Here is a 115,343-nt window from a genome sequence, read left to right as displayed (position 1 = left end):
TAACCCTGCAATTAATATTCTTGATGCAAGGGGTTTACCAGTTTCAATTGAATTAACTGTTCAATATAGACTAACTGCTGATGGTGCTCCATTAACAATTGCTACATGGGGACCAGCATGGGAAGATAAAATTGTTAACCCAGTTGTTAGAAATATTGTAAGAAATGTTGTTGGTGGATTTAACGCTGAAGAGTTACCAACAAGAAGAAATGAAATTGCAACAATGATTGAAAATGGTATTAGAACTCAAATTGAAGCATTAGAGGGTAAACCTGTTTCAGTTGAATCTGTTCAATTAAGAGAGATTGTTCTTCCAGAAAAAATCAAAGATCAAATTGAAAGAGTTCAAATAGCTAACCAAGAAGCACAAAGAGTTAGATACGAAGTTGAAAGAGCAAAACAAGAAGCTGAGAAAAAAGCTGCACTTGCAAAGGGTGAGGCTGACAAAAACAGAATTGAAGCTCAAGGTAGAGCAGATGCTGTAACTATTGAAGCAAAAGCACAAGCTCAAGCTAATAAAGAGATTGCTAATTCATTAACTGGTGAGTTATTACAAATGCAACAAATTCAAGTACAAGGTAAATTTAACGATGCACTTAGAGAAAATAAAGATGCAAAAATTTTCTTAACTCCTGGTGGTTCAACTCCAAATATCTGGGTTGATACAAAAAATAAATCAAGAGATACTGCAATTAATCAATAAGAGTGAAATTCACTCTTATTGAAAATAAGATTCTCATGAAAAATCTATTTCTTTTTTTAATACTCTTAAACTCACTTTACTCACAAGATAAAATTATTATTGACGAAACAATTCAACTTGACAAAAATAAAGAGTATTATGAAAAGAAAGAAAATCTTTTAAATGAAGTTCCCAAAATAGAAGAGATAAAAAAAAGAAAAGAGAAACTTGAAGTTGATGGGAAGGTTGGTGTAAATAAAGAGACTAAAACAATTGATAGTGTAAATATCAATATTGGATCAAAATTTTAAGGTAAAAAATGACAAATAGTGAAATAATAAACTGGGAAAAAGTTGATGGAATGGTTCCAGTTATAACACAAGATTCAAATACTAATGAAGTATTGATGATGGCATATATGGATAAAGAAGCTTTAGAGTTAACAATCAAAACAAAACAAGCTCACTATTTTTCTAGAACTAAACAAAGAATCTGGAAAAAAGGTGAAAGTTCAGGACATATCCAAGATGTGAAAGATATTTTAATAGACTGTGACAACGACACACTTTTATTAAAAGTTGAACAAACCGGTGTTGCTTGTCATACAGGTAGAAAATCATGTTTTTTTACAAACCTTGAAACAAAAGAAACTACTTCTGACGTGGAGATTGATACAACTAGCGCTTATGGTGTGATTGATAATTTATACCATGTGATTGAATCAAGAAAAAATGATGACCCATCAAAATCATATACAGCAAAACTTTTAAATGGTAAGCAAAACTCTATGCTTAAAAAAATTGTTGAAGAAGCTGGAGAATTTACCTTTGCAGTAAAAGATGATAACAAAGAAGAGATAGTTTATGAAGCAGCTGATTTAGTATATCACTGTATGGTTGCACTAGCTTCTAAAAATATCAATCCAGACCAAGTTAAACAAGAACTCTCTCGTAGATTTGGACTATCTGGAATTGATGAAAAAAACTCAAGAGTAGAATCTTAATATAAAAAAAGGAGGTACTATTTAGTACCTCCTTTAACAAACTTTTTACAAGTTTGTTATCATTATGCTAACCTAGCATCTATTATTTAGAAGAACAAGCTGAAACACCTGCTGGTGTAGTTGGTTGAATTGCTTCATTTGAAGCTTTTTCGCTAACCTCATCAACAAAAGCTACAAGTTTAGCAGCAGCTTGCATATATCTTTTTGCTGACTCTGATTCAGGTTGACAGTAAACAACTGGTTTACCACCATCTCCTCCCTCTCTAATAGCAGGTTCAATTGGAAGCATTCCTAATACTTGTGTATTATATTGATCTGCTAAATCATCACATGTTCCCATTCCAAAGATATCTGATTCTTCACCACATTTTGGACAAATAAATCCACTCATATTTTCAACAATACCTGCAATTGGAATATGAAGTTTTTTGAACATATCAAGAGATCTTCTTGAATCATCTAATGCTACATGTTGAGGAGTAGTAACATTTACACCACATGTTACAGGTACACTTTGAGCTAAAGTTAATTGAGCATCACCAGTTCCTGGAGGCATATCAATGAAAAGAATATCTAAATCTTCCCACAAAATATCTCTTAATAATTGTTGGATAGCTTTCATAATCATAGAACCTCTCCAAATAAGAGATTGTCCCTCTTCCATAAGTGAACCCATTGACATTACATCAACACCATATGCACTAAAAGGTTTTGCTTTATTTCCAACAATCTCTACTTCTGCTCCTCTTAATCCCATCATTCTAGGAATATTTGGACCATAGATATCAGCATCTAAGATACCAACTTTTTTACCTTGCATTGCTGCTGCTATTGCTAAGTTTACAGTTGTAGTTGATTTACCAACTCCACCTTTACCTGAACTTACCATTACAAAGTTTTTAATTTGTGGAGCGATATTTTGTCCACTAGTACTGTTACTTTGTTGTTTTGGAGCTTCTGGTTTTTTAATATTAAAAGCTATATTTGAAACTCCAATTGACCCTAAAACAGTTGAGATATTCTTTTTTAATTCCTCTTCAACTTCAGGTGCACTTGAAGTTATATCTAAATGTATAACATAACTATCTGCATTTTGTTCTACATCCTTTAAAAAACCAAACTCAACGATTGATTTTTGAAAACCTGGATATAAAACTTTTCCTAATTCATTTTTTATTTCAGCTATAGTTGCCATAATAATTTTTCCTTATAAAGTTTCAAAATTTACGTATTATATTTAATATAGGATAACTTTTGTCTTAATTATGAAGCTTTGTTCATAAAATAAAAAAAGGCCAAGCTAAAAACTTGACCTTTTATTATCTAAGCTTATAATTAATTAAACAGCTGCTGCTGTTTGAGCTATTTTATCCCCATGGGTATCAACAATTTTTTGTGTAATTTTATATGAACAAAATTTTGGTCCACACATTGAACAAAATTCTGCTTCTTTAAATACATCTTGAGGAAGAGTTTCATCATGATACTCTTTTGCTCTTTCAGGGTCTAAACAAAGTTCAAATTGTTTGTTCCAATCAAAGGCATATCTTGCATCACTCATCTCATCATCAATATTTCTTGCATCTTTTCTACCCCTTGCAATATCAGCAGAGTGAGCAGCAATTTTATATGCGATAATACCTTCTCTTACATCATTTGCATTTGGTAATCCTAAATGTTCCTTTGGAGTAACATAACAAAGCATTGAAGCCCCATGCCATCCCCCAACAGCTGCACCAATTGCAGAAGAGATGTGGTCATAACCAGCAGCAATATCAGTTGTAAGTGGTCCTAAGATATAAAAAGGTGCCTCATGACAATATTCTCTTTCAAGTTTCATATTTCTTTCAATTTGATTTAAAGGAACGTGCCCAGGACCTTCAATCATAACTTGAACATCTTTTTCCCAAGCTCTTAAAGTTAATTCACCTAAAACTTTTAATTCTGATAATTGAGCTTCATCTGATGCGTCAGCTAAACAACCTGGTCTTAAAGAATCCCCTAATGATAAAGAAACGTCATATCTTCTACAAATATCTAAAATATCATCAAATGCATCATAAAATGGGTTTTCTTTATGGTAATGCATCATCCATGCCGCCATTAATGAACCACCTCTTGAAACGATACCCATTTTTCTTTTTGCAATATGAGGCATAAATTGTAATAAGAAACCAGCATGAATAGTAAAATAAGAAACCCCTTGTTGAGCTTGTTTTTCAAGTACTTGAAGCATATTTTCAATAGTTAAATCTTCAATCTTATCTTTTACATCATGTAAAATTTGATACATAGGAACAGTACCAATAGGAACAGTTGAGTGTTCAATAACAGCTTGTCTAATTGAGTCTAAATCCCCACCTGTACTTAAATCCATTATAGTATCAGCACCATGTTTTAAACAAACGTCAACTTTTTCAATCTCACCTTGAATATCAGATGCAAGTGCAGAAGAACCTATATTTGCATTAATTTTACATGAACTTGCAATTCCTATAGCCATTGGTTTTAAATGTTTGTGGTTAACATTTGCTGGAATTATAAGTCTTCCTCTTGCAATTTCACTTCTTACTAGCTCAGGATCAATTTTTTCAACCTTAGCTACATATTCCATGTCAGGTGTGATGATGCCTCTTTTGGCATAGTACATTTGTGTTCGTACTTCATCATTTTTATGATTGTCTAACCATTCTCTCATAATCATTTCCTATTTAATAAATTCAGGTGATTATATCAAATTATCTTTATATAGACTTAATTAATTTAAATAGTTTGCATTTGTTAACTTTATAGGTTATAATCAAAAAGTGGTACAAGGGAACAATGGAAAAGAAAAAAAGTCTAAAAAAATCATATTATGAAATATATGAAAATATAACTAGTATTAAAATAAATGAAATTGAGTCAGAACATGAGATTATAAGTCTTATTATGAAAATAAATATGAATCAATCTCTTGGAACTTTAAATGAAAATACTATTAATGCTGAACTGATTTCACAAATATTTAGGTCTAATGAAGATAGCCTAAGTAAACTATTGTTAATAGATCAAGAACTATTTGAAATAAAATTTAAGCTATATATTTATTTAATTGATTTATTTAATCAATTATGTAAAATTTATTCAAAAAATGACTCAAAAAGAAAACTTGTCGAGCCGATTATAGAGGCATTAATAGAATCAAAAACCTTTTTAAAAATCAAACTTCAATTAAATGAAGAAAAAATTAATATTATAAATAATCATATTGGTCAAGCAAGATATAAATTTTCCCATCTTTCTTATTTTGAAATAGAAGGAAAAGATATAGATTATGTTTTTGAATACTATCAATCTAAATGTGAAAAGATTGTACATGGGTTTGAACTTTCAAAAGATAGTTCATTTTTAAGCTATTTAAAAAACGATAAAGAGATAGAAAAAAATATTTTTATTAACAATCTTAGTTTTTTACTTCTAAAAATGCACTATGAAATAAAATATTTTCACCCAAAACTTAAGTTTTGGGATAATCCATATTATAAAAAAATTGTTGATTTCTTTTATGAATCTACAAATTTAGAAAATATAGACAAATCCCTAGAAAAAAACTTTGAAAAGCTTTTAGTCGAAGAGTTTATAAAAACTTCTTTTTATTTAGAGGCAAAAGGAATTAGTGTCATTGATGAAAAAATTCAATTATTACAACTTAATACAGATGAGTATAAACAATTAATTGATATCATAACAAGCAAAATTAATGTTGATAATGCAGGATAAATAATGAAAAAACTAATTATAGAAAAAATAGATACATTACCACCTCTTCCTAAAAGTGTTTTAGAACTTGAAGAATTCAGAAAAATGGCAAATAAAGAGCCTTTAGATTTATTAAAAATTATTGAACAAGATCCATTGATTATTACTACTGTATTAAGGGTTGCAAACTCTGCAATGTTTGGTTTTGTAAGTGAAGTTGAAACTCCAAGTAGAGCAATCTCTTTATTAGGTATAAATTTTACTATCTCTATTGCTTTAGGAACTGTTATTCAAAACCTTGTGGATACTAAATTATCTTGTTACGAAGCAACAACTGATGATTTTATGTTCTCTTCAAATCTTGCAAGTGCATTAATCAACTCTTGGGTTTCAAAAATTAGCTTTGATTTAAAAGAGGACTTACTTATCCCTGCATTTTTACAAGAAGTAGGAAAATTTGTTATTGCTGATATTGTTTCTGAAAGTGGAAGAACTGAAGAATTTATTGAACAAGTAAAAATTACAAAAAATGTAACAGCTGTTGAAAAAGAGTTTTTAGGTTTTTCATGTGCTAGAATTACCGCAAATATTTTTAAACACTGGAACTTAAGTCATAATTTAATCTTCTCAATCGGTTTTGTAGAAGATTTAGAACATTGTCCAAAAGATTATGTCGAAAAAGCTAAAATTTTAGAAATTATAAAAATTCTTACAGATATTAAAAATCCATTATCTGATTACAATGTACAAAGAGCATTAACAAAAGCTAGTGAATATGGCTTTGATGTTGATCTTTTATTACAATCTATAGATACGATTAAATTTAAATTAGAAAATGACCTTTAAGGTTTCATAAGTTACAATTCAGTATAATATGTAACTATTTTACTCAAAGGGTCTTTGTGTCAGATATTACATTAATATTGCTTTGTGCAGGAAACTCCTCAAGATTCGAGCTTTCTTCAAAAAAACAATGGTTAAGAACTGAAAATTCTCCATTGTGGTTATTTGTTACCAAAAGACTTTCGAGTTTTTACTCTTTTAACAAAATCATTATTGCTTCCCATAAAGATGAATTAAACTATATGAAGAATTTTACTGATGATGTTACTTTTGTAGAGGGTGGAGAAACTAGACAATCCTCAATGAAAAATGCCTTAAAAGAGGTTACTACTGATTATGTGATGGTATCGGATGTTGCAAGAGCTTGCATACCAAAAGAGGTTATCACAAATTTAATAGATGCAAAAAACAATGCAGACTGCATCGTCCCAATACTAAATGTAAGCGATACAGTAGTTTTTAAAAATGACACAATAAATAGAGATGAAGTAAAACTTATTCAAACTCCTCAACTTTCAAGAACAGAAATTTTAATCAATGCACTTAATACTGATGAAGAATTTACTGATGATAGTAGTGCAATTAAAAATATTGGTGGAACAATTGAATATATAAAAGGTAGTTTAAATAGTAAAAAACTAACTTTTGAAGAAGATATTCAAGCTATTGAATGTATCAAAGCTCCTTCAAAAAACTTTTTTACTGGGACAGGTTTTGATATACATCCATTTGAAGATAATAAAAAAATGTTCCTTGGTGGAGTTAACATTGATGTAGACTATGGCTTTAAAGCGCATAGTGATGGTGATGTATTAATACATTCAGTTATAGATGCACTTTTGGGAGCCTGTGGTGCTGGAGATATTGGGGAATTTTTTCCAGATACCGATGAAAGATATAAAGGTGCAGATTCAAAAGAGCTATTAAAACATATTGTTAAATTTATTTATAATGTGGGATATGAAATTGTAAATATTGATTTAACTATAATTGCTCAAAAACCAAAAATAAATCCATATAAAAATGAAATCAAATCAACTATGGCACAACTTTTAAATTTAGAAAAACAATTTGTAAATATAAAAGCGACTACAGCTGAGAAGTTGGGATTTATAGGGAGAAGTGAGGGTGTTGCAGTTCAAAGTATTGCAACATTAAAATATTATGAGTGGGAAAGAAAATGAATATATTAATTATAGAAAGTGAGATTTATTTAGCACAAAAAGTAGTGTCTAGATTATTGGATGATGGTCATAATTGTGATTTTGTTGAATCACCAAATATTGAAAATTTAACAAAAGATTATGATATCATCCTTTTATCAACATCTCTACCGGCTGCATTATGTAAAACAATTATTAGAAGATACAATGATTCAATTATCCTTTTATTGGTTTCATATATTTCTGATGAAACAGTAACAGACCCAATTAAAGAGGGTGCAAAAGATTATATTATGAAGCCATTTATTATGGATGAGCTTATAAGAAAAATATATCACTATAGAGAGTGTAAATCACTTAGAAAAGAACTGTTTACATTAAGAGAATATCTTGATTTTCAATTTAGAGACGTAGAAACTGCAGGTACTGTACTTCCAACTTCTTTTCCAATTTTAATTGAAACAAACACTCAAATAGCTGCAGATAAGCTAACTTTTGAATTAGCAAGAAAACTAAACTTACATATGAAATTTATTTCACTTAGTGATGAGAATTGGCAAAAACATCTAAATGATAAGTTCAATGGTATTTTATATTTAACAGAATATCAAACTTTAAAAAGAAGTGCAAAAGATAGTCTAAATAGACTTGTTGAAGATAAAAAATGTGTAATTGTTTCAATGGAAAAAGAAGATGAGTTTCCTTATACAAAAATTGACTTCCAAAAGGAAGACAATATGATGGCTACAAACTCAATAATGACAATTAACGATTATGTTAAAATGATGGTATTATCATACCAAAGCAAATATCCAGATACGGAATTATCGAAAAAACTTGGAATTTCAAGAAAATCTTTATGGGAAAAAAGAAAAAAACTTGGTATAGAAAAAAAGAAATAAGAGAATTTATGAGAAAACTATTTTTAACTTTATTTTATAGTGGATTAAGTCCAAAAGCACCTGGCACTGTTGGGAGCTTTCTTGCGCTGATTTTAGGTATTGCACTACTTCAAATAATTGACGTTTCTACACTTTTTTTATTAGCAATTTTAATTACTGTAATAGCTGTAAAACAGATTGATATTTATGAAAAAGAAGTTGGTGTTCATGATAGTAAAGAGATTGTTATTGATGAACTTGCAGGGATGTGGATTGCCCTTTCAATTTGTGGTATAACTCAAGAAAATATGATTATTATGGCTTCATTAGCTTTTATTTATTTTAGAGTTTTTGATATTTGGAAACCCTCAATAATCGGTAGAATCGATAAAAAAGTAGAAGGTGGATGGGGAGTTATGGGAGATGATGTTATTGCTGGTATTGCAGCAGGTATTGCCACAGCAGGAACATATCAATTAATAGAAAAGTTTTTAATTTAAACTTTTCTATTTATCATATAAACTCCAAATAAGATTAAAACAGTACCCATTAAATCTATTAAATCTATATCTTCACCAACAATAAAAAAACCAATTAACAATGCTACAATTGGTGGTAAATAAGTTGCAGAGGATGCTCTAACTGCACCTAAATGCTCAATTAGATAATAATACAAAATAAAAGCTAAACCTGTTCCTAATAAACCTAAACCAATAATTGTTCCCAATAAAACATTTAAATTTAATGTAATATTTGATATTCCATTATAATCAACAAACAAGGATAAGGTAATAGTAGCAAAAGCTAATTGATAAGTAGTAAGCGCAGAGAAATGTATTTTCAAAGGGCTTATAAATCTTTTTGCATATACAAAAGATGAACCAACAACAAGTGAGCCAAGTATAATAGCTTTAATCCCTTCAATATTTGACTCAAACACATCAAGTTCATAAGGTTTTGCAATTAAAACAACTCCAATTAAACCCAATAATATTCCAAATAATCTTTTATCTAACTTCTCATCTTTTAAAAATATAACAGCCAAAATAAACGCGAATAAAGGAACAGAAGCACTAAGTGCACCAGTAATTCCTGATAAAAGTAATGAAGAAGCTTTTACGAAATAGTAATAATAAACTGATGCTCCAAGAAGTGACATAATAAAAAAATGAAAGGCATATTTGAAATGCTCTATTCTCATAGTTTTTTTGTATATTGTGTAAATTAAAACTGGTATAAACCCAAATAAAACCCTTAAGAATACAACTTGTAACTCACTTATATAAACAGTGGCTAATTTCATATATATAAAATTACTGCCCCAAATAATCCCAAGTAATAAAAAAATAAAGATAGCTTTTTTGTTTTCCAAAATTTAGACTAGAGTATTTATGATTGATAGTAAAATAAGTTAACTTATTTTACTATCTTTGCGAATTCATCAAAAATATATTTTGATTCATGAGGTCCCGGACTTGCTTCTGGGTGATGTTGAACTGAGAATATTGGTTTATTCTTATATTTAACACCTTCAATTGTATTGTCGAATAGATTTATATGTGTTATATCTGCAATTTCTGTAATGTTATCAGGAACATTATAGTTATGATTTTGTGCAGTGATTTCAACAATTCCATTATTAGCAACAGGATGGTTTCCACCATGTTGTCCAAATTTTAATTTATAAGTATCAAAACCATGTGCAATTGATAACATCTGATGTCCTAAACAAATTGCAAACATTGGAATATCTTTATCAATAAGTTTTTGAACTTCTTTTTTCTCTTCTGTTAAAGTTAGTGGGTCACCAGGACCATTTGATAGGAAGATTCCTCCTATTTCACCTGCTTCAAATCTAGCAATTAAATCATCTGCTTTAAATGTAGCTGGTACTACTTCAACCTCAAGACCTGATTCAACAAGCTCGTTTAGTATATTTCTTTTTACACCAAAATCAATTACTACAACTTTTTTATCACTCATTACAGCTTTGTTATATGCTTGAACTTCATGATTCCAAGCTCCATTTTTATGAATGTAGCTTTCTTTTGTTGAAACTTCTTTAATATAATTTACATCTTCAATTCTAGGACTCTCAGCTAATTTTTTAGCTAATTCATCTTTATCACTAATTTCAGTAGAAGCAATCATCATCATTGCCCCTTCATCTCTTAACATTTTAGTTAAGTATCTAGTATCAATATTACAAATTCCAAGTACATTGTTATCTTTTAATAATGAATCTAAATCACCTTGAGCTCTATAATTTGAATATTCATGGTGATAATTTCTAACTAAAATACCTTTACAATATGCAGTAGAACTCTCCATATCATCATCATTTATACCAACATTTCCAATCTCTGGCATTGTAAAAGTTACAAATTGCCCTGCATAACTTGGATCAGTTATTATCTCTTGGTAACCAGTTAATGATGTATTAAATACAATCTCACCAACTGTTGTTCCTGTAGCACCAAAAGAGTTAGCCTCTAAAAACGTACCATTTTCAATATAAATCCATACTTTTTGCATCTTACATTAACCCTCGTTTAATTAGTTCTTCTTCATATAATCTATGATAAACAATATCGTATTCATCTGTTCCTGGAATAAGTTTTCTTTTATAATTTTTAATCTTTTCCATAACTTTATCATCTGCTTTTTCAAAGCCTTTTAAAAACTCATCAATTGATTCAAAAATTACATTTTTAATTTTATTATCTGAACATGTATAATGGATATAATCTTCTTCCCATAAATAATCTAATATTTTATGTGCAATATCAGAATATCTATCTTCATTGTTTAATATAACACCAAACTCATTAGCCATTCTTTTTTTAGCAAGCCAAAAAAGTTGTCTATAATCAGCATTTAAATACTCAATCTCTTCTTGCTGAGCTTCTAAAACATCTGCAACTTTTTCATCTAGCTCATGTTCTTTTTCAATATCTTGATCTAATATTTTTTCTATTTCGTCTGCTATTTCTTCTCTAGTTTTTCTTACTTCTACTAGATCACAGCTTACCAAATCTCTTGAAATTCTTCTAGAAATATATGGTGTGTGATGTAATTTCATTCTCATTGGCTTATCCCCTAATAATTGTATCGTCTCTTTCTGGTGATGTTGATACGATTCCCACTTTTACACCAGTTAATTCCTCTATTTTTTCAATATATTTTTTTGCATTCTCAGGTAATTTATCATATTCTCTACAACCAACTACGCTATCCCATCCATCAAGTTCTTCATAAATAGGTCTTACATCATCCATATCTGATGGCATATAATCAATTCTTTCCCCATTTAATTCATATGCAACACAAATTTTAATTTTTGGGAAACCATCTAAAACATCAAGTTTCATTAAAGATAATTGATCACATCCATTTAATCTACTTGAATATTTAACTGCAACGGCATCAAACCAACCACATCTTCTTTTTCTACCAGTTGTTGTCCCAACTTCATGACCAACTTCTGCAAGTGTATCACCATCTGGTCCAAAATCTTCAGAAGGGAAAGGTCCATTCCCAACTCTTGTACAATATGCTTTTACAATACCAGTAACTACACCAATATCTTTTGGAGCAATTCCTAAACCAGTACAAGCACCAGCACTAACTGTACTTGATGATGTAACATATGGGTAAGTACCATGGTCAATATCAAGTAAAGTTCCTTGCGCACCTTCTAATAAAATCTTTTTATTTTCATCTAATGCTTTCCAAACCATATTTGTAGTATTTGCAATAAATGGTGCAAGTTCTTTTGTATATGAAGCTAATAATTCTACAAGTTCATCCTCTTTTGGTGTTTCAATCTCTAAAACATCAAAAATAGCTCTGTTTTGTTCAAAATACTCAATTATCCCAGAAGCTAGTTTTTTAGGGTTTAATAACTCACCTACTCTAAAACCTGTTCTTGAAATCTTTTCAGCATAACTTGGTCCAATACCTTTTCCAGTTGTACCAATAGCTTTATCACCTTTAAGTCTTTCTTTTGCTTGATCAATTAAAGCATGATAAGGTAAATTTAAATGTGCCTTATCAGAGATAAAAAGTCTACCTTCTAAATTTTCAAATTGACTCATCTCTTTAATTATTGACTCAGGACTTAATACAACACCATTTCCAATAATATTTATAGCTTTTGGATTTAATACCCCTGAAGGGATTAAGTGTAAAGCATATCTAGTTCCATCAACCCAAATAGTATGTCCTGCATTGTGTCCACCTTGACTTCTACATACAACATCATAATTTTGAGCAAGCATGTCAACCATCTTACCTTTACCTTCATCTCCCCATTGAATACCTACAATTAAATCTGCGCTCATTCCTAATCCTCTAAAATTTTTAATAAACTATCTGTATAAAATGCAAATCCCAAAGAAGAAATCCCTTCAGAACTATATTGTCCACCTTTGCAAATTACATAATTATCTTGAATTACTCTATAGTAAACATCATCATAATATTTTAAACTTCCATGATAAAGTGGTGCAATTACAAGGTTATTATATGAAACCTCTTTAGCACTTTTTAGAAGTTTTTCTAACTCTGCTTTTATATTAACAGGTACATTGTCAATACATTTTTCTAAATCTTGAACATCTTTTACTTTTATAAGCTCTTCCAACCATGGAATATTTAACTCTAAAAGTTTTGCTATTTCACCATTTTTAAATAAATCAACATCAATATCTAGTTCATTTGCAACTAGTTTTGGAATATTGATATTTGAAAGTTGTAAAATAGGATTAATACCAATATTTTTTAGCAATTCACCAGTAAGATTTAAAATATCAACAATATTATCATGGTCTATCCACTCACATCCAATTTGATAATCTTCAGTTGAAGGATATGTAAAAATTGGTTGTACATAAAACCACTTTTTATGACTTGTTGTTCTTCCTAATCTTTTTGTAATAATTCTTACTACATCAAGTGTCGAATCAGCCCTTAAGCTTACTTGCTCATTTTTTTCATCAGAAAACTTAATTAGTTTTCTGTCATTTTCAATTGACTGATGTTGAGAATAAGAAAAGTTTGGAGTTACAATCTCCTCAAAACCTTCTTTATCTAAGATTTCACTAATTTTATTTTCTAATTCTCTTTTTGCTTTAGCAGCTTTACCGAAATAAAGTCTACTTCCTTTTGGTATTTCATGTTCAAATATCATATTTACCCTAAAAACATTTTTTCTGCAAAAACTTTATTTGCTGTTCCATCAAATTTTCTTAAACCTAATTCATCCATTGCTAACTCAATAGCATTTACAGCCCAAGAAGCTTCAAAATCTTCAACTAGACCCATGTGGTTAATTCTAAAAATTAATTTTTTAATATGGTCTTGTCCACCTGCAATATTTACATTATATTTTGTTTTTAAAATATTTCTAATAGCAGGTGCATGTTCTGTATAAACTGTTGTCATAGAGTTTGCTGGTGTTTTTGGATAAATTTCACATCCAATAGATATCATAGCTGCTCTTGTTGCTTCCGCTCTTTTTTTAGTTTCAGCATATAAATTTTCAAATCCAATTGATTTTAACTCTTTTAAGATTGCTCTAAGACCAATTGTTAAAGTTGTAGCTGCAGTCCAAGCTGTAGTATTTGTTCTTTGTTTTTTAATTTCAGTTGCAAGATTAAAGTAATAACCTTTTTGTGCACCTTCTATTTTTTCTACTGCTTTATCAGATAATCCAATAATAGCTAAACCTGGAGGTAACATTAAAGCCTTTTGACTTCCAGTAATAACTGCATCAAGATTAGTAGTATCAACTTTTTCAACTCCAATAGCAGTAATCCCATCAGCAACAATCATAACATCTGGATTAATTTTTTTAACCTCTGCAGCAATTTGTTCAACAGGATGTCTTAATCCCCCTGCACTTTCGCATATTTGAATAAAAATTGCATCGATATCATTATCATTTTTTACAGCTTCTACAACTGCATCAACAGATACGGGAGTATCCCATTCGTTTTTAATTTCTACTTTTTCAATTCCATATGCATCGCAGATTTTTCCAAATCTATCTCCAAACTTTCCTGAATTAATTGTTATAGCTTTTTTTGCTGTTAAGTTAGTAACACAAGCTTCCATAGCTCCTGTTCCACTTGATGCAAGCATAACAACTTCAGGCATATCAAATAATTCTAATAATAAATTTCTAGTTTCTTCAAATATTTTTTCAAACTCTGGTGTTCTGTGATGAATTGTTACATCAGCCATTGCCTTTCTAACAAACTCTGGTACAGGAGTTGGTCCTGGTGTTAAAAGCATATCTTCTATCCTCTATAATTAAATCTCATTTTAGTAAAGCATGATATATTAGCCAAAATTTTATTACGAAGAGGTTAAACAATTTTTTTGCCTTTTTATTACTTTTAAAATATAATTTCACATATAATAAAAAAAGGTTTTTTATGGAATTTGATGTTTGGCTAACTCTTTTTTTAGCTTCTTTAGCTATTTCTATTTCACCAGGTGCTGGTGCAGTTGTATCAATGAATCATGGGATTAAATATGGATTAAAAAAATCGTATGCTGCAATTTTTGGTTTACAACTTGGACTTTTTGCACAAACTTTTGTTGTTGTAATTGGTTTAGGTGCTTTAATTATGAAATCAGTTATGCTTTTTAATATAATAAAATGGATAGGTGTACTTTATTTAGTTTATCTTGGACTTTCAAAAATTTTTGAAAAAGTTGAAATGGTTGAAGAGGGGGAACAATTAAAGGCATATAGTGCAAAAAAATCTTTTCTCACTGCAACTTTGATAAACTTAACAAATGCAAAAGCTACAGTTTTTCTAGTTGCTTTTATCCCACAATTTCTAAATCCAAATGAATCATTATGGTTACAGTTTATCATTATAGTTTCAACTTTATGTATTATAGATATATTTGTAATGACAGGTTATTCATCTATGGCTTCAAAATTAAAATTTTTAATAAAAGATGTAAAAGCAATGAAAATTCAAAATAGAATTACTGGTTCTTTTTTAATTTTAGCAGCAATTTTTATGTCTACTGCAAAAAAAGCTTAAAAATTTAAAAAATTTTTGAATTTTTCTAAAGCCCTATCATTGGGCTCTAGATAGATAAAAAATACTACTAACTAGTAGTAAATTTACTTTACCCCTTGACAAGTACTACTAATTAGTACTATAATTTCATCAGGAGTTATCAAATGGAAAAAAGAAGTTTAATCAGTTACGGTAAAAAAACAGACCAAGCAATGAAAACATGGGTTCAAATAGTAAAAACCTATAATAGATTTGCTACACAAGAGATTAAATATTTTTCAGAACATAACTTAACGTTTATTCAGTTTAAAGTACTTGAAGTTCTTTATCATAGAGGTGATTTATCTATTGGAGCTATTACCAAGTTTACAATGAGTACTCCAGGTAATATTACAGTTGTTGTAAAAAATCTAAAAAGAGATGGATGGATTACAGCAATACCAAATCCAGAAGATAAAAGGGGAAGTATTTTATCTATAAGCCAAAAAGGTAGAGATAAAATGAAATCACTTTTTCCACAACATGCAAAAAATATTCATGATTATATGGATGTTTTAAATGAAGAGGAACTTGATACTTTATACACGTTGTTGAGAAAAGTTTACAAAGCTTAGTAAACTTTTTTTTAACTTAATATTACTAATTAGTAATTTAAAATAAGGATATATATTATGAAACTAATAAAACTAGGAATGGCATCGATTTTAGCAGCAGGTGCATTATATGCAGGAACTTACAATGTAGATGCAAGTCACTCAAATGTTGGATTTAAAGTTAAGCACTTAATGATCTCAAATGTAACAGGAAAATTTGATAAATTTAGTGGCTCATTTGAGTTTGATGAAAAATCTGGAAAAGTTACTTCAGTAGATGGTACAGTTGAAGTTGCATCAATTAATACTGATAATGAAAAAAGAGATGGTCACCTAAAATCAGCAGATTTCTTTGATGCGGGTAAATACCCAACTATCACTTTTAAAGTAGATAAAATTGAAGATGAAAAAGCATATGGAAAATTTACAATGAGAGGTGTAACTAAAGATGTTGAATTTGATATTGAAAACACAGCTACAGTTACAGATCCATGGGGAAATAAAAGAGTTGGTGTAGAGATTTCAGGGAAAGTTAATAGAAAAGATTATGGTGTTAACTGGAACAAAGCTTTAGAAGCTGGTGGAGTTGTTGTTGATGAAACTGTAAAAATTATCGTTGAATTAGAAGGTATTGAAGCTAAATAATTTAGATTAAAAGAGGAATTAGAGAATGTTACCAAGTATATTTATTTCACATGGTTCACCAATGTTGATGTTAAGAGATAATAGTACAACAAGATTTTTTCAAAACTTACCATCAACATATAAAAAACCTGAATTTATCTTGGTAATATCTGCTCATTGGGTGACAAAAAATTTGAAGATATTATACGAAGAGTCACCCTCTTTAATTTATGACTTTTATGGTTTTCCAAAAGAGTTATATGATTTAAAATATGATGCAATTAGTAGTAAAGAAAAAAGTGATGAAATAGCTTTATTATTTGAACAAAATGGTATTAGCATAGAAAAAGATGATTTTAGAGGTGGATATGACCATGGAGTATGGTCAGTATTAAGATTTATGTATCCAGATGCTGATGTTCCAGTATTACAATTATCAATCCCCCAAACATTTACTGAAGAAGATTATATAAAAATGGGTGAAATATTACAGCCATTAAGAGAAAATACATTGATTATTGGCAGTGGCTCTTTAACCCATAATTTAATGGATATTAATTGGGATGAAAATACAAAAGATGTTAAAGATTATTCAATAAAATTTCACGATTTTGTTACAGAAAATTTAAAATTAGGTAATTATAAAAACCTTATAGAAAAAGCCCCATTTTTAAGACAAAATCACCCTACTTTGGAACATTTTATCCCATTATTAGTGAATATTGGTAGCTCAAAAGATAAAATTGGAGAAAGTGCAAATAATGTTTATATGCATGGTAACCTCTCAATGGATAGCATAGTTTTTAAAGGATGAGGAAATGGAAATCTCAACAAAAGATAGAGCAAAGGGTGCAATACTAGGTGCTTTTATTGGAGATGCCATTGCACTTGGGTGCCACTGGTATTACGATTTGGAAGAGCAGTATAAAGATTATGGAAAATGGATAACTGATTTTACATCTCCTAAAGAAGGTAGATACCATGAAAATCAGAAAAAAGGTGATTTATCCCAATCAGGATATATCTTAAAATTAATGATAAATTCAATACTTGATAATAATGGTTACAACCAAAAAGATTTCTGCAAAAAAATTGACAATGAACTATTTACAAAAATAGACGGAAATCCTATGAATGGACCAGGAGGTTATACTTCTCAATCAATAAGAGAGGTTTATAGACAAAGGGTAGAACAAAAACTCTCATGGGATGAAGTGGGCAGTCGTGCTGATACAACAGAAGCTATTGAGCGAACTTTAGCCCTTGCAATAAGATATGTAAATGAACCAAAAATGTTAGCAAAAACAATTTCTCATAATACTTTTTTAACACAAGTTGATGATATTGTTGGTTCAATGACAGTTGCCTTTGGAGCAGTTTTAGCTCAACTAATAAAAGGTGAAATATTAGACGAAAATATTTCTACAAAATTAATGAAGCTTGTAAAAAGTGGTGACCTCCCTTTTCACGCAGTCACATCAGATAATTTACAACCTCCAAAAGCTGGTGCAAAGGATCCATCAAATATTGGACTTTTTGCTTCACCTGATGCTTTACTGTCACCTTCATATATGGCAAAAGCAGCAAATGACAAAGATATTAAAATAGAACCTGCATGGAAAGTTTCTTTTGTATATGGTATGCCTTGTGCTATTTATCATATCTTACCTGCTTGTTATTATTTAGCAGCTAGATTTAAAGATGATTTTGAATCAGCAATTTTACATGCACTAAATGGTGGCGGACAAAATCAAGCAAGGTCTATTTTAACAGGTGCCCTAGTTGGAGCACAAGTAGGTTTTCAAAATATTCCACAAAGATTTATTGATGGATTAAATGAAAAAGAAGAATTACTAAAACTAGCAGATGAACTTGCTAGTCAAATTTAGATTTAAAATATTATAAAGGATAAAAAATGATTATGATATTTGTATCAAGTTTAAATGAAAATGTAAAACTTGCAGATAGAATTGAAAAAGAATTAAACAGTAAAAACTATGATACTAAAATTGTTAATTTGGTTGAATTAGATTTGCCTATGTATGATACTAAAAAAGAACAAAATGATGGAATACCACAAAAAGCCCTTGACTTAGCAAAACAGATGGAAGAAGCACAAGGTTATATTTTTGTATCTCCAGAATATAACTTTAGTGCACCTCCTGTTTTATTAAATATGATAGCTTGGATATCAAGAATTGGTGATAATTTTAGAGTATTATTTGCCCTTAAAAAAATCCAACTTGCAACACATTCAGGAGCTAATGGTGTTGACTTTTTAAATACTTTTAGAAATCAGTTAACAAAATTAGGTGCCATTGTAATGCCTAGAGATATTATTACAAGCTATACAGTTACAATTGAAAAAGAGAGTCTAGAAAGAATTTTAGACCAATATTATTTATTGTTAAAAGAGTAAATAATGATAAAAAAATTAAATAAAGAAAATATGGGAACATCCAATCTCGGTTGGCTTGAAAGTCGTTTTCATTTTAGTTTTGCACAATATTATAACCCTCAAAACATCAACTTTGGATGTTTAAGGGTTTTAAATGATGATATTATTCATCCAGACTCAGGATTTGATACACACCCCCATGAAAATATGGAAATAGTTACTTATATTACACAAGGGGAACTTACTCACAAAGATTCAATGGGAAATGAAGAGATTTTAACAAGGGGAGAAGTTCAATATTTAAGTGCAGGAGATGGAATATTTCATAGTGAACATAATCTAAACATAACAAAAGATTTAAAACTACTTCAAATTTGGATATTGCCTCCTAAAAAAGGTTTACCAAGATTATATGGTTCCCATAGATTCAAAAAAGAAGAAAGAGAAAATAAACTTTTAAATATAGTCTCTTCTCAAAATGGTGAGGCACCAATAAAACTTTATCAAGACGTAAATTTTTATGTTAGTGAGTTAGATGCTTCTAAGGAATTAAGATATGAGATTAATCCAAATAGACAAATATATTTTGTCCAAATTGAAGGAAGTTCTGCAATAAATGGAATTACCTTAGAAAATGGTGATGCCTGTGAAATTACAGAAGAGAATCTATTCAAGATAAATGCAATAGAAAATTCTCATTTTCTATTTATTGAAATGGAAAAAAGATAAAATCTTTCTTCCATTTTTTACACTATAAAAAGAGCTAAAGCTTATAAATCAAGGTTTAATATATGCATAACCTTGAGATTGTAATACAGCAAGTTCGGCAACTCCACTTGTAACTATATCCCCTTCAGTAACATCATAAAGGTCATCTTCAAAGTTAATGTTTTTACCTTTTAAAGTATTTGCACAAACATTAAATTTAATACCTTGGTCTTTTAAACCAGAGATTTTTGCTTGCATTTGCTCATTTGCATTTCCAAACTTTAATTTTGTTTTTGCTAATGATTCTGGGTCAAGAAGTAAACTTAGACCATTTCCATGTAAAACAACTTTTATGTCAAGATTCTCTTTTCCTACTGCATTAATATGATTTTGAATATTTCTTAATGCACCTTCTTGTTGTTTTGGATTATCATAGTTGATATGATAAACAACTTTTTGTTTAACTGTTTGGGCATTTGCAAATCCAAATGTACCTAATACCAACAGTGTACTTAATAAAAATTTTAAATTAAAAAATTTCATGCTATCTCCTATTTTTAATTTAATCAATCATATCATCAAGGTATTAAACTAAAAATTACAATTTTTAGTTTAATAAAAAAGTTCAATATTCTTTAAGTAATAATTATATATTAAATTACTCAAGATTATCAAAATACTATTAATAAAGCTTTTTATAGACTTATTATTAAAACAAATTAATTTAATATAGATTATTAAATAGTTATAAATAATATATATAATCTATGATACAATACGCTTATGAAAGAAAAAGTACTTATAAATGGCATTGGAAGAATTGGTAAGTCTATTTTAATCCAACTTCTTCAAAAAAAAGAATATGAGATTGTTATAATAAATGAAATAAATCCATATATAGAAAACATAGTTTATTCAATAAATTATGACTCAACATATGGAAGTTTAGAAGATAAATTTAAAGTTGTTGAAGAAAGTTATATCCAAAATTCACAAACAAAGATAAAAATCACAAACCATTCTAGTTTGTTTGATTTAGATTTGAGTGATATTGATATTATCGTAGATTCAAGTGGAGTAAAAACAAATATAGAAAAACTTAGAAGTTTACCTGTAAAAGCTATATTTTTAACTCATCCAAATATTCAAGCAGATATAAATCTAATTCTTGGTGCAAATGAAAACGACTTAGATAAACAAAAATATAAAGTAATCTCTACAAGTTCATGTAATGCCACTGCTTTATTGCCAGCTTTAAAGATTATTGATAAAGAGAAAAAGATTATCTGTGGCGATATTGTTACTATTCACCCTTTATTAAACCACCAAAGGGTTTTAGATGGTCATTTTGTTGGTAGTTCCACAAGGGATGTTGAATACAATTTTGAGTTTGGACGTTCTTCAACACAAAATATAATTCCAAATAAAACAACAACAATAAAAGCATGTTCCTTTGTTGATTCAAAATTTAATCATGAACTAATCTCTTCAAACTCACTTAGAGTTCCTACAGATACAGTTGGAGCAATAAATGTTACACTTTTTGTCGAAAAAAGTTGTACAAAAGAGGGGCTAATAGAGATTTTTAAAGAGTATGAAAAAAATCAGAAATTTAATATTGTTCTAAATAATTTTGACCCACTTGTGTCAAGTGATTTTAAAAAAGAGCAAAAAACTACAATAATAGACCATAGATATACAGATGTAAAAAATGAAAAAATGATAAAACTTCTAGTTTGGTATGATAATGAATGGGGATATGCTTCTAAAGTGGTTGATATTTTAGATTTTTATTCAAATAATTAGACATAAAAAAAGGTAAGTTCATATTGAACTTACCTTTTAAAGATATATAAATCTAATTTACTAGATATACTCTACACCTTTTTTTCCGTCTTCAAGTGTTCCGATAACATAACCATCAGTATTTGATAATACTGTATCAACTTTATCTGGGCTTACAACTAAAATCATTCCAACACCCATATTAAAAGTTCTATACATCTCTTCTAATTCAACATGTTGTCCCATAAATTCAAAGATTGGAAGCACTCTTACAGCATCTCTATTTATAACAGCTTTTAAATTATCAGGTAAAACTCTTGGTAAGTTTTCTGTAATCCCACCACCTGTAATATGCGCTAAAGCATTGATATTTTCTTTATTAGCTTTAAACTCTTTTACATAAATTCTAGTTGGTTCTAATAAAACATCTTTTAATGGTTTACCTTGGAAATCATCATCTAAAGACATTCCTAGTTTTTCTAAAAGTAATTTTCTAACTAATGAAAAACCATTTGAGTGGATACCTGAAGATGGAAGTGCAATTAATACATCACCTGCATTAACTCTTTCAATTCTATTTAACTCATCTTTTTCTGCAATTCCAACACAAAAACCAGCTAAATCAAAATCACCCTCTTTGTACATACCTGGCATCTCAGCAGTTTCACCACCAACTAATGCACATTCAGATTGAATACAACCCTCAGCGATTCCTTTTACAACATCTGTTGCTTCATCAACTTCAAGTTTTGCAGTTGCATAATAATCTAGGAAAAATAGTGGTTCACCAAAATTACATAATAAATCGTTTGTACACATAGCAACTAAATCGATACCAACAGTATCATATTTTTTAGAATCAATTGCTAATTTTAACTTTGTTCCAACCCCGTCAGTTCCTGAAAGTAATACTGGGTTTTTGTATCCAGTTGGTAACTCAAAAGCACCTGCAAAAGAACCAATTCCACCTAAAACTCCTGGAATTAAAGTTGATTTTACGTGTGGTTTAATATTTTCTACAAACTGATTACCAGCATCAATATCTACACCAGCATCTTTGTAACTAACTGTTGACATTTTTTTCCTTATTGTTATTTAAAAATTTTGTGGTATTATATCGAAAATTTAATAAAATACAAGGACCTTTATAAATGAGAGACTCTCAAGCATATAATGAAATGATGGTACATACGCCATTGTGTACACATAAAGAAGCAAATAAAGTATTAGTTATTGGTTCAAATAGTAAAGACCTAGAAAAAGAAGCTTCAAAGCATACAGCAAATTTTGAATTTGGTGACCTTTCTATTTTGACTTCTAAAAATGAAAAAGATATTGATGTAATTATCTTCACAGATGTACAACTTGATGAAATGATTTTAGCAAATATTGAAAGAGTACTTTGTGATGATGGATTAATTACATTCTCAAGTGCAAGCTTTTCAAAAGATGAAGAAAAATTAAAAAAAGATTTAGAATTAGTTGGTTCAAAATTTTGGATTGCTATGCCATTTAAATTTGGTCATGAGACATCAATTTTAGCTTCTAAAAAGTATCACCCAACAGCTGATATTGTATTACAAAGATCTGATTTATTAGTTGATTTAGAATATTATTCAACTGAAATTCAACACGCTTCATTTGTATTCCCAGCTGCTCAACACAAAGCATTAACTGGTATCGCAAAAAGATAATTTTCTTTTTAAACCTTAAATAAATCATTATTATAGTAAAATCTATGCTATGAATAATGATTTTTTTAAACACGCAATAGCCTTAACAGGTGGAATTGCAACAGGTAAAAGTACAGTTTGTAACCTTTTTAAACTTCATGGTTTTTTAACAATTGATGCAGATAAAATTGCACATAGACTCCTTGATGAAAATAGTGGAAAAATTGCCACTATGTTTGGTGAAGAGTATGTTGAAAATGGAAAAGTTATAAGAAAAGAGTTAGGTAAAATAATATTTTCAAATGAAGAGAACAAACTAAAACTTGAAGCTTTACTTCATCCTTTAATCAAAGATGAGATTTACAAAGAATCAAGGGTATTTGAAGAACAGGGAAAACCTTACTTTATTGATATACCTTTATTTTTTGAAAAAATGCACTATCCAATCCCAAAATCATTAGTAGTTTACACACCAAAAGAGTTACAAATAAAAAGGCTTATGGATAGAGACAATATAAAAGAAGAAGAAGCAAAGCTAAAGATTTCAAACCAAATGGATATTGAAGAAAAAAAACAATTAGCAGATTTAATTATTGATAACTCATCAAATCTTAAAAACCTTCAAAAAGAAGTTGAAAGAGTTATAGGGGAGATTTTATGACATATACAAAATATAGTGCCAGTGGAAATGATTTTGTGATTTTTCACTCTTTTGTTGAAAAAGATTTTACAGAAGATGCAATAAAACTTTGTAATAGAACAGAGGGTATTGGAGCAGATGGATTTGTTGCTGTTTTACCTTGTGATGGTGCAGATTTCAAATGGCAATTTCGAAATAGTGATGGAAGTGATGCTGCAATGTGCGGTAATGCAACAAGAGCTGTTGCTCACTATGCATACAACAACAACCTTGCACCTGCACATATGAAATTTTTAACAGAAGCTGGACTAATTGAGTCAAAAGTTGATGGTAATATTGTTGAAACACAAATGACTGAACCAAAAATCATAAAAGAGCCTTTTGAACAAGAAGGTTTTACTTGGTTTTTAATTGATACAGGAGTTCCACATTTAGTTGCACTAACAGATGATTTAAATAATTATGACCACGATTTATGTGCAAAAATGAGATATGAACACAATGCAAATGTAAACTTTGCAAAAGTTGAAAATACACCAAGTGGTAAAATAATTAAAGTTAGAACTTATGAAAGGGGTGTTGAAGGGGAAACTTTAGCATGTGGAACTGGTATGGTTGCATGTTTTTTAAGGGCCCTTGATTTAGGCCTTGTAGAAGAAAAAACTTTTGTTTACCCAAAAAGTGGCGAAGAATTAACTATTTCTAAAATAAACGGCAAAGTATATTTCAAAGGTGCTGTTAAAAAAGTATTTACGGCTACTATTTAATGAAGGTGATTTTAAAAATAAGTTTTGTTTTTAGTTTGCTTTTGGTTTCACTGAAAGCTACAGGATTCCCTGAAAATTACTATAAGCTTCCATTATCTGAAAAGAAAAAATATTTCTTTGAATACTTTGTAGGTCAAATAGAATTAGAAAATAGAAAAATTTTAAAAGAAAGGGAGTTTATTAAATCTTTAATGGGAAAAAAAGATTTATCGGAAGACTCTTTTGAATATAAAAAGCTTCAAGAACTTCAAATAAAATATAAAGTTTTAGAAATTTATGATTACACTGAATTTTTAAGAAGAATTGATATTGTCCCCCCATCACTTGCCTTAGCACAAGCTGCAACAGAAAGTGGTTGGGGAACAAGTAGATTTTTTAAAAAAGCAAATAATATCTTTGGACACTGGACATATAATCCAAAAATTGGAATGGTACCATTAAGAAGACAAACAGGGAAAAAACATTTTATTAGAGTTTTCCCCACTTTACACGACTCTATTGCTGCATATATGAAAAACCTAAACAGAACGGGGGCTTATTATGAATTTAGAGCAAAAAGAAGAGCAATGAGATTAAAAAAAGAGTTTATTGATGGGATGAAGCTAGCAAAAACCATGACAAAATACTCTGGAATTGGTCACGACTATGTTAAAATTCTACAATCAATTATTAGAAAAAACAATCTAGCACATTATGACAAAGAATTTTTTATTATGATAAGAAACGAAAGAATGTTAAATTTACACTAAAGGAAAACAATGAAATTTACTGCACCTATTAAATCTGATTCCATAAAAATCATGCTTCTTGGAAGTGGAGAACTTGGAAAAGAGGTTGTGATTGAAGCACAAAGATTAGGTATTGAAACAATTGCTGTTGATAGTTACAATAATGCTCCTGCACAATTAGTTGCAAATAAAGCATATACTATAAATATGAAAAATAAAAATGAAGTATTAGATGTAATTAGAAGGGAAAAACCTACGTATATTTTACCTGAGGTTGAAGCTATTAATATTCAAGCTTTATTTGATGCAGAAAATGAAGGTTTTCATGTAATCCCTAATGCTGATGCTGTTAATAAAACAATGAATAGAAAAAACATCAGACAGTTTGCAGCAGAAGAATTAAAAGTAAAAACTGGGCCATATGAATTTGTAAGTAGTTTTGAAGAGCTTAAAAAAGCAGCTTCAAATATGGGATTTCCTTGTGTAATCAAACCTGTAATGAGTAGTTCAGGACATGGTCAAAGTGTTGCAAAAAGTGAAGCTGATTTAGAATCTTCTTGGGAAATTGCTAAAGAAGCTAGAGGTGATGCTAGTGAATTAATAGTTGAAGCCTTTATCAAATTTGATTATGAGATTACAATGCTTACAGTTAGAAATGAAAAACAAACAGTATTTTGTGAACCAATTGGTCATATTCAACAAGATGGTGACTATATCTTTTCATGGCAACCAATGCAAATGAGTGAGAAAGCAAAAGAAAACGCTCAAAGAATCGCAAAAACAGTAACTGACGGTTTAGGTGGTAGAGGTATTTTCGGTGTTGAGATGTTTGTTCAAGGGGATGAAGTATTCTTTAGTGAAGTAAGTCCAAGACCTCATGATACAGGTATGGTTACTATGATTACTCAATCTCAAAGTGAATTTGCACTACATGTAAGAGCAGTTTTAGGATTGCCTTTAGATTACATCGATTATGGATGTGGAGCAAGTGCTGCATATAAAGCGAAAGATGACACTTTTAATCCAATAGTAGAGATTGAAGATGGTGCTTTTACAAAAAATAGTTTTGTAAGAGTATTTGGGAAACCACAATCTCATGTTGGAAGAAGAATGGCTGTTGCTTTAACTTTTGATAAAGACTCAAGTCAAAAAGCACTTGAAGTTTCAAAAGAGATTATCTCTAAATTTTCAGATTGCTAGGTAAGTATAAACTTATGAAAAAAAATATACTTTTTATTCTTGTCTCAACATTTTTGCTTACCGGATGTTTTTCGGTAAGCTCACTTAATCCCTTTTCTGATTCTAAAAAAAAGGTAGAAATAGAAGAGATTGAGATACCCTCAAATGCACCTGCATGGCTAATTGATAATAAAATAAAAAACAATATCACAGCAATTGGTTTTGTAAAAGAGATAAAAGAAGAAAACCTAGATTTTTATAAACAAAAAGCTCTTATTGGGGCAAGTAATAATCTTCTAAAAAGAATATATTCCAAAACTGGTAGATTATATAAAGCTTATACTGAAAAACTTGATAATCCAAAAGTGTTTGATAAAGATATAAAAAAGTTTGCTGAACATATTTCATTAAAATCGCTAACTTATTCAAAGGTGGTTAATACTTGGATTAGTGAAGATAAAGAGTTATATGTTCAACTTGCTGTTGATTCAAATACTGTTGCAACACAAATCCAAAACACAAGTAAGTTACTTTTTGATGTGGATAAAATGTTATACCAATATTTCCTATCAAATAGAGCAAATAAAGAGATTATACAGTATTTAGAAAATTAAACCTAAGTGTTTAATTTACACTAAACTTTAAAAGAATATCTTTAGGAATAAATTTTATTGCTTGATTTGAAGTAGCGTGGCCATCAATCTTTGGTGCACACCCTGCTTCATAAGCTTCTTTCCATCTTAAAGCACATAAACACCATTTATCTGCTGCTTTTAATCCTTTGAAACCATAATTTGGCATAGGTGTTGATAAATCATTTCCTCTAGATTTTGAAAATTCTAAAAACTCATCGGTCATAATAGCACAAACACTATGACTTCCTTGGTCATCAAAAGATACTCTACATGTCCCATCTCTAAAAAAACCTGTCATAGGAGAAGTTGAACATACTATTAATGGTTTATCATATAAATTTGTTTGCATTATTTTCCTTTTTCTACATATTATATATATGTAAATAAAAAATTTGCTCTTTTTTTACTAGTAAGTTTAATTGTTAACTTTTTATTAACAATTTATTACTTAATGATTAATTCTCATCTATTATAATTTTCTTATGGGTTGAGAGGGAACCGCGAACTCCTATCTCAAATAAGTTTTAAGTGCGAATTAAAAAACTCTCCAAAATTTGAAGGTTCCAAAGGGAACCTTTTTTTTTGCCTAAAAATCTCTAAAAATCATAAATTTTCACTAAAGTTTTGAGCATATGTCCAAAACATCACTTTAATATCATTTTAAACTAATACAATTTCATATAAAAATAAACTAAGGAGTTTAAAATGAAAAGAGTAGAATCTATAAAAATGGTTAAGATTTCAAATGAAGAAGAACATCAATTAGTTGATCATTTTAATGATATGAGTGTACAGGAATGGGCTTGCTTACCAATTGAACTTAAATTTCCAGCTCCAAAACATATTTATCAAATGAAAATTGAAAAACACTTAACATGGAAAGATTTAGAACAAAATTTCAAATAAAAGGTTTTTGTTAACCTTTTATTAATTAAACATTACTAAATGATTAATTCTCATCCTTTATAATATACATATTGGTTGAGAGGGAACCGCGAACTCCTATCTCAAATAGAAAAAAGCGAATAAAAATCATTTCTCCGAAAAATCAGGAAAGGCTCCCAAAGGAGCCTTTTTTTATGCCTTTATTTTAGCTCTTTTTTTATTATATACAAACTCTAGAAGAGTAGAAATAGTTCTTGTATATGGTGCATCAAGCCCTTGTTTTTCGCAATTTCTAATAACAACCCCACAAATTTCATCAAGTTCTAAATCTCTATTATTTTCAGTATCAACCCACATAGATGGTTTTACTGATTGGAAGTTTGTCATAAGTTCAAACATCTTTTTTGCATCATCTTGTGTAAGATTTACCCCAACAGCATTTGAAGCTTTTGCTGCTTCACTCATAAGTCCATAGATTAACTTTGATGTTTTTTCATCTCTTATTAATGGTCCTGATTCTTCTTGAACTAAAGCACAAATTGCATTAACCCCATTATTAATTATAAGTTTATTCCAAAGCTCTAATCTAATATCCTCACAAACAAAAGTTGTTGTTCCTGTTTTATCAAGAATCAATTTTAACTCATCTAGAAATTTTTTATTTTCATTTGTATGGTTTAAAGCTCCAAGTAAAGTTTGAACTTCACCCTCACAATGAACATGACCTAAAGAGATTGTATGGGATACAATAAGTCTAGTTAATCCACCTATTACATACTCTTTTTTGTAATATTTTTCCATTATATCTTCATTTTCAACGCCATTTTGTAAAGAGATATAATAAGGAATATTAGAACTATTTTCTGTCCAAGAGCTAAGTTTTTTTGAGATTTGCTCTGTACTCATTGCTTTTGTTGCTATAAAAACTGCATCAATATCTTCTGGTTTAAATTTATTTATTAATTCATCAATTGAATAAGTATCAATTTTCTTTTCCATAACTTCATTTTGATAAGTTACTTTCATTTTATTATTTTTCAAAAACTCAAGGGTTTCATTTCTAGCAACAAAGGTTAAATTACACCCTACTTTGTCTAGAATCATTCCATAAAATGCACCTATTCCACCTGCACCAATCACTACAATATTCATAGATTTTATCCTAAGGTTTTATTTTGTTTTTTTGTAAAATTCATCACAGAATCAATCGTTCCACCATTTTTAAATTTTCCTTCAAGCCAAGAAAAACTTACTGCATTTGCCGAGATTGTAAAAAAAGCTAAGGTAAATAGCAAAATCAATTTTTTCATTTTTATCTCTTATTTATTAGAAGATAATAAGATACTATGTTTATAATTAAAAAATCTAGTGATAAAGAAAAGAGATAAAGATGGTTTTATACTAAAACCATCTTTAATCCAACACACAATAAAAATATAGAAAATGCTAGTTTTAGCTGTTTTACATTTAATTTATATGCTAACTTAACCCCATAAGGAGCAAAAAACATAGTCATAGGAACTAAAACTGCAAAAGCTAACCAGTTTACATAACCTGTTGAAGCGAAAGGAAGATTTTCAACATTCCAACCAACAATTATATACCCAATTGTTGCAGGGATACTAATAATAAGTCCAAATAAAGAAGCTGTACTAACAGCCCTATGAATTGGAAAAGAAAAAAGTGATAATAATGGAACCATTAAAGTTCCCCCGCCAATTCCTAATAATGAAGCAAAGCCACCAAGAAGTACTGCAAAAATTGATTGTCCAAAGTTACCAGGTAAAGATGATGCAATAACTAAACTTTTGAAACTACTAACAATCATATGTAAAGATACAACTAAAAGCAAAATACCAAACATAAATTTTAAATTTGTTCCATCTATAAATTTAGATGAAAAGGCTCCAATTAAAACTCCAAGTATCACAAAAGGAATCCATCTTTTTGCTAAATCCCAATCAATTCCACCTTTTTTATGGTGAGAACGTGCAGATATGATAGAAGTTACAACAATAGTTGATAAAGATGTTCCAATAGCTAAAGGCATGGCAATAGAGATATCAATATTCATATATATAAAAATATGATACAACATTGGAACAATTACAATTCCACCACCAACACCTAATAATCCTGCTAATAAACCAGCAACTACTCCACTTGCAAGTAAAATAGGGATTAAAATTAATAATTCATTCATAAATATATATCCTTAAAAGCTTGAAGCTTTTCCATCACTTCTTGGGTCAAATGCCCCTTCTATTGTTTTAGAAGGATGATAAACTAAAGCCCCTGCATGTCCAACTGCAGAATCTAAATCTTTTAATATCTCTACATCATGACCTTTTTGTTTTAACTCATTAATTAACTCTTCATCAAACCTTGACTCTAATTTTAAACTTTGTGATGAATTTCCCCAAGTTCTTCCAAGTAACCATCTTGGATTATTTATACAAGCTGACAAGTCTTCATCATAATATGCATACCTAGAAAAAACAGCGGCTTGTGTTTGAGGTTGACCATCACCACCCATAGTTCCATAAGCCATAACTCTTCCATCATCAAATAATGCAATTGCAGGATTTAAAGTATGAAATGGTTTTTTATGTGGCTCTAAAGCTTGAATATGAGTTGAATCTAAAGCGAAACTACAACCTCTGTTTTGCCAAACTATTCCAGTATTTGGAAGAGTTAACCCACTCCCAAACTCATGGTAAATACTTTGTATTGCACTTACAATTCTACCTTTACTATCTGAAACACCAAACCAAGTTGTATCCCCAGGTGCTGCATTTTCTCCCCAAGGAAGTGCTTTTTCTAAATCAAGTTCTAAACTTAATTTATCTAAATATTCTGGCTCTAACCATTTTTGTAACTCTTCAGGGCTTGAACTAGTATCCATTTTATCTCTGTGTTTAAAAGCGATTTTTGTTGCTTCAACTAATAGATGTACATGATTTGCCGAATCTTTTTGGGGGAGTTTTTCACACCATCTATCAAAAAGTCCTAAAATCATAAGTGATGCAACACCTTGTGTTGGAGCAGAAGCATTAAAAAGTTTCCCTTTGCTTATTTTCATTTCCAAAGGTTTATTCCAAGAAGCATGGTGTTCACTTAAATCTTTTTGTGAAATTAAACCATCTCTACTTTCGAAATCATCTGAAATATCTTTTGCTAAACTACCTCTGTAAAAATCATCAAAACCATTTGTTCCAAGTTTTTCTAAAGTATTTCCAAGTTTTTCTTGAACAAGTTTTTCACCCTCTTTAGGAATATTTCCATTTGGATAATAAACTTCTGCAAAATATTCATCTACAAATAATTCTTCTTTTTTCTCTTCTAAAGTATCACTCAAAGATTTTGTTACAACTATTCCATTTTTTGCAGAATTTACTGCTTCTTCTACAAGTTTTGATTCTGGCATTGTTCCAGACCATTCATTTTTACTTTTTTTAAAAGCTAAATCCCAAGCAGAAACTGCACCAGCAGCTGTATTTGCAGCTAATCTTCCCCTAAAAGGAATTGTTTTTAAGCCCTCATATTGGCTCATATTCACATCAAAACCAGAGTATCCAGAAGCTTCAATAAAACTAACTCCCTCTTGTGGGTCATAAACTAACCAAAAAGCATCTCCACCAATCCCTGTCATATGTGGGTAATGAATCGCTAAAGAAGAGGCAACTGCAATTGTTGATTCTAGGGCATTTCCACCTTGCTTTAAAATCTCTAGTCCAGCATCTGAAGCTGCAAAATGGGGTGAAATCACCATACCATTTTTTGAAGTTTGAGTTTTTGGTAAATTTTTATTCATATTACATCCATCCTATTGCTTTTGGTAGCCAAAGGGCTATTTCTGGGAAAATCATTACAAGTGCAATCACTATAATTTGAATTGCAATAAATGGAATAACTCCCTTATATATTTCCATTGTTTTGATCTCTTTTGGTGCTACACCTTTTAAGAAAAAGAGTGACCAACCAAAGGGTGGTGTTAAAAATGATGATTGAAGATTTAGTGCAATTAAAATCCCTAACCAAATCATATTTACATCCAAAGCATGAAATACAGGTAAAACTAATGGCAATACAATATATGATATTTCAATCCATTCTAAGAAAAATCCTAAAATAAATAAAACCAACATCATAAATAAAATTGCACCCCACATTCCACCTGGTATCGCATCAAAAAGATCTTCAACTAAATAATCTCCATCTAATCCTCTAAAACTTAATCCGAAAACTTGAGAGGCGATAAGGACAAACATAATCATACCAGTCACTTTCATAGTTTCATATAAAGTTTCTTTTAAAATTTCTAAACTTAGCCTTTTACTTAAAAATACAATTATCAAAGCACCAATAGCTCCCATTGAAGCAGCTTCAGTAGGAGCTGCAAGTCCTCCAATAATAGAGCCAAGTACTGCAAAAATAAGTAAAAATGGTGGAGCAACTGATTTAAAAAACTCTATCCATAATTCTTTTTTCGAATAAGTATTTCTCTCCTCTTCATCAATTGGAGGTACATGGTGAGGAGCAAATTTACTTAAAAGAATTATATAAATAATATAACAAGTAGCTAAAAGTAATCCCGGCATAAGTGCAGCAGCAAATAAAGGGCCAATAGCTTCCCCACTAATATCCGCAAGTAAAATCAATACCAAACTTGGTGGTAAAATCTGCCCTAATGTTCCAGATGCACAAATTGTCCCACAAGAAACACTATGGGAATAATTTCTTTTTAATAAAGTTGGTAATGCAATCATTGTAAGGGTTACAACTGTTGCTCCAACTATACCTGTTGAGGCACCCATAAGAATACCTACAACAATAATAGCTATAGCCATTCCACCAGGTTTTTTACCAGATAAAAGTCCTAACACATCTAACATTTTTTCAGCTAAACGGGATTTTTCTAAAAGTATTCCCATAAAAACAAAAAGAGGAATTGCTAAAAGGGTATAGTTTGTAAGTACTCCAAAAATTCTTGAAGGAAGAAGATTAAACAGATTTAAATCTACTCCAATAACTCCAAATAAAAGCCCAGCACCTGCAATAGCAAAAGCAACAGGGACACCTAATAAAATAAGAGTAAATAAAGATACAACCATCATAATTGCTAAAATTTGTGGATCCATAGTTTACTTCTCCCCTACAACCCGTGAAATCGCTTTAAATAAAACAGCTAAAGCTTGAATAAAAATCAATATAAATCCAATTGGAATTAATGATTTAACTAAATATCTATATGGTAATCCACCAGGATCAGGTGAAACTTCCCCATTATGATATGACTGCATTACATAGTCACTTGATAAATAAATTATAAAAATTGAAAAAGGAACTATTATAAAAAGAGGGATTAAAATATCCATCATTTGTTTTACTCTTTCACTATAGTGATGATAAAAAAGATCAACTCTTACATGCTCTTTTTGTTGGAAAGTAAAAGCTGAACCAAACATCGCAATTGCTGCTAAGATATGCCATTGAAGTTCTTGTTCAGCAATAGAACTTATATGAAAAAAATATCTAAAAAGTACATCCCCTGCAACCATCAAAACTAAAATAAATATTAACCATGAACTTAATTTACCGATGCGTTCCACGAACGCATCAAGTCTATTTGAAAGTACAACTAAGTTTTTCATGATGATAACTTAGTCATCACAACTTCTTCACTTTTATTTTGCCAATCATCATGCATTGCTTTAAAAGCAAAGTAACTGTCGTGAACTTTTTTTACTAAAGGATCTTTTGCTGTTAATTTATCATATGTAGCAAAAGTAACTTCTCTTAGCTTTTCTATTACACTATCAGGTAAAGTTCTAGCTATTACCCCTTCGTTTTCAACTAAGTCTTTTAAGGCTTCAGAGTTGTTTGCTTCTGACCAAGATAATCCCATAAGATTACACTCTGCGGCAACTGCTTTTACAATAACTTGTAAATCTTTTGGTAAAGAATCCCAAGCATCTTTATTGATTAAACATTCTGTTGTATTACTTGGCTCACCCCATCCTGTTGTATAGTAGTTTTTAGCCGCTTTATGTAATCCCATTCTTCTATCTTGAAAAGGGCCTACAAATTCTGCTGCATCAATAACTCCTCTTTCAAGGGCTGGAAAAATTTCCCCACCAGGAAGAAGTTTAACCCCAACTCCAAGTTGCTCTAAAACTTTTCCTGCAAGACCTGGTACTCTCATTCTAAGACCATTTAAATCTTCAACTTTATTTATCTCTTTTTTAAACCAACCTGTCATTTGAACCCCAGTATTACCTGCTGCTAATCCAATAACATTAAAGGGTTTATATACCTCATCCCAAAGTTCTTGACCACCACCAAACTGTAACCAAGCATTTGTACCTTGAAAGTTCATCCCAAATGGAACTGCTGTAAAGTATTGAGCTGCAAAAGTTTTACCTGCCCAAAAAAATGAATTACCCCAATTCATTTGAATAGTTCCTTTAGAAACCGCATCAAACCCTTCCATTGCTGGGATTAATTCCCCTGCTGGATAATGTTTAATTCTTAATCTACCACCAGATAATTCTTCAACTCTATCACAAAAGTAACTTGCACTTCCTGGTCCCGTAGAATAAAATGGTGCCCCTGCCCCATAACAATTTGTCATCTTCCATCTAAATTTTTTTTCTGATACTGCCGCATTTGCTAATGATGGAGCTGCAATTGCCGCACCTATTCCTGCTAAACCTGTTTTCTTTATAAATTCTCTTCTGTTCTTAGTCATTTTTTTTCCTTAGTCCTTCATAATTAAGATTCAAGATGAATCCACCTATGACTTTTCTTTTAAGAATAAGCTTTAAAAATATTATTTTTTTAGTTCATTTTTATTTTTGAACAACTATTTAAACTTATTTTCTTATGAATTGAGTATAAAACATAAAAGAGGTACTTATATTTGAAATCAAAAGTTAAGAAACTACAATTAGCACCTCAATGTGTTTTGTAAAGGTATTTTATAACTTGGCAGAATTTTTGTAAAGATATTTTCTATCATTAATTGTACATTTAGTATGCTTATTTTTTATACATAGCATGTCTAAATTTTATATATCTTTAAAAGCGACATAAAAAAGATTATTTTTTTATTTGGATATTAATTATTTATTCATATCTATAAATCTATTTATGCTAATATTACCTTTGCAAAACTTTCACCCTTGAAATACTTCGGATTATGAACTTGAAATTTAAACTATTAATACTTTTATTTTTTTTCTCTTTTTTAAATGCAGAATATTTAGTATATGAAGATATAAATGGAAATAAAACATTAGACTATATCAAAAAAAACAAACATTCAATTTTTAAGAAAACAAATAAACCAAGTTTTGCCGCAACTCAATCTACAATTTGGCTAAGTATTACTTTAAAAAATGACTTAAAATACACTTCTTCACAATATATTAGATTTAGAGAAGCCTTTCTTTATAAAATAGAACTCTATGATGAAAACAATATTCTAAAAGGAGGCTCAAGCGTTTCATTTAAAAATAAACAACTTCCATATGTAACAGATACTTTTAAAGTAGAGCTCGAACAAAATAGCAGTAAAACAGTTTTTATAAAGATATTGCCTAAATACAATGCAACTTATGCCTATGATATTTTTAAATCATATAATGAAGTAGATAAACATAATGATTTTTATGAAAATGTTTTTATGATATATCTTTCTATAATGACATTAATTTTGATTAGTGCATTAATCATATTTTTTATATTTAGAGAAAAACTATTTATCTATTATATTTATTTTATATTTATAACTATCATTTTTCAGGTATATCATTCTGGATACATTTTAATGTATATAGATATTCCTAATTTAGTTAAATATGCTGAGATTCTTGCACTAGGAGTATTAATTGGTTCTACTTTATTTATTAAAAAATTTTTTAAAGAACAAGTCAAGAAATACCCTTTTTCAAAATTTTTATTTCAAGCTATACTAATAATGAGCTCACTTGGGATTATATTACTACTTTTTAATTTTAGTTATTATGTCGATCTTTTTATTGAACTAGTGATAATAAACTTTGGATTAATATCTCTAATTTTATTTGTTCTTTATATGATTATCAAGAAAGTTAAATATAGTTTATTTATTTTTATTGGGATGTTCACTTTTATCAATACCTCTATGTATTGTGCTTTATATTTTACGGGGATAATTGATACTAGCTATGGACTTGTAAGTATGCAAATTGGTTCGATAATAGAATCTTTTGCTTTTCTTTCTTTGATTTTATTTCGTATTTATAATCGTATACGTATAGAAAAGAACAAAAGTGAAGAGTATGCTCAAAAACTAAAAGAGATGCAAATTTTAGCAAAAATGGGTATATGGACATACAATATAATTAATGATACGCTTCATTTAGATGAATCTTCAAAAAAAATATATGAAGTAGACAAGGATGTAATTAGTTTTAAACATTTTCTTAATCTTATACATCCAGATGATAGAAAAAATATGTTAAAAATAAAAAAACAAGCACTTTCAAGACAAGATATTCATGAATTTGAATTTAGATTAATCCTTAATTCTGATATTTCAAAACTAAAATATATATCTATTCATTGGCAATTTTCTTATGACTATGAAAATAAACTAAGTCATATAAATGGATATATTATTAACAAAACAGAAAAAGTACTTGCACAAAAAAAACTTGAAAATCAACAATTACTAATAATGCACCAACAAAAACTAGCTCAACAAGGAGAAATTCTAAGTATGATAGCACATCAGTGGAGACAGCCTCTTACTGCCTTATCGGCTACAACAAATGCATTAATACTTAAAAACATGGTAGGAAAAGAGATAAATTCAGATGAACTTTATAATGAACTAAAATTGATATCAACATACACAAATCATTTATCTTCTACTATAGATGATTTTAGAAACTTCTTCAAAGCAGAAAAAGAAAAAACAACTGTTTCGTTTGAAGAGTTAGCAGATAAATCATTAAACATCATAAAACTATCCCTTGAAACAAATGATATAAAGATATTCAAAAACTACAATTGTAAAAAAAAGTTTTCTACCTATGAAAATGAAGTAAGACAAGTGATATTGAATATATTTAAAAATGCAGAAGATGTACTAATTGAAAGAAAAATTGAAGATAAAAAAATCTTCATTGAAACAAAAGAAGAAAACAATTATATAGTCCTAAGCATCAATGATAATGCAGGGGGAATAAAAGAAGAGTTACTTAGTAAAATATTCGAAGCATATTTTTCCACTAAAAAAAATAAAGATGGTACAGGACTTGGTCTTTATATGAGTAGAACAATAATAAATAAACATTGCAATGGCAAACTTGAAGCATCAAATAATAAATATGGTGCTGTTTTTACTATTAAGATTCCTAAAAGTTAGTATTCACGATAGTTCCACTTTTTGTTTTTAAACTTCCATATATAAACGTTAAGGAGTAAAAAATGAAAAAGTTATTAGCTATGGGTTTGATTATAGGTTTAGGTGTTTTGAGTTTAAATGCAAAACAATTTGATAGACACTATGATAACTTTATAAAAGTAAATCCTGAAATAGAAAGAATCTCAGACTTTAGAGAAAAAATAAGACACAATGAGATAAAAATCCAAAAACTTTGGGAAAAGATACAAGTGTTAGAACAAAAAAACAATAGATACTTTCACAAAATAAAAAGAATAAAAGAGAAAAACCATCATAGAAGATATGGTCTTCTTAGATAAAATCCTCTTTAAAATTTGGCTTTTCTAATGGCTCACTAATATAGTCTCCTTGAGAAAAGTCAATATCTAATTTATTTACTAATTCAAAAATCTCTTTATTTTCTACAAACTCGGCAACAGTCTTTAGGTTTAAATTTTTTGCAAACTTAATTATTGTTTCTACAATTTTGTAACTAGTTTTATCTTTAACGATATTTTTGATAAGTGAAGCATCAATTTTCAGACAATCAACATCCATCTTTAATAGATGCTCAAAATTAGAATACCCTGTACCAAAATCATCAATAGAGACTTTGCAACCAAGCTTTTTGACTGCTTTTATGAAACATATTAAAACATCATAGTTTTTTATATTTTCATTTTCTAAAATCTCCCAAGTTAATCTTTTGGATACTTGATATTTTTTTAGCATCTCTTCAATATATATCAAAAAAGTTGGGTCATTTATATCTTCATATGAAATATTTATGGAAAACTCATAATCAAGATTTTCAAACTCTTTAAAAGATTTTTCAATCACATTTTTTGTGATATCTTTATATAAACAAGCTTTTTTTGATATATCCAAAAAGTGATATGGGGCTACAACTTCATCATTTTGTTTATCATACAATCTTACTAAAGCTTCATATCTCTGAACTTTTTTTGTACGATTGTCTAAAATAGGCTGAAAATAAACAATAACATCATCATCTAAAAGTGCTTTTTTTAACTTTTTAGCCCAATACATATTGCTTTCATATTCTTCTAAATTGTCAAGTTTCTCATAAAATACTAAATATAACTTGTTTTCTGTTTTTGCCTTTTGAAGAGCTAAGTCAGCAGTGATAAGTTTGTTTTTTTTGGTAGAAAAAGTTATACCTGCAACAGCATCAATGTCTATTTCATATTCTTGTTCTTTAATGATTTGATTGTTTATGCCACTTAACATATAAAAAACCAAATTTTGAAACTCTTTTTTTGATAAATTAATATTTGCTAAACAAAAAACATCGGAAGGAAACTTATATAATGTCACGCGATTATGTACTAATTCAATATATTTTGTAAGTAACTCTTTTGTATGTTTTAAGACCTTGTCACCTATTCTTATACCAAAAAAGTCGTTTATTCCTCTAAAATTTTTTATATCTATTATTGCAAGTGCATTTATATGTAAAGAATCATTTTGTAAATCTTTTATTAGTTTTACACGGTTTGGTAATTGAGTCAAAGAATCAGTATATAAAAGTTTGTTTATACTTGTTTGATAATTGAGCTCTCGCTCAAAAAGTTTTTTACAAAATCTAATTTTACGGATAATCAACTCTTGAGGCATCATATAACTAATGTAATCAAAGATGAAATCAAACTCAACTTGTATATCTTTTTCTTCCCCTATTATTAAAATAGGATTTGTAGTATAATTTAAGTTATTTTCTTCAATTATCTCTTTAAAATCTTCTAGTGAAAAGATATCAGGATTGATGATAATCATATGAATAAATTCCTCTTTTAAAACAGCACTTATTGTGCTATAGTCACTTAAAATACTTATTTTAGTATTGTCTAGACTATCTGTAATAAAAGAAAAATTTTTTGATGTAAATTCATCATCTATGATCAATATATTAAATAACATAGTTTTATTATACTTAAAAGAACATTATTATATGTATATAGTCTGTGTTTTAGGAAATCATGATTATTATCTAATTGGTCCAGAAGCTGCAACAAAATACATAGACTCTTTTAAAAGAGTTGAAGAGATGAGGAACTTAATCAATAAAGAGCAGAATATGTATTGTCTTAATGGTGATTTCGTTCAAATTAATGGGATTGTTTTTGCAGGCTTTGATTCTTGGTACAATGAAGGATACCTTGAAAGACAATATCCAATGGAGTCTTTCCCTCCATATTCAACAAATCAAATCTGGAGTCAGTTTATGAATGATGCAGATTATATATATGGGATTACGAATTATGATGATATTTGGAAAATTGAAAAGTCAAAAATAGAAACAGTTTATGAACAGTGTGATGTAATGATTACGCATGTCAATCCATCTTGTAAAGATGAGCATATAAATATTAAATATCGAAATAATCCTTCTAATATATTTTTTTCTTTTGAAGGAGAGAAATATAGAAAGTGTGGGAATATGAAGTATTGGATATTTGGACATACTCATGAAGAATTAGAATATAAAGAGTTTGGAGTAAAATGTCTTTGTAATCCACTAGGCTATCCAGGTGAGAGAGAAGATGGAGTAAATATAAAAAGCTTTAAAATAGATTTTAAAAGTATAAAATAATAAGGATTTTAAACTGAAAAAATTGAACTGTAATACAAAAAGAATTAGTGTAAAAAACTATAATATCTTTGAATTTTATATTAAGTACTTCAATGAAAAAACTTTGTATATAAACCTTGAAATAGATAATCAAATTTCAAAAGAGTTTTATATACAAAAAAACAAAGACTTTATAAATGAAATCATTACTTGGCTAAAAGAAATAGAAAAAGAACCTATATCAACTAAATTAATTGAAGCTTCAATCAATTTTTCAGAGGATAGTAATCAATACACTTTTTCAGCAAAATCTTTTGAAAAAAATATAAAGTTTAATATATCAAAAAATGAAGAAGTCATTTTAAAACTTTTGATAAATAAAAAGATTTTTATTAGAAAATTAAAAAGTTCAGTTTATTATACTCTAAAATATAAATTTACTAATTTAAATCTAGATAAATCTATTGAAAATATAATATCAGACCCCTTTATAAACACTTTGAAAAAGGATAATAATAACATTTCAAAAATTGAAGTTTTGAAAGTAAAAAGAAAATATTCAGATTATATTTTAAAAATAGATGGTAAGGAAATAGATACCCAAAGAACCATAGATATTTATGCATTATTAAACAGTACAAAAATTAAAGATTATGGTGAATTTTATTTTTTTACTTGTTCATGTGGTATACCAGATTGTGCTGCAATAACTGAACCTATAAAAGTTGAATTAAATGATGGTTTTATTTATTGGGATATGATGCAACCATATGGAGGAAGATTTAAGTTTAAAAAGTCTCAATATCTAAATGAAATAAATAAATTTAAATAATTCTAGTAAGATAAACTCTTAAATTAAATATATTAGAGTATAAAAAAATATTAAATTAGCCTCTTCCCTTTTTATTATATTTTAGTTAGTATTTAAGATAAGGAATTAAAAATGACAATAGAAGAAATATTTAAATTAACTTTAGCTTTTTCATTAGCTTTTCTAGCATATTATCTATCAGATAAAGATGATAAAGACAATGAATTAAATAAATGAAATAAAACTATTTCAATTTAGGAATTAAATTATTTGCATATCTTAATGCCCATTCATACCAATCATTAAATTCTTGAGAAAGTACTTCATCATTTTTTAGTTCATTTTCTTTGATAGCATCTATATATTGTTTTATTTTAATACTTTTATGATAATCATTTGCTTCTTTTTCTAACTCTAATATTCTTTGTTTTTCTTTTTCAAGATTTTGTTTTTCTAACTCCTTTAATCTTAATTTTTCTTTCCATTTTCTATCTTTTTCTTCACGCTCAAGGTTTTGCTGGTGGATAATTTCTGAAGCATAAATTACTCCTTCAATGAAATTTGGCAATTGATCCTCTAAAGTTTTTGAGTTAGTATCAGACCATTGTTTACGCACGTTTTTTGTATTCCAGAAATACTCTTTTATAATTAAGTATAATTTCCCGGTAGGAGCATATTCATTATATGTATATGAACCCCAATCACTCTTTCTAGTTCCAATAATACTTGATCTTTCTTCTAATCTAATTTGAACTTTTATATTATTTATTACTAAATAAGTATCAGTAGAGTTATCACTTGTTAGAACTTGATAATTGTTTTTTTCAAACCATTTAAAGATAGAATCTAGTATTCGAAAAGCTCTATTTTGTTGAGTCTTTGAAACACGAATATCAACTCCAGCTCCGTAAGAAGAATACATCCCATATTTATCAACACCATACTTTCTTAACAAGGGAATGGTTCTCTTTATATAAGGATGAGGACTAGATAGTGTTTTATTAATTTTAACAGTCAGTTTTTCTTTTTGTGATTTTTCAAAAGCCACTATTTCTTTTTTAGCAGCCTTTTTTGAAATTGTATAATCACTAAATACTGGAAGTTTAGGAATAGTTACATCTTTTTTAAATTCCTTTTTCCTCCAATACCCAGATGAAGGAGTTGGGATATTTAACTTATCACAATATCGTTTTAGCTTTACATTAGTTGTTTTATATTTATCTGCAAGTTTTACTAATGGCATATTCCATACTTGAATATACAATTGTTCTCTATTAAAAAATTTCATATATAATACCCCCTCCTCCTGTAAGATTAGTAGATATTTTAACTATTTATTTCATTTTCCAAATTAGTTAAAATCTCAATAATTTCATCAAATTCTAAATGCTTATCAAAAATCATATTACCCATTGCTTTGTAATCTTCTTCTAGTTCTTTTATCCTATATTTTGGTGGGATTAATTTTAGTGTACCAACTTTTGCACTATCATAATTAGCCCAATTTACAGGATAAAATTTCTTCTTAAATTCAACTACTTTTTCTAATAGGTCTAAATCTTTTAGTGCATCATCTTTCACATTTGAAGTAGCCATAATTGCTAAATCATAGTAATGTCTAGAGTATCTAGGAGGCATAGTTTTTTCTTCTGCTCTATGTGCTTCTTGATGTAATATAGTTGCTTTCTCCCAAAATGTCCTATGTGCAACAATTGCATTTACATTACATTTTACTTGTGTAAATAAATCAGGAAAATGTTCTGCTGCATAAGAACTGATTTCATAATTATCATGCGGTAACCATGATGCTAATGGCCCTATTTCTAATAGTATTTGTGGTCTTAGATAATCATCTTTAAATGAAGAGGGGTATGTTATATTGATATTATGTTCATCTTCTTCATCAATTTTGCAAATACAATGAGGGGATAGCAGTTCACTCATAATTGGTAATAGTTCATCTTTTATATAAACTTTTGCAGTTTCATTTACTTCCTTATTGTATTTATCTTGTTTATTTTTACTTCTTTCATCATTTGGGTCAGTTTGGGATACTAGATTCCAATCTAAAATTAAATCAATATCTTCAGAAAATCTTCCAATAAGGTGAAATACTTTTGAAAGTGATGTTCCACCTTTAAACATCAGTATTTTATTTAATCTTTCATCACTAAAGATTTTGCTAAGAGTCCATACAAGCCAAAAATCTTTTTCAACAATTGCATTAGTAGTATGCATAAGTCTAGCTGTTTCGCTAAATAGTTCTTGTCTTTCTTCTTTTAATAGATTTACAATATTATCCATTTTTGCATACCTCTTTTATCGTTTCATAAATCCATACCGTTGAAGATTTTGTATCCTTTAATATTTTTTCATACATTGAATCATCTATTTGAGTTCTTATCTTTTCTATTACCTTATCATTGATATTTTCTTTACCTAAAGTTTTTAATGCTTGAACTAAAAGTGAACTCTCTTTATATTTAAAACCTATATTTTTTAGTACAGATTTTTTGAATTCTATTTTTGCTCCATCATTAAGAGTATATGTTTTACTTGGTCCATCACTATAATAAAGATAGTTTCCTGGTATTTGAGTTGATAGCTTAAGTAGGTTTAATGCAGTATCTCCACTAACTTCTATTCTCCAGTTAAATTTTCTTGCATAGGCACGTGCTACTTGTTCAATATCTGGGCTTAAATCTTTTTTTAATAACTTACTATATTTAGGATAATCATATACTCCTCTGGCTACTCTTCTTATTTTACCTTCTTTTGTTAAATCAGATAGAACACTATCTGCTTCTTGTCTTGTAAATTTTGACAATAAATCTTTTGGTGAAAATGCCCACCCCCTACCATGACCTGATATGAAGTAAAATACTTTATTATAGAGTTCCATTTGACATTACCTAGCTTTTTATTTCCAGAAAAAAGTATATCTTTTTCTGGAAATATGATACTTTATATTAACTTAAAACTTTTTTATTATTAATATATACATTAGAATAAATAAAATGGCAGCGATGGTAAGAGTCGAACTCACAACCTGACGGGTCGAAACCGCCTGCTCTATCCAGTTGAGCTACATCGCCTAATTCAATTATTATATATTTGTTTTTCTAAATTTTATATTTGGCAGTATTATGCCCATCATAAATTTTAGTTTTAGTTGGAAATAAGTGGGAAAGTGTTTTTATCAAAAGTAAAAAAGCCCGATATAAAAACTCCAAAGAGTCCATTATATCGAGCTTTAAAATGGCACGCCTGGTAAGATTCGAACTCACAACCGCCGGGGCCGAAACCCAGTGCTCTATCCAGTTGAGCCACAGACGCGCTTATATCAGTTTCACACTGATTGGAAGCGAATAATACATTGATTTTCTTTAAAAATCTCTGAAAACACTCTTATGTAGGCTTTAGAGAGTTTTAATTTTCTCTACTTGCCTCTTTGTTTTTATACATAAGTTCATCAACGGTATTAAGAATCACTTCCGCATAATCACCCTTTTTAAAAGGACTAATCCCAAAAGAAAAAGAGAACTGAAGTTCATCTATTTTTGCAGATTTTAATTTTTGGTGTGAAAGTTTTTCTTGGGCTTCAAAGATAGTTCTATCTACATTTAAAACTGTAGTTTTTTCTTTGTTAAATAAAACTATAAATTCATCACCTGCATATCTTACGATATCTACACCTGGGGTTTGCAACTCTTTTTTTAAAAATCTTACAAGATATTTTAAAACTTGGTCACCAACAATATGTCCATAAGTATCGTTTATACGCTTAAATTTGTTTAGGTCTAAAAAGGCGATAAAACCATCATGTTGAAAAATATCATCATTTAAGTATTCATCTGTAAACCATTTTCTGTTGTATGCTCCAGTTAAAGGGTCAGAAAAAAGTTGTTTTTGTAAAGCATTGATTTCTCTTCTCATTTGAGCAATTTCTAAATTGATTTTTTCTAAAGAATTACTATCATTATTCTTTATAGCAATTTGAGCATCTGTTGTTGATTTATAAAAATTATCTAGATTTTTGTTTGTTTTTTTAACTATATTATTTACATAGTTTGTATCATTACTTAATTCTTTTAATACTACATTTTCATCTTTAACATCTAGTTCAAGGCCCTTTGCAAAGGTTTCAAAAGTAGTTGAATATTTGCCAGGTAAAATAATATCTTCATTTTTTAAGTTTTTTACAGTCATATAAGTGACTTGTCTTAATTTATCGCTCATTTAGTAATTCCCACCCTAAAAGATAAGAAAATATTACTAGAAGTCATCTAAATTTATAGTTAAGAGTTTTTTAATACTGGTATTAAAATAGTCTCAAAATGAATCAATTAATATTAAAAAGAAAAATACAATACCAAGATATCCATTTACTGTAAAAAAGGCTTTATCAATTTTTGTGAAGTCTTTATTTACTAAATAGTGTTCATAACTTAACATCACTGCACTAATTATCACAGCAATATAAGCAGACATTCCACTATTTGAACTTATTGCAAATAAAAGCCAAAATAGTACCGTCAAGGCATGAAATACCTTTGATATTAGCATTGTTTTTTGTGGGCCAAATTTACTTGGAATAGAGTGAAGTCCAAGCTCTTTATCCACTTCAATATCTTGTAAAGAATAAAGTAAATCAAATCCAGCAACCCAAAACATAACCCCAATACTAAGTAAAATAGACCATAAAGTAATAGTTTCACTAACAGCAACTACCCCAGCAATAGGCGCAAGAGCCAAAGAGATACCAAGTATCACATGTGCAAGATAAGAAAATCTTTTAAAGTAAGAATATGAACCAATTACAAATAAAATAGGAACTGATAAATAAAAAGCTAAATCATTTACAAAATAAGCAACAACTATAAACCCAAGGGCATTTGCTATAACAAAAACTAACATCTGTGTTGCAGATACTCTTCCATCTACATTTGGTCTATTGATAGTTCTAGGATTTAAAGCATCGATATCTCTATCCATATATCTGTTAAAGCCCATTGCAAAGTTTCTAGCTGTAATAGCCGCTAAAACTCCTAAGATTAAAAGTTTAAAACCAAACCACGGCGAACCATTTACTTCAACAGATGAAACAATCATCGCTATAAATATAAACGGCAAAGAAAATATTGAGTGTTTGAACATAACAAGTTCGTTAAAATCATTTAGTATAGTAGTAATTTTTTTCATGGAACGAAGTATATCAAAAAAGATATTTACAATTGTTTTGCTACAATCATTTTTATGAAAGAGATTGCAATTATTGGCTCAACAGCCTCAGGAAAAACAGCCTTATCAATAGATATAGCACAAAAGACAAATTCTATTATTTTGTCACTTGATTCATTATCAGTATACAAAGAGATAGATATTGCTTCTGCAAAACCAACAAAAGAAGAGCGTAAAGATATAGTTCACTTTGGGATAGATGTACTTTATCCAAATGAAAAGTTTGATGTTATACAGTTTTTTGATGAGTACAAAAAGGCTAAAGCATATGCAAAGGAAAATGGCAAAAATCTTATTATTGTTGGTGGTACAGGTTTTTATTTAAAAGCTTTGATTGAAGGTTTATCAACAGGTATTGAAAAAGAATACGACCTTGAGATGAGTTTTGAAGAAACCTATGATTTTTTATATGAATTAGATAAAACATATATGGAAAAAATTACAAGAAACGATACATATAGAGTAAGAAAAGCTTTCTCTATTTATAAACAAAGTAATATGGCCCCATCAAAATATTTTGAACTAAACAAAAAAGAACCTGTTGCAAAGGATTTAAAAATCTTCGAGATTTTATGGGATAGAGACAAACTTAGAGAAAGAATATCTTTGAGAACTTCCCAAATGATAAAAGATGGTATTATCGATGAAGTGATTTTTTTAGAAAGTAAATACCAAAGGGTGCCAAACTGTATGAGTTCAATAGGTATTGTTGAAACATTACAATATCTTGATGGTAAACTTGACAAAAAGCAACTTGAAGAAAAAATTGCATTAAATACTGCAAAATTAGCAAAAAGACAAAACACTTTCAACAAAGGGCAATTCAAAGAAAAAACTAGCAATATTATAGAAAACTTAAATTCAGATATTATTAAGTATTTTTCGATATAATCCCAGTCCATTAAAAGAGCTTATTAAAGGACGACAAGAGATTCGATCTTTTCTTAGGCATTAATTAAAGTAAGGAAAATCAAGTGAAAAAAGATATTCACCCAGATTACAAAACTTGTACAGTTTCTTGTGCTTGTGGGAATACATTTGAAACTAAATCAAATGTTGAGGCAATGAGAATTGATATTTGTTCTGCTTGTCACCCATTCTTTACTGGTGAGCAAAAAATTGTTGATGCTGCTGGTAGAGTTGAGAAGTTCAAAGCTAAATACGCTAAAAAATAATTATAAAATAGCGTGTTAACATTAGTTCCAACTCCAATAGGAAATTTAGAGGATATCTCTAAACGTTCTTTAAATGTCCTTATGGAAGCGGAACTGATTTTTTGTGAAGATACAAGAGTCACAAAAAAACTTCTAAATCTTCTTTCTGAACGAGAAAATTTAACTTTTAAATGTAGTGAATTTAAATCTTTTCACTCACACAATGAAAATCAAATACTAAAAACTTTAACTCCTGAAACATTTGAAAAAAATATTGTTTATGTTAGTGATGCCGGGATGCCTTGTGTTAGCGACCCAGGTGCTTCATTAGTTCAATATGCTATTGACAATAATATAGAATATGATGTACTTCCAGGGGCAAATGCAGTTTTAACAGCCTTTGCTATGAGTGGTTTTACTCATACAGAGTTTACTTTTTTTGGATTTTTAGCTCATAAAGGGAAAGAAAGAAAAGAGAAACTTACTTCTGTTATGCAAAGTTCAATTTTATCTATTTTATATGAATCACCCCATAGACTTTTAAAAACTCTTGAAGAGATTAAAAATATAGATGAAGAAAGAACAATTTTTTTAGCAAAAGAATTAACAAAACTTCATCAAAAAACTTTTAAAGATTGCGCAAAAAATCTATTTGAGAAATTTAAAGAAGAAAATATAAAAGGGGAATGGGTAATTGTTATTGAACCTACTGAATTCAAAGGTCAAACCCTAGATTTAGATGATATAAAATCCCTAGATATTGCTCCAAAAGCAAAAGCAAAACTACTTGCTAAAATGACAGGGAAAAATGTTAAAGAGATTTACAACGAGTTAATGCAAGAAGATTAAATCTTCTTACATATGATTTTCTAACTGCTCTAAACTATTTTGAATTTGTTCAATTCTATTAATACTTTGAGATAATCTATCAAATTTATCTTTTTTATTAGCAATAAAACTATTTGTTGTTCTAGTACTATCTTTTATATTATTAAATGATTCATTTATAACTTCTGTATTTTCTGAAATTGATTTTAAAGAACTACTTGCACTATCAATCATATAAGCTGTATCTTTAACAGCTCTTACAGTTACATCAACAGAATCATTACTTGATTTTAATCCATCTTGTGTTCTTTTTGCTAACTTTTTAACTTCATCAGCAACAACTTTAAATCCTTTTCCATATTCCCCAGCCCTACTAGCTTCAATTGCTGCATTTAGTGCTAAAAGGTTTGTTTGAATTGCAATATCAGAAATAGATGAAAGAACTTTTTTAATCTCATCTGCATTTGAAGTAAGATTTTCCATATTTGACACAAGTTTTGTATTTGTATCAACATTTGTCATAATATCTTTTGTAAATACTTCAAATTTATTATTCAATTCATCAATAATCTCATTTGCTTTTTGAGTGTTGTCATATACATCATTGATAATAGAAACCATATCTTGAATTAAAGGGAAAGCCTCTTTTAGTTTTTCAATAATTGCTCTTCTAACCTTTGCCATTAATTGAAGCTGATAGATTTCTCTTTTCTCATAATATGCAGAATATTGTGCATATTTTTGTACAAAACTATCTACAAAATCATCTTTGAAATCATTTTCGTTTTCAACTTTGTAGAAAAATAAAGCTGTCAAAGTTTGATTAATATTTACCCCTAATAACTCTCCAAAAGTTGAGAATCCAGCAACAGGGAAGTTATTAAATGTTTGTAATGCACCTAGTCTTTGTTGATTTAAAAGTCTTCTTAAAATACAGTCATTGAACATTGCTCCAAGGGGTTCAAATCTTTTTTGTGATGAAAATCTTCTATAATCCTCTTCTGTTTGAGAAACAAAATCTTTATTTCTAACAAGAAATAAAACATCCCCAAAGGCAATATCACAGAAAAATGAGATAGATTTGTTTTCCACATCCACATTTGCAACTGACCGAATATAAATATCTCCACCAACTTTAATGGCAAAAGTATAATCCCCTAACACAGTTGGAAGCTCTTCAAGAGTACAACTTAATTGATAACTTAACATATCTAAGAAGTTAACTATCTCATTTGTTGATTCATTTAAAACACTATAAACAGTTCTTTTTAAAACATCGGCATCGGCAACTAAATAAGAAGCATTTGTTTCCTCAACACTTTGTGATTTTAAAACTCCATATCTATAACCCTGTTTTAATTTTACTAAACAAACAACCGCTTTATGTCTTACTGCTTGTGAGTTATCAAAAATATACGTTTCTTTAAAATCTAGTTTACCTCCAGCACTTCCACCAATAATAAGACATGGAAGTTTTCCACTTTTATAAACTGCTTCTGTAAAAAAACTCTCAGAACTTGAAAGTCCATCAATCAAAGTAAGTGCAAAAGTGTTTTCATGGTGTATTTTTGTATTTATATTTTGTCTTTTTAACTCTTGTGTAATTCTATCAACTCTTTGTGAGTGATCCATACTAGAAGAACTCATATCTTCACTAAATAATGGAATAGATAAAACTTCTACTGATTCAATCATAGATGATGAAAAAGATTGTAATACAATATTTTCCCAAGTTGAACTTGCATCGTTGTATAGCATTCCCCTTTTCTCTTCTATATTAAAAGTACATAGTTCCCCTGCTGTTGTAATTAAAATAACTTTTGTTTCACTAGGAAATAAAGATTTTATTTTTTGAGAAACACTATTAAAATTTATGTGTGGAGAGATGTATCCTAAAACAAAAGCTGGCGCTTCTTCCCCGAAATAAAGCCCCTTTGCCAATGTTCTATCAAGTTGAGACTCGCTAGTATTTACTGTTTTTATATATTCCAAATTGTTATTCATAATTGCCTCTTACTATATAATTTCCAAAAGTATAACAAAAAACTATAGCATAAGTGTATCTTTTTTTATAAAAAAAAACATTATTTATCTTCAAAAGTAGTTTATCAACAATTTTTAGATAAAATCTTGCCATGATTATATATGGGAAACAAGTAGTACTTTATGTACTCGAAAGACATCCAAACCTTATTGAAGAGGTTATGTTCTCAAAAGAGATTGAACCAAAACTTTTTAAAAAGTTTACAAATCTAAACAAAAAAATCATAAAACTTGATAACAAGAAAGCACAGAGTTTGGCAAAAGGTGGAAATCACCAAGGATTTTTTCTAAAACTTAGCCAATATGAAACAGTGTCTTTAAAAGATTTGAAAGACTCAAGTTTTATTGTTGTATTAGATGGATTAACTGATGTAGGGAATATTGGAGCTATTTGCCGAACAGCATACTCTTTAGGAGTTGATGCGATTATTGCAAGTAATGTAAAACAACTAAACTATGAAGGAATAGCAAGAACTAGTAGTGGGGCTTTATTTGACATCCCTTTTTGTCATGTACCAAATATTCTTGATGTAGCAAATGAATTAAAACAACAAAACTTTAAACTATTTGGTGCTGCTATGAATGGAATAGATTTAAAAAAATTTGATAATACAAGTGAAAAAACAGCTTTACTTTTAGGAAGTGAAGGTGCTGGATTATCAAATAAAGTTATTAAAAAACTTGATGAAACAGTTTCAATTAAAATGTTTAATGATTTTGATTCTTTAAATGTTTCAGTTGCAGGTGGAATTTTAATTTATAATTTAAAAAGATAAGAGAGAAACTATTTTGAAAAAATTATCATTTATTTTTATTTTTTGTTCAGTATTATTAAATGGAGCAACTTTCAATGAAAAAGTTGCAAATATTATTGGATATGATACTTTCAATGAAAATCTAAGTTTGATAAATTATATTTTTCAAGATAAATCTGCTTATTATCAAAACCAATCTTTAAACTATCCAGCAGTTATGCAAAGATTAAAAGATAATGGTTTGTTAAATGTCTCTTTAAATGCACCAGAAAATATCACAATTAGTTTTGAGATATCAAATGCACCAATAAAATCAATGAAAATCATTTCTGATTCATTAAAAAGATTAGGTTATTACCACTATTTTACGAAAAGTTTAGTTTATAATGAAGATAGAACCTCTACTTGGATTATAAATCTAAAAACTGAAGCCGCCATTGACCCTCTAATGCTATCAATAGAATTAGCACAAAGTAATTGCAAATTTATTGATATCAAAAAAGAGGGGTATACTAAATGGTCGTATGTAATTGATACGTCCAATTCAACTTTAGCAAAATCTCAAAGTATTATATTAGGGGAGAAAGTTGATTTAAGAAAACCATTGAAGCCTTATTTCATAGATTTTGAAGGAGCAAGTGACTTAATTGTTTTATCAAAACCAGGTAATCAATGGTTTCCAGATATAGTGTTTTACGATAAAGATTTAAATATTTTAGAAATAGTTAAAGATAATAAAAAATCAAGGTCTTTAAAACTAGCTATTCCTGAAAATACTAAATATGTAAAAATTGATGATATATATACGCTTGAAAATATAAAGCGTGGATTAAGTGTAATGATTAAATAAGGAGTGAAATTAATGTTTCCAGAAATTGAATTTGAGCGAATGAAAAGACTTCCAAACTATGTGTTTGCAGAAGTTAATAATATAAAAATGGAAGCAAGAAGAGCCGGTGAAGATATCATTGACTTTTCAATGGGGAACCCAGATGGTCCAGCACCACAACATATCACAGATAAACTAAAAGAGACTGCTGATAAACCAAAAAATCATGGGTATAGTGCAAGTGCGGGGATTTATAAATTAAGACTTGCTATTTGTAATTGGTATAAAAGAAAATATGGAGTTGAAGGATTAGATCCAAATAAACACGCAGTTGCAACAATGGGGAGTAAAGAGGGATATGTACACCTTGTTCAAGCAATTGTAAATGTTGGAGATGTGGCTGTTGTTCCAGACCCAACTTATCCAATCCACTCATATGCATTTATGCTAGCAGGTGCTGGAATTCATAACTTTGAATTACCATTTGGGGATGATTTTAGAGTTGATGAAGATTTATTCTTCGAAAGATTAAATAAAACATTAAAAGAATCAATTCCAAAAGTAAAATATGTTTTAGTTAACTTCCCACACAATCCAAGTTGTGCAACAGTTACTGAAGGTTTTTACCAAAGATTAGTTGATTTAGCAAAACAAGAAAGATTTTACGTTATCTCTGATATTGCTTATGCAGATATCACTTTTGATGGATATAAAACACCATCTATTTTCCAAGCTGAGGGTGCACTTGATGTAGCTGTTGAATCATTTACTTTATCTAAGTCATACAATATGGCAGGATGGAGAGTTGGTTTTATGGTTGGAAATGAAAAACTAATTGGTGCATTAAAAAGAATCAAATCATGGCTTGATTATGGTATGTTTACACCAATTCAAGTTGCAGCTACTGTTGCACTTGATGGACCACAAGAATGTGTTGAAGAACATATTGAAAAATATAGAAAAAGAAGAGATATTATGCTTGAAGCATTTGCTGATGCAGGTTGGGAAATGAATTGTCCTAATGCTTCTATGTTTATTTGGGCAAAAATCCCAGAAAAAGCACAACATCTTGGAAGTATGGAGTTTTCTAAGCAACTTCTAACTGAAGCAAAAGTTGCAGTAAGTCCAGGTATTGGATTTGGTCATTATGGTGACCAGTATGTAAGAATTGCCCTAATTGAAAATGAAAAAAGAATTAGACAAGCAGCGAAAAACATAAAAAGATATTTAAGTAGTTTATAGGATAAATATATGAAAGTAGGAATTATTGGAGTTGGTACTGTTGGAGCATCTGTTGCTAATATTTTAAGAGACAATAAAGATATTATTACAGAAAGATCAGGGTGTGAGATAGAACCAGCAATTGGTGTAGTAAGTAACCTAAACAAAAAAAGAGATGTAACAATTGAGTTAACTGATGATATTGATGCAGTTTTAAATGACGATTCAATTGATATTATTGTTGAACTTATGGGTGGAATTGAAAAACCATACGAAATTGTTAAAAAAGCTTTAGTAAAAGGTAAAGCAGTTGTTACTGCTAATAAAGCTTTATTGGCTTATCATAGATATGAACTTCAAGATTTAGCAGGGGACACTCCTTTTGAATATGAAGCAGCAGTAGCAGGTGGTATTCCAATTATTAATGCACTAAGAGATGGATTAACTGCTAACCATATCCAATCAATTAGAGGTATCATGAATGGTACTTGTAATTATATGCTTACAAAAATGATTAATGAAGGTGTTGATTATGACACAATTCTAAGTGAATCACAAGAGTTAGGTTATGCAGAAGCTGATCCAACATTTGATGTTGGTGGATTTGATGCTGCTCATAAGTTACTAATTCTTGGTTCTATTGCCTATGATATTGACGCAAAACCTGAAGATATTTTAATCGAAGGTATTCAAGATATCGCTCCTGAGGATATTGATTTTGCAAATGAGTTCAACTACACAATCAAGCTTTTAACAATTGCTAAAAAGATTGACAAAAAAGTTGAACTTAGAGTTCATCCTGCTTTTATATCAAAAGATGAAATGATTGCAAAAGTTGATGGAGTTATGAATGGAGTTTCTGTAATTGGTGATAAAGTTGGAGAAACTATGTATTATGGAGCTGGGGCTGGTGGTGATGCTACAGCTTCTGCTGTTATTGCAAATATCGTTGATATTGCAAGACGTGGTAAAGGTTCTCCAATGTTAGGATTTGAACTTGATAACTCTGAAGATTTAACTTTAATGTCAAAAGATGAGATTCAAACTAAATATTATCTAAGATTTAGAGTTGAAGATAAAGCTGGCGTTTTAGCTAAAATTGCAACTATCTTAGGTGAGCAAAATATCTCTATTGAAAAGATGATTCAAAAGCCACTTAATAAAACTTGCGCAAACCTTTTATTAGCAACTCATACATCACTAGAAAAAGATGTAGTTGATGCTTTAAAAAAGATAGAACAAGCTGGTGCTGTTACAGCAAAACCAGTTATGATTAGAATAGAAGACTAACAAAACATAAGACTCAAGTAGCTCTTGGGTCTTAATTCTTCCTTGAAATACCAAATTTATATAATTTAGAAAAAATATTTAAATATTAAAAAAATGTTTTGATAATCTTTTGATTATGATGTTTGAATAATTTTTGAGTAAGTAAGAGTGCTGTTAGCACTCTTCTCCAGGTACCCAAACACACCATAGAAAGAGGTGCCTTGCTATGTTCCCATCCTGGGGCGTTGTCTCTTAAAACGATTGTAAGGGGCTAAAGAAGAGCATCAAAAGTACCTGTGTACTCTTTGTGCTCTGCTTTTAAAGGAATGAATTATACTAAATCTTTCCTTAAAATAGTTTAAAATGATTTATTGACATTATTTTTTAAAAGAGTATAATCCTCCCTTAATTTCAAAAAAGAAGTAAATAAATTGTCTAAAAATTTTAATCTAATCGGTTTCCTTTCATTGGTTTTTGCAATGTTTATTTGGGCTAGTTCCTTTATCGCTTTAAAATCTGCTATGCAAGATTTAGGTGAGTACACAGTTATTTTTATAAGAATGGTTACAGCCTCATTATGTTTTTTATATTTTATAAAAGATTTTTTAAAATACGATTTTACAAAAAGTGATATAAAATATATTTTTCTTTTAGCTTTATTTGAACCTTGTTTTTATTTTATCTTTGAGGCAAAAGCTTTAATATATACCTCAGCATCACAAGCTGGAATGATTACATCACTTATGCCAATTATTACAGCTATGGCTGCAGGTTTTTTCCTAAAAGAGATTATCACAAGAAAACTAATTTTTGGTTCTTTAATTGCAATGTTTGGAGCTGTTTGGTTAAGTGTTCAAGCTACTACATCATACAGTGCTCCAAATCCTATGTTAGGTAATTTTCTAGAATTTTGTGCCATGATTTGTGCAGCAGGGTATACAATTGTAGCTAGATATTTAAGTAATAAATACTCAGCTTTATTTATAACAGCAATTCAAGTTTTTATTGGTGCAGTTTTCTTTTTCCCTTTCTTTATTTATGAGATTAGTACTTCAAGTATGCAATTTACTATTGAAGCCTTATCTTGGTCAGTTTATTTAGGGATAGTTGTTACCTTAGGTGGTTATGGTTTGTATAACTTTGCATTAACCAAAATAGAAGCATCAAAGGCTGCTGTTTTTGTATATTTAATCCCAATATTTACAGTTTTTTTAGCTTATATGTTTTTAGGGGAAAAACTTTCCTCAAAAGAGTTAATAGCTAGTGCATTGATTTTAATAGGGGTATTTATCTCTCAATTAAAAGTTAAAAGATTTAGAAAAGTAAAAGCTTGATTTACCTTAGTTTATTTTTTGTAGCCCTAATCTCAGCAACACTATTTCCCATGGGAAGTGAAGCCTTACTAATATATGATATAACCCAAGGTCATAATATTTATCTTTTACTATTATTTGCAAGTTTAGGGAATATTCTTGGCTCATTAATCAATTATATTTTAGGATTAAAAGGGGAAGAGTATTTAGAAAAAAAAGGCTACTTAAAAAAAGAAAAAATTGAAAAGTATAATAAATATTTTAAAAAATATGGAGCAGTTACCCTCTTATTTTCATGGTTACCCATAGTTGGAGACCCTATAACTTTTGTGGCTGGAGTTTTAAAATATAATTGGAAGTATTTTTTAGTCTTAGTTTCAATTGCAAAGTTTTCTAGATATCTATTTTTAGCCCTTGCAGTAAATTATAATTTGTAAGAGCAATTGCTCTTACAAAAACATTAAAACTCTTGAACGTTAGCTTCTGCTTCTCTTTCACTCATTGCAATATCAGCAATAAATTTTTGCTCTTTTACTTCTGGAAGCATTAAACCTTTTTTCTTATGTTCTCTAATTTTGTAAATACCTTCTTCATTTCTTGAAGCATAATACTCATTGAACTCTGTTGTATATGGCATATCCCATACGATAGCACCTTCTGTTGGACATGCTTCTGCACATCTTGGAGCATCTGCGTGATCTACACATTCAACACATGACTCTGGTTTTACATAAAAATAATCATCATAAGGATTCTTTTCATGTCCTTCTTCTAATATTGCTGCTACTGGACACTCAGGAGCACAAGCCTCACATGCAATACATTCTTCAGTAATTCTAACTGCCATTTTCTATCCTTCGCTATAAAATTCTAAAAAGATAGATGCAATTTTTATTCCTTTAGATGATTGTACCAAGCTGCAAGATTACTTTTTTTAAATGATTTATTTGTGTAAAACTCTTTTGCCACATCGTTATCTTCATCACAAACAAGTTGAAGTCTTTTCATGTGATGTTTTTTTGCATACTCTTTTAAATAGTTAAAAAGATGTGTTCCCACCCCTAAATCTCTAAAATCATCTTTTACAATAAAATCTTCAATCAAGCCAGTTTTAGAGCCTGTTGCAGTTGAAATAATAGTTTGAATGGTAACCATTGCAATAACTTCATTTTCAAATCTTGCTACTACAATTCTTGAATTGTTATTTGAGATTAAAAGTTTTAATCCCTCTTCATGTTTAGACTTATCAAAGGTAAAATCTTTTTCTATTGTAAAAAGCTCTTTTAATAAAGGGATGAGATAAGGGATATCTTCAATATCCCCCTTTGATATATCTAGATTATTTTTTAATATCACTGTATTGTACTTCTTTTGAAGGTTCTTTATCAGAAGCTTTTTTATACTCTAAATTTACTTCCTCTTCACCTTGTATATACTCTTTTGTAATAACACATGATGCAAGATTTTCCTCTGATGGTATTGTATATTGTAAAGGTAACATATATTTTTCAATAATACCTCTAAGACCTCTAGCTCCGACATCTTTTTCAATTGCTATTTGTGCAATATCTTCTAAAGCCTCATCAGTAAACTTTAAATCAACACCATCAAGCTCAAACAAAATCTCGTACTGTTTTGTAATAGCATTTTTAGGCTCTTTTAAAATTCTAATCATATCTTCATGGGTAAGTTTATCAAGTTCAGCAATAACTGGGATTCTTCCCATAAATTCTGGAATAAGTCCAAAGTTAATAAGCTCTTTTGGCTCAATCTCTTTTTTCTCTTCCTCTTTTTCTTTTCCATTAACAAATCCCATTACGGAAGATTTTTCTTTTGTCTTATCTTTTCTTAATCCAACAAAGGCCCCACCACAAATAAATAATACATGAGTTGTATCAAAAAGAACAGTTTCAGCAGTTGAATTTTTTCTACTACCTTTTACAGGAACATAAACCTCAGCCCCTTCAAGTATTTTAAGAAGTCCTTGCTGAACACCCTCACCTGAAACATCTCTACCACTTGTGGCACTTTCACTTTTATTGGCAATTTTATCAATCTCATCGATATAAACAATACCTCTTTTTGCTTTTTCAAGGTCAAAATCAGCTGCGGCAAGAAGTCTTGATAAAATAGATTCTACATCTTCACCCACATAACCAGCTTCTGTTAAGGCTGTAGCATCAGCAACTGCAAAAGGAACATCCATAATTCTTGCAAGTGATTTAGCAAGTAGTGTTTTACCAGAACCAGTTGGTCCAACTAACATAATATTTGATTTTTCAATCTCTACATTTTTGATTATAGGTTTATCAATTCTTTTGTAGTGGTTATAGAGTGCAACTGCAAGAACTTTTTTTGCTTCATTTTGTCCAATTACATAATCATCTAAATGCTCTTTGATTTTCATTGGAACACTAAGCCCCTTTTGAAACTCTTTTTTTGCACTTTGCATCATCTCTTTATCTAAAACAGTTGAGCACATTGTGATACACTCATCACAAATATGAGAGGTTTCACTACTAAATATTTTTTTTACTTCTTTAATCTGCTTTCCACAGAAGTCACAGGAATTTGTAGTATTAGGCATAATTTTCTATAAATTCATTAACGCTCAATTTTAGATTTTCTAAATTATGAGTTTTAATAAATTTATCCTCTTTTTTTGTCAATTCTTCTTTATTTAAAAGTGTAATTCCACCCTTTAGTCCAATTGTTATTTCATTTGCTACCATTCTAAAAGTATCCCTTGAGAAATCAACTCCCATAAAAAGATACTCTTTATCTGCTCTAAACTCTTTTAGTTGGGGAGGTAAAGCGTAACCACCCATAGCTTCAGTTAGCCAATCAACAAAATCTGCATCAGAAACAATAAAGTTCATTTGAGGTTTTGTTGACCCCATAGGTTTAAATAGAATTGGCAAATCTAAAGTTAAACCCTCTTTTTCAATTTGTGCATACTCTTTTTTTTCTAAATCATATTTATATATAATAAATCTATCATAATCAGCTGTGATTCTTGAAATACCCGTTATTAAAAAATGCTCAACATCATCATAAACTTTTTGTAAAGAATCATCCATATTTGTATCAACAACATATTTAGGTTTGATTTGTGAGAGCCATTTATAAGTAGGAGGTAAATCATATTCTTTTGAAGAGAAGATATGATTTGTCATTTGAACAATAAACTCTCTTCCTTTTCTTTGTTCTAAACTCATAGCAGCTCGGCTATATTCATACATTAATCTTGGACTCATCGCCCTTCCATTATTTAAAGCTAAAATCATAGAATCACTATCATATGGTATCTGACTACCATCTTTTGCAACTGTATTTTCAAAGACACCCATTCCTAAAAAAGGAACTAATGAACCATCTTTTAATTTTTCTACTATATTTTCCATTTAATATCCTATAGTAATATTTATCTACTTACATGCAAAAACTGTTCCAGTAGTACTAAACAAAAAGTTATTTATTTCTATGTTATAATCTGTCTTAATTTAAAAGGAGTGTTTATGTTAAGATTATTTTTAGTTTCATTGACTTTATTTTTTATAACTTCAAACTTATTTGCAGATAAATTAAGTATTGAATTAGAAGATTTATCAAAAGTTATTTCCTCTTCAAAAGTGATTGATGCAAGGAGTAGTGATTTATTTTTAAAGGGTCATTTAAAAGATTCTGTAAATTTACCAGCAACTATTACATATGAAAATAAATCAAAAAATGGGAAAATAACAACTCCAACAAAAATGCAAGAGATTATCCAAAATTTAGGTATTAATGTCAATGATTCTATTTTGATTTATGATGATGGGACTTTTTTTGATGCTTCAAGGGTATTTTGGTCATTAGAAGTTTATGGTTTTGAAAACGTGAAACTTATAAATGCAGGATTTAATGAATTGAAGAAAAATAGTTTTGAAATATCTAAAAACCCAACAAAAGTAAAAAAAAGTGATTATATTGTTTCTATAAACAACAAAAGATTAGCCACTAAATTTTCAACACAAATTGCCACAAAAAATGATTCTCAAATTATAATTGATGCAAGACCCGAAGAATCATATGTAGGGAAAAAGTCTGTTGCAAAAAGATTTGGACATATCCCAAAAGCTATAAATATTCCTGCAGGACACAATATAAATGATAAGGGTGAAAATCTAAAATTAAAAACTCTAGATGAGTTAAAAGAGGTTTATAAAAGCTTAGATAAAAACAAAAAAATAGTGATATATTGTAAAATTGGACGAATCGCTTCAACAAACTATTTTGCCCTAAGAGAATTAGGTTTTGATGTAGCAAATTACGATGCTTCTTGGAAAGAGTGGGGAAATGATTTTAGTCTTCCTGTGGTAAATTTATCAGAAAATTAAAAATAATGTGGAATAAGTTTAGTATAAAAATTCAATTAATAATCATCATCTCTTTAGTTGTTGTTGCCGTTGAAGTTGCAACAATGTTTTTTGTATTAAAAATTCAAAAAGAAGAGAATAATAAAAATGCAATAATTGAAGCAAAAGCGATTACAAAATCTTTAAATAATGACTTTGTAAAATATATTTTAAACCCTAGTGCAGATTTGCTTTCTGATATTAGTTTTAGACTAAAAGCTTTTCAAAATATAAAATCTATGTTGGTATTTGATGAAGCAAACAATGCAATTTATAAATATGGAACTATTGACAAAGAGAGTACAAAAAAATATTTAAAAGATTCAAATACTTTTTTTACCCAAGATTCATTATATATAAAAAACAATTTAGTAGTTGATAATTACAATTTTGGATATACCATTTTAGATGTTGATTTAACAAGCTTTAAAATGAGACAAGAACAAATAACAAATACTATTCTGGTAATATTTCCCTTTGCCCTAATTTTTGGAAGTTTCTTAGCTATATTTTTTAGTAAATCCTATACCAAACCATTTTTAAATCTTTTAGAAGCTATGAAAAAAAGTGACCCAACTAAAGATAATATTAAATATATAAAAACAAATGCTAGCAATGAAATAAAAGATATATTTCAAGGTTTTAATACTCAAATGGAACAAATCTCATGTGCTTCTAAAAAACTACAATTTCAAGCAAATCACGACCAATTAACAGGTATTTATAATAGGTTTTATATGGATAAAACCATAGAAGAAACTTTAAAAGATGCTAATAATACAAAAGGAAATAATGCTTTTTTGATTGATTTAGACCAATTTAAATTGATAAATGATTCTGTTGGTAATGAAGCAGGTGATAATTTACTTAAAATGCTTGTAAATCATTATAAACAAATACTTCCTAAAGATGCACTTTTTGGAAGAATCGATGGAGATAGTTTTTCAGTTTTATTAAAAAATAGTTCCAAAGAGTTTGGGAAACAGTTTTTACAAAAAAGTCTTGAAGCATTAAGCGATTTTAGATTTTCCCATAATAATGAAACCCATAGTGTTAGTGCAAGTATTGCCTTAGTTCATTTTAAAGCCTTTGAATTTACATTAAATGAATTATTAAAAGCAGTAACAGTTTCCCTTTACACAGCTAAACAAAAAGGGAGAAATAAATCCCATATCTATGATAAAAGTGACGAAAAAACAAAACAAGTTTCAATAGAGATTGATACGGCAAAAAGGATAAAAGAGGCTTTAGGTAATGGTCCAGCAAGATTTGAACTTTTTGCACAAGATATTGTTCCCTTACAATATGAAAGTGATAAAATAGGCTATGAGATACTTATTCGTATGTGGGATAAAGATAATAATTTCATATCTCCTGATAAGTTTTTAGGTGCTGCTGAAAGATACCAACTTATGAGTGCCATTGATTCATATGTGCTTTGGACATACCTTGAAACAGTTACTAAAAATAAAAAACATATTAATAAACTTCATAGTGCGCACATAAACTTAGCAGGTTCAAGTTTAAATAATCCAGACTTCCAAGCAAAGGTAAAAGAGGCAATTGAATATTTTGACTTTCCATGGGAGAAATTAGAATTAGAGATTACAGAGAGTTCTGCTATTGGAAGTTTTAATATGGCAAATGAATTTATTTCATATTTAAAATCAAAAAAAATAGGACTAGCTTTAGATGACTTTGGTACAGGTATGGCTTCCTTTGAATATCTAAAAAGTATGCCTTTTGATGTTGTTAAAATTGATGGAAGTTTTGTAAAAGATATGCATAATGACCCAACTGATAAAGCTGTCATAAAATATATTCAAGAAATAGCAAGTTTAAAAAATCAAGAAACAGTTGCAGAATATGTTGAAACAAAAGAAGATGTTGAAGAGTTAAGAAAAATTGGTGTAACTTATGGACAAGGTTATTATCTTGGAAAACCAAGAGCTTTAAGCTCATGGTTAGAAGAGTAAAAATTAGAAAAAAACTAGTTTAGTACTTTTTCTAAAGTTTCACTTGATAGTTTTGCTTGTTTACTATCAACTTTTGTATCTATAACTTTAATAAAATCTTTTAATTGTTCTTTTGTAAGTCCAGTATTCATTGAGGCTTTAAAATGAAAATTTAATTGTCCTTGAGTACCTGTTAAAGAAGCTAGTGCAGATATTGTTACAAGTTCTCTAGTTTTATGATCAAGTACATCTCTAACAAAAATGTCACCGAATAAATGCCCTAATAGATATTCATCAATTACAGGAGAAAATACTTGGTAAGGGGCACCTGTATAATCCTCTTTTGATCCAGCAAGTTTTGCTCTAATTTTTTTACCATATTCAATTGAATCATACCCTTCAGGTTTTGGACTTGCCTTTTTACCTTCAATATCTTCTTTACCAGTTTTTTTTCTGTTTTCAACTACTTTCATAAATAGATTTTGGGCATTTAAACTTCTAGGAAAACCTACGTAAGCATACAAATGAGCAAATATCTCTTTTATTTCATTTATTGTTAACCCAGAGTCTAATCCTTCATTTAATGCATTTTCTAATCTATCAAGTTCACCAGTTGCAGTAAATGCTGATATTGTAATAATATTTTGTTGTTCATCTAACATCTTTATATCCTTATTTGCAAATAATGAGTTTGTAAAAAACAAGCTCAAAAATAGTGAAAAAGTAAGTATTTTTTTATACATATGTTACTCCTTATTAGTGACTATGGTATTGTTCATCAGTTACAGGTTCAAGCCATTCTACATTTTTTCCTGTTTCTTCAACGGCACCCGTAATTACTAAGTGAGTCATAGCGATATCTTTTGATGCTCCATGCCAGTGTTTTACACCAATTGGACACCATACTACATCACCCTCTTTTACAATCTCTTTTTTACCATCCCAAGTTTGTGTATAACCAACACCTTTTGTTACGATAATATGTTGTCCTGCTGGATGTGTATGCCAATTAGATCTAGCACCTGGTTCAAAAGTTACATATGCTCCTGAGTGAGTTTTTGCATTTCCCTTTGGATAAACCGGATCAATTCTAACCTCTCCACCAGAAAAGTATTTTTTAAAATCTGTTTTACTTACAACAATTGATTTCCTATCTTCAAGTTTTGTAATAACTTGAGTATTTTTAGTTTCACTTCCTTGTATTTGAGAAACCAAGATTGCAGTTAATACACTAATTAATCCAATTTTTTTCATAATAATCCTTTTTCATAATATTTTTAAATTAAAAAACACCTAATAAATATTAAAGCTTCTCAAAAAATTATAATATAGGCATTTCTTTTTTTGGTAGAACAATATTGCAAAATCATTGTCAAATACTACAAATAGAAAATTATTCTTATATTTGGAGTATTGTGCAATAATAAAGTAGTTTTTTTATATCGAGAAAGGAAAAACTACTGTATAATTTTTTTCATAAAAATTAAGAGGTTAAAGATGAAAGATTTTATTGAAAGAAGTAGAAAAGAACTTCTAAGTGTCCTAGAAAACAAGTATTCTTTAGATTTAGAAGGCAGTTTACAAACACAAATCCCTGCACTAGATTTTTATTTTGCTCAAGATGAAACACAGTTTAATACAACTGCATATGAACCCTCACTTTGTATTATCTTGCAAGGGAGCAAAGCGATTGATTTTGGGAAAGAGCCTTTGGGTTATGATACTCAAAAATATCTTTTATCAGCATCCAACCTTTTTGCTAAAGTAAAAATAGAAAATGCAACTAAAGAAACCCCCTATGTATCGTTAAGAATTAGATTTTCCCTTGAAGAGATTTATGAAGTATTAAAAAACCTTGATACAAGTAGATTTAATTTATCAAGAAAAACTGAAAAAGGTTTATTCTTTGATGATTTAAATGAAAGAATTTATGACCCTGTTGTAAGACTAGTTAAACTTCTTGAAAAATCAGATGAAGAGATTAATTTTCTTTCTCCCATGATTATAAAAGAGATTCTTTTTATTCTTATAAAAGATGAAAGTGGATACTTCTTAAATAAATTTGCGATGGAGGGAACAATATCTAATAAAATTGTAAAAGTGATTTCCAAAATAAAAGAGAATTTTAATGAAAAACTAAATGTTAAAGAGTTGGCAAGATTTATTGATATGAGTGAATCCTCTTTATATGATAATTTTAAAACAATTACATCGATGACTCCTATTCAATTTCAAAAAAAGATTAGACTTGAAGAAGCTAAATTAATGCTTTTAAATCAAAATATTGAAGCTTCACAAGTAGCCTTTGAGGTTGGATATGAAAGCCCTTCTCAATTTAGTAGAGAATATTCAAGAATGTTTGGGATGTCTCCTAAAGCTCATGCACAGTATTTAAGGGAACAATCAATAGCATAATTATAATCCCCAAATTTTTGAAATAAGTTCGTAAGAGTGAATTCTTTTATTTGGGTCATGAATCCATGAATTTATCATAATCTCATTGGCCCCTGTTCTTTCAATTAAAGACTCAAGTTTTTCTTTTATATATTCAGGTGTTCCCCAAATAGATTCTCTTAATTTTTTTAGAATTCCCTCTTTCTCCCAATCTTTCCATAAACTATCCATATTATTTGTTGGTTTTGCAACTAACCTATTTTCGCCTCTGTACATATACAAAAATTTCTGTAATTCAGTTGTTGCTAAATACTCAGCTTCCTCTTGTGTAGAAGCACAAATTGCATTTATACAAATGATTATATATGGCTCTTGTAATTGTTTTGATGCTTGAAAATTTTCTTTATATTCTTTAATTGCATCTTCCATTAAATCAGGTGCAAAATGTGAAGCAAAGGCAAAGGGTAAACCTTTTTGTGCCGCTAGTTTAGCACTAAAAGTACTAGAACCTAAAAGCCAGATAGGAATTTCAAGGCCATATCCAGGAACTGCTTTTATAGCTTTTGGACCACCTTCATTTGATAAATAGTATTGTAGATGATTTAACATAAGTGGAAAATCAGAGCCATCATTTTTATCTTTTCTTAAAGCCATTGCAGTTCTTTGGTCTGTCCCAGGAGCACGTCCAAGTCCTAAGTCAATTCTATTGGGATATAAAGATTCCAATGTTCCAAATTGTTCAGCAATAACTAAAGGTGCATGATTTGGTAACATGATCCCACCTGAACCAATTCTTATTTTTTTTGTATTTGCTCCTATATGACTTAATAAAACAGAAGTAGCTGCGCTTGCAATATTAATAAAATTGTGATGTTCTGCTATCCAATATCTTTCATATCCAAATTGTTCAACGGCTTGAGCAAGTTTTGTACTGTTTCTCATAGCATCGCTTATTGAAAAACCTTCTCCTATTGGGACTAAGTCTAAAACTGATAATGGGATATTTTTCATAGACATAATAATTTCCTCTATACTGGTTTTTAACTTTAAATCTTAACTATTCTTTCTTAAAGTATTCTTACTTTATTTTAGGTAAGTATTAAAGATATCTACTATACTAAAATAGTGAGATATTATGATTTTATAGAGTTGTGAACTTTTTGAAGAAGATTGAGTAATTGTTTATTTTCTTTTTCATCTAAATCTTCAACTAATGAATTGTTAACTTCTTTAGCACAAGATAAAACTTCTTCTGTTAGGTTTATCCCCTCTTCTGTTAATATGATTTTCTTTTTTCTTTTATCCTCAATTGAAGGTACCCTTTTTAAAAAACCTTTTGACTCCATTCTATTAATTAGTCTAGTAATACTTGCTTCATCTCCATAGGTATATTTTAGAAGTTCTTTCTGCGTTGAAACATTATTCTTATATAAATTAACAAGAATACTAAATTGTAAATGGGTTAAATTGTAAGGTTTTAGGCATGACTCCATCATCCTTTTTATTATCAATGTGATACTAGTAAAGTGATAACCAAATGATTCGTTTAATATAAATTCTTGTTTTTCCATAGGTGATTATATCATAGTTAAGATTAAATACTTGTCTTTAACAAGCTTTAAGTCTTTTCTTAATATACTTGTCAATAACAAGTAAATATAAAGGAACAATATGAATAAGAAAAATGTACTTATTACAGGTGGAGCAAGAGGTATCGGTGCTGCAGTTGCAAAAAAGTTTCAATCTAAAAACTATAGAGTTTTTATAAATTATGTAAACAGTACCGAAGTTGCTGAAGATTTAGCAAAAGAGATTAACTTTGAAGGAGGAGAAGCTCACACTATTCAAGCAGATGTGAGGGATGAATCTCAAATTAAAGCAATGTTTGAAAAAATAAAATCTGAGTTTGGTGGAGTTGATATTTTAGTATCAAATGCAAATATGAATTTCACTCCAAAACCATTTGTACTGAAAACTTGGGATGAGTTTTCACAAAAATTAAATGATGAAATGAGAGCAGCTTATTTATGTGCACAATATGCGGTTAACACTTCAATGATTGAAAAAAAATTTGGTAGATTAGTATTTATTTCAAGTACTCTTTCAGAAAGTCCACTTCCTAGTTTTATTGCCCATGGTAGTGCTAAAGGTGCAGTAGATTCATTTAACAAATATCTTGCACAAGAATTAGGAACAAATGGAATCACATCAAATGTTGTAGCTCCCGGATTAGTATTAACTGATGCAACAGCGCAGGCTCCTGATGAGTTTAAAGAGTTTATTAAATCAATTACACCATCTGGTAATATCTCTTTACCAAAAGATGTGGCAAATGCAGTTTATTTATTATGCCAAGACGAAAGTTCACAACTTACAGGAACATATTTACCTGTTTGTGGTGGAGCATATTTAGCCTAAATTTAATGTCATTCTTTATAAATTTAGAGAATCTGACAAGTTTATTGGAATATCTTTCTATTCATAAATATAATTCTTCTTTATAATCAAAACATAGATTATAAAAGGAATTATAAATGAATAAAAAAACTAAAATAGGCTTCTTTGCTGCAACATTTTCATTTTTAATGGTATTTGCAGCTTCTGCTACACCTATTCCTTTATATGATATTTATAGACAAGATGAAGGATTGACTTATAATGATTTAGCTTTAACTGCAGTTGTTTACTTCATAGGTGCAATTACAGCACTACTTATATTTGGTAGAATATCAAATTATTTAGGAAGAAAAATTGTTGCTTTTATAATTTTTGGCTTATCTGCAATTTCAATATCTTTATTGTTTGATATTAATAGTGCGACTCCATTAATTATCGCAAGATTACTTTTAGGACTTGCATGTGGTTTAGCATCAAGTTCACTTACCTCATATATTATTGATAATGGTTCATCTTTGCCCCAATGGTTACCTGCAGCAATTGTGAGTAATTCACCTATGGTTGGATTAACTATTGGAGCTTTATTTTCAGGTGCTTTTGTTCAATTTGCACCATATCCTAAAAGTTTATCATATATTGCTATATTAATAATTCTAGCAATTTGTACAATTTTAATTGCACTAAGCCCTGAGACAATTAAAAAAAAGCCTGGCTTAATAAAATCATTTAAACCAAGATTTTCTTTACCTCAAAAAAACAAAAAGCTTTTTTACATTGCAGCAGTTACCTTTGTATCGACATGGGCTATGGGAGCTTTTTATCAAGCTTTTGGGCCTTCAGTTGCTGTTGACCAGTTAAACACACATAGTACTTTAATGATTGGAATCATGTTTTCATCTTACCTTTTACCCAGTGCTATAGGAGGTCCAGTGACAGCAAAATTAACTCCTGCAAATGCACAAAGAATTGGAATGTTTTTTTTCACAATTGGAGTAATGGGCATTGTATTCTCATTGAAATATTCTAATATTTATGGCTTTTTATTAAGTAGTATGTTAGCAGGTGCCTCACAAGGGGCAGCATTAACAGGGAGTATTAGATCCCTTTTAAAAGATGTTACCATAGATCAAAGAGCAGGATTGTTATCTTTAATTTATGCTACATCATATGCTGGGGCTGCAATCCCTAGTTTTATAGCAGGGCAGTTATCCCACTATATGGATCTTTATCATGTATCATTGTTTTATGCAGTTTTAGCTGTTATTGCTTGCATTATAATTTTATTTTTTGCAAGAAATGAATCTACTGAAGATAATGAAGAGATTGAGTTTGTAGAGGTAAAATAAAATATTTAGAGAATTAGACAATCAATACGGATTATCTTTCTACTAATGATTTTGTATATGTTTTATAATATTAGTAGAACTTTTACAAAAGGAGTAAAAGAGATGAAAAGCTTAACAAAGAAATTAATTTCTATCATAAGTTTGGTGATTTTATCAATTTCACTAAATGCAAATGATTTAAAAAAGGATAAATTGATGAAAATTAGTGTTGAATCAAATGGGAATATTACAGTTTATGAGTTAAATAATTCACAAGCTTCAAAAGAGTTATTAGCTCAACTACCTTTAGATATAAAGGTTGAAAACTATAGCCATGATGAGAAAATCTTTTACCCACCAAATAAACTTTCAACTTCAAATACACCTCTAGCTAAAAATGCAGTAACAGGAACCCTTGCTTATTATGCACCTTGGGGTGATGTTGTTATGTTTTACAAAGACTTTGGAAGTGCAAGTGGACTATATGAATTAGGAAAAGTTGTTTCTGGAAAAGAGTATATAAACTCTATGTCAGGAACTATAGAAATTAAGTTAATAGATTAATAAGTAAGAAGGACAATATGAAATATTTAAATAAAGAAGAATTTGAAAAAGTAAATATGTTTGGAATAGGCGTTCCTAATATTGATTATGCAAAATATTTTATTGGAGATTCATTTCTAAACTTTTTAGTAAAACCAGGAGAAACTCCAATTTTTTTAGCAAATGTGACTTTTGAACCGGGATGTAGAAACAATTGGCATAAACACTTATCAAAAAGTGGTGGTGGTCAAATGTTAATTTGTACAGCAGGTGAAGGATGGTTAGTGTTAGAAGGACAAGAACCACAAGAACTAAAAGAGGGTTCAATTGGGATAATTCCTCCTAATACTAAGCATTGGCATGGAGCTAAAAAAGATAGTTGGTTTAGCCATATCTCTGTTGAAGTTCCAGGAGAGAAAACTTCAAATGAATGGTTAGAACCAGTAGAGGATGAGTATTACAATAGTTTAAAAGGCTAGTAATCATGGAAAAAACAAAAAAACAAGAACAATCGAGAAGAGAGTTTTTAAAGAACTCAGCAATTATATCGACTGGAGTAGCTCTTACTTCAAGCCCTATAAATATATTAGCAAAGGAAGAAAATAAAATGAATTACGTAGAAACAAAAGGTTATGCAGCATTTGATGAGTCTGGTGAAATTAAACCATATACTTTTAAAAGAAGACCAGTAGGTGATAATGATATTTTAATTGAGATAAAAGCAGCAAGTATTTGTCACTCTGATATTCACCAAGAAAAAGGTCACTGGGGGAAACAACAATATCCACAAGTTCCAGGGCATGAAATTGCTGGTATAGTAACAGCTATTGGAAAAGATGTTACTAAATTTAAAGTGGGAGACAGAGCAGGTGTTGGTTGTATGGTTGATGGATGTACAACTTGTGAAGAAGAACAATATGAAAGTAATACATTGTTTACTTATGGTTATCCTGATGACAGAGAACCTACTAGAATCACTCAAGGTGGTTACTCAAAAGAGATTGTTGTAAGAGATCACTTTGCAGTACATTTACCTGATGGTGTAAGTTTTGAAAAAGCTGCTCCACTTTTATGTGCAGGAATCACAACATATTCACCACTTATAAAAGCAGATATTAAAAAAGGTGACAAAGTTGGAGTTGCAGGAATTGGTGGACTAGGTCATATGGCTGTTAAAATTGCTGTATCAAAAGGTGCAGAGGTTTATGCCTTTACAACAAGTGCTGACAAAGTAGAAGATATCAAAGGTTTTGGAGCAAAAGAGGTTATTGTTGTTGATGATGAGTTAAAAAGTCTTCAAGAATATACTGGACAGTTAGACTATATGATTTCTACAATTCCTTACCAATTTAATGTTGCTGCATATGCAAATGTTGTAAAACCATATGGTTACTTTACTATGGTTGGTATGCCAGTAGGTTTTGAACTTACACTAAGTAATATTGGACTTGCATTTAATAGAGTTAACTTCAATGCATCATTAATTGGTGGGATGAAAGAGACTCAAGAAATGGTAGATTATTGTGTAGCTAATGATGTATTACCAGAGATTCAAATGATTAAAGCTAGTGAAATCACTCAAGCATGGAAAAATGTTGAAGATAAAAAAGCTAGATATAGATACGTTATAGATACAGCTACTATCTAGATTAAATAGAAACAATGTCAAAAATATTTATAACAGGTTCATCTGATGGAATTGGCTTAGAAACGGCAAGGCAGTTAGTAAGCCTTGGCCATGAAGTTGTTTTCCATGCAAAAGATAAACAAAGAGCTATGCAAATTAAGGCTTATTTTAAAATAGATGTAAAAATATTAATAGCCGATTTAAATAATTTAGATGAAACAAAAATCTTAGCAGATGAACTAAACCTTTTAGGAGGATTTGACACCATTATTCATAATGCTGGTGTTTTAAATGAGGATAAAAAAACAATATTTAAAGTGAATGTTTTGGCACCATTTGTTCTAACAGCTTTAATTTCTAAGCCAAAGCAGGTTTTATATATTGGTTCAAATATGCATCCTCAAGGAGATATTGATTTAGAGATGTTGAAAATTGACCAGGCAGTTGATTACTCAACATCAAAATTAATGATTTTGATGTTGGGTTTAGCTGCTTCAAGAGTATTAAAAGATACTCGTTTTAACATAGTTGACCCAGGTTGGGTTAAAACAAAAATGGCAAATTACAATGCACCTGATAGTTTAGAAGATGGCAGTAAGACCCAAGTTTGGTTAGCTTCAAATGAAGAATTAACATTTAATGGAAAATATTTTTATCATCTTCAAGAAACTAAATACTCTTCAAAGGCAGATGATATAAACCTGCAAGATAATCTAATAAAATTTTATGAAGAGATTTCAGGTGTTGATCTAATAAATTAGGATAATTATGCGATTTCTACTAATAGTTTTATGTACAGGAGTTATTATGGCGGGATGTTGTTCTCAAAAAAATTTAGATTCACAATATGAAAATTTAGAACATTATCAAAATGGAAAATTCAAAAATACACAAATAGAATATAAGTCAGATTTCTCCTCTTTCTTATCAAATGTATGGAAGTTTATTACTAACGATTCAAAAAATAAAATACCTAAAGAAAATACTATTCCAGTAAATAAACTTACAAAAGAAAATATTTTAAATATGCCTAATAATTCTATGATTAGAATTATTCATTCTACACTATTATTTAAACTTGATAATAAATATATTTTAACAGACCCTGTGTTTTCAGAAAAAATTACACCTTTTCCATTTGTAGCTCCAAAAAGATTTCATGAATTACCAATTACCATTGAAGAGTTACCATTTATAGATATTATAATTATTTCCCATAATCATTATGACCATTTAGATGAGCCAAGTATAAAAAAACTAAAAGATAAAGTAGGTAACTTCTACACAACCCTTGGAATAAAAAAACAATTAATAGATTTTGGGGTAGATACAATGAAAATTTGTGAACTTGACTGGTGGCAATCTTGTACTAATAAAACTATAAAAATTACAGCTACTCCAGCCCAACATTTTTCAGGTCGTGGTTTATTTGATAGAAACGATACTTTATGGGCATCTTGGGTAATTAAATCAAAAGATACAAATATATTTTTTAGTGCTGATACAGGTTATTTTGAAGGATTTAAGAAAATTGCTGAAAAATACGGACCTTTTGATATGGCATTTTTAGAAGCAGGAGCTTATAATGAAAGCTGGAAAGAGATTCATATGATGCCAAAAGAAACAATTCAAGCTTTCAAAGATTTAAATGCAAATATTTTATTCCCCATTCACAACAGTAGTTTTAAACTATCAATGCATCCTTGGAATGAGCCTTTAGAGATAATAAATAAGTTAGCAAAGAAAGATGATATAAAAGTTAGTCATCCCAAAATGGGTGAAATAATCCCACTTTTAGAATATAAAAAAACTGATATTTGGTGGGAATAGTCTGTTAACCGTGACAGCCTACTCCTGTATAAGATTGATATACTTTATTTAGTTCTATTCTGATTCTATCCATATCAAAAGGTGTTTCTAAATTTTCTGGCATATCAATATGATAAATTGCTCCATCTTTACCTATTAAAAACAATGATTTTGTAAGTTTATTTTCTAAACTTCCACTAATTATTTTTGTTCCATACATATCTGCAAAATCTTGGTTTACATCAAATATTGGAATAAGTTTTTTAAATTTTGGAAGTTCAATTTTTTCATTAAATAAAATATATGAAAATATTTCAACTTGTGCTTCATCCATAAATTCATCAAAAGCTAAAATCTCTTCTTTAAACTCTCCAAAGCTAGGGAAAGATAGAAAGATTTGAATCATTCTATTTTCACTTGCTTTTTTTAATATGATTTCATTACCTTCTATATCGACTGCTTCAACCTCTTCAGCCATATAACCAATATCTATAAACTCATCAGTTAATAAAAACTCTTTATTTTTATATTTCATTTGAGATTCCATATTTTTTGATTTTATAACCCATTTGTCTAAGTGTTATTCCAAGCTCTTTTGCCGCATTAGATTGATTAAAGTTATTGTTCTCCAATGCTGTTTCAATAGCTTCTTTTTCTATCTCTTCTAATGTTTTATTCTCCATTGGAATAGTTTTGTACTCTTTTTTAAGATTTAAATCATTTAGTGCAGGAAGTAAGAAAAGCATATCCATCTTATTCATATCTTCACTACCCATTAAAACAATTCTCTCAATAGTATTTTCTAATTCTCTTACATTTCCAGGCCAAGGATATTTACACAATATATCCATAGCTTCAGGTAATAAGCTAACAGGTTTTTTGTGATTTTTAATTGCCCTTTCTAGGAAGAATTCAACTAGTTGTCTAATATCATCACCCCTTTCTCTAAGTGGCGGTAAATCAATAGGGATAACATTTAATCTATAATATAAATCTTCCCTAAACTTTCCATCTTTTACCATTTGCTCTAAATTTCGATTGGTTGCAGCAACAAGTCTAACATTTACTTTAATAGTTTTACTTCCCCCAACTCTTTCAAATTCTCGCTCTTGTAAAACCCTTAATAGTTTTACTTGAGCAGAAGGAGAAATATCACCTATTTCATCTAAAAATAAAGTTCCCCCATCTGCAAGTTCGAATCTACCTTTTCTAGTTTCTCTTGCATCGGTAAAGGCACCTTTTTCATGACCAAAAAGTTCACTTTCAAGCAAAGAATCTGTAATTGCCGCACAATTTAGTTTTATAAAAGGTTCTTCTTTTCTTTTACTTCTTTTATGAATTGCAGCTGCAACTAACTCTTTACCTGTTCCCGTTTCTCCACGAACAAGTACAGTTACATCTGATTGCGCAATCCTTTGAATAACTTGGAATACCATATTCATTTTTGGACTATCTCCGATAATATCTCCAAAATTATGAACCTTTGAATCCCATTCCATTTTATAATAAAGTTTTAGTTCTTTTAATCTTTCTTTTTCGTTGACATTTAATTGAAAAGAATAGATTGCTTGGGCAAAAAGTGATGCGATAATTGTTAATATTCTTACACAATCTTCAAATCCAATTTCTGTTGTTTTTGTAATTGTTGCTCCTAATACACCAATAGTAGTATCTTCAACAACTAAAGGTACAGCAACATAAGAAAGATTATTAAAGTCTTTTTTCCCTGATTTATTTAAGTAAAGTGAATCACTATGTATATTTTCAATCACTATAGGTTCTTTTGACTGTGCCGCCATACCAGTAGCACCTTCTCCAATTTTATAGCTAGATAGTTTTTTTTGAATTGTTGTCATCTCAATAGAAGCAAAAACATTTAATTCTTCATCTTCTAAGATATGTACTGAACAATTTGTAAGGTTTAAAGAGTTTTTCAAAATTTTCATAGATTTTTCAATTGATGTTTGCAAATTATGTTGATTTGTAATCATCGCTGCAATATCATATAAAGTTGTTAACTCTTTTGTCGTAACACAGGTTTCACATGATCCTCTGTCGTCCATTAATGCCATTTGACGTCCTTTTAGGATTTAAATTAGATTTTACTACACAGTATAAGTATATAAGAAAGTGAACAGAATTATTATCAAAAACTGTTCACTATTTAGTCAATGTGAATATTTATTCAACTAGTCAGCAATTTTTTTACAAACTTCTTCTTTTGGTAAACTTTTAGGCCCTGGTTGTATCCACCATGTTTCACCATTAGATAACTCACACTCTCCGCCCCATTTTTCTTCACTATCAAATTCAAGTGTTTCTATTGTCTCTTCCATGTCTTTTTTTGCAACATAAAAATAGATTATCCCTTCACTCTCTCTTAACATAACTTTTGCCATTTTCAATTTCTCCTTTTTAAATTTATCTACACTTTATTTATAATAAGATTTCTAACCGTTGATAAAAAGCTTTTATCTTCAAGTTCTACTTTAAAAAAACCTTTTTGAAACTCTTTTATTAAAATAGATTTTGAGTAACTTTCATCTGTTTTAGGAAAATCTTTTCTATGATGACTTCCTCTACTCTCTTTTCTCTTTTTAGCTGATAAGATGATAGCTTCCGCCACTTCTAAAGCGTTTCTTAACTCCAAGATAGAAACAAGTTCTACATTATTTCTTTTTTCTTTATTTATACAATGAAGAGAATATGACTGATTCCGTAGATATTTTGCGTAATCAAAGGCTCTAATAAGAGATTCTTTAGTTCTTAAGATTCCAACATCATTAAACATAGAATTACCAAGGGAGATTCTAATTGCATTAAAATTTTTTGAGGTATCACCTTCGAATAATTTATCAATATTCTCAATATCTTTTATTACATAATTGTAATCTACTGGTAAGAAATCGGTCTTTTTAGAATATTCTAAAGCTTTTTTTCCCGCTAATTCCCCAAAAACAGTTCCCTCTAATAAAGAGTTTCCTCCAAGTCTATTTGCCCCATGAAGTCCTTCACAAGCCATCTCACCACAAGCATACAATCCTTTTATTTTTGTTTTTGTCATATTTGTTTCAACACCACCCATCGTATAATGGGCAACAGGTTTAATCTCAAGTAAATCTTTACTTAAATTTACCCCAACTTGATTATAGGCAACAGAATAAAGAGAAGGTAATTTTGTTTCTATTTTTTCTAAGGGTAAGTGTCTTAAATCAATAAATACCTTATGCCCTTTTTGTTTTTGTTCTAGTATAGCTTTTGCAATTTTATCTCTGGTTTCAAGTTCATTTACAAACCTTTCTCCATCGCTATTAATTAGGTAACCACCTTCGCCCCTTGCAGCTTCTGTTACAAGATAATTTGTTTTTGCAATACCTGTTGGGTGAAATTGAATAAACTCCATATCTTTCAAACTAAGTCCAGCCCTTAAACAAACAGCTAAAAGATCTCCTGTATAATCTTGTGCATTTGTAGAATTCCCTCTAAAAATCCCTGCATAACCACCACCAGCAAGAACTATTGCTTTTGCAGGATGAACAATTACCATTGAATCACTTCTTCTTAAAACCGTTACACCACTAATTGTTTTTTCATGGGTAGTTAAGTTTAAAACATATCTATTTACTAAAAAAGTAATCCCCAGAGATTTAGCCTTTTTTATAAGTGCTTGGGTGATAGCACTACCTGTTTTATCACCAACATAACAGGTTCTATTTATTCCTGCTCCACCAAATGGTCGTTGTGAAATATCCCCTTTTTCATCCCTATCAAAAGGAACTCCAAAACTTATCAATTTTGATATAATCTCTGATGCTTGATTACACATATATGTTATAGATTTTAAATCTCCTAAACCTTTAGAAGATTTGTAAGTATCATTTATATGGGATTGAATTGCTTCTTTATCATTTGAATCTAATACTGCATTAATCCCACCACTTGCCATAGAAGAGTTTGATTTAAAAATATTACCCTTGGTTATTATTGCTACTTTATTTGTTTGGGTTTTAGCTTCAATTGCTGCCATAAGTCCAGCTACACCTCCCCCAACTACAATTACATCATAAATCATCGTAAACTACTTATACTCTATACATTAGGTCATAGTTTGCTCTAGGGGTAGCTTTTATTTTTGTAATCTCTAAATTCTTTTTTATATGAATTGGGGCTTTTGAAGCAAAAAGCGAACTAATTATTCCTGGAGTTGAACGTACAAATTGTAGTGCTAATTGTATATCATTTTCTAAAACCATTTTTGAATCTAATAGGTAACCAGTTTCTGGTTTGAATGATTTTTTAAATAGATTCATTTGAAGTAAAGATGAACTTGAAATAACACCTATTTTTAATCTATGTGCAGCTTGTAGTAAAGTACACTCTTCCCCATTAACTTTTTGTGTTGGTAGAATGTAAATTGAAGTTTTTCCAATATTAAAAGGTGTTTGAATATATTTAAAATGGTGATTTTCTCCACCAACTTTTTTTGCAATATTAACCAAATCTTCTAAATTAATATTTTCTCCACTAATCTCACTAATAAAGCCATTCCATACAGCAACGCCATAGTTTTTGATAAGCCCCATAGTTACCATTTTTTCAAATCGTTTAAATATTGATTCAACTTTTTTTAGAAATTTATCATAACCTAATTTCAAAATTTGCATCTCAGGATTATGTAGATAATAGATATCAAAACAATCTATTCCCACATTTTCCAATGATTTTTTACATGACCACTCTATAAAATCTGCTGTTAAACAGTGTTGGTCTAATTCAATATCATCTTTGGTAGCTAGTTTAGCTTTTATGATTTTTTCATCTATCCATTCATAAGGATTTTCAGGAAAAGGATAATCTAATTGGATAAACCCTCCCTTTGAACAGATAATTAATTCTTCTCTTTTAATCTCATCTTCATCTAATAATTCTTTTAAAGCGATACCTATCTCTTTTTCACTTTGTCCATATCTATAATTACTTGCGGTATCAATAAGATTTATTCCACTTCTAATAGCTTCTTTTACACCTTCAATATAATGAAATACATAGTTCTCTTCTTTATATGGTTCTTTATTAAAAGTTCCAAGACCGAGTTTAGAAAATATTAAATCGTTATGTTTTATATAAAAGTCTTTATAATTTTTGAATTTTTTTGCAAAATTTAATGTATCATCAAATGTAGCTTCAGCCATAAAAGAAATCCTTCTTACAATTTTTGTAAAAACAAAAGAGTAAGGAGACATTAATTCCTTACTCTAATGAAATCTAATTTACAAAAGGTTAAAAAGATATATGCAAAAAGTGTTCCACTAAATTTATGAGTTTTTATATTTGTAGTTTGTATAAATAATTACACCTGCTGTGTAACACACTAAAATTCCAGGTAATAGAAATTGTTCAAGTAAAAACATCATCTCTCCTTTTTTTAAAAGGTAATGCAAATGATGTTCCTTGAACTATTTTTTAATTTACAATTTTGTAGATTAAGAGATTATTGGAGCAAAGGCCTTTGTACTTACATTTACTTTTTGCCCAATTACAAGGTTAGTAGCTTCCTCTTGGCTAATAACAATTTCAACTAATTGTTGCCCAATAGATACAATTGCCACATAAATCACATCCATTTTAACTATCTCCAAAAGTTCACCTTCAAAGGAAAATTTAGCACTTCCTGTTGTTTTTAGAAGTACTTTTTTAGCATCTCCATCATCGATTATTTTTCCTTGATTTAAAACTAAAACCCGATTACTCAATCTATATATTTCACTTGGGTCATGGCTTACCATAATCGTAGTTGTCTCAAACTCTTTATGAAGTTGTAATATCTCATTTTGAAGTTTTGTTCTCATAGCTGGATCTAAAGCAGATAAAGGCTCATCCATAAGTAAAAGTTTTGGTCTGTTCATCAAAGCTCTACATAAACTAACTCGCTGTTTTTGTCCCCCACTTAACATATTTGGAAGTCTTTTTTTTAGTTCAGATAGTTCTGTTATTTCAAGTAGATGATTAGCTAAGTCTAAATCTTTTTTTACATAAAGTAGATTTTCAAGAACGGTCATATTTGGAAATAGTGCATAATCTTGAAAGACAAATCCTATTTCTCTTTTTTGTGTTGGAAGTTTAATTTTATCATCTAACCAAATTTTATCATCTATTTTAATTATTCCAGAACCCTCTTCAAGTCCTGCAAGTATTCTTAAAAGTGTTGTTTTGCCACTTCCACTTAAACCACTTAATGCTATAAAATCACCTTTTTCTATCTCAAGGTTTACATCTAAAAGCATCTGACCATTTGAGCCATAAAGCTGTTTTTTTATATCTATTTGTATCATTTTTTAAACCTAATTAAGTTTTTTGTCATTTATAAGCATTGCTAACTCTTCGGGATAATCCCTTTGTTTTGCAATCTCTTTTGATAATGAATCTAATTTTTCTCTATCTTGAAACTTATCAAAAATCTGAGTTCTATTTTTATAAACATCACTTGGAAGAATAGAAAGTTCTATTAAACTTTTGATTATCATATCACTCATGGTTAAAACTGATGAAGCTTTTACAATCTCACATCTTGCATATCTTTCACTTTCAAAACATACATCTGCAGTTCTTAAACTAACCTCATCACCTGGAATTTGTTGTGCTCCATATAAAGGCTTTGAGGCAACCTCTACATTTTTGAAACTTGGAATAAATTGTTTAATATAATTAATTGCACTTTTTGTTCTATTTTCAATATCAGATTTTTCCCAACCTTGGGTAATCTTTTTCACAAATTTTTTTTCTAACTTTGGTTGGGAACTATTTTCACAACTTTTTGCTAAACCATTTTTAAAAAGGGTTATCTCTTCTGTCATCCCATGTATTTGAAAATGACCATTTGGATATGGAGTAAATTGAGCCATTCCTTGAGGGGTACCCCTTGTTCCATAAAAAATAACTTCAGGCCAAATAGTATCGCAGTCAGTCCATTTACTAACATATGCCGATTTAAACTCAACTAATCTTTTAGCTTTTACTTTAAGCATATCATCAATCTTACCTGTTCTAAAACCTGCTGCATTGATTATATAATCAAATCTTTGTTCATTTATTAATTCATTATTTTTAAATTCAATTACAAAATTTTTTAGACTTTCATCTTCTATAATATTGGAAACTGTAGTATTTAGTTTAATCTTTACATTTGACATTTCATCTAAAATCATTTTAGCACTTGCACTGAGTCTAAAAATATTTAAACCATACTCTTGTACCATTATCAAGGTATCTTTTATTTTATTAAGGTCTACATTTTTAGCAACAGGTATCATCCATTCATCAAAACTTTTAGGTTTTTTTACTGTTTTTTTCTCTTTTAATTTTTTTAATTCTTCTTTAGTATAAACTTTATAATAATCTTCAACTTTCCCTAAAACTTGATTTTTACTATCTTCATTTACAAGTTTTTTATACTCTTCTTTTAAAATATCAAGTCTTTTAAATAAATCTTTTGCCTCTCCATTATCAACGGTTGGGATGGCTAAAACTGTAGGTCTGTAGTCAATTACTTGTGGGTACATTCTTAATAATTCAATTGATTCTTTTAATAAAGTCACACAAGCTTCATCTGATATTTCTCGATAAAGGTTACCACCTGCATGAAGATGGCAAAAAGGAGGACCACTAACTATTGAGTTACCCCTTTCAAATAAAGTTACATCAAGGCCTAATTTTCCCAAATAAATTGCCGCTGTACTACCTGCTATTCCTGCACCAATAATTGCGATTTTCATCTTCTCTTGCATCTAAACTATAAAACCTCATTTAACTGCTTGAATTTATCACATATTATATTTGGTTCATAAATTTTTATATCCTCATCGTAGTTATAACCATAAGTCATGGCAATAGAATCCATATTTGCATTTTTTGCTGACAAAATATCGTTTTTAGAATCTCCAATCATCACACTTTCTTCCACTGTATAACCTAACTCTTCACAAATTCTAAGTAACATCATTGGGTCTGGCTTTTTTTTCTCAACGCTATTTCCACCAAGATAAAGTTTAAAATAGGATTTCAATTCAAATTTTTCTAAAATTGGTTCAATAAATTCATGGGGTTTATTTGTAGCTATGGCAAAACTATACTTTTTCTCTTTTAACTCTTCTAAAGTCTCTTCCACTCCCTCATAAAGGGTTGTATTCTTGGCAACATTTAGTGAATAATGGTCAAAAAAATACCCTAATGCCCTTGTAAAAACCTCTTCATTGAATTTTTCTTTATCTACAACTATATTGCCACATAAGGCTCTTTTTACAAGTTTTGAAGCGCCATTTCCAATCCATAGCCTTACACTTTCAATAGGAACAGGCTCCATATGAAGTTTCTCACGCATATAATTAACTGCCTCTGTTAAATCAGGGGCACTATCAATCAAAGTTCCGTCAAAATCAAATATTATTAGTTTTTTATTTTCTAGTTTCATAATTCTTTCTTTTACAATTTTTATACCGTTAGGGTTGCCCATTTTTTATCGTTTTGTAAAGCTTCATTTAAAAGCTCTCCCGTATGAACGCAAGGGACATTTATCTTTTCTAATTTTTTAACTGCTTTGTATTCTTCTGCGCAAACTATACAAGAACTAAATTCAACATTAGCTTTTTGTAGTTCTATAATTTTTTTTCTAAGCTTCTTTTTTGAAATTACAGTTTTAATTGAAGCTCCCCAAAACATAATGTGAACTCTTTTCCAATATCCCCTTGGAATAGAAACTCCACCATATAAAAGTGGGAATTTTAGTATTGAATCAATATTATCTGTTGAGATTATAATTAATAAATTCTCTTTTTTCTTTTTCATATTTTATACCTCTAATAGAAATTTATAAAGTGGTAATACAAATATCTTTTTATCTTCTATTTGTATTGTTTCATCTTCATCTTGTGTTATTAGATAACTTTCATTTAAATCAAAGTAATTCATAGCTTCAAGAAGTCCTTTTGTTTCTCTTTGTTTTGTTTTTTCATTTTCTATTTTAACGCTAACATTTACTAAAAACTCTTTGCCTTCTATCTTGGCATAAAAGTCAACTTCTTGTTTTTCTTTAAAGTAATATATCTCTTTAGTTTGGTTTCTAAGATGCAAAAATACTATATTTTCATAGAGTTTACTTTTATCTTCACCTATTGCATAGTCATATATTTTTTTAAAACCATTATCTATAGCATATATTTTTTTTGGATTTCTCTGTTCCTCTTTTATGGAGTTTCTATAAATTGGTACACTAAAAAGTGTATAAGCATCTTCTAAATGTGAAACATAGTTAAAAATAGTATCCTTTGAGAGCTTGAATCCTTGTGATTTAAACTCATTATAAAGTTTGTTGAAGCTAATTAATGTAGCAATATTTGTAAAGCAGTACTTATTTAAAGTTTTAAGTAGACTTCTGTTTGTAATATTGTATCTATCAACTATATCTTTGTAAACTATTAGTTCAAGATAGTCACTTAAGATTTTTCTACTTATGGTGTTATCTTCATTTATTGTTTCTGCAAAGCCACCATCTATAAGATAAGTTTCAAGGGCATTTTTGATAAATGACAAAGATTTTGAAGAGTGGATATTTATGTCTATTTGTTTATATCGTAAATATTCTTTAAAGGAAAATGGAAATATCTCATAACTTATAGTTCTTCCTCTTAAACTAGTTGCTATTTCAGAAGATAGAAGCTTGGCACTAGAACCTGTTATATAGATTGATATGTTTTCATTGTCGTAGATTCTTCTAACATAAGCTTCCCAATTCTCTACAACTTGAACTTCATCTAAAAAAAGATATATCTTTTCATTTTTTTTATTTGGATATAGTTCAAAATAGCTTTCTAGTAGTAAATCCAAAGATTTTAACTCTAAAGGATATAGCCTATCATCTTCAAAATTTATATATATGATATTTTCTCTTGGAGTCGTTTTTCGTAAATTATGTACTATGTCAAATAAAATACTACTTTTTCCACTTCGTCTTACACCAATTAAAGAGATAATTTTTTTACTATTTAATGGTATTTGATAATCTCTAGAGATAATTCCTGTAATATTTTTTTCAATAAAATCTGTAATAAGTCTTTTAAAAACATCTTTCATTTTTGTCCTTTTACACAAGGATAATTATAAATTTTTTTGTCCTTATTGTCAAGGATAAAATTAAATTCCAAATTTTTTATTTTGTTTTTGATTAAAGATATAAACACTTAGCAACACTAAAAAGCTTATAATAATCATAATACCACTATAAATATGAGCTTGAGTATAATCCATAATCTCAACAAATTCATAAATAGCAACTGATGCTACTTTTGTTTCTCCTGGGATACTTCCTCCCACCATTAAAACTACTCCAAACTCACCAACAGTATGTGCGAATGTTACAATAATAGCTGTTAATAATGCCGGTTTTATATTTGGAATAGCTATTTTAAATATAGTTTCAATTTTACCTTTACCTGCAACAAAACTAGCTTCTAACATATTTTTATTTAAACTTTCAAAGCCACTTTGAAGTGGTTGCACCATAAAAGGTAAAGAATAAAAGCAACTAGCTATTACAAGCCCTGTAAAATTAAAAACAAGTTTTATACCAAATGTTTCTTCAAAAAAACTTCCAATTGGTGAATTATATGACAAGGCCCAAAGAATATAAAAACCTAAAACAGAAGGTGGTAAAACAATTGGTAATGCAGTAATTGCTTCAATAAAAGGTTTATATTTTGACTTAGTTTGGGATAAATACCACGAAAGAGGTAATGCTATTATAAACAGTATTATAGTAGTAAAAAAAGCTAACTTAAAAGAGATAAGAAAGGGTTCAAAATCAAAATTTTCAATCATTTATTATCTCCTTTATAAATATATCACTTGCTTTTATTAAAATTAGAAATTCATCGTGTAATTGAAGGTTTAATTTTCTTAAACTTTCAGTTGTAAAAACAGATTCAATTAGAGTATATTTTGCTTCAAAAATTGCACTGCTTAAAAGTTTACCTTTATTTATACCTTTGATTCTTGCTTTAAACTGATTTGTAACACTTATATGTCCCGCAAAGTTTTTTGCAAAACTAACATGGGTAGGTTTAACTGCAAGAACAACTTTTGTTCCTACAGTTATTTTTTCATTAAGTTCTAAACTCATCATTTTGAGCTCTACTCCATAAAAATCAAAACTTACAATATGTAAAGACTCTACAGCGTCAATTTTTTTTACAATTACCTCTAATTTATTCATGGAACTAAATAACCAAACTCTTTAAATATTTTTTTTGCTTTTTCACCTAAAATAAAATCATAAAATGCTTTTGTATCTTTTGATGACTTTGCTTTACTTAATATTACTATACCTTGATTTATAGGTGTATATAGTTTGGGGTCAACATCTACCCAATTTGAGTTTTTTTCAAATTTTTTCATTTTTGAACTATATAATGAAGACTTTGCAATAAAACCTAAATCAGCTGCTGTAATTGCATAACTTACTGTTTGAGAGATAGATTCACCATAAACAAATTTCTTAGAAACATCAATATTCGCATTTTTTAAAGCTTCTACAGTTGCTTTCCCATAGGGTGCTGTTTTTGGGTTTGCAATTGCTATTTTTTTTATTTTATCTTCCTTTAAAAGTTCTAAGCCCTTTGAGAAATCAATTTTTTTTGCACTTAGTATTGCTAAACTTCCTTGGGCATAAACTATAGGCTTTGTAACTGCAATACCATCTTTTTCAAGGGCTTCAGGATATTTCATATTTGCAGCCATAAACAAATCGTATGGAGCACCATTTTTTATTTGAGCAGTTAGTTTTCCACTACTTCCTAAGGTTACTTGAACTTCTGTATCTGGATTTGTTTTATTAAACTCTTTTATTAAATCATCAATTGCATAACTTACATTTGCAGCAACTGCTATATTTATCTTTTCACCATAAAGTGATACCAAACCTAAAAACACAAATATTAAAACCTTTTTCATCTATTCTCCTTTTATTTTTTCTATTATTTACCTATCATTACATCACTAGCTTTAATTACTGCACTAACCTCATCAAAAACCTTTAGTCCAAGGCTTTTTACAGAGTCAGAAGTAATTATTGCCGCAACAATATCACCATTACCAATATCAATACTAACTTCTGAATTTACTTCCCCATCAGTTATATTTGTAATTTTTCCTTGTAGTTTATTTCTAGCACTAATTGTTAAACTACAATCTGTCGTTACTAAAACCGAACTTGATTTAAATAAAGAGGTCACCTCATCTTCTATTTGAAGATCTAGTGAATCAACTGCACTATTAGTAATAATTGCAACAAGTGTATATCCACTTTTTAGTTTTATAAAAACTTCTGAGTTAACACCACCTTTATTAATAAGCTCAACGACACCTTGAATTTGATTTCTTGTACTTAATTGCATATTTATCCTTCGAAGTGATTTTAAACTCCCTGTATTAAAATCTGTCAAATTTGAGAGAGTTTTTAAAAACTTCTCATGTTCATATTGAACTTTTTCATAGGTTTCTATCAGATTTTTTCCATAGGGTGTTAATTTTGCTCCACCTCCACCAACTCCACCTGTTTCTTTTGTTACAACTTTTTCAGGACATAAATTATTTATAGTATCAATAGCTTCCCAAGCTGTTTTATAGCTCATTGGAACATTTTTAGCTGCCTTTGAAATTGACCCAACAATTGCAATCTCTTTTAAAAGTTTAATTCTTTTTTCAAGAAGAAAAGGGGTTTGCGAATTTAAAATTGCAAGGGATGAAGTAAATTCCATTGTTTCTCCTTATTGTTATATACTTATTTATATAACGATATATTAAAAAAAAAGAGCAAAGCTCGAAATAAAATCATACCATTATTTATCTTAGTATATAACGGTAGTTTAAAAAAAACTAGAAGGGAATCCCTCTAGTTAATTTTTAGATTAAAATCTTGATTATCTTACTGAATCGAAGAAGTAATCTGTTTCGGCAATATCTTTAGTCTCTTCATCTAGTTGATCTAAAATACCATTTGTAATCCATGTTAATAGATTTAATGCACCTTCATATCCACTCATTGAGTATCTGTGTAAGTGATGTCTATCAAAAATTGGGAAACCAATTCTGATTAATGGAATTTTTGTATCTCTATATAACTCTTTACCATAAACGTTACCAATCATAAAGTCAACTGGTTCTGTGAATAATAATGATCTTAATGCCCAAAGGTCTTTTCCTGGCCATACATTGATTTCATCTTTTGCATTTGATTTCTCAATGATTGCTGCCATATCTTCAGCCCAACCTTTTCTTGGAGCATTGTGACATACGATATGAGTTGGAATTGCACCCATTTCAATTAAGAATGAAACCATCCCTAATAAGAAATCAGGATCTCCCCAGATTGCAATTTTTTTACCATGCATATATGGGTAAGAATCTTGCATTGCATCAACTAATCTAGCTCTTTGAAGTTTTAATTCTTCAGGAACATCTTTACCAGTTAATTCAGCTAATTTCATAACAAATGCATCTGTTCCACTTAAACCGATTGGGTTACAAGTTTCATAAGTTTGCTTCCATTTGTTTTTAATAGTTTTAGCAGTTGCTACTGTTGAATATTTTTGTAAAGAGATAGTTGCTTTTGCATTAATTGCTGTTTTAGCATCTGCAATTGAAGTACCACCTGCATACATAGAATATTTTCCAGCTCCAGTATCCCATTGCTCTTCATGGTCACCAATCATAATAATTTTATCACCAAATAATTTAGAGATTTTTTTGATTTCTCTTAAAGATCCTAAATATGGTTCAAAACCTGGAATGATATTAATTCTTTCTTCATCTTCTACTCTTTCAGATCTAGTTGGGTTTAACTGTTCTAAAGTAGATTTCATCATATTATCATAACCTGTAATATGAGACCCCACAAATGATGGAGTATGTGCATAAGGGATTTCGATATTATCTAATTCACCCTCAGCATCTTCTCTAGCACCTGTAATAAAGGCATTTAAGTCATCACCAATAACTTCTGCCATACAAGTTGTAGATACTGCAATCATTTCTGGCTTATATAAAGCGTTACAGTTTCTTAAACCATCTTTCATATTTGCTAACCCACCAAAAACCGCTGCTGATTCAGACATTGAGTCAGAAACACAAGGAGTTGGTTCTTTAAAGTGTCTAGTAAAATATGTTCTAAAATATGCAACACATCCATGAGAACCATGTACGTAAGGCATAGTGTTTTCAAAACCAAGTCCTACCATAACAGCCCCTAAAGGTTGACATGCTTTTGCAGGATTTACTGTAATAGCTTCTCTTGCAAGGTTTTTCTCTCTATAATCCCAAGATTTAGTCCACTCTGCAATCTCTGCTACTTTTTCAGGAGCAACCGCACCAGCAGCCCCTTCAAATTCTTTTTTATTCTTTAAAACTTCTTGATATTCAGGTTTTAAGAATAATTTTTGTCCGTTTACTATATTTTCTACGTCTTGCATCACACTTCTCCTTACGCTTCTTTTTCCCATGGAGCTGTAGTATGAGCCCAAACAGGAGAGTTCATAGCTAAATCCATATCTTTTGCAAAAATTGCAAACGCATCATACCCATGGTATGGTCCAGAATAATCCCAAGAGTGCATTTGTCTAAATGGTAATCCCATTTTTTGGAATACATATTTCTCTTTTACTCCAGCTGCAACTAAGTCTGGTCTTAATTTTTTAACAAATTGCTCTAACTCATATTCGTTAGCATCATCATAGATAACTGTAGATCTTTTGATGTCTTCTTTTGTTCTTTTATAATCATCACCGTGAGCGAACTCATAACCAGTACCAATAACTTCCATTCCTAAATCTTCATAAGCACCAATAACGTGTCTTGGTCTTAATCCACCAACATAAAGCATAACTTTTTTACCCTCTAATTTTGGCTTATATTTAGCAATAACTTCATCAGTCATCTTAGTATATTTAGCAATTACAGCTTCTGCTTTTTCTTGGATTGATTCATCGAAGAATGAAGCAATTTTTCTAATAGACTCAGTTGTTTTACTTGGTCCAAAGAAGTTGTATTCCATCCAAGGTATACCAAACTCTTGTTCCATATGTCTAGAAATATAGTTCATAGATCTATAACAGTGAAGTAAGTTTAATTTCGCTTTTGGCCCATTTGCAATCTCTTTATAAGTAGCATCACCTGACCATTGAGAAATAACTCTTAATCCCATCTCTTCTAGGATAATTCTTGTTGACCAAGCATCTCCACCAATATTATAATCCCCAATAATTGATACATCATAATCAGTAGAATCTAAATCTTTTCTAAATGATGCATCAGGCATAACGTGGTCTCTAATCATATCGTTTGCAATGTGGTGACCAAGAGATTGTGAAACCCCTCTAAATCCTTCACATGAAACAGCAATAGTTTGATTACCAGTCTCTTTTTTATGAACTTTTGCTACAGCTTGAATATCATCCCCAATTAAACCAATTGGACACTCTGATTGAATAGATACTCCATTATTTAGTGGAAATAACTCGTCAATCTCTTCTAAAGCTTTCTTTAATTTTTTATCACCACCAAATACGATATCTTTTTCATTAAAGTCTGTTGAGAAATTCATTGTAACAAACGTATCAACACCTGTTGTACCAATATAATAGTTTCTTCTACCACCTCTTGAATATTGTCCACATCCAATTGGTCCGTGAGAAATATGAATCATATCTTTAATTGGTCCCCAAACAACCCCTTTAGATCCCGCATAAGCACAACCTCTTTGCGACATTACTCCTGGTACTGTTTGTTTGTTTGATCTTGTTTTATCACAAGCACCTTTAACACCTTCTGGTGTATCAACACCAAGGTGCTTTGCTCTATTTTTTGCAGCTTTTGCTGGGTATGCTTCAAGTACTTCAGCTATAGCTTCATTTTGTAGACTCTCTAATGTTTCTGGTCCCATTTCTTCTCCTTGAAAATAGTTCCTATTTTAAAGGAACCTTTATTTAATAACTACTTTTAACAATATGAATAAATCATATTTAAAGTAGCAAATCTTAAAGAGGACAACAAGTTGTCCCTAACTTTTTAAAAAATTATGCTACTTTAACTCTGTAAAGATTCATATCATCTAATTTTTTACATAGTTCAGCAGTAGCTGCACCATCAACTGATTTAGAGATTTCTGCAATTTGGTATTTGTTTGTATAATACATCATTTTGAAACCATCTTTTTCTTTACACTCAGTGTTTACATAGTAATCAACTAGTGCTTTATGAAGAAATGTACCTTCAGATACTTCAAGAGTTTCTAATAATACACCCTCTCTAGTTTCACTTGTAAGAGTTACAGTTTTACCTGTTGCCTCTAAACCATCTTCAATTTTTTCTACAACTTTATCAAAAGCTACATCATTTCCTTCACTTGCTGGAAAGTGGTATCCACATATAAACATTTTCTTCTCCTTAAATTTTGTCCCAAAATTTTAGGGACCTTTCATTTTTAACTTCTTTTAACAAGATTTGTAAAAAATCTTTAAAGAAGCAAACTCTAAAGAGGTGAACAAGTTCACCTTAACTCTTTGCCAAAATTTGTTTGTATTTGTCTCTTCAATAGGACGAAGCTATTACGCTTCTTTTTGTCCTAAGTTTTCCTCATCAACTTCTTCTTCTAATCCGAATTCCATTAATAAGTTTTCTAAGTCATCCATCTCTAATGGAGTAGGAATAACTTTCATATCGTTTTCGATAATTTTTCTTGCTAACTCTTTATATTCCATAGCTTGGTCAGAATTTGGTGAGAACTCAACAACTGTCATTCTTCTTAACTCAGCTCTTTGAACGTGGTTAGATCTTGGAACGAAGTGAATCATTTGAGTACCAATTTGCATAGCTAAGTGCTTAGCTAGGTCATACTCTCTATCTGTCATTCTTGCATTACATACTAAACCAGCAAGTCTAACTCCACCAGTATTTGCATATTTTAAAATACCTTTAGAAATGTTGTTAGCTGCATACATAGCCATCATTTCACCAGACATTACGATATAAATCTCTTGAGCTTTACCTTCTCTAATTGGCATAGCAAATCCACCACAAACAACGTCTCCAAGAACGTCATAAGAAACGAAATCTAATTCGTCATCATATGCACCCTCTTCTTCTAAGAAGTTAATTGCTGTAATAACACCTCTACCTGCACATCCAACACCTGGCTCAGGACCACCAGACTCAGTACACATAATGTAACCTTCAGTAATCTCTTCATTATCTGGGTGGAATTCATCAGCACCTGGTTTACATACATCTTCTAACTCTAAATCTTCAACTGTCCCAGCTTCAGAAGCTAATTGCATAATTGTTGATTGTGCTTTTTCATGTAAGATTAATCTTGTTGAATCCGCTTTTGGGTCACACCCAACGATTAATATTTTTTTACCATAGTAGTGACACATTGCCGCTAAAGTATTTTGAGAAGTAGTTGATTTACCAATCCCACCTTTTCCGTAAAACGCTATTTGTCTTAAATCTGACATTCTATCTCCTTTGATTTTCATATTTACGAAAATGATTAATGCACTAAGTGTTCCACAAGAGCAGAAAAGAAAGAAAAAAATTTAAAATTTTTAATAAAGTGCCATTTTATGGGATTAATTTTTTAAAAAAATTTCTAATTTCTTAAATTAAGATAATTTTTATCTTATTTACAGATTTGTTTTTTATGTGTAAATTTTGTAAAAAAATGTAAAATTTTAACTTTTTTCATAGATAACTTTAAATTTTTATTTAATTATGTTACTTACAAGTTTCCTAATTTAATAAGTCCTATTATTATGTAAAATATTATAAGGAATAGATATGCTAAGACTTTTATTAATATCATTTATTTCTACTTTATCTTTGTTTGCTTCAATTAATTTTGAAAAAGACTACAACAAAGCATTAGAAAGATTAAACTCTGAAAATAAAGAACTACTAGTTATGGTTAGTTCTAAAACTTGTCCTGAGTGTAATTACATGAAAAAGCATATCTTCACGCAGGATGAAGTTGCAAACTATATAAACAAAAATTATGTGGCAGTAGATCTTGATATAAATGACAAAAACATACCTGAACAAATGAAATTTTGGGGTATTCCAAGATTTTATATCTCTAAAGATGGAGAAAATGTTTTAAAGAAAAAAATGGGTGGTATGAAAAAAGAACAGTTTTTAGATTTTGCATCAAAGGTTAATCAATGAGATACATTTTAGTTTTCTTATTTTTAATTAGTTCCCTTTTCTCTTTTGATAAAACCCATTTACAAAAACTAAAAGAGACTAACAGTTGTATAGGATGTGATTTGACTAATGCAAATCTTTCTGGACTTGATTTACAAAAAGCTAATTTAAGTGAATCTGATTTAAGTGGAGCAAATATCTCTTTATCTAATTTCGCCTTTGGAAATTTTTGGGGAGCAACACTTAAAAATGTCAAAGGGATAAACTCTAATTTTAGATTAGCAAATTTTGAAGGTAGTATAATATCAAACTCTAATTTTGAAGATAGTATATTTAAAGCTGTAAGATTTCAGTTTAGTGAGATATCAAATACATCTTTTAAAAATGCAAATCTTTGGGATGCACTATTTCAAGAAGCTACTTTAAATGAAGTTAATATGGATGGTTCAAGAATTGCAGAAGCTAAATTTTTAGAAAATGACTTAAGAACAGTGTCTGTAAAAGATGTTTTGGGATTTAAAGCTGTATTTGAAGATTCAATTTTAAATAAAGAGCAATGTGAAAATTTAAAAAAAGAGAATGTAGTTTTTAAAAATACTAAATGTGAATAATTGAATAATAAAGGAAACTTTTTAATATGGAAATCAGTATAAAAAGTATTGCACTAGGAAAAGCAAAAAAATATAAATTTGGTAAAAAAGAGTTTGAAAGTGGATATAAAAAGGATAATTTTTTAGAAGAGATTGAAGTTTCTTCCTTAGGTCTTTTAGGGGATAATCAAGTAGATAAAAGATTTCATGGTGGAATTGATAAAGCGATTCATTTTGGAAGTACAACACACTTAAAAGAAAATTCTAACTTTGATAAATTGTTTATTGGATGTAATATATTAATTGATAACCATACTGAAGAGGATATATTTATTGGAGATATTTATCAAATTGGTGAAATTGAAGTTGAAGTTTCTCAACCAAGACAACCTTGTTGGAAAATTGGAGCATTATTTGGAAAAGAGATGAGTAGATATATCTCTAAAAATCATGCAACAGGTTGGTATGTAAGAGTTTTAAAAGAGGGTAAAATCAAAATTTCTGATAAGATGATTCTTAAAAAAAGAGTCTCAAATATCTCAATTAAAGATTTAAGTATCTATTTGAAAGTGCCACCAGAAGAAAGAGCTATCATAGATGAGATTTTAAATTTAGAGGCTATTGCAACATCTTACAAAAAAGATTTTTTAGCTACTTTAGAAAGAAATAATTCTTAATCCCTTACAAGTTTTCAACTTTATATAATTTTTTTCTCTCTTTTGAAGAGGGAATACTTAACATCTTTCTATATTTAGTAATAGTACGTCTTACCATCTTTAAATCAAATTTTTCATAAATCATCTCTAATATATGTTGGTCAGTAAGTGGCGTTTCTCTATCTTCATATTCAACTAAAGATTTGATATAACTTTTTATTTGTGATGAAGATAAATCTTTATCATTTACCGCATTTGTAAAAAAATGTTTTAAAGGGAACACTCCAAGGTTACACTCTATATGTTTATTTGCAACTGCTCTAGAAATTGTAGATTCAGCAAAACCTAACTCCCCTGCTAATTCTTGCATTGAAAATGGTTTAAGTTCTCCCCCAACAAAAAATGAGATTTGTTTTTCAACAATTAAAAGTACAATTTTATATAGAGTTGATTTTCTAAGATTTAAAAGATTTACTAAATCCCTTGCTTCTTTTAGCTTATCTTTTATACTTTGATTTTTAGAAGAAAAGGGATCCTTTACTTCTATATCAGGATAATAAGCATGATTAATCTTAACATTAATATCTTCTCCAATATCCACATAAAAATCAGGAATAACTTGAGTGTTAGTATTTATATAATTTATTGCAGGTGGATTATTAAAATATTTTATAACATCCTTTGCTTCATCAAATCTATGGTGTGCTGCATATTTATCCAAGTGGGCGATATCTTTTATAACTTTTTTTATAAAGTTATAAAGTTCATCATCAATATCTTTATCACAAGCATCTAATTGAAATTCAAATGATTCTGATAAGTTCATTGAACCAACTCCAGCAGGTTCTAGTCTTGAAAACCTTTGTCTAATAGATTCTACATATTCTTTATATACTCCACATGTAACAGCAATTTTTTCAATATCTCCATCAAAATATCCATCTTCATTTATATCACATAAAATCTCCATTGCAACTTTTTGTGAATTTGGTGTGGGAAAATTTGGAGCACAAATTTGTTCACTTATTTTATCATGTAATGATTCATCATATAAAGCTAAAGATTCAATAAACTCTCCACTTGTTCCTTGTGGCATAAAGTTATTATAAAACTCTTTTGGTTTTTTGATTTCTAAAAATGGGTTTTCATAAGATACATTTGTTAGGTGTTTCTCTAGGTCTTGCAGAGAAGACTGCAACATAGGTAACCACATTTTAAGTGATAAATTAAGGTTTTGTTTTTGTGCAACTGATGTTGATAATGTAGGTGCCATACTCATAATCCTATTCTGCCTAAATTCTAAACGAATTTAGACAAAAAAGTGTATATTTTTTAATACTTAATTCTAACGATACCGTTAGGTTTAACTATTTTCATTTGACAAGAAAGTCTTGTTTTTTCAGTACAAGTTCCTGCACAAACTTCATTAATAACTTTTATCTCTTTTTCATTGATATCAGATAAAAATTCCATACCTTGCTCGATTTCAACTACACATGTACCACACTCACCATCTCTACATCCAAATGGTAAAGCTGAACCAGATGCTTCAACTACATCTTGAATTGTACTTCCTGGTTTTACATTAATAGCTAAAAAGTCGTTTACGATTTCTACTCTTGTTGTCATTTTTAATTCTCCTTAAAAGTGGTCCCCACTTTTAAGGGACCGATACATTTCTATCTTCTTTTAACGGTTTGAGTAAATCAAACCTAAAGAAGCAAACTCTAAAGGGAACAATGAATTGTTCCTTTTTATACTAAATTACTAATTCTATCTATGAAAGTGCGTATGGTTTAACTAAAATATCACCCTTAACTAACATCATTGGTGCAATTCTAATCTTTGGACTTATAGTGAATTGTTGACATTGGTGTGCCTCATCTGCAGTGATAGCACCAAGTTCAACTAATACATCTAACTCTTCATCTTCCATATAACTTGTAGGTTCTTCATCAGCCAAATTTTCAACCTTGATTAAACATTTAGAATAATCTTTTAAATCCTCTGGAAGAGGAATCCCTTTCTCTTTTGCCAATCTTACAATAGGCTCACCAATCTTTGCATCATAAACACCATCAGTTTCAGTATCAAAATGCATGAAAATAACTTTTGCCATGTTTCTTCTCCTTTATTAAATTAATTATATGCACCAAGTCATACGAAAAAATTCTAAAAATTCTTTCGTTTGACTTGGTGCATATGATTAATCTTTGCTATAGTATTTCTCTCTATGTTTTCTCATCCATTCAAGTTCTTCTTCAACTTCATCTTTATAATCTTCCATAGCTTCAAGTTCATTTTCTCTACACCCAACTATCTCAACTGGTGCTTCTTCAACACCTAAAAAATGTACTTCATAAACTCTAATCACCTGAAGAAATTCTCCAACAGATTTTATATATCCAATTGAATCCTTTGGCATCATTAACGTACCTATAGGAGAATGGGGATATGTTCCATCGTTTACAATTTCTTTTATAAGCTTTACTTTTTGACCAATCCCAAATTTAGCTTCATCTTCATCTTTACCTGACCTAGGACCTGTTACATTGTCATGAAAAAATGTATCAGGATCAACTATATAATCTTGGTCTAATCCACTAGCAGCCACAACTTCCACCTGTTGAAGTAGAACCTGCCATACCTGGTGTTGTTCCACATGATGAACACCCTTCAAGTTTTCCAGTTTCATACATGTTCCAAACATCAGCAGCACTTGGTGCATGACCATGTTTATAATCACCATAAACCCTTAAAAGTGAAAATTTCAAAAAGTCTAAAAGTTTATTTTCCTCTTTAATATTGTTGATACCATTTTTAATAAGTGTTCCATATTCTTTCATCATATGAAATCTCTTTACATTTATTAAAGATTGATCAAATTCAATCCCAAAAAATTTAAAGTAATCTTCTGTATCTCTACATCTATAAAATTCTTCTACTGTTGCCATGATATTTTCCTTTCTTATAGATTATGCTGGAATTTGTATTTTTAAACTTGAAATCCAGTTTTCAATTCTTTCTTCAGTTTTATCTTCTTCATTGTGGTTATCAATTGCTAATCCACAAAGTTTTCCATCCATTTCAGCTAATGAAAATTCATATTTATAACCATCTTTATCAATAGAACCAACAGCCTTTGCTCCTAATGTTGTAAATGTTTTATGAAGTTTTCCCAATGCTGAACAAAAATGCTCACCATGTTTAACACTGTCTCCTGCTCCAAAGAATGCAACAGTTTTTCCAGATAAATCCATCTCTTCATCTTCCATCTCAAGTTGTGCATCAACCCACGAAAAATGAACATCACCTTGTCCCCAAGTTGAACTTCCAATAAATAAAACATCATAATCTTCAAATTGTTCAATATCATCAAAATCCTCTTCCATATTGATAATATCGTCCTCTTCTATACTAAAAGCCTCAGCCAATGCCTCTGCAACAATCATTGATGTTCCACCTGCTGTTCCACAAAAAATTCCAATCTTTGCCATTTCTTCAATCTCCTTCTAAATAGTCCCTATTTTGAAGGGACCTTTTCTCTTTTTTATAATACTTTTTAACATGATTTGTAAAAAATCATTAAAAGTATCAAAATCTAAAGGACTCTAAGAATAGAGTCTTTTTAATTTTCGTTACACAGTTTCTAATTTATATTTGTTGTATTTCTCTTGTGCTTTTTTAAGATATTTTTCACCCTCTTCTTCTAACTTTTCATAAGTTCTAAAAGAGAATCTATGTGCATCTTTAAAATATTTTTCACAAAGTACAATATCATCTGCAAATACTACAACCCTACCAAAACCTTCATGACTCATCTCCATAACAACAGAAGCCATTACACCTGTAATTTTTTCAAAAGCAAGGGCAACTGCTTGATAAATAAGTCTAATATCTTTAATTTGCATCTCATCAATATCTGCAATAATTGGAATATCTTTTAATTCATCTTTTGTTTTTACATATTTTTCTTTTATCAGTTCATCATCTGATTTATTAGACCAAGTACCAAACTGATCAAGGGCTCTTATTTGTCCCGTAAGTGTTTCTAAAAATAATTCTTTAAGTTCCATTATGCAGCCTTCTTTTCAATTATTTTTTTAATAAATGGAGGAGGATTTGCATTTAACATATCTTGAAGTTTTTTTGTCTCTTCATCAATACCTACAACATCTTTATATTTAATTGTAAATATCCCTGAATTGATAAGTTTAGCTGCAGCTATTGCTCCAACATTTGTAAAATATACAATATCAATTCCTTTTAATAAAGCTACAGTTTTATCTGTATCTTTCTCATCAACCTTTTTTATTTCACTTAAAGAGATAGAACTTTTACTAATATCGTATATAGCAAACTGTTTTGCACTTCCAAAGTGTGAATCAATATTCTCTAAATCTTTAGTTGCAAAGGCTACTCTTAACATACCTTCACCTGATGTGTTCGATGTGATTTTTATACTGCTCATATTACATCCTCATAAATTTATGAGTATATATGCAAATAGTGTTCCACAAGAAAAAAGATTAAAAATAGCCTATTTTTTCGCACTTTTGATAAGTGAAAGGAAATCAATCAAATCACTTAAAAAGAAAGCACGATTATCAATAAATGAAAAATAAACATTTGCAAAAGTATTTTGTGCCAATAAAAGATTTGCATTTTTTATAAATTCAGGTGGAAGTTGTCTATTAATAGCTTTATCTTTAATCAACTCTTCACACACCTCATCAAATAAAAAGAAAATCTCTGCTGGTTTTTCTTGGGTCAACATATAAATATCACTTCGATAAAGTTCATATTTTTTATATAAGTTTAAATAAGTTTCTTTACTCATTTTCCAATTGCCTGTAAATATAAGATATTGTTTTGGGTGTTAAATGTTTTTTTACATTCATCATCAAAATATGCCCCAATACCACTTGATGAAATCTCTAAGTTTATGGTTCTTATACTTATAATATGAGCTAAAAAGCCACACAATATATAGTTTTGTATATAATTTGAATCTAATCTAGAAGTAAAAAAAAGTGTAAAACAACTAGAGCCTCCTAGTTTTTGATTAAAGGCAAGTTTTTTTGAAAGCTCCCTAAAATCGCCTTCTTCTAACAATGTTACATTTTTGTAAATACCACTTTTTAAGTTTTTAATATTATTTACTATAATGTATATATCTATGCCAAAACAATTGGAATACTCAAATATATCTTTAATAATAAGATTAAACTCATTTTTTGTTATAGATTCTTCTTTAAAAGCTCTAATTGACCTTCTTTTGTTTATTGCTTCTTCTAAATTTTTTTTCTCTAATTCTTCTAAAAAATCAAAATGCATTGTAAAAGGGAAAGATTCATGTTCTAAATGATTTATAAAACTGTCAATAAAACTATTTCTTATTTGATAATCACAAGCACTTACATTTACAAGTTTTTCCCTTAAAGGTTTTATCTTTTTCTCTTTATAAAACTCGCTTAATATAGCAACTTGAAAAAACTCAAAACCCTCAAAACCAAAAGATTCATTTATAAGGTTTCTGTCAAATTCAAACTCTAATTTACAATCAATATTTTCAAGTTTTAACGCTGAATAAATAGAGCCTATTTGATGACCGGTATCTAATAGTAAATATCTAATTGCTCTTTTTTCATATTTCCAAGAGCTTCTAAAATATACATTACTAATCAAAGTTACAAATTTATATTGTTGATTTTTTTGAAGATAATATTCAAGTCCATCATTACTTAATTCATGGATTAAAACTAAATTATTTTCTAAAGGTTCATAATGGTAAATGCCACTTAAAAAACCTTTTACTCCTCTAATTTGAATATAAACTTCACAAGGATAAAGGCCACCTGCACTAGGATTTGTTCGAAGACTTACTTCCTCTTTACCATACTTTTTAATATCAGTGATTTTCCCAAAATTTTTTATAAATTTAAGTTCATCAAACTCATCAATTTTATACCTTCTAAAAAAATCTGGATATTTTTTATGATTTTTTGGCTGTGTTCTCCAATCAATAAAAGAAGTTTGCTCAAAAGAATTTTTGAGGGTAATTTCAGTTTTATCATGGAAAATTTGCATATAGTTTTATTTTGTTGCAGCTTTTAACATTTTGTATATTTTAGGAGTTACTGCTAAATCAATAGCCTTAAATCCATCAAGATTTTCCAAGTCTGCTTTGGCATTACACTCAAGTAACAATTTTACAAAATCCTCTTTACCTGCACTTGCACAATACATTAAAGATGTAACCCCATTAACATTTTGAGAATTTATATCTATTCCCCCATCAATTAAGGCATAAAAACAATCATAGGAATTAGCAAAACATGCATTCCATAAAGCAGAATTTCCATCAACATTTTTTTGATCTAAATTTGCCCCTAAACCAATTAACTCCCTAACAATATGGGTTTCACCCTCCCTTGCTGCTTTCATTACAGCAGAGTTGCCATGTTTTCCCTGTTTGCTAAGGTCATTTAAATCATATTCATTGGCAGATAACCATATTCTAGTTTTATCAGAAAAAGACATTTTATACACCCATCCAGTTTTCGTGGGTATGACCCTTTTGTTTGAAATTTACAACTTCCAAAAGCGTAGTTTTAAATTTTTCTAAATCAAAACTTGTTTCAATATTTGAAGGAATCTCTTTATATTTTATAAGCCCCTCTTTATCAATAATAAAAATAGACTTGGCAATAAGTTCATCACTCATATTTACTCCAAACTTAAGGGAAAAGTCTTTGAAATCATTTGAGATAAATCCATCCTCTATTGAGTACTCTTCTTTTATCTTTTTTAAATTATCATCATTGCTTTTTGTAACAATATAAACCAATATTTTTGATGAATATTCAGTTAAGATATTATGAAGTTCATTGTTATAAGCTTTTATACAAGGTAGGGTAATCATAACTTGTGTTTTTGGCGCCATCATCCCAATTACTTTTGTATCACCATTTATCATTTTAACTCTAACTGCAGGAGCTTCACTCTCAATTTTTCTTTCTCTTTTACCTAAGGTAAAAATCTCATTTTTATAAGTTACTTCCATTTATAAAACATCCTTATGTGTAATTTGGCAATTTGTATCTATTATCATTAGTGATTTTTTTAATCTTCTAGTTTCATCTCTCATTTTAAATATTTTTGAAAAATCTCTATGTTCATTTGAGATTAAATGTTCATTTAAATCAAATTTATCTATCACTTCATTGCACTCTTCTTTATTGCTTGAGGTTATAATAAAAGAGTCTGCTCTATGTTTAAAAAACTCTATGGCTTCGTTTAACTCTTTATTAAACTCATTTATATCAGGTAGTGTAATAACCACTTGGATTTTTTCTTTTGGAATTCCAATTAATCTTGTCCTTCCACTTATCATTTCAATTGCAATTGCAGGTACAATAGGTCTGTTTAGATTGATACTCATTTTATGCTCCATGATGCCTATGGGTATTAATTAAATTTGCAAGTTCAAAAAGTAAATATGAACTCCCTTCATATAAACAATCATTTTTAAGCTGATTTCCTAATCCTTCAAAATCAGGAAATCCCCTTAACATAAGTGCCTTATGATGTTTCATTGTATATCTTTCCCCATGAAAATTTGAGATTAAGACTTCACTATCACTTAGATATTTTTCAACATCTTCAAAATCACCAATTAATAAATTTTCACATTCAATCTCATCTAATAAATCATTTTTATGGGTTGTTATAATTGCTTTTATATTTGCACCTGCTTCAATAATTGTATTAGCTATTGAGATACATTGGTCTGGTTCTAGGGCTAAAACAACTGAAGAGCTTCCTATTGCAAAATGGCAATCCAATAAGGCATCTTGTAATCTTTTTCTCCATCTAACAATACGGGGATGGGGTTGTGATATATTTTTTTCTTTACATAAAACTTTAAAAAATCTATCACTCTCCTCTAATCCACCAAGTGAATCAAAATGAAAAAGTTTTATATTTTGATTTTTTTCTTTAAGTTTTTCCCCTGCTTTTTTAACAGAACTTCCAATGGAAATAACCAAAGATGATGAAGCTAAATCTTTTATCTCATTAAAACTTATTCCACCCGAAGTTAAAGCTCCTTGTTTTAATCCTAAGTGACCATCAAGGGAATCACTTAAATCAGGTAAAGCTAAAACTTCATAACCAAATAAAGCAATGGTATCTTTGATTTTTTCAACTTCGATTGGTTTTAAATTTACATTTGGAATTATTGTAACTTTTGTTTTATCTATATCTGTAGTTTCTTTTACTTTTTGATCAATAATTGCTTCAACTGATTTTGCAAAACCACTCTCTATCGAACCTTCAAAATCTGGTGTATTTACATAAACCATCTCTTGTAAATCTTTAACTAAAAGAGAAGCACCTCTTATATCATCCCCTTTTGTTTCTGTAAGACCTGTTGTAAAAAGACCTACTAAATCTGGTTTTACTTTTTTGGTAATATTTTTTATTGATTCAGATATAGAATAATCTCCCCCATCAATAACAGCTGTAATATCACTAACTGCCGTTGTTTGAACAGCAATTGGGTCATTAAAATGTCTTGTGAAGAAAACCTTTGAAAAAGAAGCACACCCTTGAGCTCCATGCATTAAGGGCATGCAGTTTTTTATACCTAAAAAACAAAGCATTGCACCCATAGGTTGAGATAGTTTAATTGGATTAAGTTGTAAAGGTTTTGAACTAATTGCTTCCATATCTATTCCTAAAGAATTTTAAGAGTAGTTGCAAGAAGTGTTCCTAAGCTAAAAATCATTTCTTTGTGTATATTTATCTTATTTATTATAAAATAGATTAAATTTCCCTTGGAGTATTAGTGAAAAAGCTTTTAAAAACACTATTTATTTTTTTTATTTTTTTTCTTACACTTCACGCAAATACTCTAGAAAAAGTATCTTTACGTTTACAATGGAAACATCAATTTGAATTTGCAGGTTTTTATGTAGCTAAAGAATATGGCTATTATAAAGAGCTTGGACTTAATGTAGAACTTTTTGAATATGATTCAGATGTAGATATTGTTCAAGAAGTAATAAATGGTGAAAAAGAGTTTGGTATTTGGGGAAGTGGCGTAATAGAACAAGCAATGAAAGGGAAACCTTTAGTTTTATTGGCTAATTATTTCAAAAGATCTCCCCTAGCAATAATCGCCCAAGGTGATATAATTTTACCATCGGAATTAGCAGGTAAAAAACTAATGATTCCTAAGTCTGATTTTAATAATGTAAATTATCAGCAAATGTTTAAACTATTTGGCTTAAATATAAATGACATAGAAATTGTTCCTTCATCTTTTAACATCCAAGATTTTATAGATAAAAAAGTTGATGCCTATTCATCTTTTTTAACAAATGAACCATATATTTTAAGAAAAGAGGGGATTAGACACAATATCTTAGACCCAAACAATTATGGGATTGAGATGTATGATGTAAATCTATTTTCATCTAAAGAATTTGTTAAAAATAATCCACAACTTGTAGAAAAGTTTATTAAAGCTTCAAACAAAGGATGGGAATATGCATTAAAACATAAAGAGGAAGTTGTAGATTTAATTTTAAAAAAATACAATACTCAAAAGAAAAGTAAAGGACATCTTCTTTTTGAAGCACAAGAAACAATAAAAATGATGCTTCCTAATGTCTATCCAATTGGAAGTGTAGATTTTAAAAAAGTAAAAAAGATGGGAGATTTTTTTATTGAAAAAGGTATGATTAAACCTTTTTATGAATACCAATCTATTTTATTTCAAAAAATAGAAAATATAGCAGACTTAACAAAACAAGAGATAAATTATATTGAAAAAAATAGAGTTGCCCCAATATCTGTAATGCAAGATTTTTCACCGTTTTCCTTTGAGATAAATGGAACTTATCAAGGTTTTGTGAATGATATTTTATCTTTATTAGAAGAAAAAACAGGTTTACGATTTAAAAGAGTTACAGGGCAATGGATTCCTAATCTTCAACGTTTCAAAGCAAAAGAAACAAAAATTATTGCTGATATTTCCTACAAAAAAGAAAGAGAAGAATTTACTTTATTTACTAAACCTTATTATGAGATACCAACTTTGATTTTTGTACGGGATGATTTTAAAGATTATAAAGGGATAGAGAGTTTTAAAGGTAAAAAAGTTGGTATTCAAAAAAATATTTTCTATGCTAAGGAAGTGGGAGAGATTGAAGGGATTGAATTAGTTGAAAATGAAAGTATTGAAGAGATGGCAAAGGCCTTAAGTTATGGGAAAATTGATATTGCCATAATGAACCTTTTAACAATGAATCACTACATAAAGAAAAATGCATTATCAAATATGCTAGCAATTGATGAGTTAAACTTAAAAACAGTAAACCGTGAAGATTTAAGATTTGGGGTAAATATTGACCAACCTTTATTATATAGTATTATGCAAAAAGGCTTAGAAGCAATAAGCGTACAAGAATGGAGAAATTTAACAAATAAATGGATTGGGTTAAACGCAAAAGAATTAAAACAATTAAAAAAAGAAACAAAAATATATAATAACGACCTTTTAACTAAAGAAGAGAAAGAATATTTAAATAAAAAAAATGAATTAAAAATATGTGTATCTCCTAAATGGATGCCATTTGAAGCAATAGATGAAAATAATAAACATATAGGAATGGGTTTAGATATCAAGGAGATAATTTCTAAAAAAATCTCCAAAAAAATCACTTTAGTTAAAACAAATTCATGGGAAGAATCATTAAACTCTGCTAAAAACAAAAAATGTGAAATTTTATCTTTATCTAAAAAAACTAAAGAGAGGTCAGAATATTTAAACTTTACTAATCCAATTTATAATATTCCTTATGTAATTGTTACTAAAAAAGATAAGTTTTTTATTGATAGTTTTGAAGAGATTAAAAACAATAAATTTGCAGTTATAAAAAGTTCTGCGGTAGAAGAGGATATACAAGAGTTTTACCCAAATATTCAAATAATACAAGTTAAATCAATTGATGAGGGTTTAAATCTAGTTCAAAATAACAAAGTTTATGGATATATAGATTCAAGGTCTTCTATTGGTTATGCCATTGATAAAAATGAGATGTATGATTTAAAGATTATTGGTAAACTTCCAATAGACTATAACCTTTCTTATGGAATTATAAACACAGAGGAAGAACTTTTTAATATTATTCAAAAAGCAATTACAAGTATTAGCAAAGAAGAAAAAGATCGAATTTTTAGAAAGTGGATAGCTGTAGAACAACAAAAAGTTACTGATTATTCTCTTGTATGGAAAGTTATTTTTGTAGCAACTTTTTTTATTCTTTTAATTGTTTATTGGAATATAAAACTATACAAAGCTAAACAGGAGATTGAAAAAACTAATATTTTGTTAAAAAAAGCTCAAAAAGAGATTGAAGATAAAAATATCGCACTTGAAAAACTTGCAATTACAGATAAACTTACAGATGTTTATAATAGAACAAAACTAGATGAAATTTTATTAGATGAAATAAATAGATGCAAAAGATTTGAATGCAGTTTTGGATTTTGTATTTTAGATATAGATTATTTTAAATCAACAAATGATAGTTTTGGACATTTAGTAGGAGATAAAATATTAATAAGTTTTGCAAAATTACTAAAAGAGTCTATTAGGGAAACTGATTATGTTGGAAGATGGGGTGGTGAAGAGTTTGTAATAATTGTTCCAAAAACAAATAAAGAGAACTTAACAGCTTTTGCCCAAAAACTAAGAGTAAAAATTGAAAATTTTGATTTTGAAAAAGTTGGTAAAAAAACTGCAAGTTTCGGAATTACAGTAACAAAAGAAAACGATACCATTGAAACTGTTATAAAACGTGCAGATGATGCTTTATACCAAGCTAAGAAAAATGGTAGAAATAAGGTATGTTTTCTTTAAAGGGTATCTACCTTTAAGTAGATACGCTCTAAAATTTTCTTTTTATATACATTAAAACACCCGTCACACAAAGCATAGCTAATGCTAAACTTGATAGAAACATTAAAACTTGTCCAAAAACACCAAAATATTCACCTGTATGTAAAGGATAAATGCTTTTAATTAACTTTTCATTTAAAGGTAAAGTACTAAATTGCTCATGTTTTATAATTTTTTTATTAGTTGAATCAATTTGTACTTGATTTCTAGCTCTATAATGTATGGCATCATTTTTCAGATAACTAATATTGTAAATACCATTTTTATTTTCAAATCTTAAATTTACCCATTTATAATTGCTAATATTCTCTTCAAAAATATCAAAAGTTTTTTGTATCTCATCTAAGGGTAATTTTAAATCTTTTTTATCATCCCCAATATCTCTTTTTAAAGGTTTACGTTGTACTTTTTCAACACCTGCAATAAAATATAAAGAATCCTTTACAAAAGAATAAGACCAAGTAAGACCTGTAATACTAGCTAATAATAAAAATGGAATAATCCACATCCCAACAGAACTATGCATAGTTGATAGAAGTTTTCTCCCTTTTGATTTAAAACTAAAGGTCAAACTTTTTATAAAAGCTTTTTTAAGCCTATCCCAATATATTATTATTCCAGTTACAATTAAAATTAATAAACATACTACAGATGCACCAACTATTTGTTTCCCAACTTTTCCTGCTATTAAACCTCTATGAATTAATTCTATGGTTTTAAAACTCTTTTCACCTATAATATCAGGTAAAATTTCCACTGTATATGGGTTTATATAGTAGTTTTTCCCTTTAAAGGCGGCTTTGCCTTTTGCCCCTTTTATTTCAACATTTATTATATATGAAGATTTTTTATCACTAAAAACAGTAAGTGCTCTAATTTTTTCATTGGGTAATTTTTCTTGAAACCTTACTAAAATCTCTTTTTGAGATAATTTATTTTCTAAGGGTTTTACTATAAAACTATTTTTATTTATAAATTGAATAATCTCTTTTTCAAAAGATAAAATTGCCCCCGTTATTGCAACAGTAAATAAAATCACTGCTGCAATTAATCCTAAATATAAATGGAATTTAAACCAAATTTTTTTATACATTTAAATCCCTATCAAAAACTTTTTTTAACACTTAAAGTTAGTTTTCTTGGCTCTCCTGAGAAAATTTTATAATCATTTGTCCCTGATTCATAATAAACTTTATCTGTTAAATTTTCAATGTTTAAATTAAATTCCCAATCTTTTTTTATATAACTTAATCCTAAATCATATCTAGTGTAAGATGGAAGCTTTACCCTTGTATTTTCAGAGGAACTAGTATAAATAGAATCTCTAAAAACCACCCCTGATGTTACTCCTAAAGTACCATTGTAAACCTTAGTAGGAAAGATATATCTAGTAAATAATTGTGCAGTATTTTTTGGAGTACTTTTTGGTTGATTTCCTATGCTAGACCCGGTAGTATATTTTGCTTTATTATATGCGTATCCCAAAGATAATTGCCAGTTTTCAGTGGGTAACCATTGAAGTTCTGTCTCAAATCCTTTTGATTCGATTTCTCCAATTGTTTCATAATAGCTTTGTCCTGAAACTTTTTCTGATACATTTTCTTTTAAAATTTTATAAACAGCAAAATGTGAGTTTAGATTTTCTGAAAAATTTAGTTTAGTTCCTAATTCAATTTGATTTGATTTTTCTGTTTCCAATCCTTGACCATTAATATCAAATCTCTCGGCAGTTATTGGGTTATAACTTTGTGCAATATTTCCATAAAAAGAAACGATATTATTTAGATTATAAATTAATCCAAGTGAACCAGTTATATTACTAGAGTATCTTGTTGAATCATCATTACAAGAACCACTTTTACAAATAAAGTCGATTTTTGTTCTATCAAATCTTGTAGCACCAACAAGTGTTAAGTTTTCATTTAAAGATAAACTATCTTGTAAATAAATGCCTGAACTATAATATTCTGTTAACCTTCTATTCCCTGAATTTGAAGATGCTGTTCCCCCTAAAACTGGATTATAAATACTAATATCTGGGGATACATTATTACTACTTCCTTGAATAATTCTATCATAGTCAGTTTTTCTATATGTTCCAGAAATTCCACTTAATAAACTGTTTTCTAAACCTAATACTTTTGTATCATAATTTAAAGTTGCATCAAAACTATGCCAATCTCTTTCATTATATTGATGTCTATTTCTTCTTTTAATAGTTTGAGCTATAGAGTTTACCGAAGTTTGTTCATATAATTTTCTTTCATCATTATGAATTACACTTCTCCATGAAAACTTTGAGTATAAATTATCGTTAAAAAAGTGATCTAAACTCAAATCAAGAGAAAAGCCTTCATCATTATCAAAATCACTCTCTTCTTGATAAACAGTATTTATAGATGCAGCTGTAGAGATATCATGATTAATTACAGCTAATCCATCGTCTGCACTACCATCTTCTTTACCATACTCCATTGAAACTAATAAAGATGTTTCATCATTTACATTCCATAATAAGCTAGGATAGATATATAGATTTTGAAAATCTACATTATCTCTGTAAGAGTTTAAATTCTCATATGCAGCAATAAATCTATAATATAGATTTTCACTTAAAGGAATATTTGCATCAAAACTTGTTCTTATCCCATTATCTTCCCCAAAAGAAGAAACACCGGACATATATGTTTGAAATGATGTTTCAAGAGAATAAGATTCTACACCATAAGGTTTTTTAGTTATTATGTTAACCATACCTCCAGGTTCCATTGATCCATATAATACAGAGCTTGGTCCCTTTACAATTTCAATTTTTTCAACATTTGATGATGAGGGTGAACCCATTCTACTAATAGAACCAGACATTCCATTTACTTTTAAATTTTCTAAACTAGTTTCAAACCCTCTAATCATAATTGCATCAGCATTTTTACCAACCTTTGTTACACCAGTTGTATAATCATATGTATCTTCTATTCTTTGTGCTTGTATATCATTTATTAGATTCTCTTTTGTAACAATAATACTACTTGGTGTTTTGTTATCGCTTTTTTCACTTTTTGTACTACTTGTTGAATAGTTTTCAAAATAAGATTCTTGTTTTTCTGTAACATAAACCTCTTCTAATTTTTCACCATGTAGTAACACTTGGCTACAAAATAATGAGAGTAAAATAATTGTTTTTTTGTTCATTATTATCCTTTGTACAATTTTTTAGAATCTATAAGAGATTTGGAATTTAAAGTTTCTTCCAACTTCATATGATTTATCAGTTGTTGATGATTGAGCAAGAAATGCACTGTGTCTTACATATGATTTATCAAAAATATTTCCAATACCAAAATTAAATGTAGTGTTTTTCATACTATTTGGATTGTATGTGAAGTTTATATCATGTACAGAATAAGTTTTTCTATCATACTTTGTTACAAGACCACTTCTTGATGAATAATTTAACCAACTATTGCCTGGTACGTATTCAGCACTATAATTTACTTTAAATTCATTTGTTAGTTTATAGTTTGCTCCAACTTTAAATACATGAATTTTTGCAGTTTGAGGGTCATAATTAATTCCCGTTGCTAAATCTTTTTGACTACCATCTGTATAGGTATGACTGGCATTAAAACCTAGTTTACCTTTAGTATATGAGAACATTGTTTCTGTTCCCCAAATCACTACATCACTTTGGCTTTCTAGGGCACTATTTCTTGTAAGAGTAGAATAGTTATCAACATTGTATCTATATATATTAAAACCAAAAATAGAATCATCAGCATTTAAAGCATTTGTTAAAGAGTAATCAAATCCAAGTTCAAAGTTGTTACCTATTTGAGCTTTAGTATCAGATGATTGTACGGCAGTTGAAGATAATAACATTGTCTCACTAAGTGCTGGACCTTTAAAAATATGTCCATAACCAGCTTTTAATGTAAGTTTGTCAGTTGCTTGATATTTAACTTTCATTTTTGGTGATAGGTGATTAAATACTCCAGAATAAATACCTCCTAATTTATAGTGGTCATATCTTGCCCCTAAAGTTAAAGTTAGTTTATCAAAAGCCATCTCATCTTCAAGGTATAAACCATAATCTTTAGTTTCACCACCATCAAAATTTAAATCTAAAGTGGAAGAATCAGAGTAAACTCTTAATGAGTCCGCTTCTATCTCTTGTTTTTCATGGGTATAATCAGTCCCATATGTGATTTTATGGATTCCCATTAATGAACTATTTCTAAAATCATATCCCATAGAACTATTTATATATTCCCTTTGGGGTTCAGTATAAGTAAGTCCCGAAGTAGTATCTGTACCAGTTGTTGCTTCCCTTGTAAGGTATTGTTTATTTGTATAAACCTTTGCTTCAAAGTTAATCAGTTCACTATCTGGGGTATAGTTATATTTTAAAGTAAGGGTATCCCTTGAGATTGAATTATAGTCATTATCATTTAAGTCCGTACCAATTTTTTCACCCGTTAATTGTCTATTTCCGCCATCTTTATATTTATTAAATGATAGTTTAAAAGTGTTGTAATCATTTGGTTTAAATACAAGTTTTGCCAAACCACTTTCTAATTTACTCTCTTTTGAATTTATTTTATCGCCATTTCCTAAATGTAAAGTCCCATCTTCGGCAATGGTACCAATTCCAACAAATTCAATCTTTTCATTTATTTTTCCAAAGACAGCAACTGTACCACTTTTTCTTTCATATCCTGATTGGTATCCTAAAGTAACTTTTCCACCAAGTTTTTCACCTTCTTTTAGAAAATCACTTGGGTCTTTTGTTTCATATACAAATGAACTATTGATAACACCACTTCCACTTAATGCTGAGTTTGGTCCAAGTTCTACAGATGTGATTTTAAGAAGAGAAGCATCAATTGTTTGATCTCCTGAGTGATGGAAAAGTTGTCCCCCTAATTTTGCCCCATCAACTGTAATATTTCCATATTTATCTTCTAAACCTCTTACATAAACTCTTTGTCCATATCTTGCATTTCCATCAACGATAACACTTGGAAGTGATTTTAAAATATCTTTAACATCACTTGCTTGTTGCTCTTCAAGTTGTTTTGATGATACTGATTTAACTTGTGTATCAAAGGCTGAACTAACAACTTCTAAATCTTCCAATTGTGTATTGTCAGCCAACAGTGAAATTTGTGCGATTAAAAATGCAGCAGTTATTTTTGATAATTTAATATCCATATTTATCCTTATATTGTGTATATTTTTGCTGGCTATTTAAGATTGGCTGGCTAGTTTTTTATTTAGTTAAAATTAGTTTATTTGACTTTGTAATTCGTAGATAGTATTCTTGTCCATCATGAACAATCACTACTGTATTTTTACCTTTAAAGATCTCTTTACTGTTAATATTTTTTTCCATTTCTCTCCAGTTTTTAAATGAAATTAAATCAAAAGTCAACGGAATATTAACAAAAAAATCTTAATTTTATATTAACAATGATAATGATTATCGAAAATATTACAATTTTTTATTATAATTAAGATAACTATTATCAATATTGATATAAAATTCCAAAATGTTAAATAAATTTCTAATGCTTACATCAGTATTTTTAATTTTGTTTGTCCATTTTACTTTATTTGCATCTACAGAAAGGAGGATAGAAAAAGTTGTAGTTAATGAGCCTCAAATGGTTCAAAAAATCTCATTACAAAAGGTGATTCTTAAAAAACCTGAGATTAAAAAAGTAGAGCAAAAAAAAGAAGTGAAAAAGATTGTCAAACAAAAGGTTCTTAAAAAAGTTGCAAAAAAGGCAGAAAAGAAAGTTTTAAAAAAAGAGATAAAAAAGAAAGAAACTATTGAAAAAGTTGTAGAAAAAACAACTACAAAAACTCAACCACAAGTTACAAAAAAGATTGTAAAACCTAAAAAAGTTGAAAAAATGGTTTCAGTTGAAGAACTTAATGTTATTAAAAATAAATATTTAAATAAATTAAGGAATCTAATTGAGGATAAAAAAATCTATCCAAATAGTGCAAAAAGATTAAAGCAACAAGGAAGAGTTATTGTCTCGTTTCTAATAACAAAAGAGGGAACTTTTAAAAATATCTCTTTAAAAGATAGCTCAAAATATAAAAAGTTAAATAAAGCAGCCCTTGAGCTTTTGAACAATATCTCAAAGTTTGAGCCAATCCCTGATGAGTTGGGAAAAAATAAATGGGTAATAGAGATACCAATAAATTATAAAATTTTAAGAGCATAGGAGAAATATGTTAATTAGTTTAATAAATCACGTAAATGAATTAAATTTGATAGATTACATCAACAGAGGTGGGACTATTGTTTATATCCTAATTGGGTTAAATATTATTGGATTTTCTATTATGTTATGGAAATTTTTAATAATTATGATAGCAAAACTAAGAAAAGAAGCAATTGCCCAAAAAATTGTGAATCAATTAGAAAACAATGATAGAAAATATGAGGAAAAAACTATTCAAAATGCTTTAAATAAATATTTAAATGGCCTTGAAAGTGGTTTAAATACAGTTAAAATCATAGCTTCAATTTCACCTTTATTAGGATTACTTGGAACAGTTGTTGGGGTTTTAAACTCCTTTGATGCCATTTCAAAATCTGGACTTGGTGATCCGGCCATTTTTTCTACAGGTATTTCCGTTGCACTTATTACAACCGTTGCTGGTTTAATTGTTTCAATTCCCCATTATATTGGATATAACTACTTAGTTGGTTTTATTGATAACATTGAACATAAAATTGAAGAAAGAGTTATTTCAAAATTATGAGAAAAAAAAGAGAATCAATTACACCTGATTTAACCCCTTTAATTGATGTTGTTTTTATATTATTGATTTTTTTCATAGTATCTTCTGTTTTTAAAAAAGAGGAATTGGCCTTAGTTTTAGATTTACCTAGTTCCCAAGCACAAGCTTTAGAAATAAAAGAAAAAGAGATTTTTATAGAACTAAGTAGGGATAAATTAGCTTTATTTGGGGAAGAGGTTTCTTTAGAAGATTTTGATAGACAATTATCTAAAATAGATAATAAAAAAAGAACAATTATAGTTAGAATTGATAAAAATGTTGAATATCAAAGAGTTGTAAAAATACTTGATAATCTACAAAAATATGATTTAAATAATCTCTCTTTAGTTACCAAAAAAGATTAAAACTATTTTCTATTCCCAATATTTGACATTAAAATAGATAGCCATTTAGTTGATTTATCTGAATCAAAGGCTATTTTTAATGTCATAGTAATAGGAACTGCTAAGAACATTCCAACAAGTCCTAAAACCCATCCCCATAAAATAAGTGAAAAGAAAATTACCATTGGTGAAAGACCTAATTCTTTTCCCATAAATTTTGGCTCAATAATATTACTAATACCTACATTGATACAAACATATAAAACAATTAAAACTAAAGTTGTATTTAAATCACCACTAACAAGTGATAATAAAATAGCTGGAATTGCTGCAATAATTGAACCTACAACGGGAACAAAATTAAAAAGCATAGCAATAACACCCCAAAGAATTGGATATTCAATATCAAAGTACATTAGAACTATAGTTACAAGAAAACCTGTAAAGAAACTGGTTGCTGTTTTAACAGAAAAATATTTTTGAATATTTGATGAAAAAAGTTTAAAATGCTCTAGTTTTTTTCTATCTTTATCAAATATTACTTTTAATTTTTTTTCAAAGGATTTTGCTTCTGCTAATATAAAAGCAATACCTATGATAATCAGTAAAAACTTAGAAAGAAAAGTTCCTATACTACCAATCAAATTTGTTGTAATACCAAAAAATGAGTTAAGATTTAAAGCATCTAAAATAGTGTTTTTATCGATTTCATAACCATAAGTTTCAGCAAAAGATACACCTTTTACAACTAAAGCTTGTAGTTGTTTTTCATATTGTGGAAGGTTTGATATAAAATCTTTTAAAGATATATTTAAAACATACCCTAAAAGGATAGTTAGTAATACAAAGCCACCTAATACAAAAAGGTAAGCTATTATTTTTGGGATGTGTTTTTGTTCTAGGAAATTAATAAATGTTGAAATAATTGAAGCTATAAAAATTGCTAAAAAAAGGATAATAACTATTTCAGCTGCAGCTTTTATCCCTGCAACAATTAAAACTAAACTTGCAAAATAGAAAAAATAGTTTTTTACACTTGTACTTTCCAAAATCTTCCTTTTCTAAAAAAACAATTATAACGAGATTCTTTTAAAGAAAGAAAGTATTTATTACTAAAAGCTTATTTCCATGGTTCTGGATTTGCAACTATTTTAAAAACCCTATTATTTACAGCGTGTGTTACATCTTTTGCTAAATTAATTAAACCAGAATATGCTCCATAACTAACTTTCTTTTCTTGGTTTACATCTACAAATGAAACTTTTTTCTTAATTGCAGTATATAAACTTCTACCACCTGCTAATAAAATATCAACATTATGCTCATCAATTAATTTTGCTTGTTCAGTTCCTGGGTCTGTCATTAAAATATCAACATATTTTGCGCAAATCTCTTTATCTTCTAAAGTTGCTTTTTTAACACTTGTTGCAACAACATCAATTCCAATATCTTGTAAAGCTGAAGCAATAGACCAAGTTTTATTTCCACCTGTATTCAAAATAGCTTTTTTCCCCTCAAGTATTTTTTTATAAGGTATTAAAGCTTCTTCTAGTTTTGCCTCTTCTTCAGCAATCACCTTCTCTGCCCTTGCAGTTAATTCTTCATCTCCAAAGGCATTTACAATACTTCTAATTGCATTTGTAGTATCACGTTTACCATAAAATGAGATAGAGATATATGGAATTTGATATTTTTCTTGCATTTTTCTTGTTAAACTAATTAATGATTTAGCACAAACAATTACATTTAACTTTGCAGTGTGTGCCATTTGGATATTTTCAATTCTTCCATCCCCAGCTAAAGTTGAAACAATTTTAATACCTATTTTCTCCAAAATTGGAGTATATTGCCACATATCTCCCGTTACATTGTATTCACCTATTAAGTTTATACCAAAGGGATGAATCTCTTCAGGTTCTTTTGTTCCTATTAGTTGATGAAGTACCGATTCTCCACCAAGTCTTGAACCTAAGTTTTTACCTCCTACAAATCCTGGAGAGTGAATAACAACAATTGGAATTTTGTGTTTTGTTTCCATTCTATTACAAACATTATCTATATCATCACCAATCATAGCTGTAACGCAGGTTTCATATACAAAAATTCCTTTAGGATTTTTATGTTCAACAATATAATCAATTGAGTCTTCAAGTTTTTTATCTCCCCCAAAAATTACATCATTTGTACTAACATCTGTTGTATATCCTGTCACAGTATTGTTTTCCCCTTTGTGGGAAGTTAATGTTTGTCTTGTTTCCCAAGAGGCTCCAATACAAGTTGAAGGAGAGTGAACAAGGTGAACAACATCAGCATATGGAAATAGTGCAATTTGAGCACCCTCAAAGGCACAACCACCAGAAGTTGCCCCTGGTTTTGGTTTATCACATGAAGATTTTTTAGTCTTATTATGTGAACACGCAGTTTCACTTAATAGTTCTCTAATTAGTTTTTTATTTACCATTGTCTACTCCTTACAGAAGGTTTCCCCTTCAGCTAGTTTTTTATTCCTTAATATGTGCAATTTCTATTCCCTTTAAGTGTTTTTTATAAATTACGGAACAGTTTTTGCATATAACCTCATAAGATAATTGCTTAGGAGAAAAAAATGTTAGCAATACCACTAAGTAAAAGTAGTTCAACAACTATTTCAGATTTATACGGAAATGCACCTTTTTTTGCATTTTTAAATACTTTAACTGGAGAGATGACAGTTGAAAAAAATGATGGTTGTGGAAGTGGCTTAGATACAGCAAAATTTGTAAAAAAAAGTGGTGCTACTAGTACTATTTTTTATCACATGGGAGAAGGTGTATTTAATACCCTTTATGAAGAGCAAGTAAAAGTATTTACTTCAAAAAAGAATTTTTTTTCAATTGATGAGATTTATCAAAAATTTTTAAATGAAGACACAATTGTAGTTACTAAAGATAATGCAAAAACACTACTTGATTCAGGTAGTACAAGTTGCACATGTGGTTCTAAGGAATAAATAATTGGAAAAAGATTTAAAATATTATGCATCTTTAGATTATCCCTTTGAGTGTTATAGTGGGGAAAATGAGCTAGGTGATGCATATTTAGTTGAATTTTTAGATTTTGATATAAAAGCGGCAAGTGAAGATTATGAAGAAGCAATAGAACTTGCCCATAAGTATTTAATAGAACATATACATAAACAACTGGTTATGGGAAATGAGCTTCCAAATCCAGGGGAAGGGAGAAATTTTATGAGACATAAAGAAGCACTAGCTGCATATAAAAGTAGAGATTTTGAAACAGCACTTTCTATTTGGGAAGAGGAAGCAAAAATAAAAAATGATAGAGCAATGGCAAACCTTGGATTAATGTATCTAAAAGGGGAAGGTGTTCAAAAAGATTATACAAAAGCTAAAGAGTGGTTTGAAGAAGCAAGTAAATATGATAACGACTCAGCAAATTTCAACTTAGCCTTAATGTATCAAACAAAAATTGGGGTAGAAGAGGATTTAGATAAAGCTATAGACTATTTTAGAAGAGCCGTAGCTAAAAACCATACCCAAGCTTGTTTTAGATTAGCCCTACTTTTACTACAAGATAGAACAAAACTTGATTTAGTTAAAGAGGGATTTGATTGTATGTTAAAAGCTGCACAAAATGGTCATGCTATGGCAAATGTACAATTAACAGGAATGGATAAACCGTTAAATGATGTTTGTGAATTAAATACTGATTTCAGAGCACAAACAAAAGAGAAACAATTAGAGATTATAAATGATGCCCTAGATAGATTTATTAGACCAATACTTTTAAAAGATGGTGGAAACATCATTTTAATTGATTACATAAGTGACCCAGAAGTTGAGATTAGATTAGCTTATCAAGGTGCATGTGTTGGATGTTCTATTGCAAGTACTGGAACTTATTCAATGATTGCTGATACTATGCAAAAAGTTATTGATGAAAGAGTTAGGATATTTATATTATGAGAATTGCATTTGCTTCAAAAGACAATATTCACGTTAATCAACATTTTGGTTGGTGCAAGGAGTTTTATATCTATGAGATTCATGGTGATGAATATACTTTTGTTAAATCAATTGATTCTTCACTTGAGATTGATGATGAGATTGAAAAACTTACATATAAAATTGAGTGCTTAGAAGATAGTGATATTTTATATGTTCAACAAATTGGACCAAAAGCGGCAATGATGGTAAAAAAATGTCAAATTTTTCCTATGCAATCAAGCCGTGAAAATGAAAAGATTGAAGATGTTCTAAGCTCTTTAATTAAGATGCAAGAAAATCCACCAATATGGATGAGAAGATTAATAGCTAAATAAAAAGATGGATAAATTATGGATACTAATAAGCCAATAGAGATTGCACCCGATATATATTTTATTGGTGCCTTTGACCCTGATATTAGAACTTTTGATATTATTATGAAAACAGCTAATGGCTCATCATACAATGCTTATTTAATAAAAACTGATGAAGGTGTAATAATTGTTGATACTGTAAAAGTAGAATTCCAAGAGGAATTTTTTAAAAAAATTGAAAGTTTATGTTCTTATGATGAAATAAAATATGTGATTTTACACCATATGGAACCTGATCATGCAGGAGCAATACCTGAGCTTATGAATAGAGTAAATAGTGATGTAAAAGTTTTAATATCACCCCAAGCTACATCTATGTTAAAATCGATTACCCATAGAGAAAATATTGACTTTGAAACTGTTTGGACAAATAAAAGTTTAAAACTTGGAAATAAAACAATTAGATTTTTAACAACCCCTTATTTACATTGGCCTGAAACTATGAGTTCTTTTGTTGAAGAGGATTGTTTGTT

Annotated in this window: 129 protein-coding genes, 2 tRNA genes and 1 other RNA gene (2 of these 132 running past the window's edge); 57 read left to right on the top strand and 75 right to left on the bottom strand. The window is 29.2% G+C overall.

Features of this window, described 5'->3' with window-relative positions; genetic code table 11:
* The 3 genes in view from FDK22_RS06240 to hisIE are tightly spaced (at most 35 nt apart) and all read left to right on the top strand, a layout consistent with a single transcriptional unit that may run on beyond the window.
* Positions 1-703, top strand: partial view of an SPFH domain-containing protein gene (locus FDK22_RS06240; RefSeq protein WP_138152049.1) — the 3' portion only. It extends 389 nt beyond the left edge of the window; 703 of the gene's 1,092 nt are visible here — the last part of the coding sequence; its start codon lies beyond the left edge, outside the window; its stop codon occupies positions 701-703.
* Between the two features lie 35 nt (positions 704-738).
* Positions 739-993 carry a hypothetical protein gene (locus tag FDK22_RS06235; RefSeq protein WP_138152048.1) on the top strand — a complete coding sequence of 85 codons (255 nt, stop codon included), beginning with the start codon at positions 739-741 and terminating at the stop codon, positions 991-993.
* Between the two features lie 8 nt (positions 994-1,001).
* Positions 1,002-1,685, top strand: a complete 684-nt coding sequence (gene hisIE, locus FDK22_RS06230) for a bifunctional phosphoribosyl-AMP cyclohydrolase/phosphoribosyl-ATP diphosphatase HisIE (protein WP_138152047.1) — start codon at positions 1,002-1,004, stop codon at positions 1,683-1,685.
* Between the two features lie 82 nt (positions 1,686-1,767).
* Here hisIE and FDK22_RS06225 read toward each other — a convergent pair whose 3' ends face one another.
* Together FDK22_RS06225 and thiC are read right to left on the bottom strand one after the other, a co-directional pair.
* The gene (locus FDK22_RS06225; RefSeq protein ID WP_138152046.1) at positions 1,768-2,880 is read right to left on the bottom strand and encodes an Mrp/NBP35 family ATP-binding protein; all 1,113 of its coding nucleotides are present in this window, start codon (positions 2,878-2,880) and stop codon (positions 1,768-1,770) included.
* 144 nt (positions 2,881-3,024) lie between these two features.
* Entirely contained in the window at positions 3,025-4,383 is a 1,359-nt protein-coding gene (gene thiC / locus FDK22_RS06220; protein ID WP_138152045.1) for a phosphomethylpyrimidine synthase ThiC, read from the bottom strand.
* A 125-nt stretch (positions 4,384-4,508) separates the two neighbouring features.
* Here thiC and FDK22_RS06215 point away from each other — a divergent pair, with 125 nt between their 5' ends.
* From FDK22_RS06215 to FDK22_RS06195, 5 genes are read left to right on the top strand one after another with little or no spacing between them, the layout of a single operon-like run.
* On the top strand, positions 4,509-5,447 hold the full coding sequence (locus tag FDK22_RS06215; RefSeq protein WP_138152044.1) for a hypothetical protein: 939 nt from the start codon (positions 4,509-4,511) through the stop codon (positions 5,445-5,447).
* A gap of 3 nt (positions 5,448-5,450) precedes the next feature.
* Positions 5,451-6,272, top strand: a complete 822-nt coding sequence (locus FDK22_RS06210; protein WP_138152043.1) for an HDOD domain-containing protein — start codon at positions 5,451-5,453, stop codon at positions 6,270-6,272.
* A 56-nt stretch (positions 6,273-6,328) separates the two neighbouring features.
* The gene (locus FDK22_RS06205; protein WP_138152042.1) at positions 6,329-7,453 is read left to right on the top strand and encodes a bifunctional 2-C-methyl-D-erythritol 4-phosphate cytidylyltransferase/2-C-methyl-D-erythritol 2,4-cyclodiphosphate synthase; all 1,125 of its coding nucleotides are present in this window, start codon (positions 6,329-6,331) and stop codon (positions 7,451-7,453) included.
* The gene (locus tag FDK22_RS06200; protein ID WP_138152041.1) at positions 7,450-8,334 is read left to right on the top strand and encodes a DNA-binding transcriptional response regulator; all 885 of its coding nucleotides are present in this window, start codon (positions 7,450-7,452) and stop codon (positions 8,332-8,334) included. Before FDK22_RS06205 ends, FDK22_RS06200 begins: the two co-directional genes overlap by 4 nt.
* A gap of 8 nt (positions 8,335-8,342) precedes the next feature.
* Positions 8,343-8,813, top strand: coding sequence for a phosphatidylglycerophosphatase A family protein (locus tag FDK22_RS06195; protein WP_138152040.1), 471 nt, complete (start codon positions 8,343-8,345; stop codon positions 8,811-8,813).
* Here FDK22_RS06195 and FDK22_RS06190 read toward each other — a convergent pair.
* Genes FDK22_RS06190 through FDK22_RS06165 form a run of 6 tightly spaced genes read right to left on the bottom strand, consistent with a single transcriptional unit; the run spans position 8,810 to position 14,610 of the window.
* Entirely contained in the window at positions 8,810-9,685 is an 876-nt protein-coding gene (locus tag FDK22_RS06190; protein WP_228711640.1) for a DMT family transporter, read from the bottom strand. The genes FDK22_RS06195 and FDK22_RS06190 overlap by 4 nt on opposite strands.
* Positions 9,686-9,729: 44 nt before the next feature.
* A complete protein-coding gene (carA, locus tag FDK22_RS06185; protein ID WP_138152039.1) occupies positions 9,730-10,848 on the bottom strand; it encodes a glutamine-hydrolyzing carbamoyl-phosphate synthase small subunit in 1,119 nt (372 codons plus the stop codon).
* Position 10,849: 1 nt separating this feature from the next.
* Positions 10,850-11,401 (bottom strand): DUF507 family protein, encoded by a 552-nt coding sequence (locus tag FDK22_RS06180; RefSeq protein ID WP_138152038.1) that lies wholly within the window; start codon positions 11,399-11,401, stop codon positions 10,850-10,852.
* Between the two features lie 4 nt (positions 11,402-11,405).
* Positions 11,406-12,656: an adenylosuccinate synthase gene (locus FDK22_RS06175; RefSeq protein ID WP_138152037.1), complete on the bottom strand. Its 1,251-nt coding sequence runs from the start codon at positions 12,654-12,656 to the stop codon at positions 11,406-11,408.
* 2 nt (positions 12,657-12,658) lie between these two features.
* On the bottom strand, positions 12,659-13,504 hold the full coding sequence (locus FDK22_RS06170; protein WP_138152036.1) for an ATP phosphoribosyltransferase regulatory subunit: 846 nt from the start codon (positions 13,502-13,504) through the stop codon (positions 12,659-12,661).
* Between the two features lie 2 nt (positions 13,505-13,506).
* A complete protein-coding gene (locus FDK22_RS06165; protein ID WP_138152035.1) occupies positions 13,507-14,610 on the bottom strand; it encodes a pyridoxal-phosphate-dependent aminotransferase family protein in 1,104 nt (367 codons plus the stop codon).
* Between the two features lie 143 nt (positions 14,611-14,753).
* Here FDK22_RS06165 and FDK22_RS06160 point away from each other — a divergent pair, with 143 nt between their 5' ends.
* From FDK22_RS06160 to FDK22_RS06130, 7 genes are all read left to right on the top strand, one after another.
* Positions 14,754-15,377, top strand: coding sequence for a LysE family transporter (locus tag FDK22_RS06160; RefSeq protein WP_138152034.1), 624 nt, complete (start codon positions 14,754-14,756; stop codon positions 15,375-15,377).
* A 143-nt stretch (positions 15,378-15,520) separates the two neighbouring features.
* The gene (locus FDK22_RS06155) at positions 15,521-15,970 is read left to right on the top strand and encodes a MarR family winged helix-turn-helix transcriptional regulator (protein ID WP_138152033.1); all 450 of its coding nucleotides are present in this window, start codon (positions 15,521-15,523) and stop codon (positions 15,968-15,970) included.
* A 57-nt stretch (positions 15,971-16,027) separates the two neighbouring features.
* Positions 16,028-16,594, top strand: coding sequence for a YceI family protein (locus tag FDK22_RS06150; RefSeq protein ID WP_138152032.1), 567 nt, complete (start codon positions 16,028-16,030; stop codon positions 16,592-16,594).
* A gap of 25 nt (positions 16,595-16,619) precedes the next feature.
* Positions 16,620-17,387, top strand: a complete 768-nt coding sequence (locus FDK22_RS06145) for a DODA-type extradiol aromatic ring-opening family dioxygenase (protein ID WP_138152031.1) — start codon at positions 16,620-16,622, stop codon at positions 17,385-17,387.
* A gap of 4 nt (positions 17,388-17,391) precedes the next feature.
* Entirely contained in the window at positions 17,392-18,462 is a 1,071-nt protein-coding gene (locus FDK22_RS06140; protein WP_138152030.1) for an ADP-ribosylglycohydrolase family protein, read from the top strand.
* 26 nt (positions 18,463-18,488) lie between these two features.
* Positions 18,489-18,992: an NADPH-dependent FMN reductase gene (locus FDK22_RS06135; RefSeq protein ID WP_138152029.1), complete on the top strand. Its 504-nt coding sequence runs from the start codon at positions 18,489-18,491 to the stop codon at positions 18,990-18,992.
* Between the two features lie 3 nt (positions 18,993-18,995).
* Positions 18,996-19,700, top strand: a complete 705-nt coding sequence (locus FDK22_RS06130) for a pirin family protein (RefSeq protein ID WP_138152028.1) — start codon at positions 18,996-18,998, stop codon at positions 19,698-19,700.
* Positions 19,701-19,748: 48 nt separating this feature from the next.
* On the opposite strand, the gene FDK22_RS06125 is transcribed toward FDK22_RS06130, so the two are convergent.
* The gene (locus FDK22_RS06125) at positions 19,749-20,222 is read right to left on the bottom strand and encodes a DsrE family protein (RefSeq protein ID WP_138152027.1); all 474 of its coding nucleotides are present in this window, start codon (positions 20,220-20,222) and stop codon (positions 19,749-19,751) included.
* Positions 20,223-20,462: 240 nt separating this feature from the next.
* Between FDK22_RS06125 and FDK22_RS06120 the strand changes: the two genes are divergently transcribed.
* Positions 20,463-21,485 (top strand): glyceraldehyde 3-phosphate dehydrogenase NAD-binding domain-containing protein, encoded by a 1,023-nt coding sequence (locus FDK22_RS06120; protein ID WP_138152026.1) that lies wholly within the window; start codon positions 20,463-20,465, stop codon positions 21,483-21,485.
* A gap of 60 nt (positions 21,486-21,545) precedes the next feature.
* On the opposite strand, the gene purM is transcribed toward FDK22_RS06120, so the two are convergent.
* Positions 21,546-22,541, bottom strand: coding sequence for a phosphoribosylformylglycinamidine cyclo-ligase (gene purM / locus FDK22_RS06115; protein ID WP_138152025.1), 996 nt, complete (start codon positions 22,539-22,541; stop codon positions 21,546-21,548).
* 74 nt (positions 22,542-22,615) lie between these two features.
* Here purM and FDK22_RS06110 point away from each other — a divergent pair, with 74 nt between their 5' ends.
* From FDK22_RS06110 to FDK22_RS06085, 6 genes are read left to right on the top strand one after another with little or no spacing between them, the layout of a single operon-like run.
* The gene (locus FDK22_RS06110) at positions 22,616-23,158 is read left to right on the top strand and encodes a spermine/spermidine synthase domain-containing protein (protein WP_138152024.1); all 543 of its coding nucleotides are present in this window, start codon (positions 22,616-22,618) and stop codon (positions 23,156-23,158) included.
* A gap of 49 nt (positions 23,159-23,207) precedes the next feature.
* The gene (gene coaE, locus FDK22_RS06105; protein WP_138152023.1) at positions 23,208-23,798 is read left to right on the top strand and encodes a dephospho-CoA kinase; all 591 of its coding nucleotides are present in this window, start codon (positions 23,208-23,210) and stop codon (positions 23,796-23,798) included.
* Positions 23,795-24,544, top strand: coding sequence for a diaminopimelate epimerase (gene dapF, locus FDK22_RS06100; protein WP_138152022.1), 750 nt, complete (start codon positions 23,795-23,797; stop codon positions 24,542-24,544). Before coaE ends, dapF begins: the two co-directional genes overlap by 4 nt.
* Positions 24,544-25,293: a glucosaminidase domain-containing protein gene (locus FDK22_RS06095; RefSeq protein ID WP_138152021.1), complete on the top strand. Its 750-nt coding sequence runs from the start codon at positions 24,544-24,546 to the stop codon at positions 25,291-25,293. Before dapF ends, FDK22_RS06095 begins: the two co-directional genes overlap by 1 nt.
* A 9-nt stretch (positions 25,294-25,302) precedes the next feature.
* Complete coding sequence (gene purT, locus FDK22_RS06090; RefSeq protein WP_138152020.1) at positions 25,303-26,472, top strand: formate-dependent phosphoribosylglycinamide formyltransferase; 1,170 nt, start codon at positions 25,303-25,305, stop codon at positions 26,470-26,472.
* A gap of 14 nt (positions 26,473-26,486) precedes the next feature.
* Positions 26,487-27,065, top strand: coding sequence for a hypothetical protein (locus FDK22_RS06085; RefSeq protein ID WP_138152019.1), 579 nt, complete (start codon positions 26,487-26,489; stop codon positions 27,063-27,065).
* 10 nt (positions 27,066-27,075) lie between these two features.
* On the opposite strand, the gene FDK22_RS06080 is transcribed toward FDK22_RS06085, so the two are convergent.
* On the bottom strand, positions 27,076-27,435 hold the full coding sequence (locus FDK22_RS06080; RefSeq protein WP_138152018.1) for a DUF2237 family protein: 360 nt from the start codon (positions 27,433-27,435) through the stop codon (positions 27,076-27,078).
* A 356-nt stretch (positions 27,436-27,791) separates the two neighbouring features.
* Here FDK22_RS06080 and FDK22_RS06075 point away from each other — a divergent pair, with 356 nt between their 5' ends.
* On the top strand, positions 27,792-27,992 hold the full coding sequence (locus FDK22_RS06075; protein ID WP_138152017.1) for a hypothetical protein: 201 nt from the start codon (positions 27,792-27,794) through the stop codon (positions 27,990-27,992).
* A gap of 171 nt (positions 27,993-28,163) precedes the next feature.
* Here FDK22_RS06075 and FDK22_RS06070 read toward each other — a convergent pair whose 3' ends face one another.
* The 7 genes from FDK22_RS06070 to FDK22_RS06045 all read right to left on the bottom strand — a co-directional run bounded on the left by FDK22_RS06070 (position 28,164) and on the right by FDK22_RS06045 (position 34,722).
* Positions 28,164-29,123, bottom strand: a complete 960-nt coding sequence (locus tag FDK22_RS06070; protein WP_138152016.1) for a ketopantoate reductase family protein — start codon at positions 29,121-29,123, stop codon at positions 28,164-28,166.
* Positions 29,124-29,128: 5 nt separating this feature from the next.
* Positions 29,129-29,281 (bottom strand): hypothetical protein, encoded by a 153-nt coding sequence (locus FDK22_RS15710; protein WP_171012929.1) that lies wholly within the window; start codon positions 29,279-29,281, stop codon positions 29,129-29,131.
* An 86-nt stretch (positions 29,282-29,367) separates the two neighbouring features.
* On the bottom strand, positions 29,368-30,174 hold the full coding sequence (locus FDK22_RS06065; protein ID WP_138152015.1) for a sulfite exporter TauE/SafE family protein: 807 nt from the start codon (positions 30,172-30,174) through the stop codon (positions 29,368-29,370).
* Positions 30,175-30,186: 12 nt separating this feature from the next.
* The gene (locus FDK22_RS06060; RefSeq protein ID WP_138152014.1) at positions 30,187-31,785 is read right to left on the bottom strand and encodes a gamma-glutamyltransferase family protein; all 1,599 of its coding nucleotides are present in this window, start codon (positions 31,783-31,785) and stop codon (positions 30,187-30,189) included.
* 1 nt (position 31,786) lies between these two features.
* The gene (locus FDK22_RS06055) at positions 31,787-33,112 is read right to left on the bottom strand and encodes a TRAP transporter large permease (protein ID WP_138152013.1); all 1,326 of its coding nucleotides are present in this window, start codon (positions 33,110-33,112) and stop codon (positions 31,787-31,789) included.
* A gap of 3 nt (positions 33,113-33,115) precedes the next feature.
* The gene (locus FDK22_RS06050; RefSeq protein ID WP_138152012.1) at positions 33,116-33,625 is read right to left on the bottom strand and encodes a TRAP transporter small permease subunit; all 510 of its coding nucleotides are present in this window, start codon (positions 33,623-33,625) and stop codon (positions 33,116-33,118) included.
* Entirely contained in the window at positions 33,622-34,722 is a 1,101-nt protein-coding gene (locus FDK22_RS06045) for a TRAP transporter substrate-binding protein (RefSeq protein WP_138152011.1), read from the bottom strand. The genes FDK22_RS06050 and FDK22_RS06045 overlap by 4 nt, the downstream gene beginning before the upstream one ends.
* 456 nt (positions 34,723-35,178) lie before the next feature.
* Between FDK22_RS06045 and FDK22_RS06040 the strand changes: the two genes are divergently transcribed.
* Positions 35,179-37,386: a 7TM diverse intracellular signaling domain-containing protein gene (locus FDK22_RS06040; RefSeq protein ID WP_212744986.1), complete on the top strand. Its 2,208-nt coding sequence runs from the start codon at positions 35,179-35,181 to the stop codon at positions 37,384-37,386.
* Between the two features lie 62 nt (positions 37,387-37,448).
* Positions 37,449-37,724 (top strand): hypothetical protein, encoded by a 276-nt coding sequence (locus FDK22_RS06035; protein WP_138152009.1) that lies wholly within the window; start codon positions 37,449-37,451, stop codon positions 37,722-37,724.
* Here FDK22_RS06035 and FDK22_RS06030 read toward each other — a convergent pair.
* Positions 37,717-39,345, bottom strand: a complete 1,629-nt coding sequence (locus FDK22_RS06030; RefSeq protein ID WP_138152008.1) for an EAL domain-containing protein — start codon at positions 39,343-39,345, stop codon at positions 37,717-37,719. The two genes, FDK22_RS06035 and FDK22_RS06030, sit on opposite strands and share 8 nt — an antisense overlap.
* Here FDK22_RS06030 and FDK22_RS06025 point away from each other — a divergent pair.
* Both FDK22_RS06025 and FDK22_RS06020 read left to right on the top strand, forming a co-directional pair.
* Positions 39,323-40,018: a metallophosphoesterase gene (locus tag FDK22_RS06025; RefSeq protein WP_138152007.1), complete on the top strand. Its 696-nt coding sequence runs from the start codon at positions 39,323-39,325 to the stop codon at positions 40,016-40,018. The genes FDK22_RS06030 and FDK22_RS06025 overlap by 23 nt on opposite strands.
* Positions 40,019-40,040: 22 nt before the next feature.
* Positions 40,041-40,829: a hypothetical protein gene (locus tag FDK22_RS06020; RefSeq protein ID WP_138152006.1), complete on the top strand. Its 789-nt coding sequence runs from the start codon at positions 40,041-40,043 to the stop codon at positions 40,827-40,829.
* Positions 40,830-41,052: 223 nt separating this feature from the next.
* On the opposite strand, the gene FDK22_RS06015 is transcribed toward FDK22_RS06020, so the two are convergent.
* The 7 genes from FDK22_RS06015 to mqnP form a co-directional block, all read right to left on the bottom strand.
* Positions 41,053-42,096 (bottom strand): hypothetical protein, encoded by a 1,044-nt coding sequence (locus tag FDK22_RS06015; RefSeq protein WP_138152005.1) that lies wholly within the window; start codon positions 42,094-42,096, stop codon positions 41,053-41,055.
* 38 nt (positions 42,097-42,134) lie between these two features.
* On the bottom strand, positions 42,135-43,112 hold the full coding sequence (locus FDK22_RS06010) for a nucleotidyl transferase AbiEii/AbiGii toxin family protein (protein WP_138152004.1): 978 nt from the start codon (positions 43,110-43,112) through the stop codon (positions 42,135-42,137).
* Positions 43,105-43,710, bottom strand: a complete 606-nt coding sequence (locus tag FDK22_RS06005) for a DUF6088 family protein (protein WP_138152003.1) — start codon at positions 43,708-43,710, stop codon at positions 43,105-43,107. Before FDK22_RS06005 ends, FDK22_RS06010 begins: the two co-directional genes overlap by 8 nt.
* Positions 43,711-43,826: 116 nt before the next feature.
* Positions 43,827-43,903 (bottom strand) — tRNA-Arg (locus FDK22_RS06000).
* A 164-nt stretch (positions 43,904-44,067) separates the two neighbouring features.
* Positions 44,068-44,144: transfer RNA gene (locus tag FDK22_RS05995), tRNA-Arg, on the bottom strand.
* Positions 44,145-44,237: 93 nt separating this feature from the next.
* Positions 44,238-45,047, bottom strand: a complete 810-nt coding sequence (locus FDK22_RS05990; protein ID WP_138152002.1) for a GGDEF domain-containing protein — start codon at positions 45,045-45,047, stop codon at positions 44,238-44,240.
* Between the two features lie 93 nt (positions 45,048-45,140).
* The gene (gene mqnP, locus FDK22_RS05985) at positions 45,141-46,010 is read right to left on the bottom strand and encodes a menaquinone biosynthesis prenyltransferase MqnP (protein WP_138152001.1); all 870 of its coding nucleotides are present in this window, start codon (positions 46,008-46,010) and stop codon (positions 45,141-45,143) included.
* A gap of 54 nt (positions 46,011-46,064) precedes the next feature.
* Here mqnP and miaA point away from each other — a divergent pair, with 54 nt between their 5' ends.
* The 3 genes from miaA to rsmI all read left to right on the top strand — a co-directional run bounded on the left by miaA (position 46,065) and on the right by rsmI (position 48,052).
* Positions 46,065-46,940: a tRNA (adenosine(37)-N6)-dimethylallyltransferase MiaA gene (gene miaA, locus FDK22_RS05980; RefSeq protein WP_138152000.1), complete on the top strand. Its 876-nt coding sequence runs from the start codon at positions 46,065-46,067 to the stop codon at positions 46,938-46,940.
* Between the two features lie 83 nt (positions 46,941-47,023).
* Positions 47,024-47,224, top strand: coding sequence for a 50S ribosomal protein L31 (gene rpmE, locus FDK22_RS05975; protein WP_138151999.1), 201 nt, complete (start codon positions 47,024-47,026; stop codon positions 47,222-47,224).
* A 12-nt stretch (positions 47,225-47,236) separates the two neighbouring features.
* Complete coding sequence (gene rsmI / locus FDK22_RS05970) at positions 47,237-48,052, top strand: 16S rRNA (cytidine(1402)-2'-O)-methyltransferase (RefSeq protein ID WP_138151998.1); 816 nt, start codon at positions 47,237-47,239, stop codon at positions 48,050-48,052.
* Between the two features lie 6 nt (positions 48,053-48,058).
* On the opposite strand, the gene FDK22_RS15890 is transcribed toward rsmI, so the two are convergent.
* Complete coding sequence (locus FDK22_RS15890) at positions 48,059-50,035, bottom strand: methyl-accepting chemotaxis protein (RefSeq protein WP_138151997.1); 1,977 nt, start codon at positions 50,033-50,035, stop codon at positions 48,059-48,061.
* 131 nt (positions 50,036-50,166) lie between these two features.
* Between FDK22_RS15890 and rlmB the strand changes: the two genes are divergently transcribed.
* From rlmB to FDK22_RS05945, 4 genes are read left to right on the top strand one after another with little or no spacing between them, the layout of a single operon-like run.
* Positions 50,167-50,850, top strand: a complete 684-nt coding sequence (gene rlmB / locus FDK22_RS05960; RefSeq protein ID WP_138151996.1) for a 23S rRNA (guanosine(2251)-2'-O)-methyltransferase RlmB — start codon at positions 50,167-50,169, stop codon at positions 50,848-50,850.
* Between the two features lie 13 nt (positions 50,851-50,863).
* A complete protein-coding gene (locus tag FDK22_RS05955) occupies positions 50,864-51,679 on the top strand; it encodes a hypothetical protein (RefSeq protein WP_138151995.1) in 816 nt (271 codons plus the stop codon).
* A gap of 12 nt (positions 51,680-51,691) precedes the next feature.
* Positions 51,692-52,900 (top strand): LL-diaminopimelate aminotransferase, encoded by a 1,209-nt coding sequence (locus tag FDK22_RS05950; protein ID WP_138151994.1) that lies wholly within the window; start codon positions 51,692-51,694, stop codon positions 52,898-52,900.
* 9 nt (positions 52,901-52,909) lie between these two features.
* A complete protein-coding gene (locus FDK22_RS05945) occupies positions 52,910-54,169 on the top strand; it encodes a homoserine dehydrogenase (protein WP_138151993.1) in 1,260 nt (419 codons plus the stop codon).
* Between the two features lie 160 nt (positions 54,170-54,329).
* Here FDK22_RS05945 and ffs read toward each other — a convergent pair.
* Positions 54,330-54,426: signal recognition particle sRNA small type (gene ffs, locus FDK22_RS15985), an RNA gene on the bottom strand.
* Positions 54,427-54,579: 153 nt separating this feature from the next.
* Between ffs and FDK22_RS05940 the strand changes: the two genes are divergently transcribed.
* Together FDK22_RS05940 and FDK22_RS05935 are read left to right on the top strand one after the other, a co-directional pair.
* Positions 54,580-55,482 (top strand): DMT family transporter, encoded by a 903-nt coding sequence (locus tag FDK22_RS05940; RefSeq protein WP_228711639.1) that lies wholly within the window; start codon positions 54,580-54,582, stop codon positions 55,480-55,482.
* A complete protein-coding gene (locus FDK22_RS05935) occupies positions 55,479-55,898 on the top strand; it encodes a YqaA family protein (RefSeq protein WP_138151992.1) in 420 nt (139 codons plus the stop codon). The genes FDK22_RS05940 and FDK22_RS05935 overlap by 4 nt, the downstream gene beginning before the upstream one ends.
* A gap of 23 nt (positions 55,899-55,921) precedes the next feature.
* On the opposite strand, the gene FDK22_RS05930 is transcribed toward FDK22_RS05935, so the two are convergent.
* Genes FDK22_RS05930 through FDK22_RS05915 form a run of 4 tightly spaced genes read right to left on the bottom strand, consistent with a single transcriptional unit; the run spans position 55,922 to position 58,865 of the window.
* Positions 55,922-56,308: a 4Fe-4S dicluster domain-containing protein gene (locus tag FDK22_RS05930; RefSeq protein WP_138151991.1), complete on the bottom strand. Its 387-nt coding sequence runs from the start codon at positions 56,306-56,308 to the stop codon at positions 55,922-55,924.
* A 44-nt stretch (positions 56,309-56,352) separates the two neighbouring features.
* Positions 56,353-56,817, bottom strand: coding sequence for a GNAT family N-acetyltransferase (locus tag FDK22_RS05925; protein WP_171012927.1), 465 nt, complete (start codon positions 56,815-56,817; stop codon positions 56,353-56,355).
* Positions 56,801-58,048, bottom strand: coding sequence for an ATP-dependent Clp protease ATP-binding subunit ClpX (gene clpX / locus FDK22_RS05920; RefSeq protein WP_138151989.1), 1,248 nt, complete (start codon positions 58,046-58,048; stop codon positions 56,801-56,803). The genes FDK22_RS05925 and clpX overlap by 17 nt, the downstream gene beginning before the upstream one ends.
* The gene (locus FDK22_RS05915; RefSeq protein ID WP_138151988.1) at positions 58,041-58,865 is read right to left on the bottom strand and encodes an SIR2 family protein; all 825 of its coding nucleotides are present in this window, start codon (positions 58,863-58,865) and stop codon (positions 58,041-58,043) included. Before FDK22_RS05915 ends, clpX begins: the two co-directional genes overlap by 8 nt.
* A gap of 114 nt (positions 58,866-58,979) precedes the next feature.
* Between FDK22_RS05915 and FDK22_RS05910 the strand changes: the two genes are divergently transcribed.
* Both FDK22_RS05910 and FDK22_RS05905 read left to right on the top strand, forming a co-directional pair.
* Positions 58,980-59,840, top strand: a complete 861-nt coding sequence (locus FDK22_RS05910) for a sulfurtransferase (RefSeq protein ID WP_138151987.1) — start codon at positions 58,980-58,982, stop codon at positions 59,838-59,840.
* A gap of 5 nt (positions 59,841-59,845) precedes the next feature.
* Positions 59,846-61,834, top strand: a complete 1,989-nt coding sequence (locus tag FDK22_RS05905; RefSeq protein ID WP_138151986.1) for an EAL domain-containing protein — start codon at positions 59,846-59,848, stop codon at positions 61,832-61,834.
* 14 nt (positions 61,835-61,848) lie between these two features.
* Here FDK22_RS05905 and FDK22_RS05900 read toward each other — a convergent pair whose 3' ends face one another.
* Both FDK22_RS05900 and FDK22_RS05895 read right to left on the bottom strand, forming a co-directional pair.
* A complete protein-coding gene (locus FDK22_RS05900; RefSeq protein WP_212744985.1) occupies positions 61,849-62,475 on the bottom strand; it encodes a carboxymuconolactone decarboxylase family protein in 627 nt (208 codons plus the stop codon).
* A 94-nt stretch (positions 62,476-62,569) separates the two neighbouring features.
* Entirely contained in the window at positions 62,570-63,067 is a 498-nt protein-coding gene (locus FDK22_RS05895) for a (R)-mandelonitrile lyase (protein WP_138151984.1), read from the bottom strand.
* Positions 63,068-63,310: 243 nt separating this feature from the next.
* On the opposite strand from FDK22_RS05895, the gene FDK22_RS05890 reads away from it, so the two are divergent.
* Complete coding sequence (locus FDK22_RS05890; protein WP_138151983.1) at positions 63,311-64,228, top strand: AraC family transcriptional regulator; 918 nt, start codon at positions 63,311-63,313, stop codon at positions 64,226-64,228.
* Here FDK22_RS05890 and FDK22_RS05885 read toward each other — a convergent pair whose 3' ends face one another.
* A complete protein-coding gene (locus FDK22_RS05885) occupies positions 64,229-65,224 on the bottom strand; it encodes an LLM class flavin-dependent oxidoreductase (protein ID WP_138151982.1) in 996 nt (331 codons plus the stop codon).
* A 116-nt stretch (positions 65,225-65,340) separates the two neighbouring features.
* Positions 65,341-65,778 carry a MarR family winged helix-turn-helix transcriptional regulator gene (locus FDK22_RS05880; protein ID WP_138151981.1) on the bottom strand — a complete coding sequence of 146 codons (438 nt, stop codon included), beginning with the start codon at positions 65,776-65,778 and terminating at the stop codon, positions 65,341-65,343.
* Between the two features lie 100 nt (positions 65,779-65,878).
* Between FDK22_RS05880 and FDK22_RS05875 the strand changes: the two genes are divergently transcribed.
* The 7 genes from FDK22_RS05875 to FDK22_RS05845 all read left to right on the top strand — a co-directional run bounded on the left by FDK22_RS05875 (position 65,879) and on the right by FDK22_RS05845 (position 71,929).
* Positions 65,879-66,625: an SDR family oxidoreductase gene (locus FDK22_RS05875; RefSeq protein WP_138151980.1), complete on the top strand. Its 747-nt coding sequence runs from the start codon at positions 65,879-65,881 to the stop codon at positions 66,623-66,625.
* Between the two features lie 116 nt (positions 66,626-66,741).
* The gene (locus FDK22_RS05870) at positions 66,742-67,950 is read left to right on the top strand and encodes an MFS transporter (RefSeq protein WP_138151979.1); all 1,209 of its coding nucleotides are present in this window, start codon (positions 66,742-66,744) and stop codon (positions 67,948-67,950) included.
* Between the two features lie 102 nt (positions 67,951-68,052).
* On the top strand, positions 68,053-68,493 hold the full coding sequence (locus FDK22_RS05865) for a cyclophilin-like fold protein (RefSeq protein WP_212744984.1): 441 nt from the start codon (positions 68,053-68,055) through the stop codon (positions 68,491-68,493).
* Positions 68,494-68,510: 17 nt separating this feature from the next.
* Positions 68,511-68,951 carry a cupin domain-containing protein gene (locus FDK22_RS05860; RefSeq protein WP_138151978.1) on the top strand — a complete coding sequence of 147 codons (441 nt, stop codon included), beginning with the start codon at positions 68,511-68,513 and terminating at the stop codon, positions 68,949-68,951.
* Between the two features lie 5 nt (positions 68,952-68,956).
* Entirely contained in the window at positions 68,957-70,120 is a 1,164-nt protein-coding gene (locus FDK22_RS05855; RefSeq protein WP_138151977.1) for an NAD(P)-dependent alcohol dehydrogenase, read from the top strand.
* Between the two features lie 14 nt (positions 70,121-70,134).
* Positions 70,135-70,860: an SDR family NAD(P)-dependent oxidoreductase gene (locus FDK22_RS05850; RefSeq protein ID WP_138151976.1), complete on the top strand. Its 726-nt coding sequence runs from the start codon at positions 70,135-70,137 to the stop codon at positions 70,858-70,860.
* A 7-nt stretch (positions 70,861-70,867) separates the two neighbouring features.
* The gene (locus FDK22_RS05845) at positions 70,868-71,929 is read left to right on the top strand and encodes an MBL fold metallo-hydrolase (protein WP_138151975.1); all 1,062 of its coding nucleotides are present in this window, start codon (positions 70,868-70,870) and stop codon (positions 71,927-71,929) included.
* Between the two features lie 4 nt (positions 71,930-71,933).
* On the opposite strand, the gene FDK22_RS05840 is transcribed toward FDK22_RS05845, so the two are convergent.
* The 19 genes from FDK22_RS05840 to nifH form a co-directional block, all read right to left on the bottom strand.
* Positions 71,934-72,443: a hypothetical protein gene (locus FDK22_RS05840; protein WP_138151974.1), complete on the bottom strand. Its 510-nt coding sequence runs from the start codon at positions 72,441-72,443 to the stop codon at positions 71,934-71,936.
* A complete protein-coding gene (locus FDK22_RS05835; protein WP_138151973.1) occupies positions 72,433-73,980 on the bottom strand; it encodes a sigma-54-dependent Fis family transcriptional regulator in 1,548 nt (515 codons plus the stop codon). The genes FDK22_RS05840 and FDK22_RS05835 overlap by 11 nt, the downstream gene beginning before the upstream one ends.
* Before the next feature lie 117 nt (positions 73,981-74,097).
* The gene (nifT, locus tag FDK22_RS05830; protein ID WP_138151972.1) at positions 74,098-74,307 is read right to left on the bottom strand and encodes a putative nitrogen fixation protein NifT; all 210 of its coding nucleotides are present in this window, start codon (positions 74,305-74,307) and stop codon (positions 74,098-74,100) included.
* Positions 74,308-74,333: 26 nt separating this feature from the next.
* Entirely contained in the window at positions 74,334-75,980 is a 1,647-nt protein-coding gene (locus FDK22_RS05825) for an L-aspartate oxidase (RefSeq protein ID WP_138151971.1), read from the bottom strand.
* 10 nt (positions 75,981-75,990) lie between these two features.
* The gene (locus FDK22_RS05820) at positions 75,991-77,100 is read right to left on the bottom strand and encodes an aldo/keto reductase (protein WP_138151970.1); all 1,110 of its coding nucleotides are present in this window, start codon (positions 77,098-77,100) and stop codon (positions 75,991-75,993) included.
* Positions 77,101-77,223: 123 nt separating this feature from the next.
* Complete coding sequence (locus tag FDK22_RS15885) at positions 77,224-77,349, bottom strand: hypothetical protein (protein ID WP_276309171.1); 126 nt, start codon at positions 77,347-77,349, stop codon at positions 77,224-77,226.
* A 42-nt stretch (positions 77,350-77,391) separates the two neighbouring features.
* Positions 77,392-78,240 (bottom strand): ABC transporter ATP-binding protein, encoded by an 849-nt coding sequence (locus tag FDK22_RS05815; protein WP_138151969.1) that lies wholly within the window; start codon positions 78,238-78,240, stop codon positions 77,392-77,394.
* A gap of 9 nt (positions 78,241-78,249) precedes the next feature.
* Positions 78,250-79,692, bottom strand: coding sequence for an FAD-dependent oxidoreductase (locus tag FDK22_RS05810; RefSeq protein WP_212744983.1), 1,443 nt, complete (start codon positions 79,690-79,692; stop codon positions 78,250-78,252).
* Between the two features lie 5 nt (positions 79,693-79,697).
* Complete coding sequence (locus FDK22_RS05805) at positions 79,698-80,375, bottom strand: phosphoglycolate phosphatase (RefSeq protein WP_138151968.1); 678 nt, start codon at positions 80,373-80,375, stop codon at positions 79,698-79,700.
* 20 nt (positions 80,376-80,395) lie between these two features.
* Positions 80,396-80,749 (bottom strand): DsrE family protein, encoded by a 354-nt coding sequence (locus tag FDK22_RS05800; RefSeq protein ID WP_138151967.1) that lies wholly within the window; start codon positions 80,747-80,749, stop codon positions 80,396-80,398.
* A 3-nt stretch (positions 80,750-80,752) separates the two neighbouring features.
* On the bottom strand, positions 80,753-82,033 hold the full coding sequence (locus tag FDK22_RS05795; RefSeq protein WP_138151966.1) for an ATP-binding protein: 1,281 nt from the start codon (positions 82,031-82,033) through the stop codon (positions 80,753-80,755).
* A gap of 60 nt (positions 82,034-82,093) precedes the next feature.
* The gene (gene modB / locus FDK22_RS05790) at positions 82,094-82,777 is read right to left on the bottom strand and encodes a molybdate ABC transporter permease subunit (protein ID WP_138151965.1); all 684 of its coding nucleotides are present in this window, start codon (positions 82,775-82,777) and stop codon (positions 82,094-82,096) included.
* Positions 82,770-83,171, bottom strand: a complete 402-nt coding sequence (locus tag FDK22_RS05785) for a transporter (protein ID WP_138151964.1) — start codon at positions 83,169-83,171, stop codon at positions 82,770-82,772. Before FDK22_RS05785 ends, modB begins: the two co-directional genes overlap by 8 nt.
* Positions 83,168-83,908: a molybdate ABC transporter substrate-binding protein gene (gene modA, locus FDK22_RS05780; RefSeq protein ID WP_138151963.1), complete on the bottom strand. Its 741-nt coding sequence runs from the start codon at positions 83,906-83,908 to the stop codon at positions 83,168-83,170. Before modA ends, FDK22_RS05785 begins: the two co-directional genes overlap by 4 nt.
* 23 nt (positions 83,909-83,931) lie before the next feature.
* Positions 83,932-84,714 (bottom strand): TOBE domain-containing protein, encoded by a 783-nt coding sequence (locus FDK22_RS05775; protein WP_138151962.1) that lies wholly within the window; start codon positions 84,712-84,714, stop codon positions 83,932-83,934.
* A gap of 162 nt (positions 84,715-84,876) precedes the next feature.
* Positions 84,877-86,424, bottom strand: coding sequence for a nitrogenase molybdenum-iron protein subunit beta (nifK, locus tag FDK22_RS05770; RefSeq protein ID WP_171012926.1), 1,548 nt, complete (start codon positions 86,422-86,424; stop codon positions 84,877-84,879).
* Positions 86,425-86,435: 11 nt separating this feature from the next.
* Entirely contained in the window at positions 86,436-87,893 is a 1,458-nt protein-coding gene (gene nifD, locus FDK22_RS05765; RefSeq protein ID WP_138151960.1) for a nitrogenase molybdenum-iron protein alpha chain, read from the bottom strand.
* A gap of 133 nt (positions 87,894-88,026) precedes the next feature.
* Positions 88,027-88,386 (bottom strand): hypothetical protein, encoded by a 360-nt coding sequence (locus tag FDK22_RS05760; protein ID WP_138151959.1) that lies wholly within the window; start codon positions 88,384-88,386, stop codon positions 88,027-88,029.
* 171 nt (positions 88,387-88,557) lie between these two features.
* Positions 88,558-89,466 (bottom strand): nitrogenase iron protein, encoded by a 909-nt coding sequence (nifH, locus tag FDK22_RS05755; RefSeq protein WP_138151958.1) that lies wholly within the window; start codon positions 89,464-89,466, stop codon positions 88,558-88,560.
* A gap of 322 nt (positions 89,467-89,788) precedes the next feature.
* Between nifH and FDK22_RS05750 the strand changes: the two genes are divergently transcribed.
* From FDK22_RS05750 to FDK22_RS05740, 3 genes are read left to right on the top strand one after another with little or no spacing between them, the layout of a single operon-like run.
* Positions 89,789-90,172, top strand: a complete 384-nt coding sequence (locus tag FDK22_RS05750) for a thioredoxin family protein (RefSeq protein WP_138151957.1) — start codon at positions 89,789-89,791, stop codon at positions 90,170-90,172.
* The gene (locus FDK22_RS05745; RefSeq protein WP_138151956.1) at positions 90,169-90,762 is read left to right on the top strand and encodes a pentapeptide repeat-containing protein; all 594 of its coding nucleotides are present in this window, start codon (positions 90,169-90,171) and stop codon (positions 90,760-90,762) included. The genes FDK22_RS05750 and FDK22_RS05745 overlap by 4 nt, the downstream gene beginning before the upstream one ends.
* A gap of 26 nt (positions 90,763-90,788) precedes the next feature.
* Entirely contained in the window at positions 90,789-91,418 is a 630-nt protein-coding gene (locus FDK22_RS05740) for an MOSC domain-containing protein (protein WP_138151955.1), read from the top strand.
* A 4-nt stretch (positions 91,419-91,422) separates the two neighbouring features.
* Here FDK22_RS05740 and FDK22_RS05735 read toward each other — a convergent pair whose 3' ends face one another.
* The 14 genes from FDK22_RS05735 to nifN form a co-directional block, all read right to left on the bottom strand.
* Entirely contained in the window at positions 91,423-92,670 is a 1,248-nt protein-coding gene (locus FDK22_RS05735) for an RNA polymerase factor sigma-54 (RefSeq protein ID WP_138151954.1), read from the bottom strand.
* Between the two features lie 59 nt (positions 92,671-92,729).
* The gene (locus FDK22_RS05730) at positions 92,730-93,026 is read right to left on the bottom strand and encodes a 2Fe-2S iron-sulfur cluster-binding protein (RefSeq protein ID WP_138151953.1); all 297 of its coding nucleotides are present in this window, start codon (positions 93,024-93,026) and stop codon (positions 92,730-92,732) included.
* A gap of 148 nt (positions 93,027-93,174) precedes the next feature.
* The gene (locus FDK22_RS05725) at positions 93,175-93,516 is read right to left on the bottom strand and encodes a hypothetical protein (RefSeq protein WP_138151952.1); all 342 of its coding nucleotides are present in this window, start codon (positions 93,514-93,516) and stop codon (positions 93,175-93,177) included.
* A gap of 87 nt (positions 93,517-93,603) precedes the next feature.
* Entirely contained in the window at positions 93,604-94,011 is a 408-nt protein-coding gene (locus FDK22_RS05720) for a nitrogen fixation protein NifZ (RefSeq protein ID WP_228711638.1), read from the bottom strand.
* Positions 94,001-94,351 (bottom strand): nitrogenase-stabilizing/protective protein NifW, encoded by a 351-nt coding sequence (locus FDK22_RS05715; RefSeq protein WP_138151951.1) that lies wholly within the window; start codon positions 94,349-94,351, stop codon positions 94,001-94,003. Before FDK22_RS05715 ends, FDK22_RS05720 begins: the two co-directional genes overlap by 11 nt.
* 21 nt (positions 94,352-94,372) lie before the next feature.
* A complete protein-coding gene (locus FDK22_RS05710) occupies positions 94,373-94,894 on the bottom strand; it encodes a flavodoxin (protein ID WP_138151950.1) in 522 nt (173 codons plus the stop codon).
* A gap of 141 nt (positions 94,895-95,035) precedes the next feature.
* A complete protein-coding gene (locus tag FDK22_RS05705; protein ID WP_138151949.1) occupies positions 95,036-95,473 on the bottom strand; it encodes a NifX-associated nitrogen fixation protein in 438 nt (145 codons plus the stop codon).
* Complete coding sequence (locus tag FDK22_RS05700; protein ID WP_138151948.1) at positions 95,473-95,868, bottom strand: NifB/NifX family molybdenum-iron cluster-binding protein; 396 nt, start codon at positions 95,866-95,868, stop codon at positions 95,473-95,475. The genes FDK22_RS05705 and FDK22_RS05700 overlap by 1 nt, the downstream gene beginning before the upstream one ends.
* 69 nt (positions 95,869-95,937) lie before the next feature.
* Positions 95,938-96,237, bottom strand: a complete 300-nt coding sequence (locus tag FDK22_RS05695) for a hypothetical protein (RefSeq protein WP_138151947.1) — start codon at positions 96,235-96,237, stop codon at positions 95,938-95,940.
* Positions 96,234-97,487 carry a SagB family peptide dehydrogenase gene (locus FDK22_RS05690; protein WP_138151946.1) on the bottom strand — a complete coding sequence of 418 codons (1,254 nt, stop codon included), beginning with the start codon at positions 97,485-97,487 and terminating at the stop codon, positions 96,234-96,236. The genes FDK22_RS05695 and FDK22_RS05690 overlap by 4 nt, the downstream gene beginning before the upstream one ends.
* Positions 97,488-97,493: 6 nt before the next feature.
* Positions 97,494-97,940: an ankyrin repeat domain-containing protein gene (locus tag FDK22_RS05685; protein ID WP_138151945.1), complete on the bottom strand. Its 447-nt coding sequence runs from the start codon at positions 97,938-97,940 to the stop codon at positions 97,494-97,496.
* 1 nt (position 97,941) lies between these two features.
* On the bottom strand, positions 97,942-98,463 hold the full coding sequence (locus tag FDK22_RS05680) for a thioredoxin domain-containing protein (protein WP_138151944.1): 522 nt from the start codon (positions 98,461-98,463) through the stop codon (positions 97,942-97,944).
* Complete coding sequence (locus FDK22_RS05675) at positions 98,464-98,841, bottom strand: hypothetical protein (RefSeq protein WP_138151943.1); 378 nt, start codon at positions 98,839-98,841, stop codon at positions 98,464-98,466.
* Between the two features lies 1 nt (position 98,842).
* On the bottom strand, positions 98,843-100,129 hold the full coding sequence (gene nifN / locus FDK22_RS05670) for a nitrogenase iron-molybdenum cofactor biosynthesis protein NifN (protein WP_138151942.1): 1,287 nt from the start codon (positions 100,127-100,129) through the stop codon (positions 98,843-98,845).
* Between the two features lie 119 nt (positions 100,130-100,248).
* On the opposite strand from nifN, the gene FDK22_RS05665 reads away from it, so the two are divergent.
* The gene (locus FDK22_RS05665; protein ID WP_138151941.1) at positions 100,249-103,329 is read left to right on the top strand and encodes an ABC transporter substrate-binding protein; all 3,081 of its coding nucleotides are present in this window, start codon (positions 100,249-100,251) and stop codon (positions 103,327-103,329) included.
* 28 nt (positions 103,330-103,357) lie between these two features.
* Here FDK22_RS05665 and FDK22_RS05660 read toward each other — a convergent pair whose 3' ends face one another.
* Genes FDK22_RS05660 through hemP form a run of 4 tightly spaced genes read right to left on the bottom strand, consistent with a single transcriptional unit; the run spans position 103,358 to position 108,760 of the window.
* Positions 103,358-104,461 (bottom strand): PepSY-associated TM helix domain-containing protein, encoded by a 1,104-nt coding sequence (locus FDK22_RS05660; RefSeq protein ID WP_138151940.1) that lies wholly within the window; start codon positions 104,459-104,461, stop codon positions 103,358-103,360.
* Positions 104,462-104,472: 11 nt separating this feature from the next.
* Positions 104,473-106,560 carry a TonB-dependent siderophore receptor gene (locus tag FDK22_RS05655; protein ID WP_138151939.1) on the bottom strand — a complete coding sequence of 696 codons (2,088 nt, stop codon included), beginning with the start codon at positions 106,558-106,560 and terminating at the stop codon, positions 104,473-104,475.
* A 21-nt stretch (positions 106,561-106,581) separates the two neighbouring features.
* Entirely contained in the window at positions 106,582-108,579 is a 1,998-nt protein-coding gene (locus FDK22_RS05650; RefSeq protein ID WP_138151938.1) for a TonB-dependent receptor domain-containing protein, read from the bottom strand.
* Positions 108,580-108,637: 58 nt separating this feature from the next.
* Positions 108,638-108,760, bottom strand: a complete 123-nt coding sequence (gene hemP / locus FDK22_RS05645) for a hemin uptake protein HemP (protein ID WP_138151937.1) — start codon at positions 108,758-108,760, stop codon at positions 108,638-108,640.
* A gap of 271 nt (positions 108,761-109,031) precedes the next feature.
* Here hemP and FDK22_RS05640 point away from each other — a divergent pair, with 271 nt between their 5' ends.
* From FDK22_RS05640 to FDK22_RS05630, 3 genes are read left to right on the top strand one after another with little or no spacing between them, the layout of a single operon-like run.
* The gene (locus FDK22_RS05640; protein WP_212744982.1) at positions 109,032-109,604 is read left to right on the top strand and encodes an energy transducer TonB; all 573 of its coding nucleotides are present in this window, start codon (positions 109,032-109,034) and stop codon (positions 109,602-109,604) included.
* A 7-nt stretch (positions 109,605-109,611) separates the two neighbouring features.
* The gene (locus FDK22_RS05635; RefSeq protein ID WP_138151935.1) at positions 109,612-110,148 is read left to right on the top strand and encodes a MotA/TolQ/ExbB proton channel family protein; all 537 of its coding nucleotides are present in this window, start codon (positions 109,612-109,614) and stop codon (positions 110,146-110,148) included.
* Positions 110,145-110,531 carry an ExbD/TolR family protein gene (locus FDK22_RS05630; protein ID WP_138151934.1) on the top strand — a complete coding sequence of 129 codons (387 nt, stop codon included), beginning with the start codon at positions 110,145-110,147 and terminating at the stop codon, positions 110,529-110,531. Before FDK22_RS05635 ends, FDK22_RS05630 begins: the two co-directional genes overlap by 4 nt.
* A 2-nt stretch (positions 110,532-110,533) precedes the next feature.
* On the opposite strand, the gene FDK22_RS05625 is transcribed toward FDK22_RS05630, so the two are convergent.
* Together FDK22_RS05625 and FDK22_RS05620 are read right to left on the bottom strand one after the other, a co-directional pair.
* Positions 110,534-111,559, bottom strand: coding sequence for an AI-2E family transporter (locus tag FDK22_RS05625; RefSeq protein ID WP_138151933.1), 1,026 nt, complete (start codon positions 111,557-111,559; stop codon positions 110,534-110,536).
* A 71-nt stretch (positions 111,560-111,630) separates the two neighbouring features.
* Entirely contained in the window at positions 111,631-112,971 is a 1,341-nt protein-coding gene (locus FDK22_RS05620) for a nitrogenase component 1 (protein ID WP_138151932.1), read from the bottom strand.
* A gap of 144 nt (positions 112,972-113,115) precedes the next feature.
* On the opposite strand from FDK22_RS05620, the gene FDK22_RS05615 reads away from it, so the two are divergent.
* The 4 genes in view from FDK22_RS05615 to FDK22_RS05600 are tightly spaced (at most 15 nt apart) and all read left to right on the top strand, a layout consistent with a single transcriptional unit that may run on beyond the window.
* On the top strand, positions 113,116-113,499 hold the full coding sequence (locus tag FDK22_RS05615) for a NifB/NifX family molybdenum-iron cluster-binding protein (protein WP_138151931.1): 384 nt from the start codon (positions 113,116-113,118) through the stop codon (positions 113,497-113,499).
* A gap of 4 nt (positions 113,500-113,503) precedes the next feature.
* A complete protein-coding gene (locus FDK22_RS05610) occupies positions 113,504-114,475 on the top strand; it encodes a NifU family protein (protein ID WP_138151930.1) in 972 nt (323 codons plus the stop codon).
* A complete protein-coding gene (locus FDK22_RS05605; protein WP_138151929.1) occupies positions 114,472-114,831 on the top strand; it encodes a NifB/NifX family molybdenum-iron cluster-binding protein in 360 nt (119 codons plus the stop codon). Before FDK22_RS05610 ends, FDK22_RS05605 begins: the two co-directional genes overlap by 4 nt.
* A 15-nt stretch (positions 114,832-114,846) precedes the next feature.
* Positions 114,847-115,343, top strand: the start of a protein-coding gene (locus tag FDK22_RS05600) for an FprA family A-type flavoprotein (RefSeq protein ID WP_138151928.1). The gene runs 745 nt beyond the window's last position; the window shows 497 of its 1,242 coding nt (coding positions 1-497); it begins with the start codon at positions 114,847-114,849; the stop codon falls past the right edge of the window.

The sequence above is a fragment of the Arcobacter arenosus genome (assembly GCF_005771535.1).
GTDB classification, from domain to species: Bacteria; Campylobacterota; Campylobacteria; order Campylobacterales; family Arcobacteraceae; genus Halarcobacter; species Halarcobacter arenosus.
This window is presented reverse-complemented; position numbering and strand designations above follow the sequence as displayed.

Bases quoted from the DNA above. Each gene is read 5' to 3' on its own strand.
- FDK22_RS05915 (WP_138151988.1), bottom strand. From the start codon at position 58,865: ATGGAAAATATAGTAGAAAAATTAAAAGATGGTTCATTAGTTCCTTTT.
- FDK22_RS05650 (WP_138151938.1), bottom strand. From the start codon at position 108,579: ATGGATATTAAATTATCAAAAATAACTGCTGCATTTTTAATCGCACAA.
- FDK22_RS05640 (WP_212744982.1), top strand. From the start codon at position 109,032: ATGGTTCAAAAAATCTCATTACAAAAGGTGATTCTTAAAAAACCTGAG.
- FDK22_RS06175 (WP_138152037.1), bottom strand. From the start codon at position 12,656: ATGAGCGCAGATTTAATTGTAGGTATTCAATGGGGAGATGAAGGTAAA.
- FDK22_RS06150 (WP_138152032.1), top strand. From the start codon at position 16,028: ATGAAACTAATAAAACTAGGAATGGCATCGATTTTAGCAGCAGGTGCA.
- FDK22_RS06215 (WP_138152044.1), top strand. From the start codon at position 4,509: ATGGAAAAGAAAAAAAGTCTAAAAAAATCATATTATGAAATATATGAA.
- FDK22_RS05635 (WP_138151935.1), top strand. From the start codon at position 109,612: ATGTTAATTAGTTTAATAAATCACGTAAATGAATTAAATTTGATAGAT.
- FDK22_RS05880 (WP_138151981.1), bottom strand. From the start codon at position 65,778: ATGGAAAAACAAGAATTTATATTAAACGAATCATTTGGTTATCACTTT.
- miaA (WP_138152000.1), top strand. From the start codon at position 46,065: ATGAAAGAGATTGCAATTATTGGCTCAACAGCCTCAGGAAAAACAGCC.
- hisIE (WP_138152047.1), top strand. From the start codon at position 1,002: ATGACAAATAGTGAAATAATAAACTGGGAAAAAGTTGATGGAATGGTT.
- FDK22_RS05905 (WP_138151986.1), top strand. From the start codon at position 59,846: ATGTGGAATAAGTTTAGTATAAAAATTCAATTAATAATCATCATCTCT.
- FDK22_RS15710 (WP_171012929.1), bottom strand. From the start codon at position 29,281: ATGAAAAAATTGATTTTGCTATTTACCTTAGCTTTTTTTACAATCTCG.
- FDK22_RS05760 (WP_138151959.1), bottom strand. From the start codon at position 88,386: ATGTTTATATGTGGATACCACTTTCCAGCAAGTGAAGGAAATGATGTA.
- FDK22_RS05895 (WP_138151984.1), bottom strand. From the start codon at position 63,067: ATGAAAAAAATTGGATTAATTAGTGTATTAACTGCAATCTTGGTTTCT.
- clpX (WP_138151989.1), bottom strand. From the start codon at position 58,048: ATGCCTAATACTACAAATTCCTGTGACTTCTGTGGAAAGCAGATTAAA.
- FDK22_RS05870 (WP_138151979.1), top strand. From the start codon at position 66,742: ATGAATAAAAAAACTAAAATAGGCTTCTTTGCTGCAACATTTTCATTT.
- FDK22_RS06005 (WP_138152003.1), bottom strand. From the start codon at position 43,710: ATGGAACTCTATAATAAAGTATTTTACTTCATATCAGGTCATGGTAGG.
- FDK22_RS06050 (WP_138152012.1), bottom strand. From the start codon at position 33,625: ATGAAAAACTTAGTTGTACTTTCAAATAGACTTGATGCGTTCGTGGAA.
- FDK22_RS05705 (WP_138151949.1), bottom strand. From the start codon at position 95,473: ATGGAACTTAAAGAATTATTTTTAGAAACACTTACGGGACAAATAAGA.
- modA (WP_138151963.1), bottom strand. From the start codon at position 83,908: ATGAAAAAGGTTTTAATATTTGTGTTTTTAGGTTTGGTATCACTTTAT.
- FDK22_RS05840 (WP_138151974.1), bottom strand. From the start codon at position 72,443: ATGAAATATAAAAATAAAGAGTTTTTATTAACTGATGAGTTTATAGAT.
- mqnP (WP_138152001.1), bottom strand. From the start codon at position 46,010: ATGAAAAAAATTACTACTATACTAAATGATTTTAACGAACTTGTTATG.
- FDK22_RS06060 (WP_138152014.1), bottom strand. From the start codon at position 31,785: ATGAATAAAAATTTACCAAAAACTCAAACTTCAAAAAATGGTATGGTG.
- FDK22_RS05845 (WP_138151975.1), top strand. From the start codon at position 70,868: ATGCGATTTCTACTAATAGTTTTATGTACAGGAGTTATTATGGCGGGA.
- FDK22_RS05620 (WP_138151932.1), bottom strand. From the start codon at position 112,971: ATGGTAAATAAAAAACTAATTAGAGAACTATTAAGTGAAACTGCGTGT.
- FDK22_RS05815 (WP_138151969.1), bottom strand. From the start codon at position 78,240: ATGATACAAATAGATATAAAAAAACAGCTTTATGGCTCAAATGGTCAG.
- nifD (WP_138151960.1), bottom strand. From the start codon at position 87,893: ATGGGACCAGAAACATTAGAGAGTCTACAAAATGAAGCTATAGCTGAA.
- FDK22_RS06030 (WP_138152008.1), bottom strand. From the start codon at position 39,345: ATGTTATTTAATATATTGATCATAGATGATGAATTTACATCAAAAAAT.
- FDK22_RS05630 (WP_138151934.1), top strand. From the start codon at position 110,145: ATGAGAAAAAAAAGAGAATCAATTACACCTGATTTAACCCCTTTAATT.
- coaE (WP_138152023.1), top strand. From the start codon at position 23,208: ATGAATAATGATTTTTTTAAACACGCAATAGCCTTAACAGGTGGAATT.
- FDK22_RS05735 (WP_138151954.1), bottom strand. From the start codon at position 92,670: ATGGCACCTACATTATCAACATCAGTTGCACAAAAACAAAACCTTAAT.
- FDK22_RS06195 (WP_138152040.1), top strand. From the start codon at position 8,343: ATGAGAAAACTATTTTTAACTTTATTTTATAGTGGATTAAGTCCAAAA.
- modB (WP_138151965.1), bottom strand. From the start codon at position 82,777: ATGATTGAAAATTTTGATTTTGAACCCTTTCTTATCTCTTTTAAGTTA.
- FDK22_RS05655 (WP_138151939.1), bottom strand. From the start codon at position 106,560: ATGAACAAAAAAACAATTATTTTACTCTCATTATTTTGTAGCCAAGTG.
- FDK22_RS05680 (WP_138151944.1), bottom strand. From the start codon at position 98,463: ATGGAAGTAACTTATAAAAATGAGATTTTTACCTTAGGTAAAAGAGAA.
- FDK22_RS06155 (WP_138152033.1), top strand. From the start codon at position 15,521: ATGGAAAAAAGAAGTTTAATCAGTTACGGTAAAAAAACAGACCAAGCA.
- FDK22_RS06075 (WP_138152017.1), top strand. From the start codon at position 27,792: ATGAAAAGAGTAGAATCTATAAAAATGGTTAAGATTTCAAATGAAGAA.
- FDK22_RS05730 (WP_138151953.1), bottom strand. From the start codon at position 93,026: ATGACAACAAGAGTAGAAATCGTAAACGACTTTTTAGCTATTAATGTA.
- nifH (WP_138151958.1), bottom strand. From the start codon at position 89,466: ATGTCAGATTTAAGACAAATAGCGTTTTACGGAAAAGGTGGGATTGGT.
- FDK22_RS05930 (WP_138151991.1), bottom strand. From the start codon at position 56,308: ATGGCAGTTAGAATTACTGAAGAATGTATTGCATGTGAGGCTTGTGCT.
- FDK22_RS05855 (WP_138151977.1), top strand. From the start codon at position 68,957: ATGGAAAAAACAAAAAAACAAGAACAATCGAGAAGAGAGTTTTTAAAG.
- FDK22_RS05725 (WP_138151952.1), bottom strand. From the start codon at position 93,516: ATGGCAAAAGTTATTTTCATGCATTTTGATACTGAAACTGATGGTGTT.
- FDK22_RS05690 (WP_138151946.1), bottom strand. From the start codon at position 97,487: ATGCAAATTTTCCATGATAAAACTGAAATTACCCTCAAAAATTCTTTT.
- FDK22_RS15890 (WP_138151997.1), bottom strand. From the start codon at position 50,035: ATGAATAACAATTTGGAATATATAAAAACAGTAAATACTAGCGAGTCT.
- FDK22_RS06110 (WP_138152024.1), top strand. From the start codon at position 22,616: ATGAGAGACTCTCAAGCATATAATGAAATGATGGTACATACGCCATTG.
- FDK22_RS06025 (WP_138152007.1), top strand. From the start codon at position 39,323: ATGATCAATATATTAAATAACATAGTTTTATTATACTTAAAAGAACAT.
- FDK22_RS06085 (WP_138152019.1), top strand. From the start codon at position 26,487: ATGAAAAAAAATATACTTTTTATTCTTGTCTCAACATTTTTGCTTACC.
- nifN (WP_138151942.1), bottom strand. From the start codon at position 100,129: ATGGAAGCAATTAGTTCAAAACCTTTACAACTTAATCCAATTAAACTA.
- FDK22_RS05675 (WP_138151943.1), bottom strand. From the start codon at position 98,841: ATGAGTATCAATCTAAACAGACCTATTGTACCTGCAATTGCAATTGAA.
- FDK22_RS06055 (WP_138152013.1), bottom strand. From the start codon at position 33,112: ATGGATCCACAAATTTTAGCAATTATGATGGTTGTATCTTTATTTACT.
- FDK22_RS06210 (WP_138152043.1), top strand. From the start codon at position 5,451: ATGAAAAAACTAATTATAGAAAAAATAGATACATTACCACCTCTTCCT.
- FDK22_RS05910 (WP_138151987.1), top strand. From the start codon at position 58,980: ATGTTAAGATTATTTTTAGTTTCATTGACTTTATTTTTTATAACTTCA.
- FDK22_RS05715 (WP_138151951.1), bottom strand. From the start codon at position 94,351: ATGGCAACAGTAGAAGAATTTTATAGATGTAGAGATACAGAAGATTAC.
- FDK22_RS05740 (WP_138151955.1), top strand. From the start codon at position 90,789: ATGGAAATCAGTATAAAAAGTATTGCACTAGGAAAAGCAAAAAAATAT.
- FDK22_RS05820 (WP_138151970.1), bottom strand. From the start codon at position 77,100: ATGGCTGAAGCTACATTTGATGATACATTAAATTTTGCAAAAAAATTC.
- FDK22_RS06170 (WP_138152036.1), bottom strand. From the start codon at position 13,504: ATGATATTTGAACATGAAATACCAAAAGGAAGTAGACTTTATTTCGGT.
- FDK22_RS05850 (WP_138151976.1), top strand. From the start codon at position 70,135: ATGTCAAAAATATTTATAACAGGTTCATCTGATGGAATTGGCTTAGAA.
- FDK22_RS06065 (WP_138152015.1), bottom strand. From the start codon at position 30,174: ATGAATGAATTATTAATTTTAATCCCTATTTTACTTGCAAGTGGAGTA.
- FDK22_RS05885 (WP_138151982.1), bottom strand. From the start codon at position 65,224: ATGTCTATGAAAAATATCCCATTATCAGTTTTAGACTTAGTCCCAATA.
- FDK22_RS06140 (WP_138152030.1), top strand. From the start codon at position 17,392: ATGGAAATCTCAACAAAAGATAGAGCAAAGGGTGCAATACTAGGTGCT.
- FDK22_RS05835 (WP_138151973.1), bottom strand. From the start codon at position 73,980: ATGGCATTAATGGACGACAGAGGATCATGTGAAACCTGTGTTACGACA.
- FDK22_RS06045 (WP_138152011.1), bottom strand. From the start codon at position 34,722: ATGACTAAGAACAGAAGAGAATTTATAAAGAAAACAGGTTTAGCAGGA.
- FDK22_RS06035 (WP_138152009.1), top strand. From the start codon at position 37,449: ATGAAAAAGTTATTAGCTATGGGTTTGATTATAGGTTTAGGTGTTTTG.
- nifK (WP_171012926.1), bottom strand. From the start codon at position 86,424: ATGCAAGACGTAGAAAATATAGTAAACGGACAAAAATTATTCTTAAAA.
- FDK22_RS05795 (WP_138151966.1), bottom strand. From the start codon at position 82,033: ATGAAAGATGTTTTTAAAAGACTTATTACAGATTTTATTGAAAAAAAT.
- FDK22_RS06130 (WP_138152028.1), top strand. From the start codon at position 18,996: ATGATAAAAAAATTAAATAAAGAAAATATGGGAACATCCAATCTCGGT.
- FDK22_RS05750 (WP_138151957.1), top strand. From the start codon at position 89,789: ATGCTAAGACTTTTATTAATATCATTTATTTCTACTTTATCTTTGTTT.
- FDK22_RS06135 (WP_138152029.1), top strand. From the start codon at position 18,489: ATGATTATGATATTTGTATCAAGTTTAAATGAAAATGTAAAACTTGCA.
- FDK22_RS06165 (WP_138152035.1), bottom strand. From the start codon at position 14,610: ATGCTTTTAACACCAGGACCAACTCCTGTACCAGAGTTTGTTAGAAAG.
- FDK22_RS05865 (WP_212744984.1), top strand. From the start codon at position 68,053: ATGAAAAGCTTAACAAAGAAATTAATTTCTATCATAAGTTTGGTGATT.
- FDK22_RS05945 (WP_138151993.1), top strand. From the start codon at position 52,910: ATGAAAGTAGGAATTATTGGAGTTGGTACTGTTGGAGCATCTGTTGCT.
- FDK22_RS05950 (WP_138151994.1), top strand. From the start codon at position 51,692: ATGTTTCCAGAAATTGAATTTGAGCGAATGAAAAGACTTCCAAACTAT.
- purM (WP_138152025.1), bottom strand. From the start codon at position 22,541: ATGTCAACAGTTAGTTACAAAGATGCTGGTGTAGATATTGATGCTGGT.
- FDK22_RS05810 (WP_212744983.1), bottom strand. From the start codon at position 79,692: ATGCAAGAGAAGATGAAAATCGCAATTATTGGTGCAGGAATAGCAGGT.
- FDK22_RS06225 (WP_138152046.1), bottom strand. From the start codon at position 2,880: ATGGCAACTATAGCTGAAATAAAAAATGAATTAGGAAAAGTTTTATAT.
- FDK22_RS06010 (WP_138152004.1), bottom strand. From the start codon at position 43,112: ATGGATAATATTGTAAATCTATTAAAAGAAGAAAGACAAGAACTATTT.
- FDK22_RS05695 (WP_138151947.1), bottom strand. From the start codon at position 96,237: ATGAGTAAAGAAACTTATTTAAACTTATATAAAAAATATGAACTTTAT.
- FDK22_RS05900 (WP_212744985.1), bottom strand. From the start codon at position 62,475: ATGTTAGATGAACAACAAAATATTATTACAATATCAGCATTTACTGCA.
- FDK22_RS06200 (WP_138152041.1), top strand. From the start codon at position 7,450: ATGAATATATTAATTATAGAAAGTGAGATTTATTTAGCACAAAAAGTA.
- rlmB (WP_138151996.1), top strand. From the start codon at position 50,167: ATGATTATATATGGGAAACAAGTAGTACTTTATGTACTCGAAAGACAT.
- FDK22_RS06235 (WP_138152048.1), top strand. From the start codon at position 739: ATGAAAAATCTATTTCTTTTTTTAATACTCTTAAACTCACTTTACTCA.
- FDK22_RS05805 (WP_138151968.1), bottom strand. From the start codon at position 80,375: ATGAAACTAGAAAATAAAAAACTAATAATATTTGATTTTGACGGAACT.
- FDK22_RS06015 (WP_138152005.1), bottom strand. From the start codon at position 42,096: ATGAAATTTTTTAATAGAGAACAATTGTATATTCAAGTATGGAATATG.
- FDK22_RS05775 (WP_138151962.1), bottom strand. From the start codon at position 84,714: ATGGAATTTACTTCATCCCTTGCAATTTTAAATTCGCAAACCCCTTTT.
- FDK22_RS05660 (WP_138151940.1), bottom strand. From the start codon at position 104,461: ATGTATAAAAAAATTTGGTTTAAATTCCATTTATATTTAGGATTAATT.
- FDK22_RS05785 (WP_138151964.1), bottom strand. From the start codon at position 83,171: ATGAATAAATTAGAGGTAATTGTAAAAAAAATTGACGCTGTAGAGTCT.
- FDK22_RS05745 (WP_138151956.1), top strand. From the start codon at position 90,169: ATGAGATACATTTTAGTTTTCTTATTTTTAATTAGTTCCCTTTTCTCT.
- FDK22_RS06125 (WP_138152027.1), bottom strand. From the start codon at position 20,222: ATGAAATTTTTTAATTTAAAATTTTTATTAAGTACACTGTTGGTATTA.
- hemP (WP_138151937.1), bottom strand. From the start codon at position 108,760: ATGGAAAAAAATATTAACAGTAAAGAGATCTTTAAAGGTAAAAATACA.
- FDK22_RS05800 (WP_138151967.1), bottom strand. From the start codon at position 80,749: ATGAAAAAGAAAAAAGAGAATTTATTAATTATAATCTCAACAGATAAT.
- FDK22_RS05875 (WP_138151980.1), top strand. From the start codon at position 65,879: ATGAATAAGAAAAATGTACTTATTACAGGTGGAGCAAGAGGTATCGGT.
- FDK22_RS06180 (WP_138152038.1), bottom strand. From the start codon at position 11,401: ATGAGAATGAAATTACATCACACACCATATATTTCTAGAAGAATTTCA.
- FDK22_RS05685 (WP_138151945.1), bottom strand. From the start codon at position 97,940: ATGTCTTTTTCTGATAAAACTAGAATATGGTTATCTGCCAATGAATAT.
- FDK22_RS05605 (WP_138151929.1), top strand. From the start codon at position 114,472: ATGAGAATTGCATTTGCTTCAAAAGACAATATTCACGTTAATCAACAT.
- FDK22_RS05825 (WP_138151971.1), bottom strand. From the start codon at position 75,980: ATGATTTATGATGTAATTGTAGTTGGGGGAGGTGTAGCTGGACTTATG.
- FDK22_RS06095 (WP_138152021.1), top strand. From the start codon at position 24,544: ATGAAGGTGATTTTAAAAATAAGTTTTGTTTTTAGTTTGCTTTTGGTT.
- carA (WP_138152039.1), bottom strand. From the start codon at position 10,848: ATGCAAAAAGTATGGATTTATATTGAAAATGGTACGTTTTTAGAGGCT.
- FDK22_RS05700 (WP_138151948.1), bottom strand. From the start codon at position 95,868: ATGAGCAGTATAAAAATCACATCGAACACATCAGGTGAAGGTATGTTA.
- nifT (WP_138151972.1), bottom strand. From the start codon at position 74,307: ATGGCAAAAGTTATGTTAAGAGAGAGTGAAGGGATAATCTATTTTTAT.
- FDK22_RS05890 (WP_138151983.1), top strand. From the start codon at position 63,311: ATGAAAGATTTTATTGAAAGAAGTAGAAAAGAACTTCTAAGTGTCCTA.
- FDK22_RS06160 (WP_138152034.1), top strand. From the start codon at position 14,754: ATGGAATTTGATGTTTGGCTAACTCTTTTTTTAGCTTCTTTAGCTATT.
- FDK22_RS06120 (WP_138152026.1), top strand. From the start codon at position 20,463: ATGAAAGAAAAAGTACTTATAAATGGCATTGGAAGAATTGGTAAGTCT.
- FDK22_RS06070 (WP_138152016.1), bottom strand. From the start codon at position 29,123: ATGAATATTGTAGTGATTGGTGCAGGTGGAATAGGTGCATTTTATGGA.
- FDK22_RS06145 (WP_138152031.1), top strand. From the start codon at position 16,620: ATGTTACCAAGTATATTTATTTCACATGGTTCACCAATGTTGATGTTA.
- dapF (WP_138152022.1), top strand. From the start codon at position 23,795: ATGACATATACAAAATATAGTGCCAGTGGAAATGATTTTGTGATTTTT.
- FDK22_RS05860 (WP_138151978.1), top strand. From the start codon at position 68,511: ATGAAATATTTAAATAAAGAAGAATTTGAAAAAGTAAATATGTTTGGA.
- FDK22_RS05710 (WP_138151950.1), bottom strand. From the start codon at position 94,894: ATGGCAAAGATTGGAATTTTTTGTGGAACAGCAGGTGGAACATCAATG.
- purT (WP_138152020.1), top strand. From the start codon at position 25,303: ATGAAATTTACTGCACCTATTAAATCTGATTCCATAAAAATCATGCTT.
- thiC (WP_138152045.1), bottom strand. From the start codon at position 4,383: ATGAGAGAATGGTTAGACAATCATAAAAATGATGAAGTACGAACACAA.
- FDK22_RS05615 (WP_138151931.1), top strand. From the start codon at position 113,116: ATGTTAGCAATACCACTAAGTAAAAGTAGTTCAACAACTATTTCAGAT.
- FDK22_RS06080 (WP_138152018.1), bottom strand. From the start codon at position 27,435: ATGCAAACAAATTTATATGATAAACCATTAATAGTATGTTCAACTTCT.
- FDK22_RS05990 (WP_138152002.1), bottom strand. From the start codon at position 45,047: ATGAGCGATAAATTAAGACAAGTCACTTATATGACTGTAAAAAACTTA.